We start from the raw sequence: 112,431 nt of genomic DNA, 5'->3' as shown, positions 1-112,431 counted from the left end.
GGCGCCGCTGGCGCTATTCGCGCGGCAGGTCCGGGGCCATGCCGAGGGCCTGCAGGTAGAGATCGAGGATCGCTTCCTGCTCCTGGCGCTCGTTCTGGTCCTGCTTGCGCAGCGAGATCACGCGGCGCAGCACCTTGGTGTCGAAACCGTTGCCCTTGGCCTCGGCATAGACGTCCTTGATGTCGTCGCTGATCGTCTTCTTCTCTTCCTCGAGCCGTTCGATCCGCTCGACAAAGGATCGCAGCTGATCCTGGGCGACATCGTTCACGTCGGACATGGTGGGTCTCCGTCTGGCACTTTCGCGCAATGAATTGGCCGGGAACTACCAGACCGGGGTGATTCGGGGAAAGCCCGTTGTGCCGCTATGGCACGCGGCGGCCGCCCGACGCGGGGGCCGCGCGCGAAAACGTTACTCGCTCGGGCGGGTCTGCTCGAAGCGCTGCGCGGTCTCGGGGCTCGCCTCGCGCTGGTAGCGGTCGCGCCATTCGCCATAGGGCATGCCGTAGACGATCTCGCGGGATTCGCCCTTGGTCATGGCGATGCCGTCGGCCTCGGCGGCGTCGCGATACCAGTTGGACAGGCAGTTGCGGCAGAAGCCGGCGAGGTTCATCAGATCGATGTTCTGCACGTCGGTGCGTTCGCGCAGATGATCGCGCAGGCGCCGGAACGCCGCCGCTTCGAGCTCGATGCGCTTCTGGTCGTCGATCGGGTCCATGTCGCTCTCCTGTGTCCATCCGCCTCGCGGCGCCTCGCCCCGATATCGAGCCGAAGCGTCTTCGCATCAAGGGTGCGGTGGCGCGAGGCGGCGGGCAGGGGGCCGGCAGGCCGGTTCGGGCTCGCAACCGGCCGGCGGATGATCTAGGACGGCGGCAGCGCAGCGTGGTCATGTCGTTGACAGGTTCGACCGCTATGCGAAAGCTGCCTCTCGTGCGGACACTCTCTCTTTCGGGGAAAGCGTGATGATACCCAACCCGTTTCGCCGGCTGCGCCACGGATTTGCTCTCGGGCTGATGGCCGCCGGACTGTTCCTCGTCTCGGCGCCGCTGACGGTGGATGCCGCCCGCGCCGATTTCCGGGTGTGCAACGGCACCCAGTCGCTGGTCGGCGTGGCCATCGGCTACCGGGCCGAAGCCGGCTGGACCACCGAAGGCTGGTGGCGGATCCCGGCGACGACCTGCAAGGCGATCATCGAGGGTCCCCTGTCGTCGCGGTACTATTACGTGTATGCCGAGGACTCCGATGGCCAGGGCCGCTGGGCCGGGCCGGTGAATCTCTGCATCGCCGAGAACGAGTTCAAGATCGCCGGGGTCAAGGACTGTTTCAAACGGGGCTACCAGAAGATGGGGTTCCGCGAATACGACACAGGCGAGCAGGCCAGCTGGATGGTCCAGCTGACCGAAGCGCCCCGCGAAACAACGGATAGCCAATGAGACGCCATCGCAAGGTCAAGATCCTTGCCACCCTCGGGCCGGCATCGTCCTCCGAGGAGATGATCCGCAAGCTGCATGAAGCCGGCGCGGATGTCTTTCGCATCAATATGAGCCATTCCGACCACGATCTGATGCGCGAGCTCGTCGCGCGCATCCGCCGGGTCGAGTCCGCCGTGGGCCGGCCGATCGGCATTCTGGCCGATCTGCAGGGCCCGAAGCTGCGGGTGGCGAAATTCGCCGAGGGCAGCGTCCAGCTGACGGTCGGCGATGATTTCACCCTCGACGACAATCCCGAGCCGGGCGACACGACCCGCGTCTATCTCCCGCATCCGGAAATCCTGGAAGCGGTGGAGGTCGGGCACCGGCTGCTGATCGACGACGGCCGGCTGCAGCTCGTCTGCACCGAGACCGACAAGCACTCGATCAAGTGCCGCGTCGTCGCCGGCAACAAGATTTCCGACCGCAAGGGCGTCAGCCTGCCGGACACGACCCTGACCACCGGGGCGCTGACCGACAAGGACCGGCGCGATCTCGATGCGGTGCTGGCCGAGAATGTCGACTGGGTGGCGCTGTCCTTCATCCAGCGTCCGGAAGACCTCGCCGAAGCGCGCAAGGTGTCGCGCGGCCGCGCCTTCCTCCTGTCGAAGATCGAGAAGCCGCAGGCGGTGGAACGGCTCGACGAGATCATCGAACTGTCCGACGCGATCATGGTCGCGCGCGGCGATCTGGGCGTCGAGATGCCGCTGGAAGCGGTGCCGGGCATTCAGAAGCGGATCACCCGTGCCGCCCGCAAGGCCGGCAAGCCGGTGGTCGTCGCCACCCAGATGCTGGAATCGATGATCTCCGCCCCGGTGCCGACCCGCGCCGAGGTCTCGGACGTGTCGATCGCCGTCTATGAGGGCGCCGACGCGGTGATGCTGTCGGCCGAATCGGCGGCCGGCGAATATCCGGTCGAGGCGGTCTCGACGATGGACCGGATCTGCCAGCGCGTCGAACTCGACCCGCTGTATCCGGGCATCATCTCGGGCCAGCGCACGCCGCCCGAGGCGACCGGCGCCGACGCCGTGTCGCTGGCGGCCCGGCAGATTTCCGAGACGCTCGGCGTGTCGGTGATCGTCACCTATACGGCGACGGGCACCACCGGCCTGCGCGCCGCCCGCGAGCGGCCGCAGACGCCGATCCTGGCGCTGTCGCCGGTGCTGGCCACCGCACGGCGCCTGTCGTTGGTCTGGGGCCTGCACTGCGTGGTGACGGAAGACGCCCAGGATCTCGACGACATGGTCGACCGGGCCTGCCGCATCGCGGTGGAGCAGGGCTATGCCAAGTCGGGCGAGCGGATGATCGTGACGGCGGGCGTGCCGCTGCGCACGCCGGGCGCCACCAACATGCTGCGCATCGCCTATATCGGCTCGGACGGCCTCAGCGCGGTCTGACGCGGCCGTTCCGTTCAATCGACAAGCAACGGCCCGGCGGTCTGTCTCAGATCGCCGGGCCGAGCAGTTCCTCGGACAGGCGCCCGGCGGCGTCCTGCGCCGAATCCAGCGCCGGGTAGACGGCGAGGACCCGCAGATAGGTCTCCAGCGCCTGTTCCTTGCGGCCGGTCTGTTCGAGGATCATCGCGAGGCCCATCAGGGCGCCCCAGTGCCGCGGCTCGCGCAGCAGGGTCTGCTCGATGTCGACCAGCGACTTGCCCAGCCTGTTCATCGAGAAATTCAGCGTCGCCCGGCGGTTCCACGCCTCCGGATAATGCGGCGCGATGACCAGCGCTTGGTCGAGCAGGTCGAGCGCGGCGGCGTTGTCCTCGCGGGTCATGGCGAGGGCGGCACGCTGCATCAGGAGGTCGATGGTGGCGCTGCCGCTGCGGCGCCAGTGCCGCTCGATGCGGCCGGCAATGCGGCGGGCGGCGCGTTCGTCGGCCTGTTTGCGCAGCTCGGCAAAGAGGCGGTCGAGTTCCTGCTCCGGCGTCTCGTCGGCGACCTGGGGCTCGGGCTCGTCTGAGACCTCGTCCTCGGCGACGGGGGCGCTGCCGAAGGCGTCGGGATTGTCGGTCATGCCTTCATCTGGCGGCGGAATCACCATGGGCGGCGATTGCGAATCGTCCGGTCCGGGCCGGGGCGCGGCCTCAGGCGGACGATCGGGCTCGATCAGCGACGGCGGCTCGCCGTCCTGTGCCAGCGCCGGGGCGAGGCACGGGGCGAGAAAGCAGACACCAAGGGTGAGACAATGAAAAACGCCGCGCATGCGGAGAGGTTAATTCTCCGCAGCGCAGCGTCAATCAGAAACTTCGTGATCGAAGGGGCGGGGACGGGCGAGGCCGGTCCCCAGGGGCATCAGCCCTGGCGCGCCTTGAAGCGCGGTGCCACCTTGTTGATGATGTAGACGCGGCCCTTGCGGCGCACCATGCGGTTGGCGCGGTGACGGGTCGCGAGGGACTTGAGCGAGTTCTTGATCTTCATGACAACACCGGAATGTTAGACGCGAGGATCGGGGCTGGCCGTTCCGCCGCAAAATGATGGGCGCGCCGCAGCGGCACGCCCGGAAAGATTGGTGCCGAAATAGCTTTGCCGGCAGCTTTTGTCAACGCTCCCGGCGCCATTGCGACCGCGCTGTGACGCCCGATTTGCGCTGATTCAGTCCGTCAGCCGGGTCAGATGGCCCATCTTGCGGCCGGGCCTTGCTTCCGGCTTGCCGTAGAGATGGAGGAGGGTGGCGGGCTCGGCGAGAATCGCATCGACGCGCTTCACGTCGTCGCCGATGAGATTCTCCATGACGCAGTCCGAGTGACGTGCGGCGGAGCCGAGCTTAAGGCCGGCGATCGCCCGCACATGCTGCTCGAACTGCGAGACGACGCAGGCCGCCTCGGTCCAGTGGCCGGAATTGTGCACCCGCGGAGCGATCTCGTTGACGAGGATGGTGTCGTCGCCCTGCACGAAGAACTCGACGCCGATGACGCCGACATAGCCGAGCTTGGCGAGGATGCTGGCGGCGACGGCCTTCGTCGCTTCGCCGACCTGCGGCGAGACCCGGCCGGGGACGGTCGAGCTGTACAGGATGCCGAGCCGGTGGACGTTCTCGGCGGGATCGTAGGCGACGACGCTGCCGTCGATGCCGCGCGCCGCGATGATCGAGCATTCGTAGGCGAAGGGCACCTTCTTCTCGAGAATCGCCGGCACGCCGCCGAGGCTCTCGAAGACGTCGGCATGGGGCCCGCCCTTGCGGATCGAGGCCTGACCCTTGCCGTCATAGCCGAAGCGGCGGGTCTTCAGGATGCAGTCGCCGTCGAGCTCGACGAGGGCGTGGCCGAGTTCGGCGACGCTGTCGATGGCGCGCCATTCGGCGGTGGCGACGCCGATGCCGTTGAGAAACGCCTTCTCGACGACGCGGTCCTGGGCGACTTCCAGCGCCTCGGCCGGCGGATAGAGCGGCACGGCGGTGACGGCGGCGCGGATCTGCTCGACCGGCACATTCTCGAATTCATAGGTGACGACGCTGGTGCGGGCGGCGAGGTCGCGCAGGGCGGCGACGTCGTCATAGGCGGCGACGATCTGGGCGTTGGCGACCTGGGCGGCGGGGCAGCCGGCGTCGGGATCGAGCACGATCACCCGGTAGCCGAGCCGGGCCGCGGCCATGGCCAGCATGCGGCCGAGCTGGCCGCCGCCGACGATTCCGATGGCGGTGTCCGGCATGGCGAAGCGCGCTTCGGCACCGGGGGCGCGCGGCGTCCTGCTCACGGGGTATCCACGGGCGCGGCGGCGACCGCGTCGGTCTGGGCCTGGCGCCATGCATCGAGGCGGCCGGCGAGGGCGTCGTCGGACAATGCGAGCACGCTGGCGGCGAGGAGCGCCGCGTTGACGGCGCCGGCGCGGCCGATGGCCAGGGTTCCGACGGGCACGCCGGCGGGCATCTGGACGATGGAGAGGAGGCTGTCCTGGCCGGACAGGGCACGGCTTTCGACCGGGACGCCGAACACCGGCAGCGGCGTCATCGCCGCGGTCATGCCGGGGAGATGGGCGGCGCCGCCGGCCCCGGCGATGACGACCTTGAAGCCGGCAGCCTTCGCGCCGCGGGCGAAATCGTAGAGGCGCTCGGGCGTGCGGTGGGCCGAGACGATCTGCGCGTCATAGCCGATGGCCAGGGCGTCGAGCGTGTCGGCGGCGTTCTTCATCACCGACCAGTCGGACTGGCTGCCCATGATGATGGCGACGAGCGGGGAGAGGGCGGCGTCGCTCATGCGCTGATGTCCGGAATGATCTGATCCTCCAGATCCTGCAGGCGGTCCCGGATGGTCAGCTTTTTCTTCTTCATGCGCTGGACCTGCAGCCGGTCGCAGCCGGTTGCGACCATCGCGTTCACGGCCGCATCGAAATCGGCATGTTCCTGCCGCAGACGCGCCACCTGCAGCCTCAAGGCCGCCTGTTCCTGATCCGCCATTCTGTTCCTTTCAGGCACCGCCGCGTGCAACCGAACCGGGGTCTCGACAATTGTCCAGACAGTCGTGACGGACGATTAGCAAAACCGCCCATCGGACGATAGCGACCGCCGGACCAATCGACAGTGCGACACTCTTGTGACACCGTCGACTGGTTGCTGGCTCCGGTTCGCATTGCGGACCGCGACCTAACTCACGAAGGGAGAAGCCATGTCCTTGGATACCCATCTCGCTACGCTGGAACAACGCCACTCGGCGCTCGACCACGAGATTTCAGCTGCGCTGGTATCGAAACCGGCGATGAGGGATTCGGAACTCCGGGAGATGAAGCGAAAGAAGCTCCAACTGAAGGACGAGATCGAGCGGCTGCGCCAGCCCGCCGGCTGATCTCAAACCTCCCAAGCAATTCCGCCCCGGCACCGGCAACGGTGTCGGGGCGTTTTTTGTCCGGGCCCGGGCGCCGCGCCGCCATTCTCAGCCGATCGCCTTGCGCAGCACGTATTTCTGGATCTTGCCGGTCGAGGTCTTGGGGACCTCCTGGAAGCGGATCTCCTTGGGGCATTTGAAGCGCGCCAGCCGCTCGCGGCAATGGGCGATGAGATCGGCCTCGGTGACGCTGCGGCCGGGCTTCAGCTCGACGAAGGCCAGCGGCGTCTCGCCCCATTTCTCGTCCGGCTTGGCGACCACCGCGGCGGTCGCGACATCCGGGTGCTGGTAGAGCGCGTCCTCGACCTCGATGGAGGAGATGTTCTCGCCGCCCGAGATGATGATGTCCTTGGCGCGGTCCTTCAGCTCGATATAGCCGTCCTCGTGCAGGACGCCGAGATCGCCGGAATGGAACCAGCCGCCGCGGAACGCCTCGGCGGAGGCCTCGGGGTTCTTCAGATAGCCGCGCATGACGATGTTGCCGCGGAACATGACCTCGCCGATGGTCTCGCCGTCGGCCGGGGTCTTCTCCATCGTCTCCGAATGCATCACCGCCAGATCCTCCAGCGCCGGATAGCGCACGCCCTGGCGCGCCGTCTGGGCGGCGCGGGCCGGGCCGTCGAGGGCGTTCCACTCGTCCTTCCATTCGTTGACCACGGCGGGGCCGTAGGTCTCGGTCAGGCCGTAGAGATGGGTGACCTCGAAGCCGGCGTCGCGCATGCCCGACAGCACCGATTGCGGCGGCGGGGCCGCGGCGGTGTTGAAGGTGACGGTCTGGTCGAAGTCGCGCTTGTCGCCGGCATCGGCGTTGATCAGTGTCGCCATGACCACCGGCGCGCCGCACAGATGGGTGACGCCGTGATCGGCGAGGGCGTCGAACATCGCCTTCGCCCGGACCCAGCGCAGGCAGACATGGGTGCCGGCCTGAACCGCGAGGGTCCAGGGGAAGCACCAGCCGTTGCAGTGGAACATCGGCAGCGTCCACAGATAGACCGGATAGCGGCCCATGCCGGAGGCGATGACATTGGCGTAGCCCATCAGTGCGGCGCCGCGATGGTGGTAGACAACGCCCTTGGGATTGCCGGTGGTGCCGGAGGTGTAATTGAGCGAGATGGCGTCCCACTCGTCGTTGGGCATGTGCCAGACATAGTCCGGGTCGCCCTCGGCGACGAGCGCCTCGTATTCCAGGCTGCCGATGGCCGGTCCCTTGGCGACCGGGGCGTCGGCGGGGAAATCCGGATCGTCGTAGTCGACGACGAGGGGCGTGACCTTGGCCTTCCTCAGCGCCTCGGCCATGACGCCGGAGAATTCGCGATCGACCAGCACGACCCTGGCTTCGGAATGGTCGAGCTGGAAGGCGATGATGTCGGCGTCGAGGCGGGTGTTGATGGACAGGAGCACGGCCCCGGTCATGGGCACGCCGTGATGGGCCTCGAGCATGGCCGGCGTGTTGGACAGCATCACCGCGACGGTGTCGCCGCGCGCAATGCCGCGCCGTTCCAGCGCCGAGCCGAGGCGGCGCGAGCGCGCGTAGAACTCGGCATAGGTCCGCCGCAGTGCGCCGTGGATGATGGCGACCCGGTCCGGATGCACCAGCGCCGCGCGGGCCAGGTGGCTGAGCGGCGTCAGCGGCTGGTAATTGGCCGCGTTGCGATCGAGATGCTCGTCGTAGATGCCCATGTGTTTCGTCCCGAACTCCCCCGTTTGGGGCTGTTCTATAGAAGATCGGGAGGCGCGCGTCACGGCGGATTGCGCGGAACGCCGGCAGAGGGCCCTAGAAGAACAGCGCCCGGGCGCCGTCGACGATGAGCTTCAGGCCGACCGGCACCAGCACCATGTAGGCGATCCAGTAGAAGGCCTTCGGGTCGACGCGGCGCACCAGCCAGACGCCGGCAAGCGTGGCGACCGGCGCCAGCGGCATGAGCACCGCCGAGGTCGCCAGATTGTCGGCCGAGAACTGGCCGAGCAGGAAATAGGGGATCAGCTTGACGGCATTGGTGGAGGCGAAGAACAGCACCGACGTGCCGGCATAGACCGGCGGCGGCAGGCGCAGCGGCATGACCGCGACCTGGAAGGGCGGGCCGCCGGCATGGCTGACGAAGCTGGAGAAGCCGGCGATGGCGCCCCAGCTCAGGCTCTTGGCGGTGTTGCGCGGCCGTGGCTCGAGCTGATGGCGCGAGCGCCAGAACCACTCGGCGGCGAACCACAGCGCCAAAAGGCCGATGACGAGGCGGATGCCGTCGGCGGAGACCATGGTGGCGGTGAGATAGCCGAGAAGGACGCCGCCGAAGGAGGCCGGCAGCATGATGGCGATGACGCGGCGGTCGAAGGTGCCGCGCCAGGCGACGAGGCCGACGATGTCCATGGCCACCAGCACCGGCAGCATGATCGCCGCGGCGGTGACCGGCGAGATGACGACGGCCATGAGCGGGACGCCGACCAGCGTCAGCGCGCCACCGAAGCCACCCTTGGCAAGGCCGACGAGAAACACCGCGGGGATCGCGACGAGATAGAACAGCGGGTCGGTGATCACGCGGCGGACGGCTTCCGGTCGGAGTCGGCAAACGAAGGTGCCGCAGGAGTAGAACCGTCACACCGCCATGGCAACTGTGGGCCATGGCGGCATCCGGCGAGATGCGCCGGGGCATCGGCAGTGGGCGCGGCCGCGGCACGGCGGATGTTTCCCACCCGGCGAGTGATTTGCTAAAGCCTTTCGCGAAACCGCCGACACGACGATCGGCGCCCGACATGCAAGGTCAAGATTTTCGATGGACACCGAATACATCCGTCCCCGGCTCGTACTCCTGACCACGCCGCTCGGCGACGCTGATGCCGTGACGGCCGTGCAGGCCGCGCTTGCCGGCGGCGACGTCGCCTCGGTCATTCTCGACCCGGCCGGCCGCGACGCCGTCTCCTTCCAGAACCTTGCCGAGAAGCTGGTGCCGATCATCCAGGCGGCCGGCGCCGCGGCGATCGTCGCCGACGACACCCAGTGTGCCGGCCGCGTCCAGGCCGACGGCATTCACCTGACGTCGGGCGATCCGGCCGAACTGGGCGAGGCCATGGAGCGCTTCGCGCCGAAGCTGATCGTCGGCGCCTCGGGCTTCGAGACCCGGCACGACGCGCTGGAAGCCGGCGAGCTGCGCCCCGACTACTTGATGTTCGGCCGGTTCGGCGGCGACGTCGATCCGAACCCGCATCCCAAGAGCATCGCCATGGGCGAATGGTGGGCGGAGATCGTCGAACTGCCCTGCATCGTCCTGGCCGGTTCGGACATCGAGAGCGTGGTGGAGGCCGCGGCGACACGGGCCGAGTTCATCGCCCTGTCGGCTGCCGTCTTCGCCCAGCCGGATGCGGCGGGCGAGATGGTGGCGCGGGCCAATAGCCTGATCGACGCCTGGTTCGAAAGCGCGGCCGCATGAGAGCGCCCGAACGAGCGGCCGGCGGGCGGCTTGTCCTTCTAGCGGGCCTGGCGGCGCTGATCATCGGCGCCGGGCCGGCCCGGGCCCAGAGCGACGATGCGCCGGCTGAGGCCGCGGCGGCCGAACCGGCTACGCTGGACCAGGGCACGCTGACCGAGGGCGCGCAGGGCGAGGCGCTGCCGGTGCCCGCGGAGGTCGCGCCCAAGGCGCCGCCGGCCGAAGGCCAGCAGCCGTCCCCCAGCGATCTCGCCTACGGCGCCTATCAGCGCGGCTTCTACCTGACGGCGCTGAAGCTGGCCGAGCCGATCGCCAATCTCGGCGACCCGGCGGCGCAGACGCTGCTCGGCGAAATCTATTCGCGGGCACTCGGCGTGCCGCAGGATCTGCAGAAGGCGGCGCACTGGTACGAGGCGGCGGCCAAGGCCGGCAGCGCCGAGGGCCAGTTCCGCTTCGCGCTGATGCTGCTCGACGGGACCGTGGTCGCCTCGGACATCGCCAAGGCGCGCGACCTGATGGCGGCGGCGGCCGAGCAGGGCCTGCCGCTGGCCCAGTACAATTACGCCCAGATGATCGTCCAGGCCTCGCCCTCGGGCGGCTTCGAGGAGGCTTTCGGCTATTTCCAGAAGGCCGCCAATGCCGGCGTCGCCGACGCCCAATACGCCATGTCGCAGCTCTATGAATATGGCCGCGGCGTGCAGGCCGACAGTGCCGTGGCGCGCAAATGGCTGCGGGCGGCGGCGATCAACGGCCTCGGCGCGGCACAGGTGGAATTCGGCATCTGGCTGATCAACGGCAAGGGCGGTCCGCCGCAGCTCGAGGACGGCTTCCGCTTCCTCAAGCGGGCGGCCGACCGGGGCAATCCCATCGCCATCAACCGGGTGGCGCATCTCTACAAGGATGGGGTGGGAACGGCGCCGGACCGGCTGCAGGCGGCGAAATGGGCGGTGCTGGCCAAGCGGGTGGAAAACTCCGACCCGACCCTCGACGACTTCTTCCGCGGGCTCGATCCGCAGACCCAGAAGTCGGCCCTGGAGGCGGCCAACCGGTTCCGTTTGCGCTGAGCGGGACAGCCGAAACCCGCCACGAGGCTTGAATGGCGGGGTAAATTATGGTCTTGAGCCCCGACCCGCAGAGATCGTCAGACGAAGGCATGGAGCCCGGCACCGGCCGGCCGCCCCCTTCCGGCGAGCGAGCCTGCCGATCAATAACGCTGCCGCTGCCGTGCGACCGGATCGTCGCCGACGCGAGAACCCTTCGAGAGCATCGATGAAGATCAACGGAAACGAAATTCGCCCCGGCAACGTCATCGAGCACAATGGCGGCCTGTGGGCGGCGGTGAAGACCGCCCATGTGAAGCCCGGCAAGGGCGGCGCCTTCGCCCAGGTCGAGCTGAAGAACCTGATCGACGGCACCAAGCTGAACGAGCGCTTCCGCGCCTCCGAGACCGTCGAGCGCGTCCGCCTGGAGCAGAAGGACTACCAGTTCCTCTACGCCGAGGGCGAGATGCTGGTGTTCATGGATACCGAGACCTACGAGCAGCTGGAGCTCCAGAAGGACTTCGTCGGCGAGCGCACGGCCTTCCTGCAGGACGGCATGATGGTCACGGTGGAAAGCCACGAGGACAAGCCGATCGGCATCAAGCTGCCCGACCAGGTGGTGCTGGCGATCGTCGAGGCCGACCCGGTGGTCAAGGGCCAGACCGCGGCCTCGTCCTACAAGCCGGCGGTGATGGAGAACGGCATGCGCGTGATGGTGCCGCCGTTCATCGAGACCGGCGAGCGCATTCTCGTCGACACCAACGAGATCACCTATCTGCGCCGCGCCGACTGAGGCTGAGCCCGAGATTTCCTGACGGCGGCCGCCATCCGGGCGGCCCACTCTTATTCGACGAAAGCAGACGATGGCCCGATCCGCGCTTCTCCATGTGATGACGCAGGCCGCCATGAAGGCCGGCCGTTCCCTGATCCGCGACTTCGGCGAGGTGCAGAACCTGCAGGTCTCGATGAAGGGACCGGCGGATTTCGTGTCCAATGCCGACCGGCGGGCCGAGGAGATCGTCCACCAGGAACTGTCGCGGGCGCGCCCGGACTGGGGCTTCCTGATGGAGGAGCGCGGCGTCGTCGAGGGCAACGACCCGCAGCACCGCTGGATCGTCGACCCGCTGGACGGCACCACCAACTTCCTGCACGGCATTCCGCAATTCGCCATCTCGATCGGCCTCGAGCGTGACGGCCAGATCGTCGCCGGCGTGGTGTTCAACCCGGCGATGGACGAGCTCTACACGGCGGAGAAGGGCGGCGGTGCCTTCGTCAACGACCGGCGCCTGCGGGTCGCGGCCCGCAAGTCGCTGGCGGAAGCGCTGTTCGGCACCGGCACGCCGTTTCTCGGCCATGGCGACCATGCCGGCTATCTGTACGAGCTGCGCCAGATCATGGGCGAGACCTCGGGCGTGCGCCGCATGGGCGCGGCCTCTCTCGACATGGCCTATGTGGCGGCCGGCCGGCTCGACGGCTTCTGGGAGCGCAAGCTGAAGCCCTGGGACGTGGCCGCCGGTTCGATCCTGGTGCGCGAGGCGGGCGGCTTCATCAGCGGCATGAACGGCGCCAAGTTCGACCACGAGATCGGCGACGTGATCTGCGGCAACGAGTTCATGCGCAAGGCGCTGAGCGACCAGATTGCCCTGGCCGAGCGCAAGCGCACGGCCGCCGCCCAGAACGGCTGAGACGACCGCGGCCGTATCGTCGGCCGGGGCAGACGGCCGGGGACGGCTGGCGGGGCGCCGTAACGGGCGTTTAAAAGAGCCGCATTATTCCTTACCTTGCCTTATGGTTCGAGTGAACGCGGGCAGCGGGGTCCGTGCCGTGGACCCGAACCGGCGGAGTTGATTGGAACGCGATGCAGGTCTTCAGATCGTCTACGGACAACACCGGGCGGCCGGATGATTTCGATCCGAACCGGCTGTCGAGCCCCATGGTCTTCCTGTGGTCGATGCTGGTGTTCCTGGCGCTGGCCTCCTTCGTGGCGGCAATCCTCGGCCGGCAGATCTCCACCGCCTTCGCCACCAATCCCGGGCTGAACGGCCTGATCATCGGCGTTCTGGCCGTCGGCATCCTGCTGGCCTTCCTGCAGGTGCTGCGGCTGTCGCGCGAAGTCCGCTGGGTCAACGCCTTCCGCGAGGGCTCGTCGGATTTCGACCGGCTGAAGGACCCGGTGCTTTTGGCGCCGATGCGCGGCCTGATCGGCCGCCGGCGCTCGATCTCGCTGTCGACCCATTCGATGCGCTCGATCCTCGATTCGATCGCCACGCGCCTCGACGAGACCCGCGACATCGCCCGCTACCTGATCGGCCTCCTGGTCTTCCTCGGCCTGCTCGGCACGTTCTGGGGCCTGTTGCGCACCATCGGCTCGATCGGCGCGACCATCCAGGGCCTCGATCCGGCCGCCGGCGACACCGCCAGCGTCCTCGACGCGTTGAAGGCGGGCCTCGCCGCGCCGCTGTCGGGCATGGGCACGGCGTTTTCCTCGTCGCTGTTCGGCCTGTCCGGCTCGCTGGTGCTCGGCTTTCTCGACCTGCAGGTCGGGCGGGCGCAGAACCGGTTCTATACCGAGCTGGAAAACTGGCTGTCCTCGGTGACCGATGTCGGCTCCGACATGGTGCTGCCGCCGACGGGCGAGGGGGCGCAGGTCGCCGCCGGCGGTTCGGAGCAGTTGCGGCAATTGTCCGAGCAGATCGACAAGATCGCCAAGGACCAGACCACGACACCGCGCACCAGCGCCGCCATGGCCAATCTGGCCGAGAGCATCCAGGGCCTCGTCACCCACATGCGCAGCGAGCAGCAGATGCTGCGCGACTTCGTGGAGACCCAGGCCGGTGAGCAGCGCGAGTTGCGGCAGGTGCTGGACCGGCTCGCCGGCAGTCTCGGCGACAAGCGCAAGGAACCCTAGCCATGGCGCTGTCGCGCAACCGCAGGAGCGATCGGTCGGTCGATTACTGGCCGGGCTTCGTCGATGCGCTGTCGACGCTGCTGCTGGCGATCATGTTCCTGCTGTCGGTGTTCGTGCTGGCGCAGTTCCTGCTCAGCCGCGAGATCACCGGCAAGGACGAGGTGCTCGACCGGCTGAACAGCCAGATCAACGAGCTGACGCAGCTGTTGGCGCTGGAGCGCTCGACCACCCAGGACAACGAGGACCAGATCGCCAATCTGCGGGCCTCACTCGCCGGCATCGAGGAGGAGCGCTCGCGCCTGCAGGAGGCGCTGGAATCGGGATCGGGCTCGGCCGCCGCCGCCTCGGCCCGGGTCGAGGGCCTGCAGACGGCGCTCAGCGAGGAGCAGGAGCTGTCGCAGCGGGCCCGCTCGCAGGTGGAACTGCTCAACCGGCAGCTTGCCGCCCTGCGCCAGCAGATCGGCGCCCTGGAGCGGGCGCTGGAGGTGTCGGAGAGCCGCGACGCGGAAAGCCAGACCAAGATCGCCGATCTCGGCCGGCGCCTGAACGTGGCGCTGGCCCAAAGGGTACAGGAGCTGTCGCGCTACCGCTCGGACTTCTTCGGCCGGCTGCGCGAGATCCTGTCGGATCGCGAGAACATCCGCATCGTCGGCGACCGCTTCGTGTTCCAGTCGGAAGTGCTGTTCCCCTCGGGCTCGGACGTCCTGCAGGAGGAAGGCACCGACGAGATGGCCAAGCTCGCCGAGGCGATCGTCGCGCTCAACCGCGAGATCCCGTCGGACATCAACTGGATCATCCGGGTCGATGGGCACACCGACAATGTGCCGATCTCCGGCGGCCGGTTCGAGGACAATTGGGAGCTGTCGACCGAGCGCGCCGGCGCGGTGGTCAAGTATCTGATCAGCCAGGGGGTGCCGCCCGAGCGGCTGGCGGCGACTGGCTTCGGCGAATACCAGCCGATCGATCCCGAGAACACGCCCGAGGCCCGCGCCCGCAACCGGCGCATCGAGTTCAAGCTGACCGAACGCTGAGCCGGCGCGCCCCGCGCGCCGCCGCAAAGCCTGCGACCTTGCGGCGCGCTGCGGCGGAGCGAACTGCCGCGCTGCGTGATTGACCTTGTCGCGACCCCCATGCCAGCATCCTGCCCGAGGGGAAGGGCACCCCCTCCACAACGATCGCGCCCAGCGCGGCAGGGGAGGAAACATGCACAGGATCCTGATGAGCACGGTCGCCGTGTTCGCACTCATGGCGGTGTCGCCGGCGGCGGCGCAATCCGACGACAACATGAAGAAGCTGCAGGGCATGCAGTCGACCGGCACATCGATGGACTTCCAGACCATCGACCAGACCGGCGAATATGCCGATCAGCTGCGCAAGAACCTGGAAGCGATCACGCTGCCGGACGGCTTCGAGATCTCGCTGTTCGCGGTGGTCCCTGACGCCCGCCACATCGCCGTCGGGCCGCAGGGCGTCGCCACCTTCGTGGGCACCCGCAAGCAGACCGTCTGGGCGATCACCGACCGCGACCGTAACCGGGTGGCCGACGAGGTGAAGCAGTTCGCCCCGTCGATCGACTTCACCATCCCGAACGGCGTCTGCTTCTCCGATGACGGCTTCCTGTTCATCGCCGAGCAGAACCGGGTGCTGGTGCTGCCGGCCGCCGAGTTCTTCTACGAGAGCCCGGACGTGGCCGTCGGCGTGGTGGTGGACAAGGGCGAGCTGATTCCGGCCGCCGAGGAATCCTTCAACCACACCGCCCGCGTCTGCCGGATCGGGCCGGACAACAAGCTCTATGTCTCGCTCGGCCAGCCCTACAACGTGCCGCCCGAGGAGAAGAGCGACCTCTACAAGCGCGAGGGCATCGGCGGCATCGTGCGGATGGAGCGTGACGGCAGCGGCCGCGAGGTCTACGCCACCGGCGTGCGCAATTCGGTCGGCATGGACTTCAACCCGGACAATGGCGAGCTGTGGTTCACCGACAACCAGGTCGACGGTATGGGCGACGACATCCCGCCGGGCGAGCTGAACCGGGCGACCGCAGCCGGCCAGGATTTCGGCTTTCCCTGGTATGGCGGCGGCAGCGTGCGCACCAACGAGTACAAGAACGCCGAGATCCCGGCCGACGTGGTGATGCCGGAGGTCGAGATGGACGCCCATGCGGCCGATCTGGGCATGACCTTCTATGACGGCGACAGCTTCCCGCGGAAATATCGCGGCGGCATCTTCTCGGCCCAGCACGGCTCGTGGAACCGGACCGACCCGATCGGCGCGCGGGTGATGTTCACCTCGCTCAACGAGGACGGCTCGGCCAAGGAGACGGAAGTCTTCGCCGACGGCTGGCTGTCGGACAGCGGCGAATATATCGGCCGTCCGGTGGACGTGGCGACGCTGAAGGACGGCTCGCTGCTGGTCTCCGACGATCTGGCCGGCGCGATCTACCGGATCGCCTACACCAAATAGGCGCCTGACACGCCGACAGGGCCGCGCCGGGACATCGGCGCGGCCCGCCACCCTCCAGACGGATAACCCCATGACCACGTTTTTGCCGCGCGGCCTTGCCGCAGCGCTGCTCGTTCTCGCCACCCCCGCCGCCATGGCCGCCGATCTGGCGGCCGGCAAGGAGAAGGCGGCGATGTGCGCCACCTGCCACGGCCTCGACGGCGTGGCGACGGCGCCGGACGCGCCGAACATCGCCGGCGACAGCGCCTTCTATCTCGTCGAGCAGCTCAAGGCGTTCCGCTCGGGCGCGCGCCAGCACCAGCAGATGTCGATCATCGCACAGGGGCTGGAAGACGACGACATCGCCGATCTCGCCGCCTGGTATGCGGCGATCGAGGTGACCGCGACCATGCCCGAGGTGGATTAGCCGGGACGCCAGCCCTCGGGGTGTACGGTCCCGGCAAGGGCGAGACGGCTCGCCTGGATGGGACGCGGCGCTGCCGTGCGCCGAGTCTGCGCTGCTATTCGGCGGCGCCGAGCATCGCGTCGGTGCGGCCGGCCTCGAACTGCAGGCGGGCGAGACGGGCATAGATGCCGTCCTTGGCGATGAGCGAGGCGTGGGTGCCTTCCTCGACGATCTGGCCGCCGTCGAGGACGAGGATGCGGTCGGCCTTCAAGACCGTGGCGAGGCGATGGGCGATGACCAGCGTCGTGCGGCCCTCCATCAGCTTTTCCAGCGCCCGCTGAACGAGGATCTCGCTTTCGGCGTCGAGGGCGGAGGTCGCCTCGTCGAGGAGCAGGATCGGCGCGTCGCGCAGGATCGCCCGGGCGATCGCCACGCGCTGGCGCTGGCCGCCCGACAGGGTAATGCCGCGCTCGCCGATGACCGTGTCGTAGCCGTCCTGCATGGCCTCGATGAAGCCTTCGGCCAGCGCCGAGCGGGCCGCCGAGACCACTTGCGGGCGCGACGCGTCCGGATCGCCGAAGCCGATGTTCTCGGCGGCGGTCGCGGCGAAGATGGTCACGTCCTGGGGGACGAGGGCGATGCGGCTGCGCAGCTCTTCGAGATCAGCCGCGCGCACGTCGACGCCGTCGATCAGGACGCGGCCGGCATCGGGGTCGTAGAAGCGCTCGATCAGCGAGAAGATGGTCGACTTACCGGCGCCGGACGGCCCGACAATGGCGACGGTCTCGCCATGCTTCACGGTGAAGGACAGATCGTGGACCGTCGAGACGTCGGGCCGCGTCGGATAGGCGAAGCTGACCCGGTCGAAGACGACCTCGCCGCGCGCCGGCCGGGGCAGGGCGACGGGATCTGCGGGCGAGCGGATGGCCGGTTCCTCGGCCAGGAGCTCGGACAGGCGCTCGGCGGCGCCGGCGGCCTGGGCGATCTCGCCCCAGACCTCCGAGAGCTGGCCCACAGCGCCTGCGGCGAAGACGGCGTAAAGCAGGAACTGGCCGAGCGTGCCGCCGCTCATGGTGCCCTCGGTGACCTGCTGGGCGCCGATCCACAGGACGGCGATGATCGAGGAGAAGATCAGGAAGATGGCGAAGGCGGTGAGGAAGGCGCGGGCGCTGACCGAGGCGCGGGCGGCCTGGAAGGCGCGGTCGACGGCGGCGGCGAAGCGGTTGCTGGTGGCGGTCTCGCTGGTGAAGGCCTGGACGGTGCGCACGGCGCCGATCGCCTCGGTGGCATAGGCGGTGGCATCGGCCAGCGTGTCCTGGGCGTAGCGCGAGCGGCGGCGCACGGAACGGCCGAAGGCGACCAGCGGCACGATGATGACGGGAATCGCGGCGATGACGATCAGCGACAGGCCGGGGCTGGTGATGACCATCATGACCACGGCGCCGATGAACAGGATGGCGTTGCGCAGGGCCAGCGACGCGGTGGCGCCGACAACGGACTTGATCTGGGTGGTGTCGGCGGTCAGGCGCGAGACGATCTCGCCGGTCAGCGCCCGGTCGTAGAAGCCCGGCGACAGCCGCGTGACCCGGGAGAAGACATCCTTGCGCAGATCCGCCACGACGCGCTCGCCCAGCGTGATGACGAAATAGTAGCGGCCGGCGCTGGCGATCGCGAGAACGGCGGCCAGGACCACCAGCATGGCGAAATAGGTGTCGATGAAGGCGGTGCTGGGCGCGTCGAAGCCCTTGTCGATCACCCGGCGCACGGCAAGCGGCAGGGAGAGCGTGGTGAGGGCCGACAGCGACAGGAAGAAGATCGCGCCGGCGACCTTGGCCTTGTAGCGCTTCAGATAGGGAATCAGCCGGGCGAGGGGCTTCAGGTCTCGGCGCTTGCGTTCGGCTTCGCGCTCGCCGGCTGTCATCTGGCGCAAGCCCGCCTCCAGTCATTCTCGCAGTTCATGGGCCCGCCGCGCACACCGCGACGGGAATGGTCTCCGGCTCTTGTGCCGATAGGTGCCCTCATGTATAGGCTCGTCCTCGAATTTGAAAGCGATCGCGCTTTCCAACTCCGCGACATCGAGACCTGCAGGCGGCCCTGTCCGCAGCTGTGTCGGTTTGGCGGGGATCCGGCCAGACCCAAGGATCGAAGGCGATGAAAGACAAAATCCACCCGGACTACCACACGATCACCGTCGTGATGACCAATGGCACCGAGTATCAGACCCGGTCGACCTGGGGTTCTGACGGCGACAAGATGAATCTCGACATCGATCCGACCAGCCATCCGGCCTGGACCGGCGGCAACCAGCAGCTGCTGGACCGTGGCGGTCGCGTGTCGCGCTTCAAGAAGCGGTACGAAGGCCTCGGCATGTAAGACGCCGACACGGCGTCGACATGAAAAAAGCCCGGCCATCGTGCCGGGCTTTTTGCTGTCTGGGGTCCGGAAGTGTCGCGCGGCGGGGCCGCGCGACGGTGTGCTGTCGCCGCGCGCGATGCGCGTCAGGGCTTCGGCGTCGGATCGTGGAAGAACAGGTCGTAGCCGGCCAGCAGCACGGTCGCCAGGAGCACCAGGCCGAGATCCGGCGACGGCACGTGGACGATGAGAATCAGCAGGAAGGCGCACAGGACGGCGTAGGCCACCAGCGACAGCTTGCGTTCCAGTGTCATGTCAGGCGCTCCCGTTGGTCAGTTGCGTTTCGAGCCAGTGCGCGGTGCGCAGAAGCCGGCCGTCCTCGCCGCGCCGGCCGACGAGCTGGACGCCGATGGGCTGGCCATCGGGGGTCTCCAGCAGCGGCAGCGTCACCGAGGGCACCCCGAGGAACGTCCACAGGGCATTGAACACGTTCTCGCCCTCCGGCGCCACGCCGGGCCGGGACGGGCCGATGGCGGCGGGGGTGAGGATGGCGTCGCAGCGCGACAGCACCGCCTCCAGCCCCGCATAGAGCACTGAGCGCCAGTCGAGGGCGGCGAGGTAGTCGCGGGCGAGGATGGCGTCGCCCTGTTCCAGGAGGGCCGTCAGCTCGGGCGAGACGGCGCCGGGATAGCGTTGGCGCGTGCCGAAGAGGTTCTTGGCGGCCTCGGCCAGCCGGACCCGCTCGGCATGGATCAGTCCGTCGGCGAAGATATCCGGCAGATCGGCGTCGAAGCAGCGCTCGCCGAGTTCGCTCGCGACCTCGCCGATGCCTTCCTGGGTGAGTGGATCGGCGCGGTCCCACCAGGGCGTGCGCACGATCGCCAGCGTCGGCACGACGGGCGGCGTCATGCCTGCCTGGGCAAGGAGCTGCGGATGCGGCGTCGCCTCGGTCGAGGGATCGGCCAGATCGTTGCCGAACAGGCATTCGGCCAGAAGCGCGACGCCGGAGATGCTGCGGGCGCAGACGCCCGGGGCGTCGAGGCTAGGCGCCACGTCGCGGACACCGCGGCGCGGGATCGCGCCGAAGGTCGGGGTATAGCCGGTGATGCCGCTGGCCGAGGCGGAGCGGATCAGCGCACCGTCGCCCGCCATGCCGACGCCGAAGGACACGGCACCGCGGGCGACCGCCGTGACGCAGCCGTCGATGCCGGTGGCCGGGGCATCGGTGTCGGTCGACTGGACCGCAGGGCCGATGCCGAGTTCGCGTACCGCGGTCTTGCCGGCGATGAGCGCGCCGGCCGAGCGCAGGCGCTCGACGATGGCGGAATCGGCTTCCGGCACGCGGCCGGTGAAGGGGGCGAAGCCGGCGATGGCCGGCATGCGCGCCGCGTCGATCATGTCGTCGACCGCGACCGGCAGGCCGTGCAGCGCGCCGATCGAGCGCAGGCGCCCCCGCTGGGTGTCGAGATGGACGCCCTGGCGGCGGGCGAAATCGGCATCGAACCAGGCGAAGGCGGCGGCCGCCGCCGGATCGCTTTCCACCCTGGCGGCGGCGCCGTCGGCGACCTCCGCCGCGCGCGCGGCGCCCCCTGCCAGCCGCTCGCGCAGGTCGAGCGGCGGCAGGTCGATCAACGAACTCCTAGCGGCCATAGAAGACTTCCGGGAGGTAGTAGACCGACTGCGGGACGAGATAGACCACCGCCATCGCCAGGAACACCATCATCAGGAAGGGCAGGACGCCCTTGAAGATGTCGGTCAGCTTCACGTCCGGCGGCGCGATGCCCTTCAGGTAATAGGCCGACATGGCCATGGGCGGCGTCAGGAACGAGGTCTGCAGGTTCAGGGCGACCAGGATGCCGAAGAACAGCGGATCGATGCCGAACATTTCCAGGAGCGGCAGGAAGATCGGCACGAAGATGATGATGATCTCCGACCATTCCAGCGGCCAGCCGAGCAGGAAGATGATCAGCTGGGCCAGCAGCAGGAACTGCAGCGGCGTCAGGTCGAGCCCGCGGACGAACTCGGAGATCACCTGCTCGCCGCCGAGATAGGAGAACACCGAGGAGAAGATGTAGGAACCGACGAAGAGCCAGCAGACCATCGCCGTGGTGCGGACCGTCAGATAGACGGATTCGCGCAGCCGCTGGAAGGTGAGGGCCCGGTAGCCGACGGCCAGCAGGATGCCGCCGAGGGCACCGATCGCCGCCGCCTCGGTCGGCGTGGCGAGGCCGAACAGGATCGAGCCGAGAACGGCGAGGATCAGGAAGGCCAGCGGCAGGAACGACGTCAGGATCATGAAGGTCAGCCGCAGGAACGGCACGTCCGGCACCTCGTCCTTCGTCGGGCGCGGGGCGGCGCTCGGCTGCAGGATGGAGCGTCCGACGATGTAGACGAGATAGAGGCCGACGAGGATCAGGCCCGGCAGCAGGGCGCCGGCATAGAGCCGCACGATGGAGACGCCGGAGGCCGCCGCATAGACGATCAGCATGATCGAAGGCGGGATCAGGATGCCGAGCGTGCCGCCGGCGCAGATGATGCCCGAGGCGAAGGACTTGTCGTAGCGCGCGTTCAGCATCGCCGGCAGGGCGAGAAGGCCCATCAGCGTGACGACGGCGCCGACGATGCCGGTGGCCGTGGCGAAGAGGGCGCAGGTGATCAGCGCCGCAACGCCCATCGAGCCCGGCATGTTCTTGGACGCGATGTTGAGCGTCGTGAACAGGCGGTCGACGATGTTGGCGCGTTCGACGATGTAGCCCATGAACAGGAACAGCGGGACGGCCGTCAGCACCTCGTTCGCCATCACCGTATAGGTCTGGTTGATGAACAGGTCGAAGACCGTGTTGCTGAAGAACCCGTCTATCCAGAGCGTGAAACTGTCCCAGCTAGAGGCCAGCTCGTCGAGCCGGTTGTAGCTGCGCCACATGCGGTTGGGGTCGAAATAGGCGTAGTAGCCGAAGCCGATACCCATCGCCATGAGGGTGAAGGCGATCGGAAAGCCGAGGAAGACGAGGAAGATAAACAGCCCCAGCATCAACAGGGCGAGTTGCGGGTCACTCATGGATGGGCATCTCTCTCGGCCGCGGTCGCCTTGTTGAGGACGGTGTCCTCGGTTTCCTGAACGTCTTCCTCGGGCCGGATCCATTCACCGCCACGGATGCACTGGATGCAGCGCATCATCTCGGCAATGCCCTGGATGAAGAGGAGGATGCCGGCGGCGACGATGACGGTCTTGAACTGGTAGATCGGAATGCCGGCCGGGCTGTTGACGCTGACCTCGCCGTAGCGCCAGGAGCGCGCGGCGTATTTCCAGCCGGCCAGGATCAGCGCCGTGACGCCGGGAAAGAAGAAGAAGACGTAGAGCACCAGGTCGACCATGGCCTGGGTGCGGGGCTTCCACATCCGGTACAGGAAGTCGCCGCGGACATGGCCGCTACGCGACAACGTATAGGCGCCGCCCATCATGAAGAGCGTGCCGTACATGATGAAGGAGACGTCGAGGGCCCAGGGGGTCGGCGATCCGAGGACGTATCGCACAAAGACCTCGTAGCTCGTCCCGAACGTCATGAGAATGATCAGCCAGGCAAAGGCCTTGCCGAAAGCTGCCGACAGGGCGTCGGCAAAACGAATGAATGCGATCATGGACTCCCGATCCTCGTACAGAAATGTCCGGCGGTATCAGCCGCCGGACATTCCGTTCTTCGACGCAGCCGGCGTCAGCTCGGCAGCTTGCCCGGGAAGAAGAAGTTGTAGGCCAGACGGTAATCCGGCGAGTTGAGCAGCTCGTAATAGGAGACGCGCTCAACCCATTCGCGCTGGCTGTCGAGGATCTTCTTGAAGAAGGTGTCTTCCTCGAGCCCGACGATCAGCTGCTTCCAGGCTTCCAGCTGGGCTTCCAGGATCTCCGGCGGAGTCTGGCGGACCGTCACCCCGTCGACGTCCTGCAGTTCCTGCAGGTCCTTGGAATATTCGTTGAGGGCGAGCGCCGTGTTGGCCGTGGAGGCCGCCTCGACGCTGTATTCCATGATGGCCCGCAGGTCGTCGTCGAGATCCTCCATGAAGTCCTTGTTGAACAGGAACTCGAAGGCCTCGCTCGCCTGGTGGTAGGAGCCGAGATAGTAGTTCTTGGCCACGTCCTGCGCACCGAAGCGACGGTCGGAGGAGGGGTTGTTGAACTCGAAGGCGTCGATGACGCCGCGCTCCATTGCCGGGACGATTTCACCGCCCGGAAGCTGGGCGACGCTCATGCCCATGGACTGCATCAGATCGGCAGCCAGACCCACGGTGCGGTACTTGAAGCCCTCGATGTCGGCGACCGAGTTGACCGGCTCCTTGAACCAGCCGAAGGGCTGTGCCGGCATCGGGAAGCCCATCATGCCGATGACGTTCAGGCCCATGACGTCCTGGGTCAGCTCCTTGTAGAGCTCGCTGCCGCCGCCCTGGTAGAACCACGACAGCATGGTGGTCGGGTTGCCGCCGAAGACCGGGCCGGTGCCGAACAGCGAGGCGGCCTTGTTCTTGCCGTACCAGTAGGCCGACACCGAATGGGCAGCATCGATGACGCCGTCATTGACCGCGTCCATCACCTGGAAGGCGGCGACAACGGCGCCGGCCGGCAGGAGATCGATCTTGAGGCGGCCGCCGGACATGGTCTCGACGCGCTCGACATATTGCCGGGCGAAATCCATCCAGATGTCCGAGGCCGGCCAGGACGTCTGCATCTTCACGACCAGCGGCGACTGGGCCAGCACGGCCGGCGCAGCGAGAGTGCCGGCAGCCGCTCCCGCAGCAACGACGCCACCCCTCAGGAACTTGCGGCGAGAAACGCCGTCATTCGACTTGGACAGGCTCTCAACGTTGTTATTGCGGCGCAGCATTATCTACTCCTCCCTTATGAAATCACTCGGAATGACCTGTTGCCTCCCAGCGCGAGCAAGATTGCCGATTAAAAACTCCACGTCAATCAAGGTGGAAGATGGCCGTCTTGAGCAGCCGCTCATGTGAGGAAGGCCGCGCGCCGGGCGGGACCGGCCGATCGCGGGGTGGCGGCAAGGCGCAACGGCGCTGCAGCAGGTGGAGCAGTCGCAAGCCAATGGTTTGCAAGGGGTTGAGTGCGATTTACGTTTACGGAAGAGGCAGGTCCGGGCGCGCCGGGGCGCGAATCCGGCGGGGCCTGCGCGCGCCGTTGCGGGCTGCGATCACGATGGCGGGAAACGCTGCGCCGGCCGCGCCGGGCCACAAGATGAGACCAAAGTCTAACGCGCCGGGCGGTGCAAAACGCGCCGCCCGGCCGTGGCGATCGGCGCCTAGAATTCCAGGCAGATCTTGCCGAAATGCGCGCCCGATTCCTCGTGGCGGAAGGCGTCGGCGATGTCCTCCAGCGCGAAACTGCGGTCGATGACCGGCTTCAGGCCGATGGCGTCGATGGCGCGGACCATGTCCATCTGGTGCCGCCGGCTGCCGACGATGAGCCCCTGCAGGCGCTGGTGCTTGGCCATCAGGGCGGCAGTCGGCACTTCGCCGGCGCGCCCGGTGAGGACGCCGATGAGGGCAATGTGGCCGCCGATGCGACAGGCGGTGATCGACTGCGGCAATGTGCCCGGGCCGCCGACCTCGATGACGTGGTCGACGCCGCGGCCGTCGGTGAGGTCGAGGACGGTCTGTCCCCAGCTCTCGTCGCGCTTGTAGTTGATCGTGTGGTCGGCGCCCATCTCGCGCAGCCGCTTCAGCTTCTCGTCGGAGGAGGAGGTGGCGATGACGCGGGCCCCCATCAGCCGGGCGAATTGCAGGGCGAAGATCGAGACGCCGCCGGTGCCCAGCACCAGCACGGTGTCGCCGGCCTTGATGCCGCCATCGACGACGAGGGCACGCCAGGCTGTGAGGCCGGCGGTGGTCAGGGTGGCCGCTTCCGCGTGGCTGAAACCCTTCGGCGCATGGGTGAACCAGGTGGCGGGACGCACGACCTCCTCGCGGGCATAGCCGTCGACGCCGTCGCCGGGCGTGGTCTTGAAGTCGGCCACCGGTGGTTCGCCGTCGAGCCAGAGCGGGAAGAAGGTCGAGACGACATGGTCGCCGACGGTGAACTCGCTGACGCCGTCGCCGACGGCCTCCACGGTGCCGGCGCCGTCGGACATGGGGATGCGGCCGTCCTCTGTCGGCATGCGGCCGCTGACGACGCCGTAATCGTGGAAATTGAGGGAGCTGGCGCGAATCCGCACGCGGATTTCGCCGGGACCGGGCGCGCCCGGTGCGTCGCGCTCGACGAGGTGCAACTGGTCGAGGCCGCCGGGCTTGCTGAGTTGGATCACGCGCATCGCGTTGTCTCCTGGGTTCGCTGGAAGGGGTGGGGAGCGAACGCAAGGAGGCGAGGGCGGTTGCGGCTTGGCGGCGAACACACCGTCGCCTGCGTCGCAGGAAGGCGGGCCGTGGACCCGCAGGACGAGGCGATCGGCGTTCGCCGACCGCGGGTAGCGGTCAGCCGTGGAAGGCGGTCTTCAGAAGGTCGATCTGTTCGCCGACGGGATTGCGCGCGGCGTGCTCCGGCTCGGCGGCGTTCTCGCCATAGATCTCGCGATCCAGCATGGCGATGCGGCGCTCCAGCATGAGGGCGCGTTCGACGAGATCGCGGAAGGCGTCCGGCAGTTCGCCGTAATTCGGCGAGTCCTTGGCGCTGCCGAGGCCTTCGAGACGGACCTTGACCTTCTCGGCCTCGACCTGGGCGCGCGACATGTCGCCCTGGTTGGCGGCGCGCTGGAGCAGCAGCCAGGAGGCGACCTGCATCAGCCGGGTGGTCAGGCGCATGGATTCGGCGGCGTAGAGCGTGGTGCCGTGCTTGGACAGCGCCTTCGCCTCGACCCGGCCGGCGCCGTCGAGATAGATCGCCGTCTCGTCGACCAGGGCCATGCCCTGGTTGAACAGCGGCTGGAAGGAGCGCGAGAAGGCCAGATGCTCGGCGAGCCGGATCGTGCGGTCGCCGTCCGATGTGCCGTTGGATTGGATCGTCATCGAGCCGAATTCACTCCCCATCGCGGACACCTTTTCGCACTGCCAGAATCGGTCGGACCGCGAACAGGGCGCGATCGTCGAACGAGAACAGGGTGCGTCCGTTACCAAGGCTTTGCAAGCGAGGGCGCTGGACAAGGTTAATTGCTGTTAAGCAAGCGCGGCAGGGGCAGGACGGTTCCGCCGGTCTGTCAAAAAAAGGGGCCGCGTGAGCGGCCCTTCAGGAGTTTTCAACAGGGAGGCGTCAAACGGGGCGGAAACCGCTCCGTCTATCCATCAATCCGGCGTTCCTTCAATCTGGACTGATCTCAGTTAAACCCCGGAAACCTTACTCAGGGCTTAACGGTGGTTCGCTTTCGTAGGAATTTCTCTACGTTTCGTGGCGTCGGCCAACACGGAGAACACGCAGACCATGACGATTCCCCAGGACATGCAGGCAGCCCTTCTCGACGGATTCGGCGGACCCGAGGTGCTGAAGCCCGGCACGCGGCCGGTGCCGAAGCCGGCCGCCGGCGAGGTGCTGGTGGCGGTGGCCGCGGCCGGGGTGAACCGACCGGACGTGATGCAGCGCCAGGGGATGTATCCGGCGCCGGCCGACGCGCCGGACTGGCCGGGCCTCGAGATCGCCGGCACCGTCGTGGCGCTGGGCGAGGGCGCCAGCCGCTTTGCCGTCGGCGACCGGGTGATGGCGCTGGTGCCGGGCGGCGGCTATGCCGAATACGCGACCGTTGCCGAAGTGAACGCGATCCCGGTGCCGACATCGCTGTCGATGATCGAGGCGGCCGGCGTGCCGGAAACCTATTTCACCGTCTGGCACAACGTCTTCCAGCGGGCCAAGCTGACGGCGGGCGAGAGCTTCCTTGTCCATGGCGGCACGTCGGGCATCGGCACGACGGCGATCCAGCTGGCGAAGCATTTCGGGGCGCGGGTGTTCGCCACGGCTGGCAGCGACGACAAGTGCCGGGCGGCCGAATCCCTCGGCGCCGAGGCCTGCATCAACTACCGCACGCAGGATTTCGTCGAGGCGCTGCGCGAGAAGACCGATGGCAAGGGCGTCGACGTGATCCTCGACATGGTCGGCGGCGAGTACACGCCGCGCAACCTGCAGCTGGCGGCCGAGGACGGGCGGATCGTGCAGATCGCCTTCCTGAAGGGGCCGAAGGCGCAGATCGACCTGACGCCGCTGATGCGCAAGCGCCTGACCTTCACCGGCTCGACCCTGCGCAACCGGCCGGTGAGCTTCAAGGCGGTGATCGCGTCGGAGCTGACGGAGCAGGTCGTGCCGCTACTGGAAGCGGGGACGGTGAAGCCGCTGATCGACGAGGTCTATCCGCTGGAGAAGGCCGCCGATGCGCACCGCCACATGGACGAGGATCACATCGGCAAGATCATCCTGACGACGCGCCATCTGGAAAGCTGAGCGCGTCGCGGCGGCCCCTGCCGGGTCGCCGCACGGGAAATCCGGCGATTTCCTTGCACCAATATGGCTAACGGCCTATAAGGGCGCCCGAATTCCCGTACATGTGGTGAGTATCCACGGCCGGCCCTTCCGGGGCAGGCACTTAGGAGGATTGTATCGTGGCACAGCAATTATTGATGCCAAAAGCGACCGCTGTCTGGCTGGTCGACAACACTTCGCTGTCCTTCGAACAGATCGCGGATTTCTGCACGCTGCACCATCTCGAGGTGAAGGCGATCGCCGACGGCGAATCGGCCCAGGGCATCAAGGGTCTCGACCCGATCATGACCGGCCAGCTGTCGCGCGATGAGATCGAGGCGGCGGAGAAGGATCCGAACCGCAAGCTGAAGCTCGCCGCGCCGAAGGTGCGGGTGCCCGAGGCCAAGCGCAAGGCGCCGCGCTACACGCCGGTGTCGAAGCGCCAGGACCGTCCGAACGCGATTCTCTGGCTGGTGCGCAACCATCCGGAACTGAAGGATTCGCAGATCTCGAACCTGGTCGGCACGACCAAGAACACGATCCAGCAGATCCGCGACCGCAGCCACTGGAACTCGGCCAATCTGCAGCCGATGGACCCGGTGACGCTGGGCCTGTGCACGCAGATCAATCTCGACCTGGAAGTCGAGAAGGCCTCGCGCGGCATCGTCCGCCCCGAGGAGATCGCCGAGGAAGAGCGCCTGCTGTCGGCCTCGCAGACCCAGAACTGGGACCGTTCGCGCGAAGACCGCGAAGAGGGCGAGCTCGACGCGGCGGCGGTGTTCGCCAAGCTCTCCTCGATGCAGAGCACGGATACCGACGAAGACGACGGCAACCAGAACTGAGTTCGCCCGCGGCCGCAAAGGCCACGGGACATGTCAAAGCGGCGCCGGAGTGATCCGGCGCCGCTTTTGTTTTTTGGGAATGTTCTGGGATGCGGGACGGCGGCCGGGCGGCCTGCCGCCGAGCGATCAGTCGGGCTCGGGCGGCGCGACGGTGTAGTTGAGGCCGAGGCGGCCGCCATCGGCATAGAGCGTCTGGCCGGTGACGTAGCTGGCCTCGGCGGAGGCGAGGAAGGCCGCCAGCGCGGCGATCTCCGACGGCTCGCCGATACGGCCCATCGGGGTGCGCGACAGGATGCGTGCCGTGGCATCCTTGTCGGCGACGACCGAGCGCAGCATGTCGGTCATGATCGAGCCCGGCCCGATGGCGTTGACGCGGATGCCGTAGGGCGCCAGCGACTGGGCCATCACCTTGGTGAGCTGGTTCATGCCGCCCTTGGAGACCGAATAGCCGACCTGGTCGGGCAGGGCGAAGACGGCGTTGACCGACGACATGTTGACGATCGATCCCGGCTCGCCGCCATCCTTGACCTTCTGCACCAGATGCCGCGCCACCGCCTGGCCGCACAGGAAGGCGCCCTTCAGGTTGACGTTCAGCACCTTGTCGAAGGCTTCCTCCTCCAGATCGAGGAAGTCGGCCTTGTGGACGATGCCGGCATTGTTGACGAGGATGTCCACGTCGCCGAAATCGTCGAGGGCGGTGGCGACGAGATTGTGGACATGCAGCCGGTCGGCGACGTTGCAGACCACCGAGCGGATCTCGCCCAGCTCCTTCAGTTCGGCGGCGGCAGCGAGGCCGGCCCGCTCGTCGACATCGGCGATGATCACCCGGGCGCCGTCCTGCAGGAAGCGGCGGGCGATGGCCTGGCCGATCCCCTTGGCGCCACCGGTGACGATCGCGACCTTGCCTTCGAGTGACATGGCGCTTCTCCTTTGACATCTCAGCCGCGCCGAACGCGGCAACGCGCTCTCCATACCAGAATGGGCGGGCAAGGGCAGGGGCGCCGGACCGGTTCGCCGGCCGCCGCGTCAGCCTCGGTCCAGACGGCGATGCTTATGCTGCCGGCAGGGCACGGGATTGAACGCCGCAGGGGCGCCGATTAGTGTCGCCCCGTCTCTTCCCATCGCGCGCAAGGCGCCGAGGGGCTCTTTGCAAGTGGAGTGACCGTCCTTGGCCAGCGCGATCGAACAGAGCGTCAGACGCGCGCTGCAGAAGGGGAATGCCGCCGATCCGGATTTTCGCCTCGTGGTCTACGAAGCGGCCGAGCGCGCCATTCTCCGCGTGCAGTCGGCGCAGCACAGCGACGAGGCGGAAGCCGATCGCAAGCGCCAGGCGCTGATCAGCGCGATCGAGGCGATCGAGGCGGAATATCCGGCGCCGGGCGGCTATGGGGACGATGCCGTGTCCGAGGACGGCGACGCGACGGCATCAGTCGAGCCGGACGTCGCCGCGCCTGCCACGCCGCCGCGCCCGGCGGACACGCCGGAGGCGATGCCGGCCACCGACGACGAGACGCAGGCAGCAGATACGCCTGACACCGCTGCGCCGGCGGCTGGTGCGACGCGCGCTGCCGAGGCGGCGCCCACGTCACCGCCGCCCGCCGCAAAGACGCCCGCCGCAAAAGCGCCGTCCGCGAAGACGCCGTCCGCCAAGGTGCCCGCGGCCAAGGTCGATGCGAAAGCCGCGACCGCCAAGCCCGGCGCCGCGACATCCACCAAGCCGGTGCGCGACCGCTGGTCGCCCGACCACAAGCCGAAGCGCGGCCGTCCGTTCAGCGAGGCGAGCAACAAGCTGGTCGGCGCGGTCATCGTCGTCCTGTTGCTGCTGCTGATCGCCGCGGCGGTCTGGGTCGTGCTGCCGCTGTTCTCCACCACGCGGGCCCCGGTCGCCAGCGAGGATGGGCCGACCATCGCCGAGACGATCCAGTCGGCCGGCGAGGATCCGGCGCTGAACGGCGGACCGTCGCCGGACAACTGGATCGACGTCTTCACCGGCACCGATCTGGAGAAGATCGCGGCCGAGGGCGGCGCGCGCGCCAGTGGCGTGGCCGGATCGGGCGGCCGGATGGCCGTGCAGATCGCCGCGCCGGCCGATGGCGACGGGTCGGAGGTCAGCCTGGTCATCGGCGCCGGGATCGTCGAGCAGATCGCCGGCAGCCGGGCCCGCGGCGAACTCGCCGTCGGATCACCCGACGACCAGGGCCGCGAATTCAGCGTGAGCTGCCTGTTCGCCGGCGAAACGGTCTGCGGGCGCCAGCGCTTCCAGGTGAGTGCCGCGGAGGAGACCTTCGTCTTCGACATGGCCGTGCCGGAAGGCGCCATGGGCGCCGCGCAGCTGGTCATCGATCCGCAGATCGGAACCGGGGCGGGCGACCTGAACGTCTACGGTTTCCGTGTCCAGGCCATCGACTAGCACCGGCGCCGCCGGCTCGCGAACCGCGCCGGGCGCCAACCGGCGTCATCGATCTTCGACAATTCTGCGCTAGGAAGGACGGATGTCGCATTCGTCCTGCCGCCGTCCGATTCCCGCCCCACAGGTGTCCGCTTGAGCCCGCCCGATCCCGGCGAGCCGGAGATCGTGCCCGCCGGCCGCTCCGGCGTGCGGACCCGTTCCGTAGCGCTCGCGGCGCTGATCGGGCTCGGTGGGCTGGGCTGGTTCGTGCCCGAGGCCGCCCCCGGATGCGTGGCCGTCTTCCTGTTTCTCCTGGCGGTGCTCTACGTGCCGCAGCGGGTCGACCGGCGCCGGCAGGCGGTGGCGGCCAGCGAACGCGCCGACACGACCTGGCCGAGCCGGGGCGTCAAGGCGGTGGTGGAGGCGCTGCAGCAGCCGAGCTTCATCATCGACCGCCAGATGCTGCTGCGCTACCGCAATCCCGCCTCGCTGGTCGGCTTCGGCAACATGGCGCTGGGCGACGCGCTGTCGCTGCGCTTCCGCTCGCCGGAATTCCTGGCGGCGGTCGAGGCGGTGCTGCGCGACAACCAGCCGGGCAGGGTGACGATCGAGGAGCGGCGTCCGGTCGAGCGGGTCTGGCAGATCGAGATCCTGCCGATCCCGCCCTATCAGGGCGAGCGGCCGCATTTCTTCCTGATAAGGTTCAGCGACCGGACCGCCGAGCTGCGCATCGAACGGATGCGGACCGATTTCGTCGCCAATGCCAGCCACGAATTGCGCACGCCGCTGGCCTCGCTGTCGGGCTTCATCGAGACGCTGCTGGGGCCGGCCAAGGACGATCCGGCGGCGCGCGAGAAATTCCTCGGCATCATGCGCGAGCAGGCGACCCGCATGTCGCGGCTGATCGACGACCTCCTGTCGCTGTCGCGGATCGAGATGAAGCGGCATGTGCCGATCTCGACCCGTGTCGATCTGGGGGCGATCCTGCGCAAGGTGGAGAGCCAGCTGGCGCCGCTGGCCGAGCAGCTGGATGTCGAGCTGGCGCTGGACCTGCCGGAGGAGCCGGTGGCGATCCCCGGCGACGAGGACGAGCTGATGCAGGTCTTCTCCAACCTGGTGGAGAACGCCTGCAAATATGGCGAGACCGGCAAGCGCGTGGAGATCAGCCTGACCCGGACGGTCGAGGCGGGCGGCAGCTTCGTCGACGCGGCGGTGCGCGATTTCGGCCCCGGCATTCCGGCCGAGCACGTGCCGCGGCTGACCGAACGCTTCTACCGCGTCGATCCGGGCCGCTCGCGGGCCAAGCGGGGCACCGGCCTCGGCCTGTCGATCACCCGCAACATCCTCTTGCGCCATCGCGGGCGACTCCTGGTGGAATCGACCATCGGAAAAGGCTCGGTGTTCACGGCCAGGTTACCGCTGCCGCGGTCCGATTCTGACACTTCGGAAAAACCTCTATAAGAAACAGCGGCTTGGACTGTCATAAAGGTGCAATCCGACTGTCATATAGACTTCTTCCAGCGCCGGTAGACGTGTCGGCGAGCAGCAGCCGCCAGACAGGGCGGCCCAACAGTGCTCGGTTCGAAACAAACTCCTCAAGGAGACGCACCCGTGAACAACAAGTTCATCGCCAGCCTCGCGCTCGGTACCGCCATCGCACTGACCGGCCAGGCCTCCGCGCAGGTCCGGGACCAGATCCAGATCGTCGGATCCTCGACGGTTTTCCCCTACACCCAGGCCGTTGCTGAACAGTTCGCCAACATGGGTGAGTTTCCGGCGCCCGTGACCGAGTCGACCGGTACCGGCGGCGGCATGAAGATCTTCTGCGGCGGCGTCGGCGAGCAGACCCCCGACATCACCGGTGCCTCGCGCGCCATGAAGGCGTCGGAATACGAGCTGTGCCAGTCGAACGGCGTCAAGGACGTCACCGAAGTCCTGCTCGGCTACGACGCGCTGTCCTTCGCCAACGCCCGCAGCGGCCCGGAGCTGTCGGTCAGCAAGGCGCAGCTCTTCCAGGCGCTCGCCGCCGAGGTCGAGGTCGATGGTGAGGTGAAGGCCAACCCGTACAAGAGCTGGAACGAGATCGATTCCTCGCTGCCGGCCGAGCCGATCCTGGTCTACGGCCCGCCGCCGACGTCCGGCACGCGCGACGCCTGGGTCGAGCTGGTCATGGAAGAGGGCTGCGGCGAGTTCGAGGCCATCAAGGCGCTCGACGAGGACCGTCACGACGAAGTCTGCCAGCGCATGCGCACCGACGGTGCCTTCGTGGAAGCCGGCGAGAACGACAACCTGATCGTGCAGCGTCTCGAGACCGACCCGACCGCCTTCGGCATCTTCGGCTACTCGTTCCTGTTCGAGAACCAGGACAAGCTGAAGGGCGCCGCCATCGGTGGTGTCGTGCCGTCCGAGGACACGGTTCTGACCGGCGAGTACGGCGTCTCCCGCCCGCTCTTCATCTACGTCAAGAACGCGCATCGTGACGCCATCCCGGGCCTCAACGAGTTCGTCGCCGAGTATGTCAGCGACGGCGCGATGGGCCAGGACGGCTATCTGATCGACCGCGGCCTGGTTCCGCTGAGCGCCGACAAGCTCGAGGCCACCCGCAAGTCCGCCACCGAAGGCGAGACCATGCAGGCGCCGAAGTAAGCTTTCGCGCTGACAAAACCCGCCGGCCATTTTCCTGGCCGGCGGTTCCTCGCAAGGAGTGTCGGGATCCATGCCGCTATCATTGACGCTGGCGACTGCCGTCTTGCTGACGATCATCGGCTTCAGCGCCGCCTTCATGAAGGCGCGGACTGTCGGGGCGACGGGTGACGGACGGACGCTGCACTCCCTCCCCAAATATCACGGCTATCTTCTTGCGCTGACGATCCTGACGCCCTGCGTCGTCGTCATCCTGCTGTGGCTGGCGCTCGAGCCCGTCGTGCTCGACCGGATCATCCTCGCCAATCTGCCCGAGGCGCTGAAGGAAGCCTCGGCCGGGCGGCTCGGCCTGCTCATCGGACAGGTCCGCCAGGTTGCCGCCGGCGTCACCTTCGGCGAGCCCGACCCCGCGGTCTTCATCGCGGCGGAGACCTTCCAGACGGCTGCGAACGCCTCGCGCTGGCTGCTGCTCGCCGTCGTCGTGGCGATCGCGCTGATCGCGTCCGGCGTCGTCGTTCCCCGGATCGACCTGCGGTTTCGTGCCCGCAACACGGCCGAGCGGATCATCAAGTACATCCTGATCTTCTGCGCCACCATCTCGATCCTGGTGACGCTGGGCATTCTCTTCTCGCTCCTGTTCGAGGGGCTTCGGTTCTTCGCCGTGGTGTCGCCGCTGGAATTCTTCTTCGGCATCAACTGGGACCCGCAGATCGCCATCCGCCCCGACCAGGTCGGCTCGACCGGCGCCTTCGGCGCGGTGCCGATCTTCGCCGGCACGCTGATCATCGCCTTGACGGCGATGGTCGTGGCGCTGCCGGTGGGGCTGTTCTCGGCGATCTACATGGCCGAGTTCGCCTCGCAGCCGGTCCGCACGGTGGTCAAGCCGCTGATCGAGGTGCTCGCGGGCATTCCGACGATCGTCTACGGCTTCTTCGCCGTCCTCGTCGTCTCGCCGGCCATTCGCGGCTTCGGCAGCGACATCGGCATCCCGGTATCGCCGACGGCGGCGATCGTGCCGGGCCTCGTCATGGGCGTGATGATCATCCCGTTCATCTCGTCGCTGGCCGACGACGCGATCTCCGCAGTCCCGCGGACCATGCGGGACGGCTCGCTCGGGCTCGGGGCGACCCGCGGCGAAACCATCACCAAGGTGATCCTGCCGTCGGCCCTGCCGGGCATCGTCGGCGGTGTTCTCCTCGCCACCAGCCGGGCGATCGGCGAGACCATGATCGTGGTCATGGCCGCGGGCCTGACCGCGAACCTCACCGCCAATCCGCTGGAAGGCGTCACCACCGTCACGGTGCAGATCGTGGCGCTTCTGACCGGCGACACGTCCTTCGACAGTCCCAAGACGCTGGCCGCCTTCGGCCTCGGGCTGACGCTCTTCCTCATGACGCTGATGCTCAACCTCGTCGCAATCCAGATTGTCCGGAAGTATCGGGAACAATATGACTGACGCTACCCAAGCAGGCGCATTCCCCTCGGGCCGGCCGGGCACGCATTCCCGTGATCTCGTCAGGGCCAGCCTCGGCAAGCGCAAGTCGGCGCAGACCCGGCTGAAGATCTACGGCGGCGTCGCGATCGCGTTCGCGCTGCTGATGCTCGCGACCCTGATCGGCTCGGTCGTCTCGACCTCGCTTCCGGCCTGGACGCGGACCGAGGTGAAGCTCGACGTGGCCATCCCCGCCGAGGACGACATCAACTTCAATTCGCTCGCCAACAATTCCCTGCTCGCCCTGTTCCCGGAGACGGACGGGCGCGCGGAACGGCGGGCGGTGACCGGCATCCTGAGCAACGGCGCGCAGTTCATGCTGCGCGACCTCGTCGCCGCGGACCCGCAGCTCAAGGGCCAGACGACATCGGTGTGGGTGCCGGTGTCAGACCCCTACGAGCAATTGTTCGAAGGCGTCGTGAACGCCGACCAGGCCGAAGCCAACCGGCGCCTCGACGACGCGGCGCTGGCCCGCTTCAAGCAGCTGGAAGAGGCCGGGCTGATCCGCTCGTCCGTCGACTGGGGCCTCGTCACCGAGGCGGATAGCCGCTTCCCGGAGCTCGCCGGCCTGAAGGGCGCGATCATCGGTTCGTTCTTCCTGCTGCTGGTCTGTTTCCTGATCAGCGTTCCCGTCGGGGTCGGCGCGGCCGTCTATCTGGAGGAGTTCGCGCCGAAGAACCGGTTCACGGACTTCATCGAGATCAACATCAACAACCTGGCGGCGGTGCCCTCGATCGTCTTCGGTCTCCTCGGCCTCGCGCTGTTCATCGGCGTCTTCGGACTGCCGCGTTCGGTGCCGCTGGTCGGCGGCATGGTGCTGTCGCTGATGACCCTGCCGACGATCATCATCGTCACCCGGAACGCCTTGAAGGCGGTGCCGCCCTCGATCCGCGAGGCGGCGCGCGGTGTCGGCGCCTCGGAGATGCAGGTGATCGGCCATCACGTCCTGCCGCTGGCCCTGCCGGGCATCCTCACCGGGGTGATCATCGGCCTGGCCCAGGCGCTCGGCGAGGCGGCCCCGCTGCTGCTGATCGGCATGAACGCCTTCATCACCTCGGCCCCGTCGGGTCCTCTCGATCCCTCGACGGCGCTTCCGACCCAGATCTTCATCTGGTTCGACAGCCCGGAACGCGGCTTCGTGGCGCGCACCAGTGCGGCCATCTGCGTGCTCCTGGCCTTCCTCTCGATCATGAACCTTACGGCGGTCCTTCTGCGACGCCGTCTCGAACGGCGCTGGTAGATATGCGACAGGAGACTCCCATGATGGAAAATATCCAGGTGTCGTTAGCGAAAGGGCCTGCCGTGCAACCTACCCGTCCGATCAAGATGCGATCCGAGAAGGTGACCGTCCATTACGGTCCCAAGCAGGCGCTCTACGACATCGATCTCGATGTCGAGGAGAACCAGGTGACGGCGCTCATCGGACCGTCGGGCTGCGGCAAGTCGACCTTCCTGCGCTGCCTGAACCGGATGAACGACACGATCGACATCGCCAGGGTGGGCGGCAAGATCACCCTGGACGGCGAGGACGTCTACGATCCGGCGATCGACGTGGTCGAGCTGCGGGCGCGGGTCGGCATGGTCTTCCAGAAGCCCAACCCGTTTCCGAAGTCGATCTTCGACAATGTCGCCTACGGTCCGAAGATCCACGGGCTCGCCTCGACCAAGGCCGAGCTCGAGGAGATCGTCGTCACCAGCCTGCGCAAGGCCGGCCTCTACGAAGAGGTCAAGGACCGGCTCGCCGAGCCGGGCACCGGCCTGTCGGGCGGCCAGCAGCAGCGCCTGTGCATCGCCCGCGCCATCGCGGTGTCGCCCGAGGTGATCCTGATGGACGAGCCCTGTTCGGCCCTCGATCCGATCGCGACCGCCAAGGTCGAGGAACTGATCGACGAGCTGAAGCAGAACTACACCATCGTCATCGTCACCCATTCGATGCAGCAGGCGGCGCGCGTCTCGCAGCGCACGGCGATGTTCCATCTCGGCTATCTGGTGGAGGTCGGCCCGACGGAGAAGATGTTCTCCAACCCGGACGACAAGCGCACCCAGGACTACATCACCGGCCGCTTCGGCTGAACGAAGGCAAGGAAGCGTCATGCCCATGACCGAACATACAGTCACGTCCTACGAAGACGAGCTGAAGCTGATCGTCCGCCGGATCTCGGAAATGGGTGGGATGGCCGAGCGGATGGTCGAACAGTCGGTCGCCGCGCTGATGCGCAGCGACTGGGGGCTGGCCCAGTCGGTGGTCGCCGACGATCTGCTGCTGGACGATGCCCAGCGGGCGCTCGACGAGCGGGCGATCATGACCATCGCCAAGCGCCAGCCGATGGCCGTCGACCTGCGCGAGATCGTCGGCGCCATCCGCATCTCCAACGACCTGGAGCGGATCGGCGACCTGGCCAAGAACATCGCCAAGCGGGTGATCGCGGTCCACGACCATGCCCATCCGGTGCAGCTGGTGCGCGGCATCGAGCATCTGTCGGAAATGGCGCTGGAGCAGCTCAAGGAAGTGCTCGACGCCTATGGCGAGCGGGACTACGAGCGCGCGCTCGCCATGCGCGAGAACGACGAGCAGATCGACGCGATGTACACCTCGATCTTCCGCGAGCTCCTGACCTACATGATGGAGGATCCGCGCAACATCACCTCCTGCACCCATCTCCTGTTCTCGGCCAAGAACATCGAGCGGATCGGCGATCACGCCACCAACATCGCCGAGACGGTCTATTACATCCAGACCGGCAAGCAGCTCGAGAACGAGCGGCCGAAGGGCGACAACACGGCGACGATGACCCAGCCGGTGCCGAACGACCCGCCGAGCCAGGCTGACGGGGGCTGAAACCGATGAGCGCACGGATCGTCGTCGTCGAGGACGAGGAAGCCCTCGGCATTCTCCTGCGGTACAATCTCGAGGCCGAGGGCTACGTCGTCGACGTCATCGACCGGGGCGACGAGGCCGACATCCGGCTGAAGGAGGAGGTGCCCGACCTCCTGATCCTCGACTGGATGCTGCCGGGCCTCTCGGGCGTCGAGCTGTGCCGGCGGCTGCGCCAGCGCGAGGAGACCGAGCGCCTGCCGATCCTGATGCTGACGGCGCGCGGCGAGGAGAGCGAGCGGGTGCGCGGCCTGTCGGTCGGCGCGGACGACTATGTCGTCAAGCCGTTCTCGACGCCGGAGCTGATTGCCCGGGTGCGGGCCATGCTGCGCCGCTCCAAGCCCGAGAAGATCTCCAGCCAGCTTGTCGCCGGCGACATCGACCTCGACCGCGAGACCCATCGGGTGCGGCGCGCCGGCCGCGAGCTCAAGCTCGGACCGACCGAGTTCAAGCTGATGGAATTCTTCATGCAGTCGCCGGGCCGGGTGTTCTCCCGCGAGCAGCTGCTCGACGGCGTGTGGGGCCGCGACATCTATGTCGACGAGCGCACGGTGGACGTGCATGTCGGCCGGCTGCGCAAGGCGATCAATCGCGGCCGCGAGCGCGACCCGATCCGCACCGTGCGCGGCGCCGGCTATGCGCTGGACGAGCAGTTCAGCGCCGCCAGGTCCCCGGCCGCGCCGGCCCGCACGCGACTGAGCGCCGGCGCCTGACGGGTCTCCGCCCGGCGCCGGGCGGCTTCTTCACGAGCCTGAAACGCAAACACCCCGCGCGGCCTGGCCACGCGGGGTGTTTTTCATTCGGTGGGGCCTGCGGCGCCTAGCGGGCGCGGCGGCGATCCGAGAAGGGCTGGAAGGCCAGCTTGGCGTGATAGGCGCAATAGGGCGAGGCATCGCGGGCGTTGTTGCCGCAGAAATGGAAGTCCGGCTTCATCGGGTCGCCGACCGGCCATTTGCAGGTGGTCTCGGTCAGCTCGACGAGGCTGAGCTTGCGGGCGATCGGCACCACTTCGGCGCTCTCGCGCTCCTGCGGCTGATCCATCACCTCCAGCTCTTCCTCCGGCTCCATCTTCAGCGCGGTGGCGCCCATGGTGCGCGGCATGGAGCGGCTCGGGGCCTGCTGCTGCGAGGCGGCGACCAGACGGGCCGGCACCACCATCTCGACAGTCTCGACCTCGGCCGTGCGGCGCGGGGCAGGGCGCTCGACGGCGACCGGCTGCGCGACATTCGGCTGGCGGGCCCGCGATTCGAGTTTCAGGCGGTGCACCTTGCCGATCACGGCATTGCGGCTGACGCCGCCCAGGCGGTCGGCGATCTGGCTGGCACTCAGGCCTTCGGTCCAGAGCTGCTTGAGCAGCTCCACGCGTTCGTCAGTCCAGCCCATGGCAAGCTCCTTTCGGCATAGTCGCGACGGCTGGAATCCCTCCACAAGCGCGACGGCTGACCGCGCCAGAACGCACAAGATATATTGAGGAACTAGGTCCGCCGCACGAAATCTAGTATCTTGACGGCAAGATAGCCCAGCCGCGGACTCGCTGACAAGGCTCGCCGGGGACGCAGGGGAATCGTTTGGGGCTTTTCCCCAGCCTTTGTTGCCGCCCGTGACGTTCGTCAAGCCTATGACCGACAAGCAGGGCGAAAATGCGGTTCGATTGACACCGCGTCGGCTCGCCATGGTATAGCGGAAGCTCCGAAGTCTCGGAAAACGCTCGAAAGCCTGCCCCATCGGCAGGCTTTGGCGTTTCAAGCATCCCGCCCCAGCGGTTCGCGCGCCGGACCGATCCCGCAACAACAACCGGATCCGACTCTTACGATCCAGCAAAGTCAAAGGCCATGGCTGACACGACGGACCATTCCTCGCCACTCTTCGAGACCTATGCACGCGCGCCGCTCGCCTTCGAGCGCGGCAGCGGTGTCTGGCTGGAGACCCGCGACGGCCGACGTTTCATGGACTTCGGCGGCGGCATCGCGGTGAACTGCCTCGGCCATGCCCATCCGCATCTCGTCGAGACGATGAAGGCGCAGGCCGAGAAGCTGTGGCACGTCTCCAATCTCTACGAGATCCCAGACCAGACGCGGATGGCCGAACGGCTGACGGCGGCGACTTTCGCCGACCGCGCCTTCTTCGCCAATTCCGGCGCCGAGGCGGTGGAATGCGCGATCAAGACCGCGCGGCGCTATCACTACGTCAACGGCGCGCCGGAGCGCTATCGCATCCTGACCTTCGAGGGCGCCTTTCACGGGCGCACGCTGGCGACCATCGCGGCCGGCGGGCAGAAGAAATATCTCGAGGGCTACGGCCCGAAGGTCGAGGGCTTCGACCAGTTGCCCTTCGGCGACCATGACGCGCTGCGCGAGGCGGCGGCCCAGCCGGACGTCGCGGCGATCCTGATCGAGCCGATCCAGGGCGAGGGGGGCATTCGCAGCGTGCCGCCCATGTGCCTGACGGGCCTGCGCGAGATGTGCGACAATCTCGGCATCCTCCTGATCTACGACGAGGTGCAGACCGGCGTCGGGCGGACCGGCAAGTTCTTCGCCTACCAGCATTCGGGCGCCGCACCCGACATCCTCGCCTCGGCCAAGGGCATCGGCGGCGGCTTTCCGCTCGGCGTGTGCCTGGCGACGGAGCGGGCGGCCAGCGGCATGACGCCGGGCTCGCATGGCACCACCTATGGCGGCAGCCCGCTGGCGATGGCCATCGGCAACGCCGTGCTCGACGTGGTGCTGGACGACGGTTTCCTCGACCATGTCCACGACATGTCGCTGCAGCTCAAGCAGTCGCTGGCCTCGCTTTCGGACCGCTATCCCGACGTGATCGAGGCGGTGCGCGGCGAGGGGCTGCTGATCGGCCTGAAGGCCAAGGTGCCGAACGGCGAACTCGTGGCGCAGATGCGCGAGGAAGGACTTCTGGCGGTGCCGGCGGGCGACAATGTCGTGCGCCTGCTGCCGCCGCTCAACGTCACCGCGGACGAGGTCCGGCAGGCGATGGATCGGATCGAGACGGCGGTGGCGGCCATGTCGGCCGGCAACCGGCGCAAGAGCGCGTGAGGCGGATGATGACGATGGCAAACGGCCCCAAGCACTTTCTCGACATCTCCGCCGTCCCGAGCCGCGACCTGCACGACATCATCGACGATGCCGCCAGGCGCAAGGCGCTCGGCCGCGACGGTCCGAAGCCTCTGGCCGGCAAGGTGCTGGCGATGATCTTCGACAAGCCGTCGACGCGCACCCGGGTGTCCTTCGACGTCGGCATGCGGCAGCTGGGCGGCGAGACGCTGTTCCTGTCGGGCACCGAGATGCAGCTCGGCCGCTCGGAGACCATCGCCGACACGGCGCGGGTGCTGTCGCGCTATGTCGACGCGATCATGATCCGCACCACCACCCATGACCGGCTGACGGAAATGGCGGAATACGCCACGGTGCCGGTGATCAATGGCCTGACCGACGACACCCATCCGTGCCAGATCATGACCGATCTCCTGACCTTCGAGGAAAAGCGCGGCCCGGTGCGCGGCAAGACCTTCGCCTGGACCGGCGACGGCAACAACGTGCTGTCGTCCTTCGTCGAGGCCTCGGCGCGCTTCTCGTTCAACCTGACCATCGCCACGCCGGCGGGGTCGGGGCCGGACATGCGCTTCGTCGAGCGGGCTCGCAAAGACGGCGCCTCGATCCTAATTACGGAAGACCCGGTGGAAGCGGTGACCGGCGCCGACTGCGTCGTCACCGACACCTGGGTGTCCATGGGCCGCGAGGAACAGGCACGCGGCCACAATGTCTTCATGCCCTATCAGGTCAACGAACGCCTGATGGCGCATGCCAAGCCCGAGGCACTCTTCATGCATTGTCTCCCTGCCCATCGCGGCGAGGAAGTGACCGACGCCGTCATGGACGGCCCGCAATCGGTGGTCTTCGACGAGGCCGAGAACCGTCTGCACGCGCAAAAATCCATCCTGGCCTGGTGCTTCGACGCACTCGGCACCGAGACGTCCGCGGGGCAGAGCCGTGGCTGATCCGCAGAAGGCGCTCGGCGAGTTCAACTTCGCCGGCGACGATGCCGTCGTGCCGTTCGCGGTCGAGGGCCTCGACGCCCGTGGCCGGGCGGTGCAGCTCGGCCCCATGCTCGACCAGATCCTCGGCCGGCACGACTACCCCGAACCGGTGGCACGGCTTTTGGCGGAGATGGTCGTCCTGACGGTGCTGCTCGGCACGTCGCTGAAATTCGACGGCAAGTTCATTGCCCAGACCCAGACCGACGGTCCGGTGGACCTGCTGGTCGTCGACTTCACCACGCCGTCGAGCGTGCGCGGCTATGCCCGCTTCGACGCCGACAAGCTGGCGGCCGCCGTCAGCGTCGGCGCTACCTCGTCCGAGGCGCTGCTGGGCAACGGCATCATGGCGCTGACCGTCGACCAGGGCGAATACACCCAGCGCTACCAGGGCATCGTGGAACTGGCCGGCTCGTCCATGGAGGAGGTCGCCGAGGCGTATTTCCGCCAGTCCGAGCAGATCCCGACCGCGGTGAAGCTGGCGGTGGCGCGGATCGTCAAGCGCGGTGAGAACGGCTTCGTGGAAAGCTGGCGTGCCGGCGGCCTGGTGGCGCAGTTCCTGCCAGAATCGCCGGAGCGCATGCGCATGCCGGACCTGCCGGGCGGCGATGCGCCGGAGGGCGTCGAGGACGATCTGGGCGATTTCGAGCCGGACGATTCCTGGGTCGAGGTGCGGGCGCTGGTCGACACGGTCGAGGCGTCGGAGCTCGCCGATCCCGATGTCGGCGTCGAGCGGCTGTTGTTCCGCCTGTTCCACGAGCGGGGCGTGCGGGTGTTTCCGCCCAATCCGGTCGCCGACGACTGCTCGTGCAACCGCGAGCGGATCAAGGGCGTGTTGTCGAACTTCTCCGCCGAGGAGATCACCGAGAGCGTCGAGGACGGCGAGATCGCGGTGACCTGCGAGTTCTGCGGCGAGTCCTACAGCTTCGATCCGTCGGAATTCACGGACGCCGAAAGCGACAAGAGCCCCGACGGCGACAGCTGATCCGACACGTTTCGCGCGCGGCCGGCCGGCCGGTTCGGGCGCGGGGCGCTGACGACGGGCCGGCGGGTTCGCGGGGCTAGTTCAGCACCCGCTGGCGGGCCGGCACGTCGAGCGAGAAGGCCGGGATCTCCACCTGGAACAGCGTGCCGTCCTCCTGCTCCATGCGGTAATGGCCGCGCATGAAGCCGGACGGCGTGCCCAGCGGGCAGCCGGAGGTGTAGGTGAAGCTGTCGCCGGGGGCGAGCTGCGGTTCCTCGCCGACGACGCCGGGACCGCTGACTTCCTCGACGTGACCGGTGGCGTCGGTGATGTGCCAATATCGTGATCGCAGCCGGGTCGTTTGCCGGCTGCCGTTCTCGATCTCGACCGTATATGCCCAGACCCAGCGTCCGTCGTCCGGCATCGACTGGTCTTCCAGATAGGTCGGTGTCACCGTGACCGTGATGCCGTGCGTCGTCGCCCTGTACATGGCCCCATACCCGAATGGCGTGTCGCGTCGCTTACCTTATCGCGGTGCGGCCGGTTCGGGTCAACGGCGGGTCGCCGCGTGGACGGAGAAAGCCTTGCTCGACGGTGTTCTGAAACGGCAGATCGACCCGCCGATCGACTGGCTGGCGGGCGGGCTGGCGCGGCTGAAGATCGGCGCCAACACCGTGACGGTCGCCGGCCTCGTGCTGGGACTGGCCGCCGCCACCGCGATCGCCTTCGGCGCGCTGATCACCGGCCTCGTGCTGATCCTCTTGTCGCGGCTTGCCGACGGGCTGGACGGGGCGGTGGCGCGGCAGACACGGCCGACCGATTTCGGCGGCTATCTCGACATCGTCTTCGATTTTCTCTTCTACGGATCGATCCCGCTGGCCTTCGCGATCCTTGATCCGCAGGCCAACGCGCTGGCCGCGGCGATCCTCCTGATGAGCTTCTACGCCAATGGCGCGAGCTTCCTCGCCTATGCGGTGATGGCCGAAAAGCGCGGCATCCGGACCGTGCAGCGCGGCACCAAGTCGCTCTATTTCACCACCGGGCTGGCCGAGGCGTCGGAGACGCTAGCCGTCTTCGTGCTGTTCTGCCTGCTGCCGCAGCATTTCGCGATGATCGCCTACATCTTCGCGGCGATGACGGCGTGGACCTTTGCCTGGCGGGTGCGGCTGAGTTTTCAGGCGTTCGGGTGAGGGCCGCCTGACTGCACCGGCCGTGCGGCTTCAGTAGTGATAGCGACACGCCGCGATCTCGAGGCGCTGGTCGTCGTCCTTGCCGGTGACACGGTAGACGAGGCGGTGGTCGCCGGTAATGCGGCGTGACCACCATCCCTTCAGGTCGCCCTTGAGCGGCTCGGGCTTGCCGATCCCCTGAAACGGCGTCCGCTTCGCTTCCTTGATCAGATCGTTGATCCGGTCCCGGATCTTCGCGTCGCTCGTCTGGAAATGCAGATAGTCGCTCCAGGCCTGTTCGGCCCACAGGAGCTTCATCCTGCGTCTTCGGCGTCGATTGTCGGATCGTTGTCGACACCGCGACCGGCATCCAGTTCGGCAACCGCCCCGAACAGCTTCTCGCCATTGTTGCGGCTGCTGAGAAGGTGAAGCGTCTCCTGCACGCCTTCCCACTCGCTCGCCGAGATCAGCACGGCGGATTCACTGCCCTGCCGGGTCACGAGCAAGGGCGCGCGCGAGCGGATGACCTCGTCGAAATGGCCGGCCAGATTGGCCCGGAACTGGGTGAAGCCAACGTCCACCATGACAAACTCCTGCCGTGACGATCGGATCGGACGGATATGTACATAGATGCGTACATGCCCGTCCGATGTCAACGATCGGCGCGGCGTTGGAGGCGTGGGCTCGAACGGTCGCTCAGACCGCGGCCAACGCGCTTTCGATGTCTTCCAGCAGGTCGTCGATGTCCTCGAGGCCGATGGAGAGGCGGAGGAGGCCGTCGCTGATGCCGAGTTCGGTGCGCGCTTCCGGCGTCAGGTTCTTGTGGGTGGTGGTCGCCGGATGGGTGATCAGGCTCTTGGCGTCGCCGAGATTGTTGGAGATCAGGATGATCTCCAACGCGTTGGAGAAGCGGAAGGCCGCCTCCTTGCCGCCGGCCACCTCGAAGGCGAGGAGGGTTGAGCCGCCGGTCATCTGGCGGGCGATGATCGCCGCGTCCGGATGGTCTGCGCGGCCCGGATAGATCACCTTGTTGACCTTGCCGTGTTCCGCCAGCGTGTCGGCGATGCGGGCGGCCGAGCGGGTCTGCTGGGCAACGCGCAGCGGCAGCGTCTCCAGGCCCTTGAGCAGCGTCCAGGCATTGAAGGGCGACAGCGACGGGCCGGTGTGGCGGAAATAATTGTGGAGGTTCTCGTCGATCCATGCGGCGGAGGACAGGATGATACCGCCCAGGCACCGGCCCTGGCCGTCGATGTGCTTGGTGGCCGAATAGACGACGACGTCGGCGCCGAACTCCAGCGGGCGCTGCAGCATGGGCGTGGCGAAGACGTTGTCGACGACGAGGGTGGCGCCGGCCGCATGGGCGATCTCGGCGACCGCGGTGATGTCGATCACCTCCAGCGTCGGATTGGTCGGCGTCTCCATGAAGAACACCTTGGTTTCCGGCCGCACGGCGGCGCGCCAGGCGTCGAGATCACGGCCGTCGACGAGGGTGCAGGCGACGCCGCAGCGGTCCAGCACCGTCTCGACCACGTAGCGGCAGGAGCCGAACAGGGCGCGGGCGGCCACGACATGGTCGCCGGCCTTGACCTGGCACTGCATGGCGGCGGCGACCGCGGCCATGCCGGAGGCGGTGGCGCGGGCATCCTCGGCGCCTTCCAGCGCCATCATCCGCTCCTCGAACATGCGGGTCGTGGGATTGCCGTAGCGCGAATAGATGAAGCCGGGCTCATCACCGCGGAAGCGGGCCTCGGCGGCCTCGGCGCTCGGATAGACGAAGCCCTGGGTGAGGAACAGCGCCTCGGAGGTCTCGCCGAAGCTTGAGCGCGTCGTGCCGCCATGGACCATGGCCGTGGCCGGGCGCAGTTTGCGTGCCGTATCCGTCTTCTTCTGCATGGGTCGTCTCCGAACAACAAAAACCGGCTGTCGCGTCGCCGCAAAGCCGGTTCGTCGGGAGGCACGATCGCCATTTCGTCAGAACGGCCTTTTAGCGACTTTTTTAACGTGGCTGCAAGCCGGCCGGCCAAATCACCACTTCTGCTTTGCAAATAGACCCGTTCCGGCTAGGCGTCAATCCGGGAGCGCGACGCCGCGGGCGGCGCGGACGCAATGCAAGGCCATGACGGGACAGCCGATGTCGGACACATACGCGCAGGGCGGAATCCTGCCCGACCAGGAGATTGCGGGGCTGTTTGCCGCCGGTGCCATCGCCGCGCCGATCGAGCGCGACGGCGACCAGATCCAGCCGGCGAGCCTCGACCTGCGCCTCGGGCCGAAAGCCTACCGGGTGCGCGCCTCGTTCCTGCCGGGGCAGGGGCAGTCGGTGGTGGACAAGCTCGACCGGTTCTCGCTGCACGAATTCAGCCTCGCCGACGGGGCGGTGCTGGAGACCGGCTGCGTCTACGTCGTGCCGCTGCTGGAAAGCTTCCGCCTGCCGGCCGACATCCGCGCGACGGCCAATCCGAAATCCTCCACCGGCCGGCTCGACATCTTCACCCGGGTGCTGGCCGACGGGGCGCAGGAATTCGACAAGCTGCCGGCCGGCTATGACGGCCCGCTCTATCTGGAAATCTCGCCGCGGACCTTCCCGATCCTGGTGCGGCAGGGCTCGCGCCTGTCGCAGATCCGCTTCCGCAGCGGCGAGCCGCTCTTGAACGAGGCGGAGCTGGCGGCGCTGCACGGCGAACGGGTGCTGACGACGGCGGCCGAGGCCAATATCTCCGGCGGCGGCATCGCCTTGTCGATCGATCTCGTCGGCAATCAGGACGGGCTCGTCGGCTATCGCGGCAAGCGGCATACGGGCGTCGTCGATGTCGACCGGCGCGGCGCCTATGCGCTCACCGATTTCTGGGAGCCGGTGCTGCGCTCCAAGGCCGGCGAACTGGTGCTCGACCCGGACGAATTCTACATCCTGGTGTCCAAGGAGGCGGTGCATGTGCCGCCGGCCTTCGCCGCCGAGATGACGCCCTTCGACCCGCTGGTCGGCGAATTCCGCGTCCATTATGCCGGCTTCTTCGATCCGGGCTTCGGCCATTCGGCGGCCGGCGGCTCGGGCAGCCGCGCGGTACTGGAGGTGCGCAGCCACGATGTGCCCTTCATCCTGGAGGACGGGCAGATCGTCGGCCGGCTGGTCTATGAGCGGATGCAGGCGCTGCCGGAGAAGCTCTATGGCAGCGATCTGAAGTCGAACTACCAGGCGCAGGGGCTGAAGCTGTCGAAGCATTTCGTCTGACGGCTGGCGCGGTCGCGACCCGCGCCGCCGTCAGGCAAGCGCTTCGCGGCGGTCGCGGCTGAGGCGCCAGATGGTGACGGCGTTGGTGGTCAGGACGAGGAGTTCGGCCAGCGCCGCGCCGACCGAGCCGACCAGCACGTTGCTGGCGACCCAGCAGAGCGCCGCGCCGGCCAGAAGCAGGCGCATGGGAATGCCGTCGAGCATGAACATGGCGATGGTGCCCAGCAGACCCGCCGTCAGCGGAATGACGTCGAGCGGCCGTTCCCAGCTGATCCAGCTGACCAGCCCGGTCGCCGCCAGCATCGTCGCCATGACGGGCCAGCTTCCCTTGTAGCGCCGGGCCAGAAGGATGCGCAGGATGATCAGCGCGCTGATCGCGCCGGCGACCTTGGCGCCGAACAGGAAGAACTGCACGGCGAAGGCGACATTGGCGAAGACCAGCAGCAGCAGCAGACGGTCGTCGCGCTTGCTGGCAAAGGCCATGATGCAGATGACCAGCGCGGCAAAGCCGGTCGCCTGGCCGGCGATGAAGCGGAAATCCCAGAGCTCCAGTTGTGATCTCCCGATCGGATGGGCGGCGGTCAAACGAAGCCGTCCGCCGGGTGTGAGAAGAAACTTCGGGCGGAGCCCTTGCAGCTATGGCTGGATGGGGCAGCGTCGCCTATATTGGTGTTCGACGGGCTGCGCGGTGCGCCAGGAGTAACATATTCTCGGGGCCTTAGTCATTCCTAGGGAGCTGTCCCTGCCTTGGCCCGTGGGCCTGGGGCACACGGCGCCCACCTACTCTGTAGGTTCCCGGGATCGACATCTCCATCGGCCGGGTGGCTCGTCACTTTCCACCCTTCTCCGGCCAGCCGACACGGCAGACCACTTTTCTTCCGCCGCGAAATCGTTCACCTCTGCCCGGCAGGGGGGAGAGCCGATGAGTGGTGCGAAAGAAGCCAAGGCAAGCCTGCGCCAGGCGGCGCTGGCCCGGCGGGACGCGATGCCGGAAGACGCCCGGATCGAGGCGTCGCTCGCCGTCGCCGATCGCTGCGCCGAGCTCCTGCCGATCACGCCCGGCATGGTCGTCTCGGGCTTCCTGCCGATCCGCTCCGAAATCGATATCCGTCCCTTGATGATGCTGCTGGCCGACCGCGGCGCGCGTCTCTGCGTGCCGGCGATCGTCGACGGCCGTCTGCAGTTCCGCCATCTGGTGCGCGGGGCGCCGCTGGAGCCGCAGGGCTTCGGCACCTATGCACCCGGCGCCGAGGCGGCGGTGCTCGACCCCGAACTGATGCTGGTGCCGCTGGCGGTCTTCGACCGGCTGGGCGGCCGGATCGGCTATGGCCGCGGCTATTACGACAGCGCCATCGCGGCGCTGACGGACAAGGGCGCGCCGCCGATCCTGGCCGGCGTCGCCTTTGCCGTGCAGGAGGCGGAGACGGTGCCGATGGAGCCCCACGACATCCGCCTGCCGATGATCGTCACCGAGCGCGAGACGATCCGCCCCGATATCGGCTGATCAGCGCCGGTTCTTCTCGCGGCCGAGGATCAGCGCCCAATAGGGCTCGCCATTGGCGCCGGTCGCCGCGGCAAAACCGATCTCGGTGACATTGGCGTTGAGCAGATTGCGGCGATGGCCCGGCGAGCGCTTCCAGCCGGTGATGACGGCCGGCGTCGAACGGTAGTTCCAGCCGATATTCTCCGACACCGCGGCCCAGTCATAGCCAAAGGAGGCGACCCGGTTGGGCAGGGCGCCGTCCAGCGAATGGCTGAGATTGCCCCTGGCGGCCATGGCGCGGGCCTGCCGCTCGGCGGCCTTGCCGAGCACCGGGTCGAAGCGGACGGCGCCGAGGCCGTTCTCGGCGCGGAAGGCGTTGATCGTGGCGAGCGCGACATTGCGGTCGACGCTGATCTCGCGGGTCGAGCCGACATCGACGGAGCCGGGGGAGCCGACGCAGGCAGCCAGAAGCGCGATGGGCAGCAGCGCCAGGAGGCGCAGGACGGGGGCAAGGAGCGTGCGGCGGGCGAAAATCATGGGGTCTGGTCTGTCCTGTCGGTTGCGGCGCGCGATCGGGGGAGGCGCGGCAGGCGGTCGGCGGCCCTGCGCCCAAGGGGACGCAGATGCACGATGATGATGGCGGGGATTGCTCACCGAAATCTGAAAGTCGTCGGCCCCGCCGGCATGTCGGCACGGCCAAAGACCGCGCCCGGCCGACGGTGGCTGCGAGACACCGGCCTCATGCCTCGGCAATCCGGCGGTTTTTCGACCGGATGGCGGCGGCTGGCCGGCGCGACGATGTTGCGCAGGGGCGGAGGACGGCGGCACTGTTGCCGGCGGGCGCCCCCCATTGCGGGATGTGACGGCCGAGTTGACGGGGCGGGCGGCATGGGCCAAGCGGATCGCTGCCGGTTTGTCGTCAGGGGTGGGCCGGCGCGGCGCGAGGCCGCGGGACAGACAGCGACAGGCGAGCGCGATGCGATTTCTCTTTCTCGGCGACATGGTCGGCCGCTCCGGACGGACCGCCGTATTCGACAGGCTGCCCGGCCTGATCTCCGACTGGAAGCTCGACTTCGTCGTCGTCAATGGCGAGAACTCGGCCGGCGGCTTCGGCATCACCGAGGAGATCTTCGAGCGCACGCTGGAGGCGGGCGCCGACGCGGTGACCACCGGCAACCACGTCTGGGACCAGCGCGAGGCGCTGGCCTTCGCCGGACGGCAGGACCGCTTCATCCGGCCGGCGAACTATCCGGCCGGCACGCCCGGCCACGGCTCGGGCCTGTTCGAGGCGAAGAACGGCGCGCGGGTGCTGGTCGCCAACATCATGGGCCGGGTGTTCATGCATCCCGATCTCGACGATCCCTTCGCCTGCGCCGACAATCTGGTCTCGGCCTGCCCGATGGGCGAACAGGCGGACGCCATCATCATCGACTTCCACGCCGAGGCGACCAGCGAGAAGCAGTGCTTCGGACATTTCCTCGACGGGCGGGCGAGCGTCGTCGTGGGCACCCACACCCATGTGCCGACCGCCGACCACCAGATCCTCGTCGGCGGCACCGCCTTCCAGTCCGACGCCGGCATGTGCGGCGACTACGATTCCTCGCTCGGCATGGAGAAGGAAGAACCGCTGAACCGCTTCGTCACCAAGGTGCCGCGCGGCCGCTTCGACGCGGCGCAGGGGCCGGCGACCATCGCCGGGCTGGCGGTGGAGATCTCCGACCGCACGGGGCTGGCCGAAAAGGTCGCACCGGTGCGCATCGGCCCGCGGCTTGCCGAGGCGGTGCCGCACTTCTGGTAAGGCGCTCGCCACGAAGGCGCGGCGCGGGTATCAGACGCCGGCGAGGACGATGACCGTCGGCGTCTTCGGCAGGCTGCGCATGGAGATGGTGAGGCTGGGCTCGGTCCGCCGCTCAACGGCGAAGCCGGGCATGCGGTCGAGGAAGCGCTCGATCGGGCCGGCGAAGCGATGCATCGGCAGGACGATGGAGGAGCGCAGGCGGTCGGCGATCTCGCCCATGCCCTCCTGGCTCATGGTCATGCCGCCATCCACCGGCACCATCAGGACGTCGAGCCGGCCGATGCGGGCGTAGTCCTCGTTGGTGAGCTGGTGATGCAGATGGCCGAGATGGCCGATGCACAGGCCCGCCACCTCGAAGATGAAGATCGAATTGCCGTCCGCCTCCATGCCGCCGAAGGCACGGATGTCGGTCGGCACGTTGCGCACATAGAGGTCGCCGACGGTCAAGGCATGTTCGGCCGGGCCGCCCTCCGGGTTCCAGCCGAGCAGCACATGCGGGATCGCCGGGTCGGGATAGGGCGTGTTGTGGGACGAATGCGCCTTGTTCATCGTGACGATGTCCGGCATCGCGCCCCCCGCATAGCCGGCATAGTCGGTGGCCGCGACGACCCCGCCGGGGCTCTCGATCAGATAGGTCGCATGGGAGACATAGGTGATCGTCACCTCGTCCGACGTCGCGGCGAAGCGCCGGGAGGCCGGGCTGTCCATCGCGACATAGGTCGCCCCCGGCAGGCTCTCGGCCATGGCGATGCAGGTGCTCGGCACCATCTGGGCGGCGGCCGGGGCAGGCGCCATGGCGAGGCCGGCGAGAAGCGCGGCGAGGGCGACAAGGCGGTTCATGGGCAGGCTCCGGGTCGGCGGGACGGGCGGGTCAAGCGGGTCAAAGATCGACGCCGCCGGGTTCGGCAGGCGTGTCGGGCGCCTCGGGCACGATCATCGCGCGCTCCTTGAGGAAGGGATGGATCGCCACGGCCTCGCGCAGCTGGGCCTGGGCGAGACGGAAGCGGCCCTGGCGCATCAGGATGATGGCGCGGCCGGACATGGCGGCGAAGTGCTTCGGCTCCAGCGCGATGGCGCGGTCGACATCGGCCAGCGCCCCGTCGAAATCCTCCTGCAGGAAGCGCACGAAACCCCGCTGGTTGAAGGCCTCGGCATAATCGGGGGCAGCCGCCACGGCGGCGTCGAGAAGGGCGCGGGCGCCGGCGAAATCGTAGCTGCCGCGCCGATCCATGGCCTCTTCGACGAGGCGGCGGGTGGCGGCATCGGGCGCGGCTTGCATCCAGTGCCGCCAGATGGCGCTTTCGGCGGCGAGACCCTCGGCCTCGGTGGCGGCGTTCTTCAGCTCGGCGAACAGATGGGTTTCGGTGGGGCGAAGCGCGCGCTCGGCTTCGGCCGGCGGCGGGGCGCGGTCACTGCCCGGCGCGGCGGTGTCGGCCAGGGCCGGGACGGCCGCGGCGAGGACGAGGGCCGCCCAGAGGGCATAGCGGAACAGCGCAGCGCGATATCGCATGGTCGCGTTCTCCCCTGACCGTCGGCGCGGCAGCAGCAGGGGCGATCGGGCGCCGACGCTTCGAGGCTACCCCGCCGGCGCCAGAAGCGAAATCAACATGGCGTCATCACGCGGCGGTCGCGGCCGGAAAGGCGCAGGCGGGGCCGCGGGAGCGGGCTGCGAGGCGTCTATGCGCCGTCGCCGGGTCGGACCATCTCCTGCCAGCGTGCGATCAGCGCGGCGAAATTGTCGGCCGGCGCTCCGGGATAATCGAGTTCGTCGGGGCCGATGGCGACGAAGGGCTGGCGCGAGGCGGTCCAGATGTGGCCGGCGGGGACCAGCCAGCTGGTGTCGTCGAGGGTGCCGGCCTTGATGTTGACCCGGCCGGGATTGCCTTGCGAGCGGTGCTGGATGCGCACGCCGCAATCGGGGCAGAAATCGCCGAGCCGCACCGCGCCGCTGTCGGCCATGCGCCGGGTCGTCGCCATCTCGCCGCGGATGACGAGGCTGACGGGATCGACGCGCAGGCTTTCGCCATAGGCGCTGGAGGTCTGCCGCTGGCACTCGGTGCAATGGCACAGATAAAAGACCTGCGGCGCGGCACGGATCTCGTAGCGCACCCTGCCGCACTGGCAGCCGCCGGTCAGCGGCAGGGCCGGAAGGGTGGGCCGGCGGACCGCGGAAGCTTCGGGGGCGTCGGACATGGGAAACCTCGTTCTGGACGTTTGCCGCCCGATTTTTTATATGTCGCGCAATTCTTCCGCATTGAAAGACAGGTTCGCCATGGCCGGCCATTCACAGTTCAAGAACATCATGCATCGCAAGGGCCGCCAGGACGCGGTCCGATCGAAGATGTTTTCCAAGCTCGCCCGCGAGATCGTGGTGGCGGCCAAGTCGGGCCTGCCGGACCCCTCGATGAACGCGCGGCTGCGACTGGCGATCAACAACGCCAAGGCGCAGTCGATGCCGAAGGACAACATCGACCGCGCCATCAAGAAGGCCTCGGGCGGCGATTCGGAGAATTATGACGAGGTCCGCTACGAGGGCTACGGCCCGGGCGGCGTCGCCATCATCGTCGAGGCGCTGACCGACAACCGCAACCGCACCGCCTCGAATGTGCGCTCCTGCTTCACCAAGGCCGGCGGCTCGATGGGCGAGACCGGCTCGGTGTCCTTCATGTTCGATCATGTCGGCGAGATCGTCTATCCGCTGTCGGCCGGCGACGCCGACACGGTGATGGAAGCGGCGATCCTGGCCGGCGCCGACGACGTGATCTCCGACGAGAACGGCCACACCATCGTCACCGCCTTCGAGGATATCGGCGACGTGTCGACGGCGCTGGAGGAATCGCTGGGCGAGGCCGAGAGCGTGCGCCCGACCTGGCGTCCGCAGACCGGCACGCCGGTGGACGAGGACAAGGCCGAGAGCGTGATGCGGCTGATCGGCAATCTCGACGACGACGACGACGTGCAGAACGTGTACGCCAATTTCGAGGTCGACGACGAGGTGATGGCGAAGCTGTCGGCCGCCTGAAAACCGGGCTGATCGGCCGTCCGGGACATGCGTCGGGCTGCGGTGCCGCAGCTCGACCGGTCGCTTCTCCGTGGCGCAGTCCCGGAGGCGAATGGCGCCGTCCGTCCGGCCGCGCTTCCCTCACGACTGCGTGTTCTCAGACGTCGTTCGACCGTAAACCCCGGCCTGCCGGGCTTTGCGGCGTTAACCATTTGTTAACGATTAACGAGACGTCCCCTTAGGGAAAGTCCTACATCGACGTGGGAAACAGGAACCACGTCATGCAGATTTCAGCCTATCTCGGGGCCCTTCGCCGTCGCTCGGACCCCTATGTCGACGATACCAGCCTGGATTCCAGTTCCGCGCCAAGCGCTTCGTGCGCATCCGCAACCTGATCGACGCCGTTCTGGCCGAGCAGGAACGCTGCGAGATCGTCGATCTCGGCGGCACGGAAAAATACTGGGCGGTCGCGGGGGACTATCTCGACCGGCGGCGCGGGCGGGTCTTCGTCACGCTGGTCAATACCGAGCCCCAGGTGGTGGCGCGGCCCGACCAGTTCCGCGCCGTGCGCGAAAGCGCCAGCGACCTGACGCTGTTCGACGATCAGGGCTTCGATCTGGCCCATTCCAACTCGGTGATCGAGCATGTCGGCTCGCGGGCCAACATGCGGGACTTCGCCCTCAACATGCGCCGGCTGGCGCCGCGCTATTACTGCCAGACGCCGAATTACTGGTTTCCGTACGAGCCGCATTTCCGCACCGCCGGCTTCCAGTATCTGCCCAAGGCGGTCCGGGTCGCCATGCTGCAGCGCTTCGCGCTCGGCTTCTTCGACCGCATCGACGATGTCGAGGACGCACGCAACGTGGTGCGCGACCACGATCTGATCGGCCGGCGGCAGATGGCGGCGTTCTTTCCGGATGGCGAGATCTCCTACGAGACCGTCCTCGGCTTGCGCAAATCGGTGATCGCCACCCGGGACGCGGGCGCACGGGACGCCTAGCCCCCCGGTTCGCCGCCCGCCATCCGGCGGTGAAGTAGAACGCGCGCGCTGAACGGGCCTTCGAAGCAACCGGCATCCGTATGGATGGGCATCGGCAGACTGTGTCGCGCGTTCTGGAACAATGGCGCATCCTCTCCGTTGGTTTGATGAATTCCAACGCCAGAGAGGAGGCTCATATGAAGTATATTGCAGCCACTGCGACCGCCATCATCTTTGCCGCGACGCCCGCGATCGCGCAGGACACTGCTGCCACGCCGGCCACGACGCCGATGGCCTCGGAAGATACTGCAGCGACCGACTGGGCGCAGCTGATCCGGACCCGCGACATCGTGGGTGGTGCCGTCTACACGACCAACGAAGCCTATGACGAGGGCTCCTGGGGCGACCGGGACGACTACGCCTGGGGCCGTTCGGGCTATGACGCGGTCGGCAGCGACTGGAACCAGATCGGCGAGATCGAGGACGTGGTCCTGGATCGGTCGGGCAACCTTGCCGGCGTCGTCGCCGAAGTGGGCGGCTTCCTCGACATAGCCGACAAGCACGTCATGCTGCGGGTCGGCGACGTCGACCTCGTCCCGGTCGACGACCAGTCCTACGCGTTCATCACGCGGTTCTCCGAGGAAGAGCTCGAAGGCCGTCCGGGCGTCGACGAAGCCTGGTGGAACTGAGGCGCCTCGCCTGACCGGCGACGCTTGAGCCGGAGCTGATCCGGTGCAATTCGATGGCCCGTCGCGGGAAACCGCGGCGGGCCTCGTTCTTGGGCGCCCCGTTTCGCAGGGAATCGCCGCTTTGCGCTCTGAGCCTGTGCGGCCCCCATGTGACCAAGCCTGTTTCGTTTTTGGTTTGTTCACTTTTCGTCTTCTCAATAGCACCTGATTCGGCTAGTCGGAGAGGGTTAACGAAGTGTTGCAGGAGCGGACCATTCGCATCATCGGCATCGATCCCGGCCTGCGCCGGACCGGCTGGGGCATCGTCGAGACGCTCGGCAATTCGCTGCGCTTCGTGGCCAGCGGCACGGTGATGTCGGACGGCAAGATGGATCTCGCCTCGCGGCTGCGCACGCTCTACGAGGGGCTGACCGACGTGATCCACGCGCAGCGGCCCGACGAGGCGGCGGTGGAGCAGACCTTCGTCAACAAGGACGCCGTCGCCACGTTGAAGCTCGGTCAGGCCCGCGGCATCGCCATGGTGGTGCCGTCGCTGGCCGGGCTGCCGGTCGCCGAATACGCGCCCAACGCCGTGAAGAAGGCGGTGATCGGCGTCGGCCATGGCGAGAAGAAGCAGATCCACATGATGGTGAAGGTGCTGATGCCCAAGGCGACCTTCGATACGGACGACGCCGCCGATGCGCTGGCGATCGCCATCTGCCACAGCCATCATCGCCAGTCGGCCCAGTCGCGGGCGCTGCTGGCCGGCCTGTGAGAGTGCGCGCAAATCCGTCCGTCCCTCGCGGCCCGCGCCCGGCGCTGTCGGCCGGGACTGTCGGCGATGATGCGCCGATCGTGGTAAGCGACGGCTTCGGCATTCATCACCGGATGGCCAGCTTCGATTCCCACCGCCTGGAGACGCATTCGTGATCGGCAAACTGAAGGGCACCGTCGACGAGATCGGCGAGGACCACGTCGTGGTCGACGTCCACGGCGTCGGCTATGTCGCCTTTTGTGGCGCGCGCACCCTGGCGGCGCTGCCGGGCGAGGGCGAGGCGGTGGTGCTGTTCATCGACACCTATGTGCGCGAGGACATGCTGCGGCTCTACGGCTTTGCCACGCGGGCCGAGCAGGACTGGTTCCGGCTCTTGCAGATGGTGCAGGGCGTCGGCGCCCGGGTGGCGCTGGCGGTGATCGGCACCTTGTCGGCCGGCGACCTCGCCAATGCGGTGGCGCTGCAGGACAAGGCGATGGTGGCGCGCGCGCCCGGCGTCGGCCCGAAGGTCGCCGCGCGGATCGTTGCCGAGCTGAAGGACAAGGCGCCGGCCTTCTCGGGCGCCGGCAGCGACGAGAGCCTGGGACTGAAGCGCGACATCGGCGGCGGCACCGCCGCGGCGCCGGTGGCCGATGCGGTCTCGGCGCTGGTCAATCTCGGCTATCCGCGCGACCAGGCGGCCGAGGCCGTGGCGAAGGCGCTGAAGGATGCCGGCGAGGCGCCGGACAGCGCGAAGCTGATCCGGCTGGGGCTGAAGGCGCTGAGCCGCTGAGGCGGCGAATGGCGCAGCCGGGGCCGGAGACGGATCGCCGGCCGGCCGGTTTTGACATGACGGCGCCGAACGGCCATTGCGGAACCTGCCCGCGACCGGCCGCGCCTCTGGTCTTGCAGGCAGATTGTCCCATCGCGACGGAACGGCCCTTATGAGCGACGCCCGCCTGATCACTCCCGAGAAGCACGGCGAGGACATCGACGCGACCCTGCGGCCGCAGCGACTGGACGATTTCGTCGGCCAGGCGGCGGCGCGCGCCAATCTGAAGATCTTCATCGAGGCGGCGAAGAATCGCGGCGAGGCGCTGGATCACGTGTTGTTCGTCGGCCCGCCGGGGCTCGGCAAGACGACGCTGGCGCAGATCATGGCCAAGGAGCTCGGCGTCAATTTCCGCTCGACCTCCGGCCCGGTGATCGCCAAGGCCGGCGATCTGGCAGCGCTGCTGACCAACCTGGAAGAGCGCGACGTCCTGTTCATCGACGAGATCCACCGGCTGAGCCCGGCTGTGGAGGAAATCCTCTATCCGGCGATGGAGGATTTCCAGCTCGACCTGATCATCGGCGAGGGGCCGGCGGCGCGCTCGGTGAAGATCGACCTGTCGAAATTCACCCTGGTCGCGGCGACGACGCGGCTCGGCCTGCTGACGACGCCGCTGCGCGACCGCTTCGGCATTCCGGTGCGGCTGAATTTCTACACGGTGGCGGAGCTGGAGCACATCGTCACCCGTGGTGCGCGGCTGATGCGGCTGCCCATGGCCGAGGACGGCGCCCGCGAGATCGCCCGCAGGGCCCGCGGCACGCCCCGCATCGCCGGCCGGCTGCTGCGCCGGGTGCGCGACTTCGCCGACGTCGCTGGGGCGGAGACGGTGGACCGCAAGGTGGCCGACGAGGCGCTGTCGCGGCTGGAAGTGGACAGTCTCGGCCTCGACCAGCTCGACCGGCGCTACCTGGAACTGATCGCGATGAATTTCGGCGGCGGGCCGGTGGGCATCGAGACCATCGCCGCGGCGCTGTCGGAACCGCGCGACGCCATCGAGGACATCGTCGAGCCGTATCTCCTGCAGCAGGGCTTCCTGCAGCGCACCCCGCGCGGGCGCCTGCTCACCCAGCGGGCCTTCGCCCATCTGGGGCTGGCGGTGCCGAGCACCTACCAGGGATCGCAGGCGAGCCTGTTCGAGGACGGCGCCGACGCCGAATGAGGCGGATGCGTCAGGCGGAGGCCGGGTGGTGCCCGGTGTCCAGCCGCGCCATGCGTTCGCCATCGGGCACCGGATAGGCGAGGCGATGGGCCGGATGGTCGAGGGTCGCCGCCAGATGCGCGGCGCGGGTCTCGACCACGGCGAGGGCGGCGCCGTCGAGGCCGAGACGCGCGAGACCCATGAAGGCGTCGCACTGGCGGCGCAGCGCCGCGACATCGCGCGGCCGCGTGGCGGCCGGGGCGATCTGCTCCAGGCAGGCGAGGTAATGTTCGCCGGCGATCATGTCGGTGGCCGCGTACTGGCGCAGATGGCCGAAGGAATATTCCAGATATTCGGCGAAGCTGCGCGGCAGGTCGATGACCCGCAGCTTGCCGTCGCTGTCGACATGCAGCGGATCGGCCTTGCCGCGCCCGACCATGCGGGACATGGCGGCGGTCAGCCAGTCCATGCAGGTGATCGCGGTGAAGGGGTCGTTGACGCCCGGTGACAGGGCCCGCCCGGCGATCTCGACCAGTTCGTCGACGAGGAAGACCTGGTCCTGATGCGGGCTGCGCTGGTTGCCGCAGGCGATGGAGGCGACGAGGGCGGTGCGGGTTTCGTCGGTGACGCGCTCGCTCGGCCAGGCATGGAAGATCACCTTGCCGGGATGCACGAACATGCCCGTCCGGCAGTTCATCCGCACGACGATGTCAGCCTTCTGCGCCGCCTCGATCAGGGTCTCGTGGTCGATGATCTGGAGATAGCCGCTGCGGTCGGAGACGATCTCGGCATAGGGCACGGTGGCCGCCGCCTCGTCGATGTCGTCGCCGAAGCAGGGCGGCACCTGCCACAGGAGGCCGGCCGGCTGGGCTTCGCCGGTCGCCTCGCCATCCTCGACATCGCCGCGGACCGGGAAGGCCTTCTCGATCTGCTTGCACAGCGCCTCGCCGATGCCGGCGATGACGTTGGAGATGTGGATGTTGGACGGGACGTGGTGGATGAAGAAGATCAGCACGCCGATGGAGCCGATGGCCAGGATGATGGCGCCGAAGATCGCGATGTTGGGCACGAACATCGCGGCATAGACGTCGTCCTCGCCGCCGTCGCGGACGCTGCGCAGCACCAGCATGGAATAGATGAAGGTGGCGACGAAGACGCCGAGGGTGATCTGGTTGCCGCGGTCGTTCATGAAATTGGTCAGGAGCCGCGGGCCGTAGCTGCCGGAGGCGAAGACGACCGTCGCCATGGTGACCGAGAAGACGGTGCCGGCCACCCCGATCATCGAGCCGCCGATGGCGCTGAGGATGGCGCGGGCCCCGTCCGGCTGGGTGGCGTAGAAGAACGGGCTCTCGCCGAAGGCATCGAGCGGGACCCGGGCGTCGATCTCGATCAGGACGAAGGCCAGAACCGCGGCGCTGACCGCCATGATCGAGGGGATGAACCAGTAGCTTGCGACGACGCGCTGGTAATATTGCTGGATGAACGCACGCATCGCGGCTCCTCGGGTCGGGCGAGTGCAGATATGGCCCGCACGGCCCGGCACAAGCACCAGGCCGCCATTGCCGCGTGAATCCCGGACGATGGACGCCCGGAGCCGGCGGGAGGCGCGGGGACCGGCCGCTTCGTCAGCAGCCGATCCGGCTAAGGGAAGGCCGGGCGCGCCAGGTCAGCCGGCCGGCGGGTAGGGATCGTTGCCGTAGGTCCATTCCGTCTGCCACTGGCCGTCGCTGCCCTGCACCAGGACCTGGGAGTCGGTGCCGCTGTCATGCATCTTGTGGGCCGCGTCGCGGGCGGCGTCCATCGCCTCCGCCTGGGTGTCGTAGGGCGTGTCCTTGTCGTTGTGACGTACTTTCCAGCCGTCGCCATCCTTCAGGACGTAATAGCGTTCGCGTGCCATGCCGCTCTCTCCTCGCAATCGGATTTCTCGTGCTGGCGAAAGCTAGCGAGGCGCCGCGGGGCGGCAAGTGTTCGCGGATGTCGGTCGTTTGGCCGGGCAACGGGGGAACGCCCGGATGTGTTCGGTCTCGCCTCCGGCCCGGGCGACAACGCCGACGCGAAGGCTGGCCAGGAGCCTGTCCTGCTGGTAGCATTCCGCAGCGGAAGGTGGTCGGCAATGGCGGACAGCGGGACAGACGCGCTTCTGGTGCTCAGCTACAATGTCTGCTGGGAGGCGATGAGCCATCATCATGGCCTGCCGCTGGGCGATGCCTGCACCTTCGTTCCCGGCAATCCGCATCTGACCCGCTGCGCCGTCAACGTCGCCCATTGCATCGACGCGATGCCCGAGGCGATGGGCATGGACGGCTTCGCCTTCTTCGGGCTGCAGGAAGCGAGCCTGTGGTGGGAATGGCGCGATCTCGCGCCGCGCAGCCTCGCCCGGGGCGACCGGGCGGGCGATTGCGTCTTCGACAGCGTCGGCCCGGCGGCCGACCAGATCCCGCCCAATTATCCGCCGGACAAGCTGCAATCGGATCACCTGCCGGTGGTCGCCCTGCTGCCGGCGGCCTGACGCGGCGGGATCAGGGCGCAGGGTTCACTCGACCAGGCATCAACGGGAGGACGGCATGACCCATCGAACGATCGCCCGATCGCTGCTGGCGGCCACTGTGCTGCTGGCGGCCGGCGCGGAAGCGCAGGGACAGGCGGCGGCGCCGAACCAGATCCAGCAGGCGAGCCTGTTCCGGGCCGACGTGCGGGACCGGCCGGGTTGCGAGCCCACCGCCGCGAACGGCACGGTGAGCTGGCCCGAGGCGATCGGCAATCCGGCGGTGAGCTGCCCCGATGCCTTCGGCTGGACCTCGTTCCTGGCGGCGGTCGAGCAGGCGTTCTGGACCTGGGGCACCGACCAGACGATCTGGATCGACGACCCGAAGGCGATCTGCGGACGCGAGGGCTCGCCGGAGGATTGCTGCGACCCGGCGGTGTTCGAAGAGACGCCGCCGCTGGGTGAGGCGCCGCCGGCCGGCTGCCCGTTCTATCCGCCGGACTGGACTAATCCGCCGCCGATCACCGTGGCGCGGCCGAGCCCGAGCCACACCCACGACTTCCTGGAACGGCTCGATCCGGCGCGGGTGCTGCGCCAGGAGGAGGCGGAGATCGTGTTCCGCAACCGGTCGTTCGTGCGCTACACCTTCGCGCAGAACCTCTACAACAAGGAGAGCCTGGGCGCCCGCTTCACCGCGATGCAGGATTGGGTGAACGCCAATGCGCCCTATAACAACGCGGCGCTGGCGATCGACTATCCGACCGATGCGGTGATGTTCAAGGTCGACTTCCTCAGCCAGTCGCAGATGCTGGAGAACGGCCTGATCTGGCGCGAGGACGATGCCGGCCGAACGCTCAATCCGCCGAACGACCCCGAAGCGCCCTATGTGACGATGCTGATCGAGGAGACGCTGGCGCCGGGCGACGAGGAACCGGAACTCTACTATCTCGTCGCGGTGACGGCGGCGTCGAAGGCGATCCCCACCTGGCACTGGTACGCCATGGAGCATGTCGGCAATCTCGGCCGCTGCGACTTCACCGGCTGCAACGATTCCTACGGCTACAGCGCCGCCGGCGTGACGGTGGAGGGCGAGAGCTTCGGCCAGAACTACATTCCGCCGAAGACCGAGAATTCCGAGGACGCCACGCAGGACATCGTCTTCGACATGGGCACGCCCTACACGCCGGAGGAGACCGGCGAGCGGATCACCCCGGCGCTGGATGGGCTGATGGCCGCCATGGGCATCGCCACGGGTGACGGGCCGCAGGATCCGGACACGCCCTCGGCGGCCGATCCGGCGTGGCGGAGCTACCGGCTGAAGGCCTCGCAGACGGAGTTCGTCACGCCGACGGGCATGCCGACCCATGCCGGCCAGTCGATCACCGAGGGCGGCTTCGTCAATTCGGCCTCCTGCATGACCTGCCATTCCCAGGCCGGGCCGGACGCCACCGGCAATCCCGGCGTGCCGGGGATCGGCGCCAGCAACGACCTCAATCTGTTCGGCCTGAGCCAGACGGTGAACGGCGCGCCGGACCCGGACTGGTTCTATGCCACGGGCACGAACCAGATGCGGGTCCTGCCGATGGACATGGTCTGGGGCATGCTGAATGCGAGCTGCGTCGCGCCGAAGGGCAAGACCGGGCTGTGCGAGACCTATGAAGGATCGCAATTCGCGCCGCCGGGGCGCACCGTGCCCTCCGCGCCGACAGGCGCGGCGTCCGACACGCCTGCGCGCTGAACAACGAAAAGGGCGCGCCCCGACGAGTGGAGTGCGCCCTTTCGGCGAATTTGTCCGACCGGGGCGGGATGCCCCGGTCGCGGCTCCTGGATGGCGGGCTAGAGCTTGCCGATCGAGAAGAACAGCGTCTCGCCGGAGGAATCGTCGACGCCGTCATTGTCGGTGACCGCATAGGCGGTGCCGTCGCTCGCGATGGTGAAGCCCTCGATCTTGTCGACGACATAGCCGCCGGTGGCCTTCAGGTCGGGCAGGAAGTCGTGGACCTCTTCCTTGGTGACCGTCGGCAGGGCGCCGCCGAGCGGCGCGGGCTTCAGATCGGCCCTGGCGACCCGGTAGAGCTTCTTCAGCCGGGCGGCGTCGCCGATCTGGTTGTCGCGCTCGAGGACATAGAGCCAGTCGCCGCTGGCGGTGATCTCCGACAGGCCGACCCAGCCCTTCTCGGTGCTCTCCAGCGGGTAGCTGACGGCACTCCATTCCTTGGAGGCCGGCTTGTAGGCGAGGAGCTTGACGGTGCCCTTGGCATCGTCCGCCCATTCGCGCTGGATGGCGACCCAGAGCGTGTCGCCGTCGAGGGTCACGCCCTCGGCGCCGAAGCGGGTGGAACCGTCGACGAGCGCCTCGGGGAAGGGGACTTCCTCGACGATCGCGCCCTTGGCATCTACGCGCAGGAGCTGGTGCGGCACGTCCTTCTCGAGATTGCCCTCGCTGGCGAGCCAGAAGCCGCCTTCGCCGTCGGCGGTGATGCCTTCGAGGTCGAGCGCCCCGGCGGGCTCGCTGTCACGGGTGACGACCGTCCTGGTGGTGATGCGGGCCGGCTTCTCAGACGCGTCGATGGTGAAGATCGCCGGCTGGCCGGTGTAGAAGCTGTCGCTGACGGCATGGAGGGTGGTGGCGCTGTCGGCGTCGGCGGCAAGGCCCGAAAGGGCACCCCAGCCGACCGGGCGGCCGTCGGCATCGTCTTCGGAGACGATCATCGGATAGGCGTTCTCGCCCTCGCCGCGCTCGTAGATCATCACGTGGGAGCGGGCGCCGCCATCCGCGACGAGATCGGCCTCGTTGGAGGTGACCAGGAGGTTGCGCGACGGGATCGCGATGGCGCCCTCGGGGGCGATGCCCGACGGCAGCAGCTGGGTAAAGACGGGATCGCCGTCGCCGAGCCTGTAGACGCCGACGGCCGAGCCGCGCTCGGACAGGACGAAGGCGTAGCTCGTGCCGTCGAAGGTCGCGACTTCCAGACCCTCGGGCTCGACGCCCTTGGCGTCGGAGCGCTTGTCCGGATAATGGCCGGCGCGGATGACCTCGTATTCGAAGGACGGGCCGGCTTCCCAGGCGACACTGCCGTCCTTGTTCCAGACGGTGAAGGAGCGCGAGCCGCCCTCATAGTCGCCCTCATTGGCGGAGACGAAGCGGTCGTTGTCGATCCACTGGACGGTGTCGGGCTCGCGCTTGCGGCCGGCCTGGCTGCCGGTGAAGGCGAGTTCACGGTCGTCCTCGGTGTCGATGCCGTCGAGGTCGACGGCGCCGGCGGAAAAGTCGGCAGTCACTTCGCCGGTCACGGCGTCGACGATGGCGAAATGGTTGTTCTCCTGCAGCGAGACGACGATCTCGCCGGCCCCGTTGAAGTCGACATATTCGGGCTCCGGATCTTCCGGCGCGATGTCGGCGAGGCCGGTCAGCTCGACCTTCGTCAGGGAGGCGCAGTCGGGCACACCGTCGGTCAGCTTGACGATGGCGAGGAAGCCGGCCGGCATCTGCGGCAGGGCGCCGTCGTCGAGGTCCTCGTCGCGCTCGTTCTCGATGGCGATGGCAGCATAGGCGCCGTCCTTCGAGACCGCGACGGAATCGGGCTGGCCGCCAAGATCGCAGGACGCCGTCTCGGTCTTGGCCACGATGTCGACCACCGCCAGGCGGCCCGACGGCGCGGTGTAGCTCGGCGAGGTATTGACGCCGACAAGGACATTGCCGCCGGCGACCGCAACGGAGGTCGGCTCGCCGTCCAGCGCCAGGAAGCCGCCGGCTTTCGGAGCCTTCGGATCGGTGATGTCGATCAGGCCGATGCCGCCGGCCGGGCTGTCGGAGTAGATCAGGGTGTTGCCGTCGGCGCTGGCGGTGATGATCTCCGAGGAGGTCTCGGTCTCGGCGGGCATGTCGGCCGGCAGGTTGGCGACGACCGGGAAGCTGGCGATGCGCCGGAACACCGGCTCGGCCATCGCGGTGGCCGGCGCGGCGAGCGCGCTGGTGGCGAGAAGGGCGGCGAGGCTGAGGCGAAGCGGCGAGATCACGGCGGCGGTTCCTTTGCTTGACGCGAATGGCGCGTCTATGAGGTCGGCCTGTTACAGAGGCGTGACACAGTGCCGGAACGGGCGTGCGACCGGCGCGTGCCGCGACCGCGAGGCGAAAGGAGCTGGCGATGACCGATGGACTGGCCGGACGGCTGACCGAGGACGGCCACGCGCTCGACGTGCGCATCTATTTCGAGGACACCGACTTCTCCGGCGTCGTCTATCACGCCCGCTACCTGCACTTCCTCGAGCGGGGACGCTCGGACTTCCTGCGGCTGAAGGGGATCGGCCACGGCGAATTGATGGACGGGCGCTACGGCGCGCCGATGGCCTTTGCCGTGCGGCACATGGACATCGACTTCCTGCGGCCGGCGCGGATCGACGACGTGGTCACCGTGACCACCCGCACGGCCCTGCTGGGCGGCGCGCGGATCGTTCTTGCCCAGCGCATCTCCTGCGGCGACACGGTGCTGATCGAGGCGATGGTGAAGGTCGCGGTGATCTCGCCCGGCGGCAAGCCGATGCGCATGCCGAAGGAGATGCAGGCGCTGCTGCAGCCCGCCGCCGAGGCGTGAGGCAAGGGCCGACCCGGCGCGGGCGGTAACGGCTCGTTAACCCTACCGGTGCATCAATGGCGCGAATCGGATTTGAGCCGAACCACGCCATTCTTTCACCGGATTCGCTTGTGAAAGGGCATCAGGGGTTTACGCGGCCGACTGGCCGAATTTGCTGCATGTCGGGGCCGATATGGGCGGGACGGTGCCGAAAGGCGCGCACCTGCTGCAGGCTGCCGACGGTTCCGAATATCGAGGATGACTGGGAATGGACGCTGACGTCGTTCAGGGAACGCTACACGCCGCCGGTTCGGTGTCCCTCTGGGACCTGTTCTGGCAGGCCGGCTTCATCGTGAAGCTGGTGATGATCGGGCTCATGGCTGCTTCGGTCTGGACCTGGGCGATCATCATCGACAAGTCGATGCGCTATGGCCGGTTCCGCCGCCAGCTCAACAAGTTCGAGAGCAATTTCTGGTCCGGCCAGTCGCTGGAGGACCTCTATCACAACCTGTCCGAGCGCAAGACGTCGGGCATGGGCGCCTTGTTCGTCGCGGCAATGCGCGAGTGGAAGAAGTCGTTCGAGAAGGGCGCCCGTTCGCCGCTCGGTCTGCAGACGCGGATCGACAAGGCGATGGACGTGACCCTGGCCCGCGAGATGGACGAGCTGGAATCCCGGCTCGGCTTCCTCGCCACCATCGGCTCGGCGGCCCCCTTCGTCGGCCTGTTCGGCACGGTCATCGGCATCATGACCTCGTTCCAGGCGATCGCCGGGTCGCAGCAGACCAGCCTGGCCGTCGTGGCGCCGGGTATCGCGGAAGCGCTCTTGGCGACCGCCATCGGCCTCGTCGCCGCCATCCCCGCCGTCATCGCCTACAACAAGCTGTCGGCCGATGCCGGCAAGCTGGGCATGCGGCTGGAATCCTTCGCCGACGAGTTCTCCGCGATCCTGTCGCGGCAGATCGACGAGAAGCTGTCCTCGCGCTGAGCGCGTGAAACGCCGGTCCGTGCGACCGGGAAGGGAATGACAGATGGGCATGTCTGCCGGAACCGGGCGTTCCAGCGGGTCGCGACGCGGTCGGGGCCGCGGTCGCCGTCAGCCGATGAGCGAGATCAACGTCACGCCGATGGTCGACGTGATGCTGGTGCTGCTGATCATCTTCATGGTCGCCGCGCCCCTCCTGACCGTGGGCGTGCCGATCGAGCTGCCGGAGACCCAGGCCAAGGCGATGAATTCGGACACCCAGCCGATCACCATCTCGGTGAATTCGGACGGCGAGATCTATCTCAACGACACGGTGATCCCGATCGACGAGGTCGTGGCCAAGCTGCAGGCCGTGGCCCAGGCCGGCTACGAGGAGCGCATCTTCGTGCGCGGCGACCGTTCGGCCGACTACGGCACGGTGATGCGCGTCATGGCGCGGATCTCGGCCGCCGGCTTCCGCAACATCGGTCTCGTGACCGATCAAGAAAACGCTTGAGCGAAACCAGCTTTCGATGAAGTCCGGCGTCGTCCTTTCCACCCTTCTGCACGGAGCGGTCCTGACCTGGGGCCTGTGGTCCCTGTCGACGCCCGAGCCGCTGCAGATGGCGCCGGTGGAATCGCTGCCGGTGGACCTCGTGCCGATCGAAGAATTCTCGCAGTCGATGATCGGTGCCAAGGACGCGCCGGTCACCGAGACGCCGGCGCCCAACCCGACCGAGACCCCCGAGACGTTGCCGATGCCGGCCGAGAATGTCGGCGACAACGAGACCGATCTCGCCACGCCGCCGACGCCGATCAAGCGCCCGACCCCGACCGAGCAGGCGGCCGCCGCCCAGCCGTCCGAGCCGACGCCACCGACGCCTGAGCCGGAACCTGCGCCCGAGCCGGAGCCCGCCCCCGCGCCGACCCCGCCGGAGCCGCAGCCCGAACCCGAGCCGACGCCGGAACGGCCGGCCGAGGTGACGCCGCCGCAGCCCGACCCGGTCGAGCAGGCGATCGCCGAGGCCGAGGCTGCGCCGGAACCCGACCCCGTGCCGCAGAACGTGCCGGTGCCGGCGACCAAGCCGAAGCCGCCAGCGCCGAAGGTCGCCGAGACCAAGCCCGTTGAGCCGAAAAAGCCGGAGCCGGCAAAGCAGGCCGAGACGCGGACGCCGGAAGAGAGCCAGTTCGACGCCGACCAGATCGCCGCGCTCCTGAACAAGGAGAAGTCGGCCGGCGGCGGCGCCAGGCGCTCGGACCAGCAGGCCTCGCTGGGCACCGATCGCCAGACCGGCGGCAAGCTCTCCCAGAGCGAGCTCGACGCGCTGCGCGGGCAGATCCAGCGTTGCTGGTCACCGCCCTCGGGCGTGTCGGAAGCCGGTTCGCTGAGGATTTCGATCCAGATGCGGCTCGATCCGTCGGGCGAGCTGGAAGCGCGGCCGCAGATCATCGGCGGTGGCGGCGGCTCGATGATCGAGCGGGTGGCGGGCGAGGCGGCATTGCGCGCCGTGCAGCGCTGCGCGCCCTACAATCTGCCGGCCGAGAAGTACGACACCTGGGCCGACGTCGTGGTCAATTTCGATCCGAGCCAGATGTTCTGATGGCGACGGTGCGGCGACCCGGTCTCGATCATGATCCGGCCGCCGGATCGCCGGTCCGGGCGCCAGCCGCCCGGTCGCCGTTGCGGCAGGACGCCATACAATCCCCCTATTGGATGGTAGGAAGCGGACGAGGGAAGATCGATTCCCCGGCCCAGCCTGCCGGGGGATTTTCCGTACCAGTTCAAACAGGAGAGGCGCGGCCAGCCGGCCGGCGCAGGTCTCCGACCGCAGTTGAAGGTCTGACATGAAGATGATCATCAAGGGCGCGCTCGTGATCGCGATGGCGATCTCCGGCGCTTTCGTGGCACTGGCACCGGCCGCCGCGGCGGTCGAGATCGACGTGACCCAGGGCAATGTCGAGCCGCTGCCGATCGCCATCACCGACTTCCAGTCGGCCGACGGCATCGGCAAGCAGATTTCCGACGTGGTGCAGGCCGACCTGAAGCGCTCGGGCCTGTTCGCGCCGATCGACCGGGCGGCCTTCATCCAGTCCGGCCTGACCACCGACACGACGCCGTCCTTCAAGGACTGGACCGTCATCAACGCCCAGGCGCTGGTAGTCGGCCGGGTCTCGCCGGAGGCCGACGGACGGCTGCGGGTGGAGTTCCGCCTGTGGGACACCTTCGCGGGCCAGCAGCTCGACGGCCAGCAATTCTACACCAACCCGGAGAACTGGCGCCGGGTCGCCCACATCATCGCCGACGCGATCTATGAGCGGCTGACCGGCGAGAAGGGCTATTTCGACACCCGCATCGTCTTCGTCTCGGAGAGCGGCACCAAGGACAAGCGGGTCAAGCGCCTCGCCATCATGGACCAGGACGGCGCCAATCTGCGCTATCTGACCGACGGCAGCGAGCTGGTGCTGACGCCGCGCTTCTCGCCGAGCCGTCAGGAGGTCACCTACATGTCCTTCGGCAATGGCGAGCCGCGGGTCTATCTCCTGCAGCTGGAGACCGGCCAGCGCGAGATCGTCGGCAACTTCCCCGGCATGACCTTTTCGCCGCGCTTCTCGCCGGACGGCCAGAAGGTGATCATGAGCCTCCAGCAGGAGGGCAACGCCAATATCTACGCCATGGATCTGCGCTCGCGGGCGACGACGCGGCTGACCTCGACCACGGCCATCGACACCTCGCCGTCCTATTCGCCGGACGGACGCCGGATCGTGTTCGAATCCGACCGCGGCGGGCGCCAGCAGCTTTACGTGATGGGCGCCGACGGCTCCGGCCAGCAGCGCATCTCCTTCGGCGACGGCTCCTATTCGACCCCGGTCTGGTCGCCGCGCGGCGACCTGATCGCCTTCACCAAGCAGAGCGGCGGCCAGTTCCAGATCGGCGTCATGCGGCCGGACGGTTCGGGCGAGCGCATCCTGACCTCGGGCTTCCACAATGAGGGCCCGACCTGGGCGCCGAACGGTCGTGTCCTGATGTTCTTCCGCGACCAGCGGGGCGGCGGTGGACCGCAGCTCTATTCGATCGATCTGACCGGCTACAACGAGCAGAAGATCCCGACCCCGAGCTACGCCTCGGACCCGGCCTGGTCGCCCTCCCTCGAATAGGGCCGCCGCAAGGCCAGCCCCGGGCAAGCCCGGGGCCCGATTATGGCGTGAATGTTGCGGAAATGCCGCAACATGGCGGAAACCGGGCGGATGCCCGGCGGCGGCCTCATTCCGGCGATAATTCAACGGGATGAGCCGCGTCGGGCGCGCCGAAGCGCCGCCGTTTTTACGTGTCGTTAAGTGGCGTCAGGGTAAACGTCGCGTAACCCAATTGCATCGTTTTCAAAGGAGCTGGCCATGCGCCGGAGCATTTTCGGGGTGAAGAGCCGCATCGCATTCGCCGTCGTCGCCAGCCTGGCGGTCGCTGGCTGCGCCAGCAAGAAGGACGCCCTGCCGGACAACGCGGCAGGTCTCGGTCTGAACGGGGCCAACGGTGCCAACGGCGCCTATGGCAGCGCGACGCCGGGCTCGACCCAGGACTTCACCGTCAATGTCGGTGACCGGGTGTTCTTTGACACCGATTCGACCTCGCTGCGGGCCGATGCCCAGCAGACGCTGACCCAGCAGGCGCGCTGGCTGAACCAGTATTCGCAGTACTCGATCGTGATCGAGGGCCATGCCGACGAGCGCGGCACCCGCGAATACAACCTGGCGCTGGGCGCACGCCGCGCCGCCGCGACCCGCGACTACCTCGTGCAGCAGGGCGTTCCGGCCAACCGGATGCGCACCATCTCCTACGGCAAGGAACGTCCGGTCGCGGTGTGCGACGACATTTCCTGCTGGTCGCAGAACCGCCGCGCCGTTACCGTTCTGAGCGGCGCCGGCAGCTGATCGGCCTGACGGATCGTCGCCGGTTCGCTTCGCGGCCGGCGACGTCCACGGCGAAAGCGGGGCGCTGCCCAACTTTGGCCGAACTGCCTCGTTCCATGCTAGGAAACCGCGCCGTCGCTGCACGAACCATTGCGTTCGTGCCGCGGCGGCCATTGCCGTTTCCAGCCGTCGAGGAACTGTGTTCATGATGTTTCGACAAACGATCCTTGCCGTATCGGCGCTGGCCCTGATGGGCACCGCGACCGGCGGGGCGTCGGCCTTCGAATTGCCCGGGCTCTTCGGCGAGTCCGCTTCCGGCGCCTCGCGCCAGGCACCGGCCGAGACGGGGACCGCCCCCGTGCGCATGGCGCAGGCCGGCGACGTCAGCGTGCGCATCAACCAGCTCGAGGAAGAGGTCCGCCGGCTGAACGGCCGGGTCGAGGAGCTGAGCTTCCAGCTGCTGCGCACCCAGGAAGACATGCGCAAGCAGCTCGAGGACAACGAGTTCCGCTTCCAGCAGCTCGAGGGCGGCGGAGCGGGTGCCGCGGGCACCTCGGTCAACGAGCAGCGCGGCGACGCCGGCTCGGCCATGCCCGAGCAGCCCGGCGCCAGCCAGCAGGCCGCCACGGGAGACGACATCGGTCGTCTCCTCGAGGACGGCGAGCTTGCCACCGGCGCGCTCGACACGACCAATCTGCAGACCGGCGTGCCCGGCCTTGGCGACAGCGCGCCGTCGGGCGGCTCCAGCACCGTCGCGGCGATCACGCCGGGCGGGCAGGGCGAGACCTACGACCTGGCCTACAACTACCTGCTGGCCGGCGACTATCAGCTCGCCGAGCAGGCCTTCCGCCAGTATGCCCAGACCTATCCGACCGCCGAGGATGCGCCGGATGCGCGCTACTGGCTGGGCGAGAGCCTGTACCAGCAGCAGAAATTCGCCGATGCGGCCGAAGTGTTCCTCGAGGCGCAGAAGAGCGCGCCGGAGAACGGCAAGGCGCCGGAGATGATGCTGAAGCTGGGCATGTCGCTGGCCAAGCTCGACAATCGGGAAACCGCGTGCATCACCTACAAGGAAGTGGCCAAACGCTACCCGCAGATGAGCAGCAACGTGCGCAAGAAGCTGGCAAGCGAGGAAAAGTCGGCCAACTGCTGACACCTGCAGCGGACCGCCGCGGCCTGCGCCTTGGCATTCCCCGCGCCCGGCCCGACGCCGCGCCGCTCGACCGGCTCGCTTTTGCCGAGCTTCTGACCCATTCGCTGCACCAGGCGGCCGCCCTGACAGGCTCCCGCGACCGCGCCATCCTTGCCGTGTCCGGCGGCCCCGATTCGCTGGCGCTGGTTCTCGCGGCCATCGCCCTGCAGGGCACCGCAGCGCTGCCGCAAACCCGATTTCACATCGTCACCGTCGACCACGGCCTGCGCGACGCCTCGGCGGCCGAAGCGCGCTACGTCGCAGGTGTCGCGGCGCGCTTCGGCCTCGGCCACGAAACGCTGCGCTGGGCCGCGCCGGCCCGGACCGGCAATATTGCCGCGGCGGCCCGCGAGGCCCGCTACGCGCTGCTTGCCGATGCGGCCCGGCGCTTCGGCGCGACAGTGATCCTGACCGCCCATCACGAAGACGACCAGTGCGAGACTTACCTGCTGGCGCGCGAACGCGGCGCCGGGGTCGTCGGGCTGGCGGGCATGCGCCCGGTGCGGTCGCTGGCGCCGGATCTCGTCCTGGCGCGGCCGTTCCTCGACATTGCCGGCGACCGGCTGAAGGCAAGCGTGGCGGCGCATCGCCTGCCGGCCGTCGCGGACCCGACGAATGACGATCCGGCGTCGCGTCGGGTGCAGCTTCGCCGGCAGATCGCCGCGGGCGAGCTGGACCGGGACGCGCTGCGGGCGCGAATCGCGGGGCATCGAACGGAGCGCGATGCGCTGGAGGCCGGGCTCGGCGAGGCCATCGCCGTGATGCAGGCGGCGGGTGAGCTTCGCCTGACGGAGGGCGGCACGCTGGAGATCGGCCGGGATGCGCTGCGGCGCCTTGGCGGCGACACGGCGTTCATGTTCCTGCAACGTGCCGTCGCGGCGGTCGGGGGCAGGGGGCATGGCCCGGAAGGTCAGGCGACGATCCGCCTGCTGGAGGCGCTGCGCGGCGAATCGGACGGTGCCCGCACGCTGGCGGGTGTGCGGGCGGTGCCCGGCGAAACGATCGCCCTGATGCGCGAATACGGCCGGGCCGGGATCGCAGGGCTGCCGGCGACGGGGGGAGATCTGATCTTCGACGGACGTTTCGTGGTGGATGCCGGCGCCGGGCCCTCACATTCCGGGGCGCGGATCGTCGCCTTCGGCGATCTGGGCAGGGGCAATCCGGTCGAGAAGACCTTGCCCGTGCTCGTTGCCGGCGATAGCCTTGTCGCCATCCCCGCACAGCTCGGCGGCAAGGTCGCCGCGGGAACGCCGCTGCTGGCGATCCGGTCGCTCGTCGGCTGGAGCCTGACCCGCGATCTGCCGCCGCCAACGGGCGGCCGGGCCGGGCCGAGTGCAAAGCCGCGGTAACCACCCTGCGCCGCCAACCGGTGCAAATTGCCGCAAAACCGCCTGACCTTGTTGGCAAGAAGGGGGGCAGCACCTATCTTCGAGCCAATCGTCCTCGTGACTTCGGGCGTCCATTCCAGGAAGATCGATGAACCAGAACTTTCGAAACTTCGCGCTGTGGGCGATCATCGCTCTCTTGCTGATCGCGCTTTTCCAGCTGTTTTCGAACGGTTCGCAAACCGCCGGCGCCCGCGACATCCCGTATTCGCAGTTCCTGTCCGACGTGAAATCCGGCCGTGTCGAGGCCGTGACGATCCAGGGCCAGCGCATCAGCGGCAAATATTCGGATTCCTCGCCGCCCTTCCAGACCTATGCGCCGGAAGACGCGCAGCTGGTCGAGCGGCTCGAGGCCCAGAACGTCCAGATCAATGCCAGCCCTCCGGGTGACAACAGCAACCCGATCTGGTCGATGCTGCTGTCCTTCGGCCCGATCCTCCTGATCCTCGCGGTCTGGATCTTCCTGATGCGCCAGATGCAGGGCGGTGCCGGCGGCAAGGCGATGGGCTTCGGCAAGTCCAAGGCCAAGCTCCTGACCGAGGCCCATGGCCGCGTCACCTTCGCCGACGTCGCCGGTGTCGACGAGGCCAAGCAGGACCTGGAAGAGGTCGTCGAGTTCCTGCGCGAGCCGCAGAAGTTCCAGCGCCTCGGCGGCAAGATCCCGCGCGGCGTGCTGCTCGTCGGCCCTCCCGGAACCGGCAAGACGCTGCTCGCCCGCTCGGTGGCGGGTGAAGCCAACGTTCCGTTCTTCACCATCTCCGGTTCGGACTTCGTCGAGATGTTCGTCGGCGTCGGCGCCAGCCGCGTGCGCGACATGTTCGAGCAGGCCAAGAAGAACAGCCCCTGCATCATCTTCATCGACGAGATCGACGCGGTCGGCCGCCATCGCGGTGCGGGCCTTGGCGGCGGCAATGACGAGCGCGAGCAGACGCTGAACCAGCTTCTGGTCGAGATGGACGGCTTCGAATCGAACGAAGGCGTGATCCTGATCGCCGCGACCAACCGTCCGGACGTGCTCGACCCGGCGCTGCTGCGCCCGGGCCGCTTCGACCGGCAGGTGATGGTGCCGAACCCGGATGTCGGCGGCCGCGAGAAGATCCTGAAGGTGCATGTGCGCAACGTGCCGCTGGCGCCGAACGTCAATCTGCGGACGATCGCCCGTGGCACGCCCGGCTTCTCGGGTGCCGATCTCGCCAACCTCGTCAACGAGGCGGCGCTGATGGCCGCGCGGCGCTCCAAGCGTCTCGTCACCATGCTCGAATTCGAGGATGCCAAGGACAAGGTCATGATGGGCGCCGAGCGCCGGTCGATGGCCATGACCGAGGAAGAGAAGACGCTGACCGCCTATCACGAGGCTGGCCACGCCCTCGTCGGCATCATCGAGCCGTTCAACGATCCGCTGCACAAGGTGACGATCATCCCGCGCGGTCGTGCGCTGGGCGTGACCATGAACCTGCCGGAGCGCGATCGCTACGGCATGCGCAAGAACGAGATGGAGGCGCGCCTCGCCATGATCTTCGGTGGCCGTGCCGCCGAGGAGATCATCTACGGGCTCGACAACGTCACGACCGGCGCCTCCAACGACATCCAGCAGGCGACCAACATGGCGCGGGCGATGGTCATGGAATACGGCATGAGCGACAAGCTCGGCCGGCTGCGCTACAAGGACAACCAGGACGAGGTGTTCCTCGGCCATTCGGTGGCGCACCAGCAGCACATGTCGGAGGACACGGCGCGGCTGATCGATTCCGAGGTGCGCGGCATCATCGAGACGGCCGAGAACAAGGCGCGCAACATCCTCAACACCCATATCGACCAGCTGCACATCCTGGCGAAGGGCCTGCTGGAATACGAGACGCTCTCGGGCGACGAGGTCCGCGACCTCCTGGCCGGCAAGCCGCTGGCCCGCGACATGGGCGACGACACGCCGCCGTCGCGCGGGTCCGCCGTGCCCAAGGCCGGTTCGAGCCGCGGGCCGGATTCCCGCGCAGGCGAGGCGGGCGACAGCCTGGAGCCGCAGCCGACCTGATCACTCGGGGTCGGCTCCGGCGCGATCGCAAGACAATCGAAGGGAGCGGCTGTACAGCCGCTCCCTTTTCGTTTGCGGGGTCGGCAGCAGCGGCGGCGTACACCGGCGGGGTTGCAGGCAACGTCTCCGCAATCCATTGATGCGAGAGTATGACGACAGGGAACGGCGCCGTGCGCTTCTCCCGGTCCGCGAGACCGTCGATGACGGCCTCCGGGCCGGGCGATGGCGCGCGCGGCAGCCGCCACCGGACGGACGGTCCGGCAGAACAGGAACAGACGGGGTCAGGTGATGAGCAGACGCTATTTCGGCACGGACGGCATTCGCGGCACGGCCAACCGGCACCCGATGACGGCCGAGGTGGCGATGCGGGTCGGCATGGCGGCGGGCCTGGTCTTCCAGCGCGGCTCCTACCGGCACCGGGTGGTGATCGGCAAGGATACGCGGCGCTCGAGCTACATGATCGAAAACGCCATGGTGGCCGGCTTTACGGCGGCCGGCGTCGACGTGTTCCTGCTCGGGCCGATGCCGACCCCGGCGGTGGCCATGCTGACCCGGTCGCTGCGCGCCGATATCGGCGTGATGATCTCGGCCTCGCACAATCCGTTCGAGGACAATGGCATCAAGCTGTTCGGGCCGGACGGCTACAAGCTCTCCGACGAGCTGGAACTGCGCATCGAAGCGCTGCTGGACGAGGATCTGACGCCGCGGCTGGCCACGGGGGACGGCCTTGGCCGGGCCAAGCGCATCGACGGCGTCCACGACCGCTACATCGAGGCAGCCAAGCGGACGCTGCCGCGTGAGCTGTCGCTGGAGGGCGTGCGCGTCGCCATCGACTGCGCCAATGGCGCGGCCTACCGGGTGGCGCCGGACGTCCTGTGGGAGCTCGGCGCGGAGATCGTCAAGCTGGGCGTCGATCCGGACGGCACCAACATCAACCGCAATTGCGGTTCGACGGCGCCTGCGGCGCTGATCGAGAAGGTCAAGGAAGTGCGCGCCGATATCGGCATCGCGCTGGACGGCGATGCCGACCGGGTGCTGATCGTCGACGAGCGCGGCGAGGTGGTCGACGGTGACCAGCTGATGGCGGTGATCGCCGAAAGCTGGGCCGAGGACGGCCGACTGGCCGCCGGCGGCATCGTCGCGACGGTGATGTCCAATCTCGGCCTCGAGCGCTTCCTGTCCGAACACGATCTGCAACTGGCACGCACGGCGGTCGGCGACCGCTATGTCGTTGAGCACATGCGCGAGCATGGCTACAATGTCGGCGGCGAGCAGTCCGGCCACATCGTCCTGTCGGATTTCGGCACGACGGGCGACGGCCTCGTGGCGGCGCTGCAGGTGCTGGCGGTGGTCCAGCGCAAGGGCGGCACCGTGTCGGAGGTCTGCCGCCGCTTCGAGCCGGTGCCGCAGATCCTCAAGAACTTCCGCTATTCCGGCGGCGCGCCGCTGGAGCGCCAGCGCGTGCAGGACGCCATCAGCGCCGGGCGTGATCGCCTCGGCGAGGGCGGGCGCCTGGTCATCCGCGCTTCCGGTACGGAACCGCTGATCCGGGTGATGGCCGAGGGCGACGATCGCGGGCTGGTCAACTCGGTCGTCGACGATATCCTCGGCGCGCTCCAGCAGACCGCAGCGTAAGGTAAGGTCACCAAGTTCTGAAGGCCGGCTCTTCGTTAAACTTCGTATTAACCATTCCGATTTACCGTCTTCGTTAAGGTAACGGCGTCTGCCAATCCCGGCCGCCGGATCGAATCGGAGATGAGAGCAATGAAATCTCGCCTTTTGACGACCGTGGCATTGATCGGCGCGGTCTCATCCTTCAGCAGCTTCGCCAAGGCCGCCGACATCATCGAAGAGCAGCCCTACTTCCCGCCGCCGGCTCCGGTGATCGTGGAAGAAGTCGCCACGGGCGGCTGGTATCTGCGCGGTGACGTCGGCTACGTCTTCAAGTCCAAGACCGACGGCTATTACAACGGCTGGAACATCGATCCGGGCGTCCAGTTCGTCGACGACGTCTTCCACTACGATTCGATCGAGACGAAGGGCGCCGCCTCCTTCGGCGTCGGTGTCGGTTACCGCTTCACCGATCATCTGCGCGTCGACGCGACCGTCGATTACTTCCGGACCGATGTCGACGGCCGCAGCAACTGCAACACGCAGGTGCAGCAGAGCTACAACATCCTGGCCAATGCGGGCTGCTATTACGACGACAGCTCGAAGGTCTCGATCTGGACGGCTCTCGCAAACGCCTATGTCGATCTCGGCACCTATGGCCGCATCACGCCCTATGTCGGCGCCGGCCTCGGCTTTGCCCATGTGAAATACGACGACCAGACCAACGAGATCGTCTGCGGCTCCAACCCGAACTGCCCGGCGACCAACTATGTCGGCGTGCATGCCGGCAAGTCGAGCTGGCGTTTCGCCTCGTCGCTCAGCGCCGGTGCCAGCATCGACATCACCCACAAGCTGAAGTTCGACGCCGGTTACCGCTACACCCGGATCTCGGGCGGTGACGCCTTCGGTTACGACGAGCTCGACCGCAGCTTCGGCGCTTCCGGCGTCCAGGGCAGCGACAACGGCTTCAACATCCACGCCGTGCGCGCCGGCCTGCGCTACGAGTTCGGCGGCGGCGGCGGCGGCGGCGACTTCGGCGGCTTCGGCAAGGGCAAGGGCAAGGTCGTCGAGCCGATCTACGCCTCGACCCCGCTCTATGAAGAGCCGGCGCCGATCTACGAAGAGCCGATCTACAAGTAAGCCTGCCTGCAAAGGCCGCGCATGAGACGGGCCGCTGCCTTCGGGCAGCGGCCTTTTTCGTGCGGCGTTCGCGGCCGTCATCGCCGGTGGGATCGTAACCTTCGTAAAGGTTTACGGTTAAGAAACAGGGTTAATCGCGCGTTAATCTTTCTGCGGCAGGATCGGGTGAGACGAGGGGTGCGGTGCCGCACTTCTCGTGAAGCGAAGACTGCAACGGGAAGCGGCTCCATGAACCTTGCAACCAAACTGATGGCCAGTGCCGCGCTGATCGGCTTCACCATGCCGGTGGCGAGCGCCGCCGACCTTCCGCCCATCTACGAGACCCCGATCTACCAGGACGTGCCGGAAGTGCAGCCCGTCGAGATCGGCAGCGGCTGGTATCTGCGCGGCGATGTCTCCTACGATTTCCAGTCCGACGTCGACGTCAACGGCCGCGAATACCGGCCGGACTTCGCGCGCTACGGCAACGGACCGACCTATGCGCCCGGTGAGTACGATTCCTTCGGTGCCGGCCATGACGGCTTCGAGATGGACGGCGCGGCGTCCTTCGGCGTCGGCTTCGGCTACCAGTTCACCGATTATTTCCGCGGCGACCTGACCGCGCGCTACTGGTCGGCCGATATCGACGGCGGCGACCGGATCGGCTCCTGCTTCGACTACGTGACGGCGACCGGCGGCACGGCCAGCCAGGCGTCCTGCGATTCCACGACCAGCGCCAGCGCGACCGGCCTGGAACTGATGGCCAATGCCTATGCCGATCTCGGCACCTTCGTCGGCTTCACGCCCTATGTCGGCGCCGGCGCCGGTGCGGTGAAGGTCAAGTATGACGACGTCAACGTCTCGCATGGCTGCACGCTCAACGGCACGGCCTGCGCGAACAGCTTCTACAACAGCGAGGCGAGCTATGACGGCGCCACCAGCTGGCGCTTCGCCTACTCGCTGATGGCCGGTGTCTCCTACGACATCTCGCGGAACCTGAAGGTCGATCTCGGCTACCGCTTCCTCGATGTCGATGGCGGCGACGCCTACAGCTATTCGGGCGATGTCGCGGCCAACGGTCAGCTCGGCCTCAGCGCCGAGGATGACGGCTTCCAGCGCCATTCGGTCCAGGCCGCGATCCGCTATTCGCTCTGGTAGGGCATCAGTCACAGCAAGTTCATGGAGGAACGGCGGGCGCCTTGCGGGGCCTGCCGTTCTTGCGTTCGGGGGAGGGACGTGAGGGGTGACGGGCCGTCGCGCGGCCCGAATGTGCTTGACGGGTGCCGGCCGCAGGAGTAGCGCCATTCGCGGGACACGCCTCCCCAACGAGGCGCTTCTATCTGTGAGGATAGCTTTGATGGCACATACCGCGAAGCCGGACCTGCGTCCGGCCAATCCCCGTTTTTCCTCCGGCCCCTGCGCGAAACGACCCGGCTGGTCGCTCGACGCGCTCAACGATGCCGCGCTCGGTCGCTCGCATCGCGCCAAGGTCGGAAAATCCAAGCTTCAGCAGGCGATCGACGAGACCCGCGAGGTTCTCGGCGTGCCAGACGACTATCGCATCGGCATCGTGCCGGCGTCGGACACCGGCGCGGTCGAGATGGCGATGTGGTCGCTGCTCGGCGCCCGCGGCGTCGACATGCTGGCCTGGGAATCCTTCGGCGCCGGCTGGGTGACCGATACGGTCAAGCAGCTCAAGCTCGACGATGCCCGCGTCTTCGAGGCGCCCTATGGCGAGATCGTCGACTTCGCACAGGTCGATTTCGACCGCGACGTGGTCTTCACCTGGAACGGCACGACCTCCGGCGTGCGCGTGCCGAATGGCGACGCGATCCCGGCGACCCGCGAGGGCCTGACGATCTGCGACGCGACCTCGGCGGCCTTCGCCCAGGACCTGCCCTACGACAAGCTCGATGTGGTGACCTTCTCCTGGCAGAAGGTGCTCGGCGGTGAAGCGGCGCACGGCGTCCTGATCCTGTCGCCCCGCGCCGTCGAGCGGCTGGAAAGCTACAAGCCGGCCTGGCCGCTGCCGAAGATCTTCCGCATGACCAAGGGCGGCAAGCTGATCGAGGGCATCTTCAAGGGCGAGACCATCAACACGCCGTCGATGCTGTGCGTCGAGGACTATCTCGATGCGCTCGGCTGGGCGAAGTCGATCGGCGGCCTGCCGGCCCTGAAGGCACGGGCCGACGCGAACCTGGCGGTGATTGAGAGCTTCGTCGACACGCATCCCTTCCTGGCGTTCCTGGCCGCCGACAAGGCGACCCGGTCCAACACGTCGGTCTGCCTGACCTTCGCCGATCCGGCCGTGGCCAATCTCTCCGACGACGCGCAGAACGCCTTCTCGAAGGCCGTCGTGTCGCTCCTGGAGAAGGAGGGCGTCGCCCTCGACATCGGCGCCTATCGCGACGCGCCGGCGGGCCTGCGGATCTGGTGTGGCGCGACGGTCGAGACCTCCGACGTCCTGGCGCTGATGCCGTGGATCGAATGGGCCTTCGAGACCCAGAAGGCCGAGCTCGCCAAGGCAGCCTGATCCGGTCGCGGATCATTCCCTTCCCTGCAAGGGGAGGGATGTCCGCTCCGGGCTCGAAGGGCGAGCGATCCGGAAGGGGCGTCGCGCGGCAAGCCTCGTTCAGGCGCTTTCGCGACGCGTCGCCCGATCCTTCGGACCGTCCTCATCCGTGTGTGGGGTGAGGGGCCGCCGCCTCGTTCCAGTTCACAGCATTCATCGTTTTCGCGACGCCGGACCACCGCGTCGCTCATCATTCAAAGGACCATTCCCATGGCACCTCGCGTTCTCGTTTCCGACAAGCTCTCCAAGACCGCCGTCCAGGTCTTCACCGACCGCGGCGTCGAGGTCGACTACATGCCGGATCTCGGCAAGGACAAGGACAAGCTGCTCGAGATCATCGGCCAGTATGACGGCCTCGCCATCCGCTCGGCCACCAAGGCGACCGAGAAGCTGATCCAGGCGGCGACCAATCTGAAGGTCATCGGCCGCGCCGGCATCGGCGTCGACAATGTCGACATCCCGGCGGCCAGCCGGAAGGGCATCATCGTGATGAACACGCCCTTCGGCAATTCCATCACCACCGCCGAGCACGCCATCGCGATGATGTTCGCGGTCGCCCGCCAGCTTCCGGCCGCCGACGCCTCGACCCAGGCCGGCAAATGGGAGAAGAACCGCTTCATGGGCGTCGAGATCACCGGCAAGACGCTGGGCGTGATCGGCTGCGGCAATATCGGCTCGATCGTGGCGACCCGCGGCGTCGGCCTGAAGATGCGCGTCGTCGCCTTCGACCCGTTCCTGTCGCATGAGCGCGCCGCGCAGCTCGGCATCGAGAAGGTCGAGCTCGACGAGCTGTTCAAGCGCGCCGACTTCATCAGCCTGCACACGCCGATGACCGACAAGACCAAGGGCATCATCAACGCGGCGGCGATCGCCAAGATGAAGGACGGCGTGCGCATCATCAATTGCGCCCGCGGCGGTCTCGTCGTCGAGGCCGATCTCGCCGAAGGGATCAAGTCGGGCAAGGTGGCCGGTGCCGGCGTCGACGTGTTCGAGACCGAGCCGGCGACGGATTCGGTGCTGTTCGGCCTGGAGAACGTCGTCTGCACCCCGCATCTGGGCGCCTCGACCTCGGAAGCCCAGGAGAATGTCGCGGTGCAGGTCGCCGAGCAGATGTCGGACTATCTCGTCCGCGGCGCCGTCTCCAACGCCATCAACATGCCGTCGATCACCGCCGAGGAAGCGCCGATCCTGACGCCCTTCGTCAAGCTCGCCGAGATCCTCGGCGGCTTTGCCGGGCAGGTCACCGAGGAGCCGATCACCTCGGTCGAGATCCTCTATGACGGCACGGTGGCCGGCATGAACACCAATGCGCTGACCAGCGCGGCGCTGTCGGGCCTGATCAAGAGCCAGGTGTCGGACGTCAACATGGTCTCGGCGCCGATCATGGTGAAGGAGCGCGGCATCCACGTGACGGAATCGCGCCGCGACCAGTCGGGCGTGTTCGAGACCTACATCAAGCTGACCGTGACGACGGAGAAGATGACCCGTTCAGTGGCCGGCACGGTTTTCTCGGACGGCAAGCCGCGCTTCATCCAGATCAAGGGCATCAATCTCGACGCCGAGGTCGGCCAGCACATGGTCTATACGACCAACAACGATGCGCCGGGCATCATCGGCCTTCTGGGCACGACCTTCGGCGCTGCCGGGGTCAACATCGCCAACTTCCAGCTCGGCCGGAACCGTCCGGGCGGCGACGCGATCGCGCTGCTGTATCTGGATTCGCCGATGCCGGAGGACCTTCTGAAGACGGTGCTCTCTCACAAGGAGATCATCAGCGCCAAGCCGCTGCGCTTCGACGTTGCCGAAGCGACCGTCTAAAGGCCTGAGACCAGGATCGCGGCGCCCCGTTTCTTACGGGGCGTCGCTTACGCTTCGCTCGCCTTGCGGGCGCGGGCGGCGCCCCGCTCGGCGAGCATGATGCCGCCGAGGACGAAGGTGAGGGCGGCGACGTGATAGGCGTGCAGCTCCTCGCCGATGATCAGGACCGCCAGGATGGCGCCGAAGATCGGGACGAGATTGACGAAGAGATTGGCCCGGTTGGGGCCGATCAGCTCGATGCCGCGGATATAGAGAACCTGCGCCAGCAGCGACGGGAAGATGGCGGTATAGAGCGCCGCGGTCATGCCGGAGGTGTCGGGCAGCTGGGTATGGCCCATGGCCCATTCGATGCCGGCCAGCGGCACCGAGACGACGAGGGCGGACAGTGCGAGGACGAAGATCGTCGAGCGCCAGTGCAGCTTCGGCTTGAAGCGCAGCGCCACCGTGTAGCCGCCATAGATCAGCACCGCGAGCATCATCAGCGCGTCGCCGCGGTTGAGGTCGAGGGCGAGCAGTGCGGACAATTCGCCGTGAGAGGCGGTCAGGGCGACGCCGACGATGGTCAGGCTGAAGCCGATGATCTGGAACAGGGTCACGCCGGTGCGGAACAGAAGGAAGTTCGCCACGAAGACGATCAGCGGCATGGCCGACTGCTCGATGGTGACGTTGATGGCGCTGGTATAGTTCACCGCCAGATAGAAGATGGCGTTGAAGCAGGTGAAGCCGATCGCGCCGAGGGCGAAGAGGAAGGGCAGGTTGCGCCGAATCTCCGGCCATTCGCGGCGCACGTCGCCCCAGGCGAAGGGCGCGACGAACAGGCAGGCCAGCGTCCAGCGGATCAGGGTCAGGAGCATCGGCGAGACGTGGCCGACGGCCAGCTTGCCGGCGATGGCGTTGCCGGCCCAGAACAGGGCGACGGTGCCGAGGACGAGATAGGCGTTGCGGAAATAGGACGTCATGCTTCGCGTTTACGCGCGCCAGGACGATGCGCCTAGAGGGGCGAATAAAATAAGGTTCGCTGACGAGTGGTGCGGCCGGCATTTCGCGCCGCCGCGCAGCTTGCATGTCGGGCCAAATTGTCGGAAGTCCGCCGCAGGACCGCCTCGCTTCGCGCCGGGCGCTTGACTATAGTCCGCGCGCCTTCGGCAGCAGGGTGCGGGGCGAACATTCGCGAGAAGGACAAATCATGGCCAATGTCGTCGTCGTCGGTTCCCAGTGGGGAGACGAGGGTAAAGGCAAGATCGTCGACTGGCTGTCGGAGCGGGCCGACGTGGTCGTGCGCTTCCAGGGCGGACACAATGCCGGCCACACGCTGGTCGTCGACGGCGTCTCCTACAAGCTGTCGCTGCTGCCCTCGGGCGTCGTGCGCCAGGGCAAGCTGTCGGTGATCGGCAATGGCGTGGTCTTCGATCCGCATGCCTTCGTGGCGGAGAAGAACCGCCTGCAGGAGCAGGGCGTCTCGGTCAGCCCGCAGACCCTGCGGATCGCCGACAATGCGGCGCTGATCCTGTCGCTGCACCGCGAACTCGACGCCACCCGCGAAAACGCCAGCGCCGCCGGCACCAAGATCGGCACGACGGGCCGCGGCATCGGCCCGGCCTACGAGGACAAGGTCGGCCGCCGCGCCATCCGGGTGATGGACCTCGCCAATCCCGAAAGCCTTCCGGGCCGTATCGAGCGGCTGCTGGCGCATCACAACGCGCTGCGGCGCGGCCTCGGCCAGAGCGAGATCGACCCGGCGGCGATCCTCGACGAGCTGACCTCGGTCGCCGACGAGATCACCCCCTATATCGACCGGGTCTGGCGGCTGCTCGACCAGCGGCGCAAGGCCGGCGACCGGATCCTGTTCGAGGGCGCGCAGGGCACGCTGCTCGACATCGACCACGGCACCTATCCCTTCGTGACCTCGTCCAACACGGTGGCCGGGCAGGCCGCGGCCGGCTCCGGCCTCGGCCCGTCGAGCCTCGGCTTCGTCCTGGGCATCACCAAGGCCTACACGACGCGGGTCGGCGAGGGGCCGTTCCCGAGCGAGCAGGACAACGAAATCGGCCAGTTCCTGGGCGAGAAGGGCCGCGAATTCGGCACCGTGACCGGGCGCAAGCGCCGCTGCGGCTGGTTCGACGCGGTGCTGGTGCGCCAGGCGGTGGCGCTGAACGGCATCCACGGCCTCGCCTTGACCAAGCTCGACGTTCTGGACGGCCTCGACGAGATCAAGATCGTGGTCGCCTACAAGCTCGACGGCAAGACGATAGACTATCTGCCGGCAAGTCTTGCCGAGCAACAGCGCATCGAGCCGATCTTCGAGACCTTGGAGGGCTGGCGCGACACCACGGCCGGCGCACGCCGCTGGACCGATCTTCCTGCCCAGGCGATCAAGTATGTCCGGCACATCGAGGAACTGGTGGAAGCGCCTGTCACGCTTCTGTCGACCTCGCCGGAGCGCGACGACACAATACTTGTTCGCGATCCGTTTCAGGACTAGAGTCCCGGCGCCGGCGCACCAGAAATCAAGACGAGTGAGTGACTGCGATCCATGGCGGATTTGAGCGGCGTACTTCGCAAGACCATCGATGGCCTGCCACGCGCAACGCCGCAGATGCGAGCGAAGGTCTACGAGAAAGCCCGCGCGGCGATCCAGCGGCAGATCCAGGCGGCCAATCCTCCTCTTGCCGAGGAGGTTGTCGCCGCACGCCAGTCGGCGCTCGAGGACGCGATCGCGCGCACCGAGCAGCATTATCTCGACCAGGATGGCGATGGCGGCGAGCCCGCGGCAGCGGCACCGGCGGCGCCGGTCGCAGCGCCGCCCGCGTCTGCGCCGGCCGATGCGCCGGCAGCCCCTTCCGAGGAGATGTCTCCACGGTCCGATTTGCGGCCGTCCGAACCGCCGCGGCCGCAGACGCCGCCGGCCGAGCGCCCGCGCGCGCCGCAGTCGGACAGCCGCATCGAACCCTCCTTTGACGGTGGGCGCCCGGACGCCGGTACCGCTGCCGCTGCCGCCGGCGGGGCCAACACGCATTCGGCCTGGGAGCGGGAGACGCCCGCCACCCCGACGCCATCGCCGACCAAGCCGCAGGGCGCCGGCGCCGGCACAGGCGCGGCTTCGCCGGCCAGGCCCGGACCGGCCAGGGATGCCGGGCGCAGCGATCCGCCGCCCTTCTTCCCGGTCTCGGCGGAAGAGCCCGAGGGCGGGGCGCGTCCCGCCGCCGTGGGGGCGCCGTTCATCGTGCCGTCGCAGGAGAGCGGTCGCTCCGGGCCCGCCGTTGCCGGGACGGACGATGCCCATGACGACGAGGATCGGCTGCCGGCCGGCATCCGCTCCGACGACGACCTGATCCCCGCCGCCGACCTGACCGCGCCGCGCTACTCAGCGCGCCAGCGTCGCAAGTCCGGCGGTGCCGGCAATCGCGGTGCGATCACCGCCGTTGCCGCCGTGCTGATCCTCGGCGGGCTGGGAACGGCCGGCTGGATGTATCGCGAGGAAATCCAGGCGATGCTGGTCGATCCGGCCGGCCTGGAGACCATCGCCACGAACAACGCCGACGGCACGCCCGCGCCGACGCCGACGGACGAGGCCGGAACCGACGTGGCCGCGGTCGATCCGGCAGCCGAGACGCCGGACGCCGAGGGCGAGACCGCGCCGGAGACGACGACGCCGGCGCGGGAATCCACGCGCCAGTTCACCCAGCGGCTGCTGCCGGACGGCACCGAGGTCGACGAGGGCCCGGCCGAGGTCGCGCCGAACGCCTTCGACGAGGGCACGAACATCGCCGCCGCCTCGCCGGTGGAGACGCCGGACCTGTCGGGCAATCCGACCATTGCCAGCGAGATCGGCGAGAATCCCGAAGTCGTCGGTGCGCCGGAGACGCCGGCCGAGACCGCGGCGGAGACGCCCGATGCCGCGCCGACCGAGGACGCGGCCGCCGGCGAGACCGAGGTCGCGGCCGTCGATCCGTCCGAGGACGGGGTGGGCGTCGCGCAGGACGCGGTGTTCTACCAGGAGCGCACCGAGACGGTTCCGGGCACGCAGGAAAGCGGCGACGTCGTCTGGTCGGTGGTCAACGAGTCGCCGACGGAAGGGCAGCCGCCCGAGCCGGCGATCCGGGCCGAAGCCGAGATCCCGGACGAAAACCTGAAGATGACCATGACCATCCGGCGCAATGCGGACCCGACGCTGCCGGCCAGCCACGTCATCGAGCTGCTGTTCACGACGCCGGAGAACTTCGCCGGCGGTAGTGTCGCCAACGTCCAGCGGCTGGCGCTGAAGCCCTCCGAGCAGGCGCGCGGCGAGCCGCTGATCGGGGTCGCGGGCAAGATCTCCGACGGCTTCTTCATCATCGCCCTGAACAATCTCGAACAGGCGATGCAGAACAACATGGCGCTCCTGCAGAACGAGCAGTGGATCGACATTCCGATCGCCTATGCCTCGGGCCGCCGGGCGCTGATGTCGATCGAGAAGGGCGTGCCGGGCGACCGGGTGTTCAAGGAAGCGATCGAGGCCTGGAAGGCCAAGACCTGACGGGAATTACCCGCCGCGCCTGACCGCCGCCGCGCCTGACGGCGGGGCGGGGCGGGTGCGGGCCGCGGCAGCGTTCGAGCGTGCATCATGCGAAAAGGGCCGGCACGCGGATTGCGGACCGGCCCTTTCTTCATTCTCGCTGTGGTCCCGGATCAGGCGGCCGGCTGCTCGACCGTCCGCAGCGCCCGGTTGGTCGCGTCGGCGGTGTCGCGCACCGCCTTCTGGACCTTTTCGAAGGCGCGCACCTCGATCTGACGCACGCGCTCGCGGCTGATCTCGAACTCGCCGGACAGCGTCTCCAGCGTCAGCGGGTCCTCGGCCAGGCGGCGGGCCTCGAAGATCCGGCGCTCGCGGTCGTTGAGCACGCCCATGGCCTGCTGCAGCATGCCGCGGCGCTGGTCGAGCTCGTCGTTGCGGGCGAGCAGGTCTTCCTGCGTCTCGCTGTCGTCGACCAGCCAGTCCTGCCACTCGCCGGATTCGCCCTCGGTGGCGCGCAGCGGCGCGTTGAGCGAGGCGTCGCCGGACAGGCGGCGGTTCATCGACACGACTTCCTCGTCGGACACGCCGAGATTGGTGGCGATCTGCGAGACCTGGTCGGGGCGCAGATCGCCCTCGTCCAGCGCCTGGATGCGGCTCTTCATCTTGCGAAGATTGAAGAACAGCCGCTTCTGGTTCGCCGTGGTGCCCATCTTCACGAGGCTCCAGGACCGCAGGATGTATTCCTGGATCGAGGCCTTGATCCACCACATGGCATAGGTCGCCAGACGGAAGCCGCGCTCCGGATCGAAGCGCTTGACGGCCTGCATCAGGCCGACATTGCCTTCCGACACGACTTCGCCGATCGGCAGGCCGTAGCCGCGATAGCCCATGGCGATCTTGGCGACGAGCCGCAGATGGCTGGTGACGAGCCTGTGCGCTGCGTCGCGGTCGTCATGTTCCGCGTAACGCTTCGCCAGCATGTATTCTTCCTGCGGCTCCAGCATCGGGAACCGCCGAATCTCTTCAAGGTACCGGCTGAGGCCGGCTTCGCCCGAGGAGATGCTCGGGAGATTGGCTTGGGCCATATGTGCGCCCTCCATCGTTGCAGACGACCGCTTTTCGCGAAAGCCGGTCGGTGTGCGGGCCGCCTGCGCCTGCCCGCACCTTTCAGATATGGGGATTACCCCGGCCGATTGCACGGCAAGATCATGGGATCAGCGCGCTGAACGAACTGTTCGCGAACGCTCACCAATGGCCTCGGCAACGGGTCTTACCCAGTAGAAATCCCGAAGGCGGCGCACAGTTCCACCATATCGGCCGGCAAATCGGCCTGGAACGCCAGATCCTCGCCGGTGACCGGGTGGACGAAGCCGAGCCGGAAGGCGTGCAGGGCCTGGCGATCGAAGCGCTCGACGACATGGCGGGCGTCGTCCTCCAGCCGCCGCGACTTGCTGCGGAAGCCGGCGCCATAGACGTCGTCGCCGACGAGCGGATGGCCGATATGCGCCATGTGGACGCGGATCTGGTGGGTGCGGCCGGTTTCCAGCACGCATTCGACCAGCGACGCGATGCCGTCGTCCAGCGTCGAGGCCTTGACCAGGTTGAAGCGGGTGACGGCATGGCGGGCGTCGGCACGGTCGGCGGCGACGACGGCGCGCTTGACGCGGTCGGTGGTGGAGCGGCCGAGCGCCGCGTCGATCGTGCCGCTGGGCCGCAGCGGAACGCCCCAGACCAGCGCCAGATAGGCGCGCGACAGGCGGCCGTCGCGGCCATGGGCGGCGAACTGGTCGGCAAGGCCCTGGTGGGCGGCATCGGACTTGGCGACGACCAGCAGGCCGCTGGTGTCCTTGTCGAGACGGTGGACGATGCCCGGCCGCTTGACGCCGCCGACGCCGGAGAGGCTGTCGCCGCAATGGTGGATCAGCGCGTTGACCAGCGTGCCGGCCCAGTTGCCCGGGCCGGGATGGACGACGAGGCCGGCCGGCTTGTCGATCACGACGAGGTGTTCGTCCTCGAAGACGATGGTCAGCGGAATCGGCTCGGGCAGGGGCTCGGGGTCGGATGGCGGCGGAATGTCGACGGCGACGATCTCGCCGGCGACCAGCTTGCGCTTGCCGACGGTGACGGTGACGTCGTCGACGGTGACCTGGCCGTCGGCGATCAGGGCCTGGGCGCGGCTGCGCGACAGCGCGCCGTCGCTGGCGGCGGCGACGAAGGCGTCGAGCCGGATGCCGGCCCGGTCGTCCTCGACCAGAAAGCGGCTTGTGTCGGCGGCTTGCGGCCCTGTAGGAGCGATGTCGACCATCACAGTGCCCGATCCGCTGGAGTGACAGGCATTTTGATCCCTCTCAATGCGGTGTCCCGTCCCGAAACCAGATGCATCCTTCGGGACGATGCTGCCGCCAGACCGACCGGACGCGCCATGAGTATCGAGGACAACGACGACACCGAAAAGCCGCTCGACCCGGCGACCGAACGGCTCCGTCGCAAGATGGTGCGGCTCTTGGTGGTCTCGATCGGGATCATGACGATCGGGCTTATGGCCGTGCTGGCGGCCATTGTCTACCGCACCATGGGCGGGCCGGGGCCGCTGGAGGGCATCGAGACGACCATCGCGCTGCCGGCCGGCAGCGAGGTGCTGGACAGCTCGCTCGACGGCAAGCAGGCGCTCCTGCGGGTGCGCAACGGGTCCGAGGTGTCGCTGTACCTGGTGTCGCTCACCGACGGCAGCGTCACGGCCCGCTACGCGCTGCCGCAATAGTTCGCAGAATTTGCCCGATGCCCCCCTTGCATCGGGCAAATCGCCCGGTTATATCCTCGCTCACCAGCAAGCGCCCATCGTCTAGCGGTTAGGACGGCGCCCTCTCACGGCGCAAACAGGGGTTCGATTCCCCTTGGGCGTACCATTTCATTGAAATGGTACTACGGCCATTCGATAAATCAATCACTTACCGCCCTCATGCGCGGCTTGCTTGTCAGGCCGCTGCATAACAACATGTGCAACATGGCGGATGAAGTGGCGATCTCGAATCATCTCACAAAGCGCAACGGCGTCTGGCAGTATGTCCGGCGCGTGCCTGAAGACCTGCGCGGAAGTTTTCCGTTCGCACGGGTTCAGAAATCCCTTCGGACGTCAGTCGAGCGACAGGCTCGCGAGGCGGCCCTCGACCTCGATCGCCTCTGGGATCGACGGTTCGCGGAAGCCAGCGACCGCAGTGGCCTCGCCCGGCGCGACGGTGATTTGCTGGTAATGAGTACCGACGATTGGGCGTGGCCCGACTGGGAGGCCCTCGCAGCCTGGTTCGAGGCCAGTCTTGCCGAGGAGGATTGGCAGGCGCGCCTATCGGAGATCACTGGGCAGGCATTGTCGACCGACGCCGATCTGTCCCACATCCCCTGGCGGGACGCGCGCATCGTTCGCGATCACATCGACAGAGAAAAGCTCCTGAAGTCGCTGCCAGTGTCCGAGTATGGCGAGCAAAGGGCGGGCTTCGTTCGGGGCTACGTTCGAAAGCTCGGCGTCGCGGTAACACGGTCCGACCCACATTTCCTGCGCTTCATGGCCGCCTGCCAAACGGCGGAACTGTCTTATCTTGAACTCTTCCGGCTGCGCGAATCACGCCAGGGCGGCCTCGGAAATGCCCATCCAGACACGATTGAAGGTCGGTGGCAGCAAGCGAGACCATCGCAAGGCGCCGGCACATCCTCCTCGGTCCGCGCGTCTCGTGTAAGTGATCCATCCTCCGGTCTTACATCCACGTCCGCTGACGCTGCATCCTCGGACGGCTGGACAGGGAAGACCCTGACCCATTGCATCGAGACGTGGGTCGCCAATCGAATGGCGGCAAAGCAGGCGGTTCGAGAAAGCCATCTGAGCGACATGCGCAAGACCGTGGCTATATTTGAATCGCAAACCGGCCTTCGGGACATCGGCGTCATCACCCGCAAGCACGTCCTCGCCTTCCGGGATACGCTGAGCTCGCGGTCGGATTACAAGACCGCCACCGTCAACAAGAAGGTCAGCTACATCACGAGCCTCTTGTCGACCGCTCGGAACGCCGGCTGGATCGAACGGGAAATCGGCACGAAGGTCTTCATCCAGGTGCCCGGCGATGAAGGGATGCGAGAAGCGTTCACCAGTCCGCAGGTGGAAGCGATCTTCTCGCATCGGATCTTCACAGATGGCCATCGGTCGCCTTTGGCGAAGGCATGTGGAGAGTTGCAGTTCTGGCTGCCGCTGATTGCGTGCACGCACGGCATGATCACGTCGGAGGTCCTCCAGCTCGGACCAGATACGGTGCTCCCTCACGATGAGCACCCTGAGATCCTCTGCTTCTCAGTGACCAACGCCGGTGGCCGGACAACCAAGACATTGGCTCGTCGTCGCTGGATACCGATTCGCCGCGAGCTGCTCGATCTCGGTTTTCTCAACTTTGTGGAACAGGCGCGCGCGGAAAAACGGCGATGGCTCTGGCCAGAGATGGACGACGACGGCCGAACACTGGCGCGCCTCTCGAATTACGCGTCCACGTTCTTTGGGGACCTCCTCAGGAAGGATCTGGCGATCACCGAGCCGGACCTCAGCCTGTATTCGTTCCGTCACGGCTTCCAGGATCGTATTGGACGAGCCGGACACGGCGAGGAGGTCAAGAAGGCGCTGATGGGTCATGCCGAGACCGGCATGACAAAGCGCTATGGGACAAAGAAGGCGCCGAGGCCGGTTGATATCGTCAAACTGAACGACGTCATCCAGGCACTGCCCTGGCCGTTCCTGCAAAATGTTCGCGCGGGCAATTCCGTTGGCGAACGCGCACCGACGCAGGCGACGCGAGGGAGCAAGCCCTCAACAGCGCGCGATCGAGCGGCGCCGGTCCGCCAAGAACTCTCCGCAGGCGAAAGCGCGTCGGTGTGAATGAATCGTCGAAGGCCAATTCGGACATTTGGCTGCATGTTGAGAGGAGCCCAAACGACCCCGACGCCAGCCGGTTTTCCTCTGCGTGCAGCTTTAGTGCGTATGGTGTGGTGGGCTATAATTATGGCTATTTATATGGCAAGTATGGTCGAAACCATGGCTGCAATGGCAAGATGCTGCGTCTGGGACGCAACCGACTGCCTCGTAGGCGTCTCGAATGCACTGTGTTCCCGCTGCTGCGGTCAGCTTCAGAAGGGCGCGCTAAAAACCCGCCTATAAAGAAAAGCGATTTCGAATATCCTCGACTTGCATAGGGCCCCGCTGTCCGGAGAGGGATCGGCAACTTTTGAGCATATGAGGCAAAAGCTTGCGTCCGTCTCTCGACCCTTCTCGAGACGTCCGGGGGCGACCGATGTCTCCTGGAAGCCCACATCGGGCACCCTGGAAACCTCAATTGACAGCTTCAGCTTCACGGGGAGCGCCGTGACCATTAACCGCAAGAAGAAAGGAGGCGAACATACGTTGACCCCCGACATGACCATCCCAACTTAACCCGAAGGCGGGTCACTTTTCGATGGAAAACCCGGGTCAGTTCCCCGAAGAAATCAACAGCCAAAGCGCAGTTCGCCACTCTCTACGGGAAGCGCTTCACACGGGCCGACCGGTAGGCGGTGTCGGCCCAGACCGTCGAACCGGTGTTCGACCGATCGAGGACATTGGAGAGTTGCGCGCCACCGTAGGCTGACGCGCTCGTTGCCGACCAACTACGGATAAGGCTCAAGCGCCTGTCGATCGTGATGTGATCTTTGTAGCGAAGGCGTCCTGCGCCGGCGCAGGAGACAGCGCCAGAGCTCGCGGACCTTCTGTGAGGCGCGATAGACGGAGGCGTAGATGGTATCGGTGGCGAGCACGCGCAATTTCTGCTCCGCACCATTCTTCGGCCAGTGCCCGATTTGCTCCGGTGACCAGCCTTCCGACAAGCACTCGATGATGAACTTGCGCAGGCGTCCGTCACTCTCGAGCACGGCATCTCGCCTCCTGCGCTCGATATAGCCACCATCGGCTACGACCGGCGAATATTCGCCGCCCGGCAGCGCGTTGCGTTCCGGTTAGCGGCTGATAGTAGACCGCGACCGGCCAAGTGCCTTGGCTATGTCCGTCCTGTTTTAAAGCAATCCCTAAAATTTACGTAAATATTTAAGTAATAATTTGATGAACCTCGTTGACATCTCGTTTATATGGCGCATAATTCTTTCGTTACTGGATTGTCGCTCATAATCGAAAGAATTTATGTAAATTGGTTCGCTGTTTGGCGCCTGAAGAAAGAGCTAAGGGTAATGTGTCGTGCATAGGGATCGCTCGCCGTTTTCGGATTTTCGTGTAGCGCTTGTCCACTACTGGCTCGTCGATATGCGCGGCGGCGAAAAGGTGCTGGAAGCTTTCGCCCGGATTTTTCCGAACGCAGACATTTTCACGCTTGTATGCGACCACTCTAGGATCTCACCTACTCTTCGTCGCCATAATGTGACGACATCGTTTCTTCAGCACATTCCGGGCGCGACGAAGAACTACAGGCGGTTACTACCGCTGATGCCATTCGCTCTCGAGCACTTCGACCTCCGATCCTATGATCTCGTAATCTCCAGCGAGTCCGGGCCGGCGAAGGGTGTTGTGACGCGTCCTGACGCTTTTCACCTTTGCTACTGTCATACGCCCATGCGGTACATGTGGGACCATTATCAAGATTACTATGCGGGAGCGGGCCGGATCGCGCGCATCGGAATGGGGCTGACCGGTCCCTTTATCCGCAACTGGGACGTCAATTCAGCGGCCCGTGTCGACCATTTCGTCGCCAATTCCCATCACGTGGCACGCCGCATCAGACGTTACTGGCGCCGGGACGCGGAGGTGATATATCCGCCTGTCGCCGTCGACGCCATCGCATTGGGAACCGAAGTCTCGGACTTCTATCTCGTCGCGGGTGCGCTCGTTCCATACAAGCGCGTGGACCTCGCCGTCCGAGCTTTCTCGAAGATGGGTAAGAAGCTCGTAGTCATTGGGGAAGGGTCGGAGGAGGCCCGTCTCAGGCGGATCGCAGGACCGAGCATCTCGTTTCTCGGGCGGCAGAGCAACGAGGTTCTCAGGGAACACTTCCGGAAAGCCCGTGCCCTCGTATTTCCGGGGGAGGAGGATTTCGGCATCGTTCCTGTTGAAGTGATGGCCGCGGGCCGGCCAGTCATCGGCTTTGCCAAGGGCGGACTGCTCGAAACGGTATCGTCACCCGATTACGGCGTCCTCTTCGGCGAGCAGAGTGTCGAAGCGCTGATCGCGGCCGTGGAGGCGTTCGAAGGGCGCGAGGCCTCGTTCAACCCGTCCGCGATCCGGCGCGGTGCTCTCCGCTTCAACGAAGCGAACTTCGAGGTGCGAATCCGCGGCACGCTCGAGCGGCACATGTTTTCGGGTAAATTCGCCGAGGGTGCTGCCTCCACGACCAGCCGGGGAGGCGGGATGGGCTTTTTGCCGGACCAATCTGCAGTGGCTGCAATCCATGAGTGATTTGAGTTTCCAATCACCCTATATTAACGGTGAATTCCGCGACCGCCGGGCCCGACGGTATCCGACCCGGTCCGAGCGACAGCGCGAGGCCGAAAGACGTAAGGGACCTTCCTTGTGGAAGAGGCCGATCGACGTCACCTTCGCGTTGGCCGGACTGATCTTCTTTGCGCCGCTCCTCATTCTGATATCGCTCGCCCTTCTGATCAGCGACAACAGACCGATCATCTACCGCCAAAAGCGTGTAGGCATGGCCGGACGGACCTTTGAGTGTCTCAAGTTCCGGACGATGCGTCGCGACTCCGACGAGATGCTCGCAAGGCTCCTGGCGGACTGCCCAGTGAGCGCCGAAGAGTGGGCGGCGGCGCGGAAGCTGTCGCGAGATCCGCGCGTCCACGCCATCGGCAACATTCTGCGGCGCTCGAGCCTCGACGAGCTGCCGCAGCTGATCAACGTCCTCCGGGGCGAGATGAGTCTCGTCGGCCCCAGACCGATAGTCGAAGCGGAAGTCGCGTATTATGGCGAAAACTTCTTTGCCTATCAGGCTGTCAGGCCTGGTATCACGGGTCTCTGGCAAGTGAGCGGACGCAACACGCTGCCCTACGCGACGCGGGTTCGGCTTGATGCCTACTACGTCAGGCAGCTCTCGCTCGCGAACGATCTCCTGATCCTGGTGAAGACCCTTCCGATCGTCGTCCTGGCGCGAGGGGATTATTCGAAGTGAGATCGACCCTCAGGCAGACGGTCAGCATCGGGCGCAGGATCGACGAGGTCTCGGTTCCGGGGGGGCGTCAACGTTCGCTTCAGCCGAGGAAGATGGCGATGAATGCGATCCAAAAGAGGATGCAGAAGGCGATCGCGAGTATACGGATCAGCGGATCCGCCATCGTCTCACTCCCTGTGCGCTGGCGTTTCGCGAATGGCCTGAACGAAGGTTCGAAGCGAGCAGAAACGGGATTCCGCGTTAAGGACCTCGGCGAATTCAGCCTCATCGTGACCACATCCATTGCAACCGCACCGTCTGAGATCATGATGACGCCGTCCCCTTACCGGAGGTTTAAGACGGTCGCCGCAGCCATGATCCGATCCGGTGCAGCCGGCCTCGCACGGTCTGCTCCCTTGGTTTCTCGAAAGACGTGCAGTCTCGTTCCGACGTCGGCGACCCTGGCGATAGCCACATCGCTCGCCCTACTCGCAAGCGCACCCCACGCCTCATCGAAGGAGGCCTCTATTGACATCGACCGCTACGCCCTCCGATTTTCGGCCGAGTTCGACAATCAGAGAGATCTCTCCGACAAGTTCATCAACCACTACCGACGCTGGGGCAACCTGCGGACCCTTGCCGGAAACGAAGAGCAGCAGCTTTACGTCGACCGAACCTATCTCGATGCGATCGATCTCCGCGAGATCGATGCACCCTTCGAAGTAAAGGGCGGCAACCTCGAGATCATCGCGCGGCCAACGCCGAAAGCGGCCCGCGACCGCATCGATTTCCCTTATATCTCGGGTTTGGTCACGACCGAAGAAACCTTTGCTCAGACATACGGATATTTCGAGATCCGCTGCCGGATGCAAGCCGGGCAAGGGATGTGGCCAGCCTTCTGGCTCGTCGGCATGACGCACGACGAGGCATTGGAAATCGACGTCTTCGAGATGCTCGGGCACGAACCCCGTCGCATCTATCATTCGATCCACACCAGTGCCCGTGGCGTCGAATGGGGTGCGGAATCGGATCGGGTCGATCCCACAGCCGACTTCAACACCTATGGCGTCGATTGGCAGGAGAAATACATCGATTTCTACGTCAATCGCGAACGTGTCGCGCGTGCGGAGGCCGTCCTGCCGGGGCCAATGTACATGATCGCCAATCTGGCGGTTGGCGGAAACTGGGGTGGCAATCCGGACGAGACGACGAAGTTTCCGGCGAGGCTGGTGATTGACTATATCCGCGCATACGAAAGGATCGACCCGTGACGCCATCGGTCGTCCTTTCCAGCGGCTGCCGACGGATGCGGGGCGCAAGTCATGCACCGTGCCGGACCTGCGCGCATACCGGGGCCGCCAGCGTTTCGCTGAACCTCTTTCCGACATTCGACAGGCGGTATTCCGGCAGTCCTTACGGCCAGCATTGGAGTGCGCCATGAGCATCAAGGCAGAAGTCATCATTCCCAGCCTGGGGCGGCTCGAAGTTCTGAATGCGACGCTCGTCGCGATCCGGCGGCTTTACCCCGACCTTCCGATCCGCGTCGCGTTGCAGGGCGACGATTGCCGTGACGCCGTCTACCGCAATATGGGCGAAGCAAACTTTACCGTCGATTACAGGGAAACACCTGGCCTCATCCCAGCGCTCAACGCGTCTATCAGGCACTCGGCAGCCGAGATATGCATCCTGCTGGACGACGACGCGGTCCCCTGTGATGGATGGCTGGAGGCGCATCTGGGAACGATGAGCCGTTATCCGGAAGCGGCATATTGCTACGGGCGCGAGGTCAACACGACGCGCTGGCGCTCTCCGGTCTCCGAATTGTTGCGGATGGGATCGGAGGCGGTGTTCGGGCTGTTCCTTCCCCGCGAGACAAAGCTGCGGGGCCGCATCGTCGGATGGACAAACGGTCTTGGTGTCGTCTTCGGAAACTTCTTCCTGCCGGGCACCTGCGTGATCAATGCGCCCGCAGAGGGCAATCTCGCCGTTCGCCGAGCGCTTTTCCTCGACAGCGGCGGCTTCGACGAACGCTTCCGCGGCAACGCCTGGGGCTATGGCCCGCAATGGGGACTGAGATTGGCTGCGAAAGGCCATTACGGCCGCTACTGCGGCGATGCGATCATGATCCACCGTCAGCATGCCTCAGGCGGTACGCGCTCGGCGCAACGCAGCGTCTGGTACGAAGACTTCGTCGCGAACAACCGCCTGATGTGGACTGAAGTCGGCCCCTTCGGATGGGTCGGCGCTCTGCCGCGACTTGCACGCCGTTACTTCGTGCGATGACCCGACGCACTACCGGCCCCGCCGCTTTTCAGCCTTGGCAAACGCAGCATCGCTCGACCGAGCTTTTCTCTGGTGATCGGACAGCACGCTGTCGCGCAGGCCGGGCGCAGCCTGAGGCTAAGGATATATGACAGCGAACTTCGACGAAGCGCTGGAACCCACCGCGACGCGCGGTGTTGCTTCTCAAAGCAAGTCGTCTACCGCGATCGGCTGGGCGACAGTCGGATTCTGGGCAGGCCAGTCGGTCTCGCTCGGCGTCTTCCTGATACTCGTCACGATCCTCGCGCCGATCGACATCGGGCATTTCGCGCTCGCGACCGTGGTTCAGATGTTCATCGGTGCTTTCGTCGACAAGGCGATGGGCGAGGTCGTGATCCAGCGTGCCCAGCTGAGCGACGACATGCTTTCCACGGCCTTCTTCATGGACAGCGGTCTTGCCATCCTGCTCGTCGCGACGGTCGTACTGTTTGCCGAGCCGATCGCCTCCCTGCTTGGAGCGGCCGAGCTCGCCCTGGTTCTTCAAGTCCTCGCGATCGCTTCCTTGATGGGAACGCTCGGCAATATCCCGCTCGCTTTGCTGGAAAAGCAGCTCAATTTCCGGTGCTCGATCAAGATTGCGCTTGCGGCGCAGATTGCGGCCGGGACAGCGGCGCTTACGCTGGCGCTCCTCGGGTGGGGGATCTGGGCGCTGGTCGCCAATCAGATCGTCGAGACTGTCGTGAAGTCGAGCCTTGCCTGGATCACCGTCGGCTGGAGGCCGAAGCTCCGCGTCCAGCCTTCCGTGGTCCGTCACCTCTTAGGCTATTGGACGAGCACGATCGGATTCCGGCTGACCTACTTTGCACGCGTCAACACTGATCGGCTCATCATCGGGATGCTGCTCGGACCGACCATCCTCGGCTATTATACGATCGCCTACCGGCTCGTGCAGACCGCCACTGATACGTTCTGCGAGGGGATCGCCAAATCTATCCTCGCCGTCCTGAGCCTGCTTCAGGGCAGCCGGACTGACGTTGCCGACGTCTTCCTGACCTATGTCCGCACGACGGCGATCCTCGCCTTCCCCCTGTTTGCAGGCCTTGCTGTGATCGGACCGGACCTCGTGATCCTCCTCTTCGGAACACAGTGGTCGCAGACCGCTCAGATCCTGCCGTACCTCTCGCTGGTCGGTCTTGCGGTTCTTATGCTCTACCTCTTCGGGATCGCGTTCCGGGCCATCGGGTATCCGCAGGCAAATTTCTGGCTCTTTGCAACGGCGGCCTTCGTCGATGCGATCATTCTCGTCACCTTGCTCCCGGTCGGACTTTACATCTGCCTTTCGGTGCTCGTCCTGCGCGCCTGGCTCTACCTTCCGGCCGCAGCCTATGTCTTCCGCCGCCTCTTCCGTCGGCCCTTCAACGCGACTGCAAGAACATTGAGCGTTGGCACGGCGGGTGGTGCCGCGCTCGGTCTGCTTCTTGTCTCACTCTCGGCCATGCCAGCGATCTCTTCTCTGGATCGACCGGAACATTTCGCGGTCCTTTTCACGGTCGCGGGTGTCTTCTACCTCGCTTTCGTCTCCCTCACCGCACGCTCGTTTTTGTTCGAAGCGGCTTGTTTCATAAGACAGTCCCTCGGCCGACCCCCCGCATGGAGGAAGCGCAATGCGTAGTTCTTCGAAGGCTGTAGAGAACGGTCTGATTGTCTCCGTTACCGACAGATGCGCCGACGTCGCCGATTCATGGCGGCAACTCGAGACGAGCGGCGCTGCGACACCGTTTCAGACCTACTCCTTCGTCTCGACACTCTTGGAGACCGTCGGCGTCGAGCAAGGCGCTGTGCCGCGGATTGTTGTCGTCAGCGACGACGCCGGCACGCCGCAGATGATCCTTCCGCTCGTGCTCTTTCATCTCAACGGCGCGAGAGTACTGACGAGCCCGGATTTCAAGGTTGTCGATTATTTTGCACCCGTCATGGCGAAGTCTTTTGCCGAGCAGCTGACGCCGGCTCGCTTCGCAGAGCTTTGGAGAACCATTCAGGCAATTGTCGGAGACTCTGACGTCGTTGATTTCCCCAAGATGCCTGCCATGGTGGAGGGTGTCCCCAATCCGCTTCTCCACCTTGGAACCAAAGTCCACGAAACCGCTTTTCTGGCCGATTTCGCGGGCGGGCTCGAAGCCTACGAGAGCCAGTTGTCCAAGTCGTTCCTGTCGAGCCTCAAGCGCAAGGAGCGGATGCTCGGACGGCAGGGAAAGGTCGCCTTCTCGACCGCGTCCTCGACTGTGCAGGCGATCGAAATTGCGCAGACGATGATCAACTTCAAGTCAAAGCGATACCGCAGTACGGGAGTCCGGGATCTCTTCGACGAACCGGCCTATCGAGATTTCTATGAGAAGCTGGCGGAAAGGGAGTGGGGAAACCTCGTTCATCTTTCGAGCCTCTCCTTTGAGGACGAGCCGATGGCTGTCAGCTTGAGCGTTTCGCGCGGAGGTGTCCTTTTTCTTGTGATGCCGGCATTCGATCTGGACCGGTTTCAGAAAGGCTCCGTTGGGCTGCAATATATTCACAGCCTGTGCGGGTGGGCCTGCGCCAACCACTACCAGTCCCTCGATTTCACCTGGGGCGACGAGGCCTACAAGTTCTCGTGGGTCAACCGAAGCGTCCCGCTACACCGATGCCGGTATCCGGTGACCGCACGGGGTCGGCTTCATTGCGGCAGCGCGAACGCTGTAGAGTGGACGCGTGGAGCCCTCAAGACTGCCATCAGCGCGAATCCCGTTCTTCTGTCGGGCGCCAAGATGCTCCGCAAGCGTTTGAATGGCGTGACATCGCCATTCAACGGTCGCGCTCTGTCAAGTAGGTCAGAGCCGTGACTGTGGTCGATCCTGACACAGGCTGGTCCCCTGGGCAGTCCGCCGCTCCGGTATGTAGGCCAACTGCCAAACGGCCGCGTGTCTTGCCGCAGAAGGCAATCGAATCTCTCAACATCTTGGCGTCTACCTTTCCGGTTTCCCGCTTCGTCGACCAGCGCTATGGCGGCAAGGGGTTTGCAGTGATGCTCCACCGGTTGGTCGAGTCCGCAAGCGACCAGTTCTACCAGGACATCTGTCTCGAGACGCGGTCGATGAGGCGCGCCCTGTCCTATTGCAGGCGAAAGAGCATCTGCATCGTCACTATGGACGAGGCGTTGAAGCGGCTTGCCGACGAGGACGATCAGCGCCGCTTCGTCGTCTTCACGTTCGACGACGGGTACCGGGACAATCTTACGCACGCCCTGCCCATCTTCGAGGCTTTCGAAGCGCCCTTCAGCGTCTACGTCACGAGTGGGATGATCGATCGGACGATGAACTACTGGTGGGAGGGCCTGAAGGTTCTCGTCAGGCGGTTCGAGAGTATCGATTTCGAGCCCCTGGATCAGCGGCTCCAAGCCTACAGATTTTCGGAGAAACGTTACGCCCTCCGCGTGATGACGCGGTGGGTCGAAGAGGACGTCCTCCAGCGTCAGAACCTGCTTGCGCACCTCTTCGTTCGGTACGGTATAGCGACCACCGCACTGCTCGACGAGCACGCGCTTACGATCGAGGAACTGCGGACAATCTCCCGAAGTCCGCTCGTGACGATCGGAGGTCATACCGAAAGTCATCGGCCCCTTAGTGGGCTCGACGAGGAGTCGGCGGAGGCCGAAATACGCGGGAACCGCAACTTCCTTATCGACGCGACCGAACAGGAGGTCGCTCATTTCAGCTATCCCCACGGCGACCTAGATTCCTGCGGCCCACGCGAAGCCGCGATCGTGAAAAATACCGGATATCATTCCGGGATCAGCACGCGGAAGGGCTGCCTTTTTCCTGCTCATGCCCTGGCGCCGTTCCTGATGCCGCGCGGGACGCTCAACCCAAATCGTCACCCGGTCTTGGATCTGGCGGCGCAGAAGCGCGGGGCGCATCGATGGCTGGCGTCGCGCGGCGGCGAGCCCATCCAGGCTGATACGCTAGCAGTCAGCGTCTAGATCCATAATAAATTAAGTAAATATTTAGAATTAACCCTCGCGACAATCGGCGACTTGCCGAATAATACTATGGTGTGTATTTAGTTAACAGAGGATCTCGCCGGATATTCGCCAAATGAGACGGCTGCCGATAACGGTTGATCTTGAGCCTCGGTGGAGGAGACTTGACACTCTCCTGCGTGCTCGTGCGGACCGGCCGTGGACCAGGCCGATCTCGAATTGGAGTTGAGCGATGAGGACGAGCAAGGTAGGAGACGATCAGGCGGTACGGCAAATCTCGGTCTTCGCTCTGATCCTGAGCAGCCTCAAGCGATGGCCGATCCTCGTCTTGAGCTTGGTCGTCGCGTTCGCGATCGCTGGCGCCTACCTCGTCTATACCGTGCCGTCCTACACGGCGACCGCCCTGATCGAGATCACAGGCGATAGGGGCGACGCGGTCGCCGAACGGAAAGCGAGCGAGGCATATCAGGCGGCCGAAGTCGTTCAGACGCAGATCGAAGCGATCCGCGCCCCCCGCGTCGTCAATCTCCTTATCGAACAGCTTTCCCGCAAGGAGATCGACAGTCTGGCGCCGCGGCGCAACTCCCTCCTCAAGCCGATCAAATACTATCTTGGGATGGGCCGGGGGCCTCTTTCCGAAGCCCAGGAAGTGACGCGCATCAAGCAGACGATCGCCGAGGCAATATCAGTATCGCAGATCGGTCTGACAGCTGTAATCAAAGTTTCCTATACCGCAGAGGATCCGACACTCGCCGCTAAAGTGTCGAACGACATCGCCGCGATCGCCGTGCAGGAGGCCAGAGGGCGAGCTGCGACTGTCACGGCCGATGCGGTCCTGCCACTGTCCATTGAGGTTCAGTCCCTCAGGGAAGAGCTGGAATTGCAGCAGGAAGAGGCTCGCCGGTTCCGTCAGGATAACAACCTGTTCGGCGAAGGTGGATCTGCTGCTCTCGTCCAGCAGCTCGCCTCGCTCAACAAAAAGCTCGCCGAAGTTCGCGGTACCGAAGCTGAAATGCAGTCCCGGATCGGGATGCTCAATTCGGCGCTTTCCGATGTATCGAATGCGGCATCTCCAGTTCTGTCGTCGCCGACTGTGCAGCAGTTGAAGGACCGCCGGTCGAACCTTGCCGCCGACTTGAACAGCGCGCGCACGATTTTTGGGGATCGTCATCCGCAGATCAAGCGCCTGCGCTCGCAGCTGGAAGAGATCGACGCCAGCCTGCGCGAGGAGACTGGAGTGGTCGTCGCTGCGATGCGCCAGAACGCGACGGCGAGTTCGGACGAACAGCGCCGGCTGTTGCAGTTGATCACGGAACTACAAAACCGGATCGCAACCGCAGAAGGAAGCGAACTCAAGGCATCCGAACTCGACCGAAGGGCACAGGCGACGGCCGCGGTGTATTCGGAGCTTCTGAAGCGCGAGACGATGCTGGAACGCATGCAGAAGGCCGACCTCTTCGTCGCCGGGATCAGGATCATCTCAGCCGCGGAAGAGCCCTTCGAACCGTCGCATCCAAAATCCGTGCTCATTCTCACCCTGGCCGGCACCCTCGCTCTTCTCTTCGGGCTCGTCCTCGTCATTGTTACCGAGCAGATTGTGGCTGTGAAGCGACAGGCGGGACACACGGATGGTCCGATGCCTCGGCGCGACCTTGCTCCGGCCGGCAGTGTTTCGCGTCCGAGGCGCTCCTTGCGCGAAGCGATCGCGACAGCCGGCGAGTGACCTGATGGAGCTGACGCTCACAGGCTCTGTGCTCATTCCGCTGACGTTGGTTCTGATGTTTGCGGCGCCACGGTCGATCGTCTATCTCCTTATCGCGTTCACTGCTTTTTCGGGCACCGCGCTAGTGAATGTGACCTCCTATACCTTCGGTCTCCAGCCCACCCACTGGCTGTCCGCGCTGGCTGGCCTTCTCTTTCTCTTCGGGGCTCTATCGATACCCCGGACCGGTCACGCCGCGGCCATCGGCATCTTGCTCATCGTCTTCTTTGCCTCGATAGTCCTATCGATCTTCTCGAAGGTTCTCGGCTACCAGGCCACGATCTCCAACCTCACCCAAGCCTTGATCGCCCTCGACGGGCTATTGATCACAGCCGTCGTGGCGTTCTTCGTGTCGACACCCGACCGTCTGATCACGGCGATCGACGTCATCGTCGCAAGCGCCGTCTTCGTCTCGGCCTGGGGTCTGCTGCAACTCGCCGCCGGCACAATGGGCTTTGAGTATCCCGCCATTCTCTTCAACAATTCGATCAGCGATTCCGCCGACATGTTCGCCCAGGACATCAAGGGCGTGGTCCGGATCAGCGCCGTCGCGATCGAGCCGTCCTTCTTTGCGCGCTACGCCGTCGCTGCCACGGGGATCGCCCTCTTCACCGCCGAAGTCGAGGCGGGGTACCGCAGAGCCGGCTTCTATCTCGCCGCTTGCTTCATAGGCCTGACGGCCGTCCTGTCCACCTCGACGAGTGCCTACATCGGCCTTGCGGTCGTCGCAGCGCTATGGGTCGCTTCGGACATGCGCCGGCTGATTCCGCTGCTCGCAATTGGCGCTATAGGGCTCTCCCTTCTCAGCATCGTCGACCCGGATTTCGTCCGTACGCTCTGGTCGGTGACGGCTGGAAAGACGGCGAGCGGATCGTTCTACGATCGTTTGGGAAGCGTCGTGTCTGCGCTGGAGACGTTCGACCGACAGCCACTATTCGGGCACGGATGGGACGAACTGGCGTCGCTCGATCTTCTGGGGGCACTGCTCTTCCACACCGGTATCCTCGGCTGGCTAAGCTTTCTGGCACTTCTCGTCTACGCCCTGATGGGCGGCCTCCGTCCCGCATTGGCCGAGAGCCAGCCGGTAGAACTCACGCGGCTTTCCGGCGGAATGCGGATGACGCTGCTTGCGGTGGTCATCGTCGATGCGGTTTCGGGGATTTCCTACGTCGCCGCAAACCTGTGGGTCACGCTCGGGCTCACCCTCGCGGTCCAGGGCATCGAGCGCTCGGTGCGGACTAGAAGGGCCAAGACCCAGCGGGCCCATTCGCCGCGATTTGCATGATGCGACGGCAGATTGCGCATCGTCTGCTCGTTCCGACTTCGCCGTCGAGGAGGTCCAGGCTGTGGCGGGGCGCACATCTCGAGTTCGGCGCGTTCGCAGCGGCCCGGTATTGGCCGGATGAATGCCCCATCGCCTGTTCAACTGAGCGGGGCTTGGCATCGCCTCCACGGCAGGCGTTAGCAAGCGGTCCGACCACAGCAGCTAAAGGTCATGAAGATGATGGACGCCATTAAGATAAGGACGGTGACGGTCCGAGACCTCGAAGGGCTTTCCGATCATGCTGAGGCGTGGGACCGCCTTGCCTGGAGCGCGCCTCGAGCCCTTCCCTCGCTTTTGCCCGCCTGGATCGAGGCCTTCTTCAGGCATCAAATCAAACCGCATGAGGGCTGGTTTTGCAGCTTTGCGTACCGCCTCGAAGAGCTTGTCGGTGTGCTGCCGGTGGTCGTGAAGCCCCACCCGCTCTTCGGACGCGCGTTTCCGTTGCTTCAGACACCGTTCGACAATCTCACGAACTCAGGTGACATTGCGCTTGCGTCCGAGCATGCGGGACCTACGCTGGCGGCTCTGCTAGATGAAGCAAGGCGGGAGCAGCCCCGTCATCTTGGGCTCGCACTCCCCGCCGTCCGCCAGAATTCATCACTCTGGAAAGCGGTTGCCGAGGGCTTTTCCGGCCATGCCGTGATGAGGGGCCGGGTCTTTCCATACGACAAGATCGATCTGCGCATCGGGACCAGGGGTTACCACGACCAGCTGGGCGGGAACCTGAAACGCAACCTGAAGCGATACCGCAAGAAGCTGGATGGAAAAGGTGTCGTGACAGTTGAGCTGCGGTCTGGTCGCAAGGCCGACGAAAGCCTTCTTCAGGAGTTCCTTGAACTGGAAAATTCCGGCTGGAAGCGGCGGGCCGGTACAGCGCTGCTGCAGCGTCCGAGCGAGACGGCATTCTACAAGCGCGTCGTTCAAAACTTCGCCGAACGTGAGCGATTGGAATGGCACTTGATAAAGGTGGACGGACGGCTCATCGCAGCAGGACTCGGAATCCGTTGCGGCGGCTCGCTCATGCTGCCCCGAATCGCTTTCGACGAAAGCTTTGCCGATTGCCAACCTGGAACGCTGCTGACCGGGGAGGTCAACGAAGCGGCCTATGGGCGCACCGACCTATTCGAGCTAAACCACATGAGCGCGGCGCCGTGGCACAGAAACTGGAACATGGTTCAGGAAGATTACGCGACGATACATCTAGTGCGAAAGGCTGCAACGGCCGCCGTGTTCCATCATCCAATTCTTGCAGGCTACATCCTGCTCCACCAACACATAAAGCCGCGCATACGCTCGGACTGGAAGGCATGGATAAAGCAAGGCCTCACCGGTGTACGTCCGTACTGGAACAACTGAAGTCGGCAGTTCGGCCCTCGGCAACGAATAATTTATTCTGTCTTTTCGAGCGCTCGCAGTAGGATCGAACAATATGTCAAGAGAATGTGATTATAACCCGGAATACATAATGGTTTGGGTTTTATCAACTATATTCATTGAAGCGCTAATCTTCTTTTTCTATTTGTTCGCTACATAGAGGAAATCTATTGGATTTCAAAGTCGAAGGGTAATTGCCCACCCCCTGCGCTTTCCGGCGTCAGCCGTCAGATCGTGCGCGGAGGCAAACCAGATACGCAGAACAGCGCAGAACCAGCTTCAAGAGGATAGCAGGATCGAGCCCGTCAGGCTTGTCAGCGCATAACAGTATGCATAACTTGCATGAATGAATCCGCGGTAAGCGTCTGATTATCATGAGCCTCAAGGGGCGGGGTTAGCGTCCCCTTGGGCGTACCACTCTGTCTCACGACACATAGTTTGCTGATTTCCACCCAAAGAACGCATTTAGTCCCGTAGTACGAGAGATTCTCGCGTTTTCCGCGAGGACTTTGGCGCTTCGCCTAGGTCTGATCGCTGCTGTCTCGTGATGTCGGCGACTGCTGTTTCGTAGTTCCAACCCGAATGCCTGATTATGGGCTTCTCGGATTAGTTGCCTCAACCGGGCGATTCGCAGCTCTTGTCCCGATTCCCGTCGTCAAAGCTGATTCGGAGGAACGGGGAATTCGAAGACGGGCGATAGGGGCGGAGTAATAGCCCGAGATCGCCACTTGGTCTGATGCACTTCGTCCGTGGGCAGTTCTGCCTCCAGCGGCAATCGCGTTGCCAGCAGGCGTTCATCAGGGGCCGGTTCGACTTTGACATCCCCCACCGTCGACATATTCGCGATCCAGCACCTCGACAGTCGCCGTCGCTGTAAGGCCATGAAAGACTGTCGAAGCGAAGATCGTGAACGCGACAAGTGCCCAGAGCGGCCCTTCATCGACAAACTCAACGTGCGTGGACGCATACGCCAAGTAATAGAGCGACCCAATGCCGCGCACGCCATAGATCGCGACCACGGCTTTCGCCCTCAGGCTTAGAGGAGTCCCGATGAGGCCGAGCATTCCGGTCGCGGGCCTGATCACCAGAATCAAGCCAAACCCGATTACGGTGTGGCTCCAGTCAAGGTGAGGCCAAAGCGACGGCATGACGCTGCCGAGGAGCACTAGCAGGATAGCGGTGATGGCATGTTCTATCGAACTCGCGAAGGCATGTAGCTGCTTGTGGAACTGATGCCGTGCCTCGGCCCGCCGGCACACGACGCCGGCAATGAAAGCCGCGATAAATCCATAGCCTTCGGCAAGTTCCACGACCCCGTACGCAAGGAACACCCCGGCAAGAGCGAGCACCCCGGGGCCCGAGGGAGCTATCGTGTTCCAGGCGGGGACAGCAATCAGTATGCGTCCGAGCAGCCACCCAATGACGATGCCGAGCCCGGTCCCGACGAGAATACGATAGAGGACATCCCAGGCAATCCACTCGGTAAGCCAGAGGCCAGGGTTCGCGCCTTGTGAGGCGATGTGGAGCGCCAGATAGACGAACGGAAACGCAAGGCCGTCGTTCAAGCCGGCTTCGGTGGTCAGCGCGAACCGGACAGGATGCTCCTTCCCCTCAAGCGGCGGGCCGATTTGAAGGTCTCCAGCCAGAACGGGATCCGTTGGTGCCAGCACCGCCCCGAGAAGGATTGCTCCTCCGAGAGTCATCCCTGCGACGCTCCAGCCGAGAAACGCAACCGCGGCAATGGTTAGAGGCATTGTTATCGCGAGGAGTCTGATCGTTGGTCGCCAAAGCCGCAGACCACCCAGATCGTCAATCCGCAGCCCGGTAGCGAAGAGAACAACAATCACCACCAGCTCGGCCGCGATTTCCCAGATGGCCGGGTTCTTCGTTGGGTCTATTCCAACAACGATTCCAGGGAATAGAAGCGAACCCACCATGCCGCAGGCCATGAGGAGCGCCGTCGCTGCGGGGGGTCGTCGTACAAAAAGATGGGGCAGCCAATACGAAACCAGAAGGCTCGCGCCCAAGGCGACAAGCAGGATGTGGTAGGCATCGAAACCAAACTTGGCTTCTTCCATGGCATGTTCCTGGACTGAGTTGGACGCCTGGGGTGTCGGCTTGTGATTGGTAATGGCAGCATTGAGCCGAGTGTCGCCATTGGCCCCGCCCATATGTCAGGGGAGGGAGTCTGGAATACGGCCGGGCTTTCTCATCAGTCGCGGACGGGATCGAACGGGGTGGTTTCGGAGGGATCGCGAAACTGCTTCGTTTCCCTGCAATATGCTCCAGCTTCCGGAAAATTGTCCCGAGCCCTTCGAGGCTTTCACCGGCGACATCGAAACGGATGTGCTGACGCAGCTAGTTGCCGTCCGAAGAAGGTGTCGCCTTGACGAGGCGTGGTCAGTCGCAGGCTCCGCAAGGCAATTTCGCGACAGAATTGAGGCTCGCCATCCGCGGAAGGGACAAAACGCTCGCAACATCAAGCAGTAAACTCCGGAGCCTCTGCCACATTGATGAACGCCAGATAAACGATTGAAAAATATCGACTATCCCCAATTCGCGAGGCGGAACTGGTTCGCCACTCCCTTTGTTTATCGACCCGAACAGCGCGTCTGAACCGACACGGCTGTGATCAGAAAAACGGGAGACGAACGATGAAACTCAACACCCTTCTCGCGGCTAGTACCGCTACCATCCTTGCAATGTCGGCCATCCCTGCCTCCGCGCAGACCGCGGTCTCGGCGACGACCGACCTCAATGTTCGCGCCGGTCCTGGCCCCACCTACGAAATCGTCGGCGTAATCGGCAATGAGGATACCGCTACGCTGGAAGGCTGCACAGACAGCGGTTCATGGTGCCGGGTCACTGTCGATGGCACGTCGGGTTGGGCTTACAGCCAGTATCTGACAGCGGATGCGGGCGGTGAGACGGTGGTCGTCACTGAGCGCCGGACGGAATACCCGGTCGTTACCTATGAAGACGAAGGTGGGGCTGGCGAAGTGGCCGGTGCGGCGACCGGAGCCGTCGCGGGTGCACTTGTCGGCGGGCCAATCGGCGCGGCAGTCGGCGGTGCTGCTGGGCTTGTTGCCGGCGCTGCGCTGAATCCGCCGGACGAGCGCATCGAGTATGTCCGGTCGAACCCCGTGGATCCGGTCTATCTGGAAGGCGAGGCCGTCGTCGGCGCGCAGGTGCCCGAGACGGTGGAACTGCAGACGATCCCGGATTACGACTACCGCTACGTCTACGTGAACGGTCAGCCGGTTCTGGTTGACCCGAACAATCGTCAGGTCGTGTACGTCGTCCGGTGAATGTCGACTGGCCGACGAACGCTTTCTAGCGTCCGTCGGCCTCTTGTTACCGCGCAATAGCCCGGTTGTTCCAGAAAGGAGCGACCGGGCTTTCGCTTGTCCATACGAGCGTGTCGATACTGGGCGCCGCCGCCACTCCGGCGAAATGGGCCGTTTCGGTAGGGGCCAAGGGTAGAAGCCCTGAAGCCCCGTCCGTACGCTGGGAGACAGAGAGGCATCGGAGATTTTAGCCGATTCCACCACGGTCAGTTGCCTGGAGATCCGAATTTTCGAGCGCCCATCGGGAACCCCATCGTTCAGAAGCAGTTGAGAAGCCGAAGAACATCATGACCGATTGTCACAGTTGGTCGGCTAACAACTTGGCTCGAAGATATGTCCGGTAGTGATCGCGGTAGGAAGGCGACGGGTCCGTCAGAGATTCCGGCAGCCGGCTGGAAGGACATTCTATGGCGGGTCTACGCTGAGATAAGCGACGATCGCGTTATGCTGGTTGCTGCGGGTGTTACATACTACCTACTGCTTGCGATGGTGCCTGCATTATCAGCCTTTGTGTCAGTCTTCGGCCTGTTTGCCGATCCCTCGACCATCCAGCAGCAAGTCACAAACCTCTCGGCGGTCGTTCCGGGGGGTGGGATGCAGATTATCAGTGATCAGTTGGAGCGGCTGGCGCAGCAGGACAGCGCTACGCTTGGCTTTACGTTTGTCATTTCGCTGCTTGTCGCTCTTTGGAGTGCGAACGCAGGAATGAAGTCTCTCTTCGAGGCAATGAACGTTGCCTACGACGAGCCCGAGACCCGGGGATTTTTCAAACTTACGTTGATCTCCCTTGCGTTTACGATCGCTGCTGTCGGCGCAGCTGTCCTTTTCCTTGGTGTTGTCCTTGTCGTCCCCGTCATCCTCAGCGCCATAGGGCTGGGCCAAGGAGTGGAATGGCTCATTAGAATCGGCAGCTATGTCGGCATGGCCATTCTGGTCTCTCTCGGGATCGCCGCCCTCTATCGATGGGGTCCCAGCCGGGAATCCGCCCAGTGGAAATGGATCAGTCCCGGGGTTCTTCTGACGATGGTCCTCGTCGTCATCACCTCCGTGCTGTTCTCCTGGTATGCCGCGAATTTCGGTTCGTACAACGCGACATACGGTTCGCTCGGCGCTTTGATCGGCTTCATGACGTGGATTTGGCTTTCCACCACGATCCTGATCGTCGGCGGAGAACTGAATTCGGAAATGGAGCACCAGACCGCAAGGGATTCAACGACGGGAGAACCTCGTCCGATGGGCATGCGGGGTGCGAAATTTGCAGACCATGTCGCCGGTAGCGGCGGTTCGCGCCGTGCATCCGACGAGGCTGATCTCGCGTCTGAAGCTGCCCCGAACCGGATCCGGGGGGACCATCCGAACGCCCGGAAGCGAGTGTCGTGGGGGACGTTAGCTTTTGCTCTGCCCGCAACGCTGGTTCTGGCTGCCATGCAGCGACGGGACAATCACCGATGATCGATGAGGATCGAATGCCGGCACCGTGCTCCACCAATCCCACCAGCGAAAAGGCCGCCCCATGAACAGCATCATCTACGTCATCGGACTGATCGTCGTCGTCCTCGTCGTCCTGTCTCTCCTTGGCATCAGCTGAAAGGTTTGAACCTATGACCTCTGATAATCCATCAACCCCGTCGAAAACTGGGACCCGTCAAGCCCAGGATGATCTCGACCAGACGAGAGATCGCGTTCGGATCGAAGCCCAGGCGGCGAAAGATGAAGCTCGCAATGCCGCAGATAGCATTCGCGACGCGGCGTCCGATCTTTCAGGGAAGGCCCGTGCCCGGGCGCGGGAAGAGGGTGAAAAAGGGAAAGAGCAAGCCGCGGGCAGTCTCGACGACTTCGCTGCAGCTGTTCGCAAGGCATCTGACGAGTTGGGAGAGCGCGATCAGTCGATGGCGTCCAGCCTGGTTCGCGAAGTTGCCGGCGGGCTCGAGCAGGCTTCCCGAACCATTCACGGCAAGAATATCGGCGAGATTACGCAGTCGGTGGCTCGTTTCGCACGGGAGCGGCCTGCGACATTCCTGGTCGGCGCGGCGCTCGCTGGACTGGCGTTAGGCCGTTTCGCTCGTTCATCAGGCGAGCACGACCAACGCGATTACGCCGGTGGCGAAGGAAGGGACGAAGGCAGCCGTGACATGGCCTCTGCTGACCGTTCCAACTCCCGCGTCGGTAGTCGAGTACCTGCTGGTTATCGCCCCTCCTATTCGGACCAGCCGCGGCCGACGGAAGGCGCGTTCCCAAAAGATCGTGACCCTGTCACAGGAACCGCCCGTGGTGTCGGGGCAGCTCCAAGTATTCCGGCGCGCCCGGCGGGAGAGACGTCCTCAGCGTCAAGGGCTACTGCCGCTTCGCCCCTGAGCCCATCCACAAACACCACGTCTTCCCATCCTAGCGCTAAAGGGGAAAATCATGAGCGTTGATCCCAACGATCCGCAGTCGCGTTCGGAGACACGAACGACAGCAGAGCCGCGCTCGCTGCCCGACCTTGTCGTGCATGCGCTTCGCGAGACGAGTGAACTCGTTCAGACTGAGACGCGCCTCATCCGGTCAGAAATGTCGGACAAGATCACCCAGATCGAGGCGGGCGGCGGACTGATAACGGCGGGTGCAATCTGCCTTCTTGTTTCCCTGATTACGCTGACCGCGGCGCTTGTCACTGCGATCTCGAAAATCGGCGATCCGGACATCGGACCAGGCTGGGCCGCACTGATCGTTGGAGTAGCTCTCGCAGCGGTTGGTGCGGTGCTGCTTATGAAAGGGAAGAAGGAACTCGCCCCCGGCAGCCTCATGCCGTCCCGTACAACCAGGCAGCTGGGCAAGGATGCAAAGCTTGCCAAGGAGCAAACCCGATGAGCAGCGATACCGATCGGCTGGAAAGAGAAGCCGAAACTCACCGTTCCAATCTGGACTCGACGTTCGATGCCATCAGGGATCGTCTGTCGGTCGGGCAGATCGTTGACGAGTTTTCCGGATACCTGAAGGAAGGCCAAGGCGCGGATACGGTCAAGAATCTGGGTCGCCAGGTTCGGGATAACCCTTTGGCGCTTGGCTTGGTCGGAGCGGGGCTGGCCTGGCTTCTCCTCGGTGAAGGTACACGGGCGAAAACGCACGAAGCTTCCGATCGCTTGGCTCGCTGGCGAGAGGACCGCGAGTACGATCGGTTCGACGAGGCCTTTCCGGCAGACGATCGCCGGTACGCGGAGAGAACCGAAGCGGGTCGTACCTCCTTCGGCAGTTCGGGGGCAGGCGGTGGATCGTCGTCTGCGTCCACTTCGGCAACTTCGGGATCCAGTAGCTCTGGAATGGGCGATCGGCTCTCCCGAGCGGTCGGATCCGCGGGCGAGGCAGGTTCGAATGCTGCTTCGAGTGTATCGGATACCGCGAAGGGCTTGGGCCGCTCCGTTTCCGACGCAACGGGTTCAGCGGCAGACGCGACAACCCGTGGCATGCACGACGCCCGTGATGCGATGAGTTCTGCGGGATCGGCCACCATGGAGAGCGCTCGTCGTACGGGGCGGCAAGCGTATCGCGCCGGTTCGCGAGCACAGCGCAACGTCGCAGACCTTATTCACGACGAGCCGCTTGTATTCGGAGCTGTTGCCCTTGCGATTGGTGCAGCGGTAGGGGCGATGCTTCCGGCCACCCGTCAGGAAGATGAATGGATGGGCGAGGCGCGAGACCACGTCCGGGATGAGGTTTTCGAACAGGGCCGCGACACGCTGCATAAGGCCGAGCACGTTGCAGGCAAGGCTTATGAAGCAGCGAGCGAGACTGCGGAAGACAAAGGCCTGAAGCCAGAGACGAATGACGCGGGTTCGCAAACCGTGGCGCAGAAGGTTTCGGGCGTAGCCGAAGCCGCTGGCGGGAAAGCCAAGGAAGAAGCAAAGCGAGAGGGGCTTCTGTAAAAAAGTCGGCGACCTCGACAAGTGTCGACCTTGTCGAGGTCGCAGCTTTCCGATGGGGATCACCGAGGGGTAGCGGCATGATCCCCCCGGAGCTGCGCAAGGCTTAGCCACAGCGGTCTGATTGCGTGGGGCCGGCTGGCACTTCTCGTTAACCATGCTCGGAGCAAAGCCGCATTCACCCTGTTGCAGTCTCGCATTGTGGAGCTGTTGAAGAAGTCGGCGTCCCCTGATTCACTGGTCCTGTCGATGATTGCCGGAGGCAGCGATGCTGGGTCGGAAGGAGCGCGATCAACTCGAACTCTACATGTGCGGGTCGCTACGCGACCTCCTTCCAGACGACCACATCCTCGTCCGCGTCGATCGCGTCCTGGATCTTTCCTGGCTGCGCGAAGCCGTCTCGGAATGCTACTCGCCCGGTTCTGGACAGCCGGGGATCGACCCCGAAGTTGCGGTGCGCCTGATGCTGGCAGGCTTCCTTCTGGGAATCGTCCATGATCGGCGTCTGCTTCGCGAAGCTCAGGTCAATCTTGCGATCCGTTGGTTCATCGG

Annotated in this window: 107 protein-coding genes, 1 tRNA gene, 1 other RNA gene and 1 riboswitch; of the genes, 73 read left to right on the top strand and 36 right to left on the bottom strand. The window is 66.2% G+C overall.

Annotation, left to right across the window (positions count from 1 at the left end):
* Window positions 1-13: 13 nt before the first annotated feature.
* A complete protein-coding gene (locus tag H9Q09_RS05545) occupies window positions 14-277 on the bottom strand; it encodes a DUF2312 domain-containing protein (protein WP_024348909.1) in 264 nt (87 codons plus the stop codon).
* A gap of 132 nt (window positions 278-409) precedes the next feature.
* Window positions 410-715 carry a DUF1244 domain-containing protein gene (locus H9Q09_RS05540; RefSeq protein WP_187390233.1) on the bottom strand — a complete coding sequence of 102 codons (306 nt, stop codon included), beginning with the start codon at window positions 713-715 and terminating at the stop codon, window positions 410-412.
* Window positions 716-1,010: 295 nt separating this feature from the next.
* Between H9Q09_RS05540 and H9Q09_RS05535 the strand changes: the two genes are divergently transcribed.
* Both H9Q09_RS05535 and pyk read left to right on the top strand, forming a co-directional pair.
* A complete protein-coding gene (locus H9Q09_RS05535) occupies window positions 1,011-1,430 on the top strand; it encodes a DUF1036 domain-containing protein (protein WP_187390459.1) in 420 nt (139 codons plus the stop codon).
* Window positions 1,427-2,863: a pyruvate kinase gene (pyk, locus tag H9Q09_RS05530; protein WP_024348907.1), complete on the top strand. Its 1,437-nt coding sequence runs from the start codon at window positions 1,427-1,429 to the stop codon at window positions 2,861-2,863. Before H9Q09_RS05535 ends, pyk begins: the two co-directional genes overlap by 4 nt.
* Window positions 2,864-2,909: 46 nt before the next feature.
* Here pyk and H9Q09_RS05525 read toward each other — a convergent pair whose 3' ends face one another.
* From H9Q09_RS05525 to H9Q09_RS05505, 5 genes are all read right to left on the bottom strand, one after another.
* Complete coding sequence (locus H9Q09_RS05525) at window positions 2,910-3,482, bottom strand: tetratricopeptide repeat protein (RefSeq protein ID WP_187390232.1); 573 nt, start codon at window positions 3,480-3,482, stop codon at window positions 2,910-2,912.
* Window positions 3,483-3,760: 278 nt separating this feature from the next.
* Entirely contained in the window at window positions 3,761-3,886 is a 126-nt protein-coding gene (gene ykgO, locus H9Q09_RS05520) for a type B 50S ribosomal protein L36 (RefSeq protein WP_024348905.1), read from the bottom strand.
* 174 nt (window positions 3,887-4,060) lie between these two features.
* Entirely contained in the window at window positions 4,061-5,116 is a 1,056-nt protein-coding gene (locus H9Q09_RS05515) for a 5-(carboxyamino)imidazole ribonucleotide synthase (protein WP_187390458.1), read from the bottom strand.
* A gap of 41 nt (window positions 5,117-5,157) precedes the next feature.
* On the bottom strand, window positions 5,158-5,661 hold the full coding sequence (gene purE, locus H9Q09_RS05510; RefSeq protein WP_187390231.1) for a 5-(carboxyamino)imidazole ribonucleotide mutase: 504 nt from the start codon (window positions 5,659-5,661) through the stop codon (window positions 5,158-5,160).
* Complete coding sequence (locus H9Q09_RS05505) at window positions 5,658-5,861, bottom strand: YdcH family protein (protein ID WP_024348902.1); 204 nt, start codon at window positions 5,859-5,861, stop codon at window positions 5,658-5,660. Before H9Q09_RS05505 ends, purE begins: the two co-directional genes overlap by 4 nt.
* 208 nt (window positions 5,862-6,069) lie before the next feature.
* Here H9Q09_RS05505 and H9Q09_RS05500 point away from each other — a divergent pair, with 208 nt between their 5' ends.
* Entirely contained in the window at window positions 6,070-6,246 is a 177-nt protein-coding gene (locus tag H9Q09_RS05500; RefSeq protein WP_035694417.1) for a YdcH family protein, read from the top strand.
* A gap of 87 nt (window positions 6,247-6,333) precedes the next feature.
* Here the strand turns inward: H9Q09_RS05500 and H9Q09_RS05495 are convergent, their stop codons facing one another.
* Window positions 6,334-7,965 (bottom strand): acyl-CoA synthetase, encoded by a 1,632-nt coding sequence (locus H9Q09_RS05495; RefSeq protein WP_187390230.1) that lies wholly within the window; start codon window positions 7,963-7,965, stop codon window positions 6,334-6,336.
* 94 nt (window positions 7,966-8,059) lie between these two features.
* Window positions 8,060-8,818 (bottom strand): sulfite exporter TauE/SafE family protein, encoded by a 759-nt coding sequence (locus H9Q09_RS05490; RefSeq protein ID WP_187390229.1) that lies wholly within the window; start codon window positions 8,816-8,818, stop codon window positions 8,060-8,062.
* A gap of 235 nt (window positions 8,819-9,053) precedes the next feature.
* On the opposite strand from H9Q09_RS05490, the gene H9Q09_RS05485 reads away from it, so the two are divergent.
* The 8 genes from H9Q09_RS05485 (at window position 9,054) to H9Q09_RS05450 (ending at window position 16,518) form a co-directional block, all read left to right on the top strand.
* Entirely contained in the window at window positions 9,054-9,707 is a 654-nt protein-coding gene (locus H9Q09_RS05485) for a thiamine phosphate synthase (RefSeq protein WP_187390228.1), read from the top strand.
* On the top strand, window positions 9,704-10,768 hold the full coding sequence (locus H9Q09_RS05480; protein WP_187390227.1) for a tetratricopeptide repeat protein: 1,065 nt from the start codon (window positions 9,704-9,706) through the stop codon (window positions 10,766-10,768). Before H9Q09_RS05485 ends, H9Q09_RS05480 begins: the two co-directional genes overlap by 4 nt.
* A 205-nt stretch (window positions 10,769-10,973) precedes the next feature.
* Entirely contained in the window at window positions 10,974-11,537 is a 564-nt protein-coding gene (efp, locus tag H9Q09_RS05475; protein ID WP_187390226.1) for an elongation factor P, read from the top strand.
* A gap of 70 nt (window positions 11,538-11,607) precedes the next feature.
* Entirely contained in the window at window positions 11,608-12,429 is an 822-nt protein-coding gene (locus tag H9Q09_RS05470) for an inositol monophosphatase family protein (protein ID WP_187390225.1), read from the top strand.
* Between the two features lie 173 nt (window positions 12,430-12,602).
* On the top strand, window positions 12,603-13,652 hold the full coding sequence (locus tag H9Q09_RS05465; protein WP_024348896.1) for a MotA/TolQ/ExbB proton channel family protein: 1,050 nt from the start codon (window positions 12,603-12,605) through the stop codon (window positions 13,650-13,652).
* Between the two features lie 2 nt (window positions 13,653-13,654).
* Window positions 13,655-14,683: a peptidoglycan -binding protein gene (locus H9Q09_RS05460; protein WP_187390224.1), complete on the top strand. Its 1,029-nt coding sequence runs from the start codon at window positions 13,655-13,657 to the stop codon at window positions 14,681-14,683.
* A 187-nt stretch (window positions 14,684-14,870) separates the two neighbouring features.
* Window positions 14,871-16,112: a PQQ-dependent sugar dehydrogenase gene (locus tag H9Q09_RS05455; protein WP_246716023.1), complete on the top strand. Its 1,242-nt coding sequence runs from the start codon at window positions 14,871-14,873 to the stop codon at window positions 16,110-16,112.
* 70 nt (window positions 16,113-16,182) lie between these two features.
* Entirely contained in the window at window positions 16,183-16,518 is a 336-nt protein-coding gene (locus tag H9Q09_RS05450; protein ID WP_040325272.1) for a cytochrome c, read from the top strand.
* A 94-nt stretch (window positions 16,519-16,612) separates the two neighbouring features.
* On the opposite strand, the gene H9Q09_RS05445 is transcribed toward H9Q09_RS05450, so the two are convergent.
* Complete coding sequence (locus H9Q09_RS05445; RefSeq protein WP_187390457.1) at window positions 16,613-18,418, bottom strand: ABC transporter transmembrane domain-containing protein; 1,806 nt, start codon at window positions 18,416-18,418, stop codon at window positions 16,613-16,615.
* Window positions 18,419-18,648: 230 nt separating this feature from the next.
* Here H9Q09_RS05445 and rpmE point away from each other — a divergent pair, with 230 nt between their 5' ends.
* Window positions 18,649-18,870: a 50S ribosomal protein L31 gene (gene rpmE / locus H9Q09_RS05440; protein ID WP_024348891.1), complete on the top strand. Its 222-nt coding sequence runs from the start codon at window positions 18,649-18,651 to the stop codon at window positions 18,868-18,870.
* A gap of 125 nt (window positions 18,871-18,995) precedes the next feature.
* Here the strand turns inward: rpmE and H9Q09_RS05435 are convergent, their stop codons facing one another.
* From H9Q09_RS05435 to H9Q09_RS05405, 7 genes are all read right to left on the bottom strand, one after another.
* Window positions 18,996-19,163 (bottom strand): hypothetical protein, encoded by a 168-nt coding sequence (locus tag H9Q09_RS05435; RefSeq protein ID WP_169513613.1) that lies wholly within the window; start codon window positions 19,161-19,163, stop codon window positions 18,996-18,998.
* A 1-nt stretch (window position 19,164) separates the two neighbouring features.
* Window positions 19,165-20,481 carry an amidase family protein gene (locus tag H9Q09_RS05430; protein WP_187390222.1) on the bottom strand — a complete coding sequence of 439 codons (1,317 nt, stop codon included), beginning with the start codon at window positions 20,479-20,481 and terminating at the stop codon, window positions 19,165-19,167.
* Between the two features lie 7 nt (window positions 20,482-20,488).
* Window positions 20,489-21,907: a TRAP transporter large permease subunit gene (locus H9Q09_RS05425; protein ID WP_187390221.1), complete on the bottom strand. Its 1,419-nt coding sequence runs from the start codon at window positions 21,905-21,907 to the stop codon at window positions 20,489-20,491.
* The gene (locus H9Q09_RS05420; protein WP_024348888.1) at window positions 21,904-22,488 is read right to left on the bottom strand and encodes a TRAP transporter small permease subunit; all 585 of its coding nucleotides are present in this window, start codon (window positions 22,486-22,488) and stop codon (window positions 21,904-21,906) included. The genes H9Q09_RS05425 and H9Q09_RS05420 overlap by 4 nt, the downstream gene beginning before the upstream one ends.
* A 74-nt stretch (window positions 22,489-22,562) precedes the next feature.
* The gene (locus H9Q09_RS05415; protein WP_024348887.1) at window positions 22,563-23,723 is read right to left on the bottom strand and encodes a TRAP transporter substrate-binding protein; all 1,161 of its coding nucleotides are present in this window, start codon (window positions 23,721-23,723) and stop codon (window positions 22,563-22,565) included.
* A 429-nt stretch (window positions 23,724-24,152) separates the two neighbouring features.
* Window positions 24,153-25,160: an NAD(P)-dependent alcohol dehydrogenase gene (locus tag H9Q09_RS05410; protein ID WP_187390220.1), complete on the bottom strand. Its 1,008-nt coding sequence runs from the start codon at window positions 25,158-25,160 to the stop codon at window positions 24,153-24,155.
* A gap of 160 nt (window positions 25,161-25,320) precedes the next feature.
* On the bottom strand, window positions 25,321-25,872 hold the full coding sequence (locus H9Q09_RS05405; RefSeq protein WP_246716022.1) for a DUF1465 family protein: 552 nt from the start codon (window positions 25,870-25,872) through the stop codon (window positions 25,321-25,323).
* Window positions 25,873-26,260: 388 nt separating this feature from the next.
* Here H9Q09_RS05405 and H9Q09_RS05400 point away from each other — a divergent pair, with 388 nt between their 5' ends.
* Together H9Q09_RS05400 and H9Q09_RS05395 are read left to right on the top strand one after the other, a co-directional pair.
* Window positions 26,261-27,268, top strand: a complete 1,008-nt coding sequence (locus tag H9Q09_RS05400; RefSeq protein ID WP_187390218.1) for an NAD(P)H-quinone oxidoreductase — start codon at window positions 26,261-26,263, stop codon at window positions 27,266-27,268.
* A gap of 158 nt (window positions 27,269-27,426) precedes the next feature.
* The gene (locus tag H9Q09_RS05395; RefSeq protein ID WP_187390217.1) at window positions 27,427-28,128 is read left to right on the top strand and encodes a DUF1013 domain-containing protein; all 702 of its coding nucleotides are present in this window, start codon (window positions 27,427-27,429) and stop codon (window positions 28,126-28,128) included.
* A gap of 126 nt (window positions 28,129-28,254) precedes the next feature.
* Here H9Q09_RS05395 and H9Q09_RS05390 read toward each other — a convergent pair whose 3' ends face one another.
* The gene (locus tag H9Q09_RS05390) at window positions 28,255-29,046 is read right to left on the bottom strand and encodes an SDR family oxidoreductase (protein WP_187390216.1); all 792 of its coding nucleotides are present in this window, start codon (window positions 29,044-29,046) and stop codon (window positions 28,255-28,257) included.
* Between the two features lie 250 nt (window positions 29,047-29,296).
* Between H9Q09_RS05390 and H9Q09_RS05385 the strand changes: the two genes are divergently transcribed.
* The 8 genes from H9Q09_RS05385 to phoB all read left to right on the top strand — a co-directional run bounded on the left by H9Q09_RS05385 (window position 29,297) and on the right by phoB (window position 38,240).
* Window positions 29,297-30,538 carry a hypothetical protein gene (locus tag H9Q09_RS05385; RefSeq protein WP_187390215.1) on the top strand — a complete coding sequence of 414 codons (1,242 nt, stop codon included), beginning with the start codon at window positions 29,297-29,299 and terminating at the stop codon, window positions 30,536-30,538.
* A gap of 132 nt (window positions 30,539-30,670) precedes the next feature.
* Complete coding sequence (locus H9Q09_RS05380; RefSeq protein ID WP_246716021.1) at window positions 30,671-31,978, top strand: ATP-binding protein; 1,308 nt, start codon at window positions 30,671-30,673, stop codon at window positions 31,976-31,978.
* Window positions 31,979-32,128: 150 nt separating this feature from the next.
* A complete protein-coding gene (locus tag H9Q09_RS05375; protein ID WP_187390214.1) occupies window positions 32,129-33,163 on the top strand; it encodes a substrate-binding domain-containing protein in 1,035 nt (344 codons plus the stop codon).
* Window positions 33,164-33,233: 70 nt separating this feature from the next.
* Window positions 33,234-34,616: a phosphate ABC transporter permease subunit PstC gene (pstC, locus tag H9Q09_RS05370; RefSeq protein WP_187390213.1), complete on the top strand. Its 1,383-nt coding sequence runs from the start codon at window positions 33,234-33,236 to the stop codon at window positions 34,614-34,616.
* Window positions 34,609-35,892 (top strand): phosphate ABC transporter permease PstA, encoded by a 1,284-nt coding sequence (pstA, locus tag H9Q09_RS05365; RefSeq protein WP_187390212.1) that lies wholly within the window; start codon window positions 34,609-34,611, stop codon window positions 35,890-35,892. The genes pstC and pstA overlap by 8 nt, the downstream gene beginning before the upstream one ends.
* Before the next feature lie 20 nt (window positions 35,893-35,912).
* Window positions 35,913-36,725 carry a phosphate ABC transporter ATP-binding protein PstB gene (gene pstB, locus H9Q09_RS05360; RefSeq protein ID WP_187390211.1) on the top strand — a complete coding sequence of 271 codons (813 nt, stop codon included), beginning with the start codon at window positions 35,913-35,915 and terminating at the stop codon, window positions 36,723-36,725.
* Between the two features lie 19 nt (window positions 36,726-36,744).
* On the top strand, window positions 36,745-37,491 hold the full coding sequence (gene phoU, locus H9Q09_RS05355; RefSeq protein ID WP_187390210.1) for a phosphate signaling complex protein PhoU: 747 nt from the start codon (window positions 36,745-36,747) through the stop codon (window positions 37,489-37,491).
* 5 nt (window positions 37,492-37,496) lie between these two features.
* Window positions 37,497-38,240: a phosphate regulon transcriptional regulator PhoB gene (gene phoB / locus H9Q09_RS05350; RefSeq protein WP_024348874.1), complete on the top strand. Its 744-nt coding sequence runs from the start codon at window positions 37,497-37,499 to the stop codon at window positions 38,238-38,240.
* A 106-nt stretch (window positions 38,241-38,346) separates the two neighbouring features.
* Here phoB and H9Q09_RS05345 read toward each other — a convergent pair whose 3' ends face one another.
* A complete protein-coding gene (locus tag H9Q09_RS05345; protein ID WP_024348873.1) occupies window positions 38,347-38,910 on the bottom strand; it encodes a GcrA family cell cycle regulator in 564 nt (187 codons plus the stop codon).
* Between the two features lie 449 nt (window positions 38,911-39,359).
* Between H9Q09_RS05345 and H9Q09_RS05340 the strand changes: the two genes are divergently transcribed.
* Genes H9Q09_RS05340 through H9Q09_RS05330 form a run of 3 tightly spaced genes read left to right on the top strand, consistent with a single transcriptional unit; the run spans window position 39,360 to window position 42,557 of the window.
* On the top strand, window positions 39,360-40,574 hold the full coding sequence (locus tag H9Q09_RS05340; RefSeq protein WP_024348872.1) for an aspartate aminotransferase family protein: 1,215 nt from the start codon (window positions 39,360-39,362) through the stop codon (window positions 40,572-40,574).
* 14 nt (window positions 40,575-40,588) lie between these two features.
* Window positions 40,589-41,536, top strand: a complete 948-nt coding sequence (gene argF / locus H9Q09_RS05335; RefSeq protein WP_024348871.1) for an ornithine carbamoyltransferase — start codon at window positions 40,589-40,591, stop codon at window positions 41,534-41,536.
* Window positions 41,529-42,557, top strand: a complete 1,029-nt coding sequence (locus tag H9Q09_RS05330) for an Hsp33 family molecular chaperone (protein WP_187390209.1) — start codon at window positions 41,529-41,531, stop codon at window positions 42,555-42,557. The genes argF and H9Q09_RS05330 overlap by 8 nt, the downstream gene beginning before the upstream one ends.
* A 76-nt stretch (window positions 42,558-42,633) precedes the next feature.
* On the opposite strand, the gene apaG is transcribed toward H9Q09_RS05330, so the two are convergent.
* Entirely contained in the window at window positions 42,634-43,026 is a 393-nt protein-coding gene (gene apaG / locus H9Q09_RS05325; RefSeq protein WP_187390208.1) for a Co2+/Mg2+ efflux protein ApaG, read from the bottom strand.
* Window positions 43,027-43,120: 94 nt separating this feature from the next.
* Between apaG and H9Q09_RS05320 the strand changes: the two genes are divergently transcribed.
* The gene (locus tag H9Q09_RS05320) at window positions 43,121-43,726 is read left to right on the top strand and encodes a CDP-alcohol phosphatidyltransferase family protein (protein ID WP_187390207.1); all 606 of its coding nucleotides are present in this window, start codon (window positions 43,121-43,123) and stop codon (window positions 43,724-43,726) included.
* Between the two features lie 30 nt (window positions 43,727-43,756).
* Here H9Q09_RS05320 and H9Q09_RS05315 read toward each other — a convergent pair whose 3' ends face one another.
* The 3 genes from H9Q09_RS05315 to H9Q09_RS05305 form a co-directional block, all read right to left on the bottom strand.
* Window positions 43,757-44,023, bottom strand: a complete 267-nt coding sequence (locus H9Q09_RS05315; protein WP_187390206.1) for a Txe/YoeB family addiction module toxin — start codon at window positions 44,021-44,023, stop codon at window positions 43,757-43,759.
* Complete coding sequence (locus H9Q09_RS05310) at window positions 44,020-44,289, bottom strand: type II toxin-antitoxin system prevent-host-death family antitoxin (RefSeq protein WP_187390205.1); 270 nt, start codon at window positions 44,287-44,289, stop codon at window positions 44,020-44,022. The genes H9Q09_RS05315 and H9Q09_RS05310 overlap by 4 nt, the downstream gene beginning before the upstream one ends.
* Window positions 44,290-44,401: 112 nt before the next feature.
* The gene (locus H9Q09_RS05305) at window positions 44,402-45,598 is read right to left on the bottom strand and encodes an O-succinylhomoserine sulfhydrylase (RefSeq protein WP_187390204.1); all 1,197 of its coding nucleotides are present in this window, start codon (window positions 45,596-45,598) and stop codon (window positions 44,402-44,404) included.
* A gap of 71 nt (window positions 45,599-45,669) precedes the next feature.
* A riboswitch (SAM riboswitch) is annotated at window positions 45,670-45,747 on the bottom strand.
* Between the two features lie 89 nt (window positions 45,748-45,836).
* On the opposite strand from H9Q09_RS05305, the gene H9Q09_RS05300 reads away from it, so the two are divergent.
* The gene (locus H9Q09_RS05300; RefSeq protein ID WP_246716020.1) at window positions 45,837-46,934 is read left to right on the top strand and encodes a 2'-deoxycytidine 5'-triphosphate deaminase; all 1,098 of its coding nucleotides are present in this window, start codon (window positions 45,837-45,839) and stop codon (window positions 46,932-46,934) included.
* A gap of 30 nt (window positions 46,935-46,964) precedes the next feature.
* Here the strand turns inward: H9Q09_RS05300 and H9Q09_RS05295 are convergent, their stop codons facing one another.
* Window positions 46,965-47,519 carry a YgjV family protein gene (locus H9Q09_RS05295; protein ID WP_210315230.1) on the bottom strand — a complete coding sequence of 185 codons (555 nt, stop codon included), beginning with the start codon at window positions 47,517-47,519 and terminating at the stop codon, window positions 46,965-46,967.
* Between the two features lie 90 nt (window positions 47,520-47,609).
* Here H9Q09_RS05295 and ssrS point away from each other — a divergent pair.
* A non-coding RNA gene (gene ssrS, locus H9Q09_RS05290) (6S RNA) lies at window positions 47,610-47,766 on the top strand.
* Between the two features lie 90 nt (window positions 47,767-47,856).
* Window positions 47,857-48,438, top strand: a complete 582-nt coding sequence (locus H9Q09_RS05285; protein WP_187390202.1) for a 5-formyltetrahydrofolate cyclo-ligase — start codon at window positions 47,857-47,859, stop codon at window positions 48,436-48,438.
* Here the strand turns inward: H9Q09_RS05285 and H9Q09_RS05280 are convergent, their stop codons facing one another.
* Window positions 48,439-48,954 carry a CAP domain-containing protein gene (locus H9Q09_RS05280; RefSeq protein ID WP_024348863.1) on the bottom strand — a complete coding sequence of 172 codons (516 nt, stop codon included), beginning with the start codon at window positions 48,952-48,954 and terminating at the stop codon, window positions 48,439-48,441.
* A gap of 439 nt (window positions 48,955-49,393) precedes the next feature.
* Between H9Q09_RS05280 and H9Q09_RS05275 the strand changes: the two genes are divergently transcribed.
* Window positions 49,394-50,215 carry a TIGR00282 family metallophosphoesterase gene (locus H9Q09_RS05275; RefSeq protein WP_187390200.1) on the top strand — a complete coding sequence of 274 codons (822 nt, stop codon included), beginning with the start codon at window positions 49,394-49,396 and terminating at the stop codon, window positions 50,213-50,215.
* A gap of 30 nt (window positions 50,216-50,245) precedes the next feature.
* Here H9Q09_RS05275 and H9Q09_RS05270 read toward each other — a convergent pair whose 3' ends face one another.
* The 3 genes from H9Q09_RS05270 to H9Q09_RS05260 all read right to left on the bottom strand — a co-directional run bounded on the left by H9Q09_RS05270 (window position 50,246) and on the right by H9Q09_RS05260 (window position 52,408).
* Window positions 50,246-51,055: an MBL fold metallo-hydrolase gene (locus tag H9Q09_RS05270; RefSeq protein WP_187390199.1), complete on the bottom strand. Its 810-nt coding sequence runs from the start codon at window positions 51,053-51,055 to the stop codon at window positions 50,246-50,248.
* Window positions 51,056-51,095: 40 nt separating this feature from the next.
* Window positions 51,096-51,725, bottom strand: a complete 630-nt coding sequence (locus tag H9Q09_RS05265) for a tetratricopeptide repeat protein (protein ID WP_187390198.1) — start codon at window positions 51,723-51,725, stop codon at window positions 51,096-51,098.
* 167 nt (window positions 51,726-51,892) lie between these two features.
* On the bottom strand, window positions 51,893-52,408 hold the full coding sequence (locus H9Q09_RS05260) for a GFA family protein (RefSeq protein ID WP_187390197.1): 516 nt from the start codon (window positions 52,406-52,408) through the stop codon (window positions 51,893-51,895).
* A gap of 79 nt (window positions 52,409-52,487) precedes the next feature.
* Between H9Q09_RS05260 and H9Q09_RS05255 the strand changes: the two genes are divergently transcribed.
* From H9Q09_RS05255 to ruvB, 6 genes are all read left to right on the top strand, one after another.
* Window positions 52,488-53,237 (top strand): YebC/PmpR family DNA-binding transcriptional regulator, encoded by a 750-nt coding sequence (locus H9Q09_RS05255; protein ID WP_009208737.1) that lies wholly within the window; start codon window positions 52,488-52,490, stop codon window positions 53,235-53,237.
* 355 nt (window positions 53,238-53,592) lie between these two features.
* On the top strand, window positions 53,593-54,216 hold the full coding sequence (locus H9Q09_RS05250) for an SAM-dependent methyltransferase (protein ID WP_187390196.1): 624 nt from the start codon (window positions 53,593-53,595) through the stop codon (window positions 54,214-54,216).
* 176 nt (window positions 54,217-54,392) lie between these two features.
* The gene (locus tag H9Q09_RS05245; protein WP_187390195.1) at window positions 54,393-54,884 is read left to right on the top strand and encodes a PRC-barrel domain-containing protein; all 492 of its coding nucleotides are present in this window, start codon (window positions 54,393-54,395) and stop codon (window positions 54,882-54,884) included.
* Between the two features lie 235 nt (window positions 54,885-55,119).
* Window positions 55,120-55,638 (top strand): crossover junction endodeoxyribonuclease RuvC, encoded by a 519-nt coding sequence (gene ruvC, locus H9Q09_RS05240; RefSeq protein ID WP_187390194.1) that lies wholly within the window; start codon window positions 55,120-55,122, stop codon window positions 55,636-55,638.
* A gap of 151 nt (window positions 55,639-55,789) precedes the next feature.
* On the top strand, window positions 55,790-56,410 hold the full coding sequence (ruvA, locus tag H9Q09_RS05235) for a Holliday junction branch migration protein RuvA (RefSeq protein ID WP_009208741.1): 621 nt from the start codon (window positions 55,790-55,792) through the stop codon (window positions 56,408-56,410).
* Between the two features lie 151 nt (window positions 56,411-56,561).
* Complete coding sequence (ruvB, locus tag H9Q09_RS05230; protein ID WP_187390193.1) at window positions 56,562-57,608, top strand: Holliday junction branch migration DNA helicase RuvB; 1,047 nt, start codon at window positions 56,562-56,564, stop codon at window positions 57,606-57,608.
* 10 nt (window positions 57,609-57,618) lie between these two features.
* Here ruvB and H9Q09_RS05225 read toward each other — a convergent pair whose 3' ends face one another.
* The gene (locus H9Q09_RS05225) at window positions 57,619-59,079 is read right to left on the bottom strand and encodes a DUF2254 domain-containing protein (protein WP_187390192.1); all 1,461 of its coding nucleotides are present in this window, start codon (window positions 59,077-59,079) and stop codon (window positions 57,619-57,621) included.
* A gap of 174 nt (window positions 59,080-59,253) precedes the next feature.
* Complete coding sequence (locus tag H9Q09_RS05220) at window positions 59,254-59,484, bottom strand: DUF2188 domain-containing protein (RefSeq protein ID WP_024348853.1); 231 nt, start codon at window positions 59,482-59,484, stop codon at window positions 59,254-59,256.
* A 216-nt stretch (window positions 59,485-59,700) separates the two neighbouring features.
* Between H9Q09_RS05220 and H9Q09_RS05215 the strand changes: the two genes are divergently transcribed.
* Both H9Q09_RS05215 and H9Q09_RS05210 read left to right on the top strand, forming a co-directional pair.
* On the top strand, window positions 59,701-60,096 hold the full coding sequence (locus tag H9Q09_RS05215; RefSeq protein ID WP_187390191.1) for a hypothetical protein: 396 nt from the start codon (window positions 59,701-59,703) through the stop codon (window positions 60,094-60,096).
* 55 nt (window positions 60,097-60,151) lie between these two features.
* The gene (locus tag H9Q09_RS05210; protein WP_187390190.1) at window positions 60,152-61,810 is read left to right on the top strand and encodes a hypothetical protein; all 1,659 of its coding nucleotides are present in this window, start codon (window positions 60,152-60,154) and stop codon (window positions 61,808-61,810) included.
* Window positions 61,811-61,908: 98 nt separating this feature from the next.
* On the opposite strand, the gene H9Q09_RS05205 is transcribed toward H9Q09_RS05210, so the two are convergent.
* Window positions 61,909-64,020 carry an esterase-like activity of phytase family protein gene (locus tag H9Q09_RS05205; protein WP_210315245.1) on the bottom strand — a complete coding sequence of 704 codons (2,112 nt, stop codon included), beginning with the start codon at window positions 64,018-64,020 and terminating at the stop codon, window positions 61,909-61,911.
* A gap of 200 nt (window positions 64,021-64,220) precedes the next feature.
* Here H9Q09_RS05205 and H9Q09_RS05200 point away from each other — a divergent pair, with 200 nt between their 5' ends.
* From H9Q09_RS05200 to serA, 14 genes are all read left to right on the top strand, one after another.
* A complete protein-coding gene (locus H9Q09_RS05200; RefSeq protein WP_187390188.1) occupies window positions 64,221-64,667 on the top strand; it encodes a YbgC/FadM family acyl-CoA thioesterase in 447 nt (148 codons plus the stop codon).
* 247 nt (window positions 64,668-64,914) lie between these two features.
* Window positions 64,915-65,631 (top strand): protein TolQ, encoded by a 717-nt coding sequence (gene tolQ, locus H9Q09_RS05195; RefSeq protein WP_009208748.1) that lies wholly within the window; start codon window positions 64,915-64,917, stop codon window positions 65,629-65,631.
* Window positions 65,632-65,674: 43 nt separating this feature from the next.
* Entirely contained in the window at window positions 65,675-66,124 is a 450-nt protein-coding gene (tolR, locus tag H9Q09_RS05190; protein ID WP_187390187.1) for a protein TolR, read from the top strand.
* 16 nt (window positions 66,125-66,140) lie between these two features.
* Complete coding sequence (locus tag H9Q09_RS05185) at window positions 66,141-67,208, top strand: hypothetical protein (RefSeq protein ID WP_187390186.1); 1,068 nt, start codon at window positions 66,141-66,143, stop codon at window positions 67,206-67,208.
* A 244-nt stretch (window positions 67,209-67,452) separates the two neighbouring features.
* Window positions 67,453-68,763, top strand: a complete 1,311-nt coding sequence (gene tolB, locus H9Q09_RS05180) for a Tol-Pal system beta propeller repeat protein TolB (protein ID WP_024348846.1) — start codon at window positions 67,453-67,455, stop codon at window positions 68,761-68,763.
* Between the two features lie 237 nt (window positions 68,764-69,000).
* Window positions 69,001-69,534 (top strand): peptidoglycan-associated lipoprotein Pal, encoded by a 534-nt coding sequence (gene pal / locus H9Q09_RS05175; RefSeq protein ID WP_009208752.1) that lies wholly within the window; start codon window positions 69,001-69,003, stop codon window positions 69,532-69,534.
* Window positions 69,535-69,718: 184 nt separating this feature from the next.
* Window positions 69,719-70,666, top strand: a complete 948-nt coding sequence (ybgF, locus tag H9Q09_RS05170) for a tol-pal system protein YbgF (protein WP_187390185.1) — start codon at window positions 69,719-69,721, stop codon at window positions 70,664-70,666.
* Complete coding sequence (gene tilS / locus H9Q09_RS05165) at window positions 70,570-72,054, top strand: tRNA lysidine(34) synthetase TilS (RefSeq protein WP_187390184.1); 1,485 nt, start codon at window positions 70,570-70,572, stop codon at window positions 72,052-72,054. The genes ybgF and tilS overlap by 97 nt, the downstream gene beginning before the upstream one ends.
* A gap of 127 nt (window positions 72,055-72,181) precedes the next feature.
* A complete protein-coding gene (gene ftsH, locus H9Q09_RS05160) occupies window positions 72,182-74,119 on the top strand; it encodes an ATP-dependent zinc metalloprotease FtsH (RefSeq protein WP_024348843.1) in 1,938 nt (645 codons plus the stop codon).
* A 288-nt stretch (window positions 74,120-74,407) separates the two neighbouring features.
* Window positions 74,408-75,754, top strand: coding sequence for a phosphoglucosamine mutase (glmM, locus tag H9Q09_RS05155; RefSeq protein ID WP_024348842.1), 1,347 nt, complete (start codon window positions 74,408-74,410; stop codon window positions 75,752-75,754).
* 129 nt (window positions 75,755-75,883) lie between these two features.
* Window positions 75,884-76,870, top strand: a complete 987-nt coding sequence (locus H9Q09_RS05150) for an outer membrane protein (protein ID WP_246716019.1) — start codon at window positions 75,884-75,886, stop codon at window positions 76,868-76,870.
* Window positions 76,871-77,098: 228 nt separating this feature from the next.
* Window positions 77,099-78,007, top strand: coding sequence for an outer membrane beta-barrel protein (locus H9Q09_RS05145; protein WP_024348840.1), 909 nt, complete (start codon window positions 77,099-77,101; stop codon window positions 78,005-78,007).
* Between the two features lie 199 nt (window positions 78,008-78,206).
* The gene (locus H9Q09_RS05140) at window positions 78,207-79,382 is read left to right on the top strand and encodes a phosphoserine transaminase (RefSeq protein WP_187390182.1); all 1,176 of its coding nucleotides are present in this window, start codon (window positions 78,207-78,209) and stop codon (window positions 79,380-79,382) included.
* Between the two features lie 249 nt (window positions 79,383-79,631).
* Entirely contained in the window at window positions 79,632-81,239 is a 1,608-nt protein-coding gene (gene serA, locus H9Q09_RS05135; RefSeq protein ID WP_187390181.1) for a phosphoglycerate dehydrogenase, read from the top strand.
* Window positions 81,240-81,286: 47 nt separating this feature from the next.
* Here the strand turns inward: serA and H9Q09_RS05130 are convergent, their stop codons facing one another.
* A complete protein-coding gene (locus tag H9Q09_RS05130; protein WP_024348837.1) occupies window positions 81,287-82,198 on the bottom strand; it encodes a DMT family transporter in 912 nt (303 codons plus the stop codon).
* Window positions 82,199-82,425: 227 nt separating this feature from the next.
* Between H9Q09_RS05130 and H9Q09_RS05125 the strand changes: the two genes are divergently transcribed.
* Both H9Q09_RS05125 and H9Q09_RS05120 read left to right on the top strand, forming a co-directional pair.
* On the top strand, window positions 82,426-83,721 hold the full coding sequence (locus H9Q09_RS05125) for an adenylosuccinate synthase (protein ID WP_024348836.1): 1,296 nt from the start codon (window positions 82,426-82,428) through the stop codon (window positions 83,719-83,721).
* A 51-nt stretch (window positions 83,722-83,772) separates the two neighbouring features.
* Window positions 83,773-85,755, top strand: coding sequence for a hypothetical protein (locus tag H9Q09_RS05120; RefSeq protein ID WP_187390180.1), 1,983 nt, complete (start codon window positions 83,773-83,775; stop codon window positions 85,753-85,755).
* Between the two features lie 152 nt (window positions 85,756-85,907).
* Here H9Q09_RS05120 and rpoH read toward each other — a convergent pair whose 3' ends face one another.
* Both rpoH and H9Q09_RS05110 read right to left on the bottom strand, forming a co-directional pair.
* Window positions 85,908-86,819, bottom strand: a complete 912-nt coding sequence (gene rpoH / locus H9Q09_RS05115) for an RNA polymerase sigma factor RpoH (RefSeq protein WP_009208764.1) — start codon at window positions 86,817-86,819, stop codon at window positions 85,908-85,910.
* Window positions 86,820-87,004: 185 nt separating this feature from the next.
* Window positions 87,005-88,039, bottom strand: a complete 1,035-nt coding sequence (locus H9Q09_RS05110; protein ID WP_187390179.1) for an RluA family pseudouridine synthase — start codon at window positions 88,037-88,039, stop codon at window positions 87,005-87,007.
* A 117-nt stretch (window positions 88,040-88,156) separates the two neighbouring features.
* Here H9Q09_RS05110 and H9Q09_RS05105 point away from each other — a divergent pair, with 117 nt between their 5' ends.
* The 3 genes from H9Q09_RS05105 (at window position 88,157) to H9Q09_RS05095 (ending at window position 90,646) form a co-directional block, all read left to right on the top strand.
* Window positions 88,157-88,495 (top strand): hypothetical protein, encoded by a 339-nt coding sequence (locus H9Q09_RS05105; protein ID WP_187390178.1) that lies wholly within the window; start codon window positions 88,157-88,159, stop codon window positions 88,493-88,495.
* Between the two features lie 70 nt (window positions 88,496-88,565).
* Window positions 88,566-88,640 (top strand) — tRNA-Glu (locus tag H9Q09_RS05100).
* A 5-nt stretch (window positions 88,641-88,645) separates the two neighbouring features.
* The gene (locus tag H9Q09_RS05095; protein ID WP_187390177.1) at window positions 88,646-90,646 is read left to right on the top strand and encodes a DUF6538 domain-containing protein; all 2,001 of its coding nucleotides are present in this window, start codon (window positions 88,646-88,648) and stop codon (window positions 90,644-90,646) included.
* Between the two features lie 764 nt (window positions 90,647-91,410).
* Here the strand turns inward: H9Q09_RS05095 and H9Q09_RS05090 are convergent.
* A complete protein-coding gene (locus H9Q09_RS05090) occupies window positions 91,411-91,671 on the bottom strand; it encodes a hypothetical protein (protein ID WP_187390176.1) in 261 nt (86 codons plus the stop codon).
* 319 nt (window positions 91,672-91,990) lie between these two features.
* Between H9Q09_RS05090 and H9Q09_RS05085 the strand changes: the two genes are divergently transcribed.
* The 10 genes from H9Q09_RS05085 (at window position 91,991) to H9Q09_RS05040 (ending at window position 104,615) form a co-directional block, all read left to right on the top strand.
* On the top strand, window positions 91,991-93,202 hold the full coding sequence (locus tag H9Q09_RS05085; protein ID WP_348646276.1) for a glycosyltransferase: 1,212 nt from the start codon (window positions 91,991-91,993) through the stop codon (window positions 93,200-93,202).
* Window positions 93,195-93,923 carry a sugar transferase gene (locus H9Q09_RS05080; RefSeq protein WP_187390175.1) on the top strand — a complete coding sequence of 243 codons (729 nt, stop codon included), beginning with the start codon at window positions 93,195-93,197 and terminating at the stop codon, window positions 93,921-93,923. The genes H9Q09_RS05085 and H9Q09_RS05080 overlap by 8 nt, the downstream gene beginning before the upstream one ends.
* 98 nt (window positions 93,924-94,021) lie before the next feature.
* Entirely contained in the window at window positions 94,022-95,173 is a 1,152-nt protein-coding gene (locus H9Q09_RS05075; protein WP_187390174.1) for a glycoside hydrolase family 16 protein, read from the top strand.
* 166 nt (window positions 95,174-95,339) lie between these two features.
* Window positions 95,340-96,185, top strand: a complete 846-nt coding sequence (locus tag H9Q09_RS05070) for a glycosyltransferase family 2 protein (RefSeq protein WP_187390173.1) — start codon at window positions 95,340-95,342, stop codon at window positions 96,183-96,185.
* A 127-nt stretch (window positions 96,186-96,312) separates the two neighbouring features.
* Complete coding sequence (locus H9Q09_RS05065; protein WP_187390172.1) at window positions 96,313-97,836, top strand: oligosaccharide flippase family protein; 1,524 nt, start codon at window positions 96,313-96,315, stop codon at window positions 97,834-97,836.
* Entirely contained in the window at window positions 97,829-99,037 is a 1,209-nt protein-coding gene (locus tag H9Q09_RS05060) for a GNAT family N-acetyltransferase (RefSeq protein ID WP_187390171.1), read from the top strand. The genes H9Q09_RS05065 and H9Q09_RS05060 overlap by 8 nt, the downstream gene beginning before the upstream one ends.
* Window positions 99,038-99,120: 83 nt before the next feature.
* Window positions 99,121-100,173, top strand: a complete 1,053-nt coding sequence (locus tag H9Q09_RS05055) for a polysaccharide deacetylase family protein (protein ID WP_187390170.1) — start codon at window positions 99,121-99,123, stop codon at window positions 100,171-100,173.
* A gap of 232 nt (window positions 100,174-100,405) precedes the next feature.
* Entirely contained in the window at window positions 100,406-101,896 is a 1,491-nt protein-coding gene (locus H9Q09_RS05050) for a GumC family protein (RefSeq protein ID WP_187390169.1), read from the top strand.
* A gap of 4 nt (window positions 101,897-101,900) precedes the next feature.
* Window positions 101,901-103,220, top strand: a complete 1,320-nt coding sequence (locus tag H9Q09_RS05045; protein ID WP_187390168.1) for a hypothetical protein — start codon at window positions 101,901-101,903, stop codon at window positions 103,218-103,220.
* Between the two features lie 216 nt (window positions 103,221-103,436).
* On the top strand, window positions 103,437-104,615 hold the full coding sequence (locus tag H9Q09_RS05040; RefSeq protein ID WP_187390167.1) for a GNAT family N-acetyltransferase: 1,179 nt from the start codon (window positions 103,437-103,439) through the stop codon (window positions 104,613-104,615).
* Between the two features lie 815 nt (window positions 104,616-105,430).
* Here H9Q09_RS05040 and H9Q09_RS05035 read toward each other — a convergent pair.
* Complete coding sequence (locus H9Q09_RS05035) at window positions 105,431-106,711, bottom strand: cation:proton antiporter (protein ID WP_187390166.1); 1,281 nt, start codon at window positions 106,709-106,711, stop codon at window positions 105,431-105,433.
* A gap of 576 nt (window positions 106,712-107,287) precedes the next feature.
* Between H9Q09_RS05035 and H9Q09_RS05030 the strand changes: the two genes are divergently transcribed.
* The 6 genes from H9Q09_RS05030 to H9Q09_RS05005 form a co-directional block, all read left to right on the top strand.
* Entirely contained in the window at window positions 107,288-107,941 is a 654-nt protein-coding gene (locus H9Q09_RS05030; RefSeq protein WP_187390165.1) for a DUF1236 domain-containing protein, read from the top strand.
* Between the two features lie 372 nt (window positions 107,942-108,313).
* Complete coding sequence (locus H9Q09_RS05025; RefSeq protein ID WP_187390164.1) at window positions 108,314-109,432, top strand: YihY/virulence factor BrkB family protein; 1,119 nt, start codon at window positions 108,314-108,316, stop codon at window positions 109,430-109,432.
* 149 nt (window positions 109,433-109,581) lie between these two features.
* The gene (locus H9Q09_RS05020; protein ID WP_187390163.1) at window positions 109,582-110,397 is read left to right on the top strand and encodes a hypothetical protein; all 816 of its coding nucleotides are present in this window, start codon (window positions 109,582-109,584) and stop codon (window positions 110,395-110,397) included.
* Window positions 110,387-110,830: a phage holin family protein gene (locus H9Q09_RS05015; protein WP_187390162.1), complete on the top strand. Its 444-nt coding sequence runs from the start codon at window positions 110,387-110,389 to the stop codon at window positions 110,828-110,830. Before H9Q09_RS05020 ends, H9Q09_RS05015 begins: the two co-directional genes overlap by 11 nt.
* Entirely contained in the window at window positions 110,827-111,882 is a 1,056-nt protein-coding gene (locus tag H9Q09_RS05010; RefSeq protein ID WP_187390161.1) for a DUF3618 domain-containing protein, read from the top strand. The genes H9Q09_RS05015 and H9Q09_RS05010 overlap by 4 nt, the downstream gene beginning before the upstream one ends.
* 265 nt (window positions 111,883-112,147) lie before the next feature.
* Window positions 112,148-112,431 (top strand): transposase (locus tag H9Q09_RS05005; protein ID WP_187390160.1); only part of this gene is annotated, 284 nt, incomplete at its 3' end.

Origin of the sequence: Aurantimonas sp. DM33-3 (genome assembly GCF_014334315.1) — a bacterium.
GTDB lineage: Bacteria > Pseudomonadota > Alphaproteobacteria > Rhizobiales > Rhizobiaceae > Aurantimonas > Aurantimonas coralicida.
This window is presented reverse-complemented; position numbering and strand designations above follow the sequence as displayed.

Bases quoted from the DNA above. Each gene is read 5' to 3' on its own strand.
- H9Q09_RS05545 (WP_024348909.1), bottom strand. From the start codon at position 277: ATGTCCGACGTGAACGATGTCGCCCAGGATCAGCTGCGATCCTTTGTC.
- H9Q09_RS05540 (WP_187390233.1), bottom strand. From the start codon at position 715: ATGGACCCGATCGACGACCAGAAGCGCATCGAGCTCGAAGCGGCGGCG.
- H9Q09_RS05535 (WP_187390459.1), top strand. From the start codon at position 1,011: ATGGCCGCCGGACTGTTCCTCGTCTCGGCGCCGCTGACGGTGGATGCC.
- pyk (WP_024348907.1), top strand. From the start codon at position 1,427: ATGAGACGCCATCGCAAGGTCAAGATCCTTGCCACCCTCGGGCCGGCA.
- H9Q09_RS05525 (WP_187390232.1), bottom strand. From the start codon at position 3,482: ATGACCGACAATCCCGACGCCTTCGGCAGCGCCCCCGTCGCCGAGGAC.
- ykgO (WP_024348905.1), bottom strand. From the start codon at position 3,886: ATGAAGATCAAGAACTCGCTCAAGTCCCTCGCGACCCGTCACCGCGCC.
- H9Q09_RS05515 (WP_187390458.1), bottom strand. From the start codon at position 5,116: ATGCCGGACACCGCCATCGGAATCGTCGGCGGCGGCCAGCTCGGCCGC.
- purE (WP_187390231.1), bottom strand. From the start codon at position 5,661: ATGAGCGACGCCGCCCTCTCCCCGCTCGTCGCCATCATCATGGGCAGC.
- H9Q09_RS05505 (WP_024348902.1), bottom strand. From the start codon at position 5,861: ATGGCGGATCAGGAACAGGCGGCCTTGAGGCTGCAGGTGGCGCGTCTG.
- H9Q09_RS05500 (WP_035694417.1), top strand. From the start codon at position 6,070: ATGTCCTTGGATACCCATCTCGCTACGCTGGAACAACGCCACTCGGCG.
- H9Q09_RS05495 (WP_187390230.1), bottom strand. From the start codon at position 7,965: ATGGGCATCTACGACGAGCATCTCGATCGCAACGCGGCCAATTACCAG.
- H9Q09_RS05485 (WP_187390228.1), top strand. From the start codon at position 9,054: ATGGACACCGAATACATCCGTCCCCGGCTCGTACTCCTGACCACGCCG.
- H9Q09_RS05480 (WP_187390227.1), top strand. From the start codon at position 9,704: ATGAGAGCGCCCGAACGAGCGGCCGGCGGGCGGCTTGTCCTTCTAGCG.
- efp (WP_187390226.1), top strand. From the start codon at position 10,974: ATGAAGATCAACGGAAACGAAATTCGCCCCGGCAACGTCATCGAGCAC.
- H9Q09_RS05470 (WP_187390225.1), top strand. From the start codon at position 11,608: ATGGCCCGATCCGCGCTTCTCCATGTGATGACGCAGGCCGCCATGAAG.
- H9Q09_RS05465 (WP_024348896.1), top strand. From the start codon at position 12,603: ATGCAGGTCTTCAGATCGTCTACGGACAACACCGGGCGGCCGGATGAT.
- H9Q09_RS05460 (WP_187390224.1), top strand. From the start codon at position 13,655: ATGGCGCTGTCGCGCAACCGCAGGAGCGATCGGTCGGTCGATTACTGG.
- H9Q09_RS05455 (WP_246716023.1), top strand. From the start codon at position 14,871: ATGAGCACGGTCGCCGTGTTCGCACTCATGGCGGTGTCGCCGGCGGCG.
- H9Q09_RS05450 (WP_040325272.1), top strand. From the start codon at position 16,183: ATGACCACGTTTTTGCCGCGCGGCCTTGCCGCAGCGCTGCTCGTTCTC.
- H9Q09_RS05445 (WP_187390457.1), bottom strand. From the start codon at position 18,418: ATGACAGCCGGCGAGCGCGAAGCCGAACGCAAGCGCCGAGACCTGAAG.
- rpmE (WP_024348891.1), top strand. From the start codon at position 18,649: ATGAAAGACAAAATCCACCCGGACTACCACACGATCACCGTCGTGATG.
- H9Q09_RS05435 (WP_169513613.1), bottom strand. From the start codon at position 19,163: ATGACACTGGAACGCAAGCTGTCGCTGGTGGCCTACGCCGTCCTGTGC.
- H9Q09_RS05425 (WP_187390221.1), bottom strand. From the start codon at position 21,907: ATGAGTGACCCGCAACTCGCCCTGTTGATGCTGGGGCTGTTTATCTTC.
- H9Q09_RS05420 (WP_024348888.1), bottom strand. From the start codon at position 22,488: ATGATCGCATTCATTCGTTTTGCCGACGCCCTGTCGGCAGCTTTCGGC.
- H9Q09_RS05415 (WP_024348887.1), bottom strand. From the start codon at position 23,723: ATGCTGCGCCGCAATAACAACGTTGAGAGCCTGTCCAAGTCGAATGAC.
- H9Q09_RS05410 (WP_187390220.1), bottom strand. From the start codon at position 25,160: ATGCGCGTGATCCAACTCAGCAAGCCCGGCGGCCTCGACCAGTTGCAC.
- H9Q09_RS05405 (WP_246716022.1), bottom strand. From the start codon at position 25,872: ATGGGGAGTGAATTCGGCTCGATGACGATCCAATCCAACGGCACATCG.
- H9Q09_RS05400 (WP_187390218.1), top strand. From the start codon at position 26,261: ATGACGATTCCCCAGGACATGCAGGCAGCCCTTCTCGACGGATTCGGC.
- H9Q09_RS05390 (WP_187390216.1), bottom strand. From the start codon at position 29,046: ATGTCACTCGAAGGCAAGGTCGCGATCGTCACCGGTGGCGCCAAGGGG.
- pstC (WP_187390213.1), top strand. From the start codon at position 33,234: ATGCCGCTATCATTGACGCTGGCGACTGCCGTCTTGCTGACGATCATC.
- pstA (WP_187390212.1), top strand. From the start codon at position 34,609: ATGACTGACGCTACCCAAGCAGGCGCATTCCCCTCGGGCCGGCCGGGC.
- pstB (WP_187390211.1), top strand. From the start codon at position 35,913: ATGATGGAAAATATCCAGGTGTCGTTAGCGAAAGGGCCTGCCGTGCAA.
- phoU (WP_187390210.1), top strand. From the start codon at position 36,745: ATGCCCATGACCGAACATACAGTCACGTCCTACGAAGACGAGCTGAAG.
- phoB (WP_024348874.1), top strand. From the start codon at position 37,497: ATGAGCGCACGGATCGTCGTCGTCGAGGACGAGGAAGCCCTCGGCATT.
- H9Q09_RS05345 (WP_024348873.1), bottom strand. From the start codon at position 38,910: ATGGGCTGGACTGACGAACGCGTGGAGCTGCTCAAGCAGCTCTGGACC.
- H9Q09_RS05340 (WP_024348872.1), top strand. From the start codon at position 39,360: ATGGCTGACACGACGGACCATTCCTCGCCACTCTTCGAGACCTATGCA.
- argF (WP_024348871.1), top strand. From the start codon at position 40,589: ATGGCAAACGGCCCCAAGCACTTTCTCGACATCTCCGCCGTCCCGAGC.
- apaG (WP_187390208.1), bottom strand. From the start codon at position 43,026: ATGTACAGGGCGACGACGCACGGCATCACGGTCACGGTGACACCGACC.
- H9Q09_RS05315 (WP_187390206.1), bottom strand. From the start codon at position 44,023: ATGAAGCTCCTGTGGGCCGAACAGGCCTGGAGCGACTATCTGCATTTC.
- H9Q09_RS05310 (WP_187390205.1), bottom strand. From the start codon at position 44,289: ATGGTGGACGTTGGCTTCACCCAGTTCCGGGCCAATCTGGCCGGCCAT.
- H9Q09_RS05305 (WP_187390204.1), bottom strand. From the start codon at position 45,598: ATGCAGAAGAAGACGGATACGGCACGCAAACTGCGCCCGGCCACGGCC.
- H9Q09_RS05300 (WP_246716020.1), top strand. From the start codon at position 45,837: ATGTCGGACACATACGCGCAGGGCGGAATCCTGCCCGACCAGGAGATT.
- H9Q09_RS05285 (WP_187390202.1), top strand. From the start codon at position 47,857: ATGAGTGGTGCGAAAGAAGCCAAGGCAAGCCTGCGCCAGGCGGCGCTG.
- H9Q09_RS05280 (WP_024348863.1), bottom strand. From the start codon at position 48,954: ATGATTTTCGCCCGCCGCACGCTCCTTGCCCCCGTCCTGCGCCTCCTG.
- H9Q09_RS05275 (WP_187390200.1), top strand. From the start codon at position 49,394: ATGCGATTTCTCTTTCTCGGCGACATGGTCGGCCGCTCCGGACGGACC.
- H9Q09_RS05270 (WP_187390199.1), bottom strand. From the start codon at position 51,055: ATGAACCGCCTTGTCGCCCTCGCCGCGCTTCTCGCCGGCCTCGCCATG.
- H9Q09_RS05265 (WP_187390198.1), bottom strand. From the start codon at position 51,725: ATGCGATATCGCGCTGCGCTGTTCCGCTATGCCCTCTGGGCGGCCCTC.
- H9Q09_RS05260 (WP_187390197.1), bottom strand. From the start codon at position 52,408: ATGTCCGACGCCCCCGAAGCTTCCGCGGTCCGCCGGCCCACCCTTCCG.
- H9Q09_RS05255 (WP_009208737.1), top strand. From the start codon at position 52,488: ATGGCCGGCCATTCACAGTTCAAGAACATCATGCATCGCAAGGGCCGC.
- H9Q09_RS05245 (WP_187390195.1), top strand. From the start codon at position 54,393: ATGAAGTATATTGCAGCCACTGCGACCGCCATCATCTTTGCCGCGACG.
- ruvB (WP_187390193.1), top strand. From the start codon at position 56,562: ATGAGCGACGCCCGCCTGATCACTCCCGAGAAGCACGGCGAGGACATC.
- H9Q09_RS05225 (WP_187390192.1), bottom strand. From the start codon at position 59,079: ATGCGTGCGTTCATCCAGCAATATTACCAGCGCGTCGTCGCAAGCTAC.
- H9Q09_RS05220 (WP_024348853.1), bottom strand. From the start codon at position 59,484: ATGGCACGCGAACGCTATTACGTCCTGAAGGATGGCGACGGCTGGAAA.
- H9Q09_RS05215 (WP_187390191.1), top strand. From the start codon at position 59,701: ATGGCGGACAGCGGGACAGACGCGCTTCTGGTGCTCAGCTACAATGTC.
- H9Q09_RS05210 (WP_187390190.1), top strand. From the start codon at position 60,152: ATGACCCATCGAACGATCGCCCGATCGCTGCTGGCGGCCACTGTGCTG.
- H9Q09_RS05205 (WP_210315245.1), bottom strand. From the start codon at position 64,020: ATGGCCGAGCCGGTGTTCCGGCGCATCGCCAGCTTCCCGGTCGTCGCC.
- H9Q09_RS05200 (WP_187390188.1), top strand. From the start codon at position 64,221: ATGACCGATGGACTGGCCGGACGGCTGACCGAGGACGGCCACGCGCTC.
- tolQ (WP_009208748.1), top strand. From the start codon at position 64,915: ATGGACGCTGACGTCGTTCAGGGAACGCTACACGCCGCCGGTTCGGTG.
- tolR (WP_187390187.1), top strand. From the start codon at position 65,675: ATGGGCATGTCTGCCGGAACCGGGCGTTCCAGCGGGTCGCGACGCGGT.
- H9Q09_RS05185 (WP_187390186.1), top strand. From the start codon at position 66,141: ATGAAGTCCGGCGTCGTCCTTTCCACCCTTCTGCACGGAGCGGTCCTG.
- tolB (WP_024348846.1), top strand. From the start codon at position 67,453: ATGAAGATGATCATCAAGGGCGCGCTCGTGATCGCGATGGCGATCTCC.
- pal (WP_009208752.1), top strand. From the start codon at position 69,001: ATGCGCCGGAGCATTTTCGGGGTGAAGAGCCGCATCGCATTCGCCGTC.
- ybgF (WP_187390185.1), top strand. From the start codon at position 69,719: ATGATGTTTCGACAAACGATCCTTGCCGTATCGGCGCTGGCCCTGATG.
- ftsH (WP_024348843.1), top strand. From the start codon at position 72,182: ATGAACCAGAACTTTCGAAACTTCGCGCTGTGGGCGATCATCGCTCTC.
- glmM (WP_024348842.1), top strand. From the start codon at position 74,408: ATGAGCAGACGCTATTTCGGCACGGACGGCATTCGCGGCACGGCCAAC.
- H9Q09_RS05150 (WP_246716019.1), top strand. From the start codon at position 75,884: ATGAAATCTCGCCTTTTGACGACCGTGGCATTGATCGGCGCGGTCTCA.
- H9Q09_RS05145 (WP_024348840.1), top strand. From the start codon at position 77,099: ATGAACCTTGCAACCAAACTGATGGCCAGTGCCGCGCTGATCGGCTTC.
- H9Q09_RS05140 (WP_187390182.1), top strand. From the start codon at position 78,207: ATGGCACATACCGCGAAGCCGGACCTGCGTCCGGCCAATCCCCGTTTT.
- serA (WP_187390181.1), top strand. From the start codon at position 79,632: ATGGCACCTCGCGTTCTCGTTTCCGACAAGCTCTCCAAGACCGCCGTC.
- H9Q09_RS05130 (WP_024348837.1), bottom strand. From the start codon at position 82,198: ATGACGTCCTATTTCCGCAACGCCTATCTCGTCCTCGGCACCGTCGCC.
- H9Q09_RS05125 (WP_024348836.1), top strand. From the start codon at position 82,426: ATGGCCAATGTCGTCGTCGTCGGTTCCCAGTGGGGAGACGAGGGTAAA.
- H9Q09_RS05120 (WP_187390180.1), top strand. From the start codon at position 83,773: ATGGCGGATTTGAGCGGCGTACTTCGCAAGACCATCGATGGCCTGCCA.
- rpoH (WP_009208764.1), bottom strand. From the start codon at position 86,819: ATGGCCCAAGCCAATCTCCCGAGCATCTCCTCGGGCGAAGCCGGCCTC.
- H9Q09_RS05110 (WP_187390179.1), bottom strand. From the start codon at position 88,039: ATGGTCGACATCGCTCCTACAGGGCCGCAAGCCGCCGACACAAGCCGC.
- H9Q09_RS05105 (WP_187390178.1), top strand. From the start codon at position 88,157: ATGAGTATCGAGGACAACGACGACACCGAAAAGCCGCTCGACCCGGCG.
- H9Q09_RS05080 (WP_187390175.1), top strand. From the start codon at position 93,195: ATGAGTGATTTGAGTTTCCAATCACCCTATATTAACGGTGAATTCCGC.
- H9Q09_RS05075 (WP_187390174.1), top strand. From the start codon at position 94,022: ATGAATGCGATCCAAAAGAGGATGCAGAAGGCGATCGCGAGTATACGG.
- H9Q09_RS05070 (WP_187390173.1), top strand. From the start codon at position 95,340: ATGAGCATCAAGGCAGAAGTCATCATTCCCAGCCTGGGGCGGCTCGAA.
- H9Q09_RS05065 (WP_187390172.1), top strand. From the start codon at position 96,313: ATGACAGCGAACTTCGACGAAGCGCTGGAACCCACCGCGACGCGCGGT.
- H9Q09_RS05060 (WP_187390171.1), top strand. From the start codon at position 97,829: ATGCGTAGTTCTTCGAAGGCTGTAGAGAACGGTCTGATTGTCTCCGTT.
- H9Q09_RS05050 (WP_187390169.1), top strand. From the start codon at position 100,406: ATGAGGACGAGCAAGGTAGGAGACGATCAGGCGGTACGGCAAATCTCG.
- H9Q09_RS05045 (WP_187390168.1), top strand. From the start codon at position 101,901: ATGGAGCTGACGCTCACAGGCTCTGTGCTCATTCCGCTGACGTTGGTT.
- H9Q09_RS05040 (WP_187390167.1), top strand. From the start codon at position 103,437: ATGATGGACGCCATTAAGATAAGGACGGTGACGGTCCGAGACCTCGAA.
- H9Q09_RS05035 (WP_187390166.1), bottom strand. From the start codon at position 106,711: ATGGAAGAAGCCAAGTTTGGTTTCGATGCCTACCACATCCTGCTTGTC.
- H9Q09_RS05030 (WP_187390165.1), top strand. From the start codon at position 107,288: ATGAAACTCAACACCCTTCTCGCGGCTAGTACCGCTACCATCCTTGCA.
- H9Q09_RS05025 (WP_187390164.1), top strand. From the start codon at position 108,314: ATGTCCGGTAGTGATCGCGGTAGGAAGGCGACGGGTCCGTCAGAGATT.
- H9Q09_RS05020 (WP_187390163.1), top strand. From the start codon at position 109,582: ATGACCTCTGATAATCCATCAACCCCGTCGAAAACTGGGACCCGTCAA.
- H9Q09_RS05015 (WP_187390162.1), top strand. From the start codon at position 110,387: ATGAGCGTTGATCCCAACGATCCGCAGTCGCGTTCGGAGACACGAACG.
- H9Q09_RS05010 (WP_187390161.1), top strand. From the start codon at position 110,827: ATGAGCAGCGATACCGATCGGCTGGAAAGAGAAGCCGAAACTCACCGT.